81 protein-coding genes and 1 tRNA gene (1 of these 82 cut by a window edge) are annotated in these 89193 nt (G+C 64.5%); 45 read left to right on the forward strand and 37 right to left on the reverse strand.

All coding sequences use genetic code 11. The annotated features are described in order from the left end of the window. On the forward strand, positions 1-383 hold the final stretch of the coding sequence (locus tag IFS44_RS10355) for a glycosyl hydrolase 2 galactose-binding domain-containing protein (protein WP_192098385.1). Its footprint begins 3094 nt before the window's first position; 383 of the gene's 3477 nt are visible here — the last part of the coding sequence; its start codon lies off the left edge, out of view; the stop codon is at positions 381-383. 1 nt (position 384) lies between these two features. On the opposite strand, the gene IFS44_RS10360 is transcribed toward IFS44_RS10355, so the two are convergent. The 3 genes from IFS44_RS10360 to IFS44_RS10370 are packed head-to-tail and all read right to left on the reverse strand — an operon-like array spanning position 385 to position 3573. After that, complete coding sequence (locus IFS44_RS10360) at positions 385-1722, reverse strand: GntT/GntP/DsdX family permease (RefSeq protein WP_192098386.1); 1338 nt, start codon at positions 1720-1722, stop codon at positions 385-387. Beyond that, the gene (locus tag IFS44_RS10365; protein WP_192070096.1) at positions 1723-2115 is read right to left on the reverse strand and encodes a RidA family protein; all 393 of its coding nucleotides are present in this window, start codon (positions 2113-2115) and stop codon (positions 1723-1725) included. Between the two features lie 12 nt (positions 2116-2127). After that, positions 2128-3573: an N-acyl-D-amino-acid deacylase family protein gene (locus IFS44_RS10370; RefSeq protein WP_197977819.1), complete on the reverse strand. Its 1446-nt coding sequence runs from the start codon at positions 3571-3573 to the stop codon at positions 2128-2130. 121 nt (positions 3574-3694) lie between these two features. On the opposite strand from IFS44_RS10370, the gene IFS44_RS10375 reads away from it, so the two are divergent. Further along, positions 3695-4933, forward strand: coding sequence for an alanine racemase (locus IFS44_RS10375; protein ID WP_197977820.1), 1239 nt, complete (start codon positions 3695-3697; stop codon positions 4931-4933). A 21-nt stretch (positions 4934-4954) separates the two neighbouring features. Here IFS44_RS10375 and IFS44_RS10380 read toward each other — a convergent pair whose 3' ends face one another. Together IFS44_RS10380 and IFS44_RS10385 are read right to left on the reverse strand one after the other, a co-directional pair. Next, the gene (locus IFS44_RS10380) at positions 4955-7267 is read right to left on the reverse strand and encodes a GH92 family glycosyl hydrolase (protein ID WP_192098388.1); all 2313 of its coding nucleotides are present in this window, start codon (positions 7265-7267) and stop codon (positions 4955-4957) included. Positions 7268-7302: 35 nt separating this feature from the next. After that, positions 7303-8793: a glycoside hydrolase family 125 protein gene (locus tag IFS44_RS10385; protein WP_192098389.1), complete on the reverse strand. Its 1491-nt coding sequence runs from the start codon at positions 8791-8793 to the stop codon at positions 7303-7305. A gap of 395 nt (positions 8794-9188) precedes the next feature. On the opposite strand from IFS44_RS10385, the gene IFS44_RS10390 reads away from it, so the two are divergent. Further along, a complete protein-coding gene (locus IFS44_RS10390; RefSeq protein WP_192098390.1) occupies positions 9189-10397 on the forward strand; it encodes an ROK family transcriptional regulator in 1209 nt (402 codons plus the stop codon). Between the two features lie 62 nt (positions 10398-10459). On the opposite strand, the gene IFS44_RS10395 is transcribed toward IFS44_RS10390, so the two are convergent. After that, the gene (locus IFS44_RS10395) at positions 10460-11452 is read right to left on the reverse strand and encodes a cellulase family glycosylhydrolase (protein ID WP_192098391.1); all 993 of its coding nucleotides are present in this window, start codon (positions 11450-11452) and stop codon (positions 10460-10462) included. A gap of 762 nt (positions 11453-12214) precedes the next feature. Between IFS44_RS10395 and IFS44_RS10400 the strand changes: the two genes are divergently transcribed. The 3 genes from IFS44_RS10400 (at position 12215) to IFS44_RS10410 (ending at position 15523) form a co-directional block, all read left to right on the forward strand. Then, positions 12215-13465: a hypothetical protein gene (locus IFS44_RS10400; RefSeq protein WP_192098392.1), complete on the forward strand. Its 1251-nt coding sequence runs from the start codon at positions 12215-12217 to the stop codon at positions 13463-13465. Between the two features lie 485 nt (positions 13466-13950). Beyond that, a complete protein-coding gene (locus IFS44_RS10405; protein ID WP_206757830.1) occupies positions 13951-14724 on the forward strand; it encodes a hypothetical protein in 774 nt (257 codons plus the stop codon). A gap of 106 nt (positions 14725-14830) precedes the next feature. Continuing rightward, positions 14831-15523 carry a hypothetical protein gene (locus tag IFS44_RS10410; RefSeq protein ID WP_192098394.1) on the forward strand — a complete coding sequence of 231 codons (693 nt, stop codon included), beginning with the start codon at positions 14831-14833 and terminating at the stop codon, positions 15521-15523. Between the two features lie 254 nt (positions 15524-15777). Here the strand turns inward: IFS44_RS10410 and IFS44_RS10415 are convergent, their stop codons facing one another. Together IFS44_RS10415 and IFS44_RS10420 are read right to left on the reverse strand one after the other, a co-directional pair. Next, the gene (locus IFS44_RS10415) at positions 15778-16212 is read right to left on the reverse strand and encodes a DUF7684 family protein (protein WP_031393313.1); all 435 of its coding nucleotides are present in this window, start codon (positions 16210-16212) and stop codon (positions 15778-15780) included. 172 nt (positions 16213-16384) lie between these two features. Further along, positions 16385-16894, reverse strand: a complete 510-nt coding sequence (locus IFS44_RS10420; protein WP_206757831.1) for a DUF6265 family protein — start codon at positions 16892-16894, stop codon at positions 16385-16387. 374 nt (positions 16895-17268) lie between these two features. On the opposite strand from IFS44_RS10420, the gene IFS44_RS10425 reads away from it, so the two are divergent. The 8 genes from IFS44_RS10425 to IFS44_RS10460 all read left to right on the forward strand — a co-directional run bounded on the left by IFS44_RS10425 (position 17269) and on the right by IFS44_RS10460 (position 24258). Beyond that, on the forward strand, positions 17269-17445 hold the full coding sequence (locus tag IFS44_RS10425; protein ID WP_156363390.1) for a hypothetical protein: 177 nt from the start codon (positions 17269-17271) through the stop codon (positions 17443-17445). Between the two features lie 954 nt (positions 17446-18399). Then, positions 18400-19719: a tyrosine-type recombinase/integrase gene (locus IFS44_RS10430; protein ID WP_192098396.1), complete on the forward strand. Its 1320-nt coding sequence runs from the start codon at positions 18400-18402 to the stop codon at positions 19717-19719. After that, a complete protein-coding gene (locus tag IFS44_RS10435; RefSeq protein ID WP_192098397.1) occupies positions 19716-19985 on the forward strand; it encodes a hypothetical protein in 270 nt (89 codons plus the stop codon). Before IFS44_RS10430 ends, IFS44_RS10435 begins: the two co-directional genes overlap by 4 nt. Positions 19986-20029: 44 nt before the next feature. Further along, entirely contained in the window at positions 20030-20215 is a 186-nt protein-coding gene (locus IFS44_RS10440; RefSeq protein ID WP_192098398.1) for a helix-turn-helix transcriptional regulator, read from the forward strand. A gap of 143 nt (positions 20216-20358) precedes the next feature. Continuing rightward, complete coding sequence (locus IFS44_RS10445) at positions 20359-22266, forward strand: phage NrS-1 polymerase family protein (protein ID WP_192098399.1); 1908 nt, start codon at positions 20359-20361, stop codon at positions 22264-22266. Between the two features lie 119 nt (positions 22267-22385). Continuing rightward, entirely contained in the window at positions 22386-23123 is a 738-nt protein-coding gene (locus IFS44_RS10450) for a hypothetical protein (RefSeq protein ID WP_206757832.1), read from the forward strand. Between the two features lie 59 nt (positions 23124-23182). Then, positions 23183-23578, forward strand: coding sequence for a hypothetical protein (locus tag IFS44_RS10455; protein WP_192098401.1), 396 nt, complete (start codon positions 23183-23185; stop codon positions 23576-23578). A 536-nt stretch (positions 23579-24114) separates the two neighbouring features. Next, the gene (locus tag IFS44_RS10460; protein ID WP_192098402.1) at positions 24115-24258 is read left to right on the forward strand and encodes a hypothetical protein; all 144 of its coding nucleotides are present in this window, start codon (positions 24115-24117) and stop codon (positions 24256-24258) included. 251 nt (positions 24259-24509) lie between these two features. On the opposite strand, the gene IFS44_RS10465 is transcribed toward IFS44_RS10460, so the two are convergent. The 8 genes from IFS44_RS10465 to IFS44_RS10500 all read right to left on the reverse strand — a co-directional run bounded on the left by IFS44_RS10465 (position 24510) and on the right by IFS44_RS10500 (position 32506). Then, positions 24510-25682, reverse strand: coding sequence for a hypothetical protein (locus IFS44_RS10465; protein WP_192098403.1), 1173 nt, complete (start codon positions 25680-25682; stop codon positions 24510-24512). Then, positions 25672-26046 carry a hypothetical protein gene (locus tag IFS44_RS10470; RefSeq protein WP_192098404.1) on the reverse strand — a complete coding sequence of 125 codons (375 nt, stop codon included), beginning with the start codon at positions 26044-26046 and terminating at the stop codon, positions 25672-25674. The genes IFS44_RS10465 and IFS44_RS10470 overlap by 11 nt, the downstream gene beginning before the upstream one ends. 474 nt (positions 26047-26520) lie before the next feature. Further along, a tRNA-Lys gene (locus IFS44_RS10475) sits at positions 26521-26596 on the reverse strand. Between the two features lie 117 nt (positions 26597-26713). Continuing rightward, on the reverse strand, positions 26714-27823 hold the full coding sequence (gene rodA / locus IFS44_RS10480) for a rod shape-determining protein RodA (protein WP_192098405.1): 1110 nt from the start codon (positions 27821-27823) through the stop codon (positions 26714-26716). Continuing rightward, complete coding sequence (gene mrdA / locus IFS44_RS10485) at positions 27820-29892, reverse strand: penicillin-binding protein 2 (protein WP_192098406.1); 2073 nt, start codon at positions 29890-29892, stop codon at positions 27820-27822. The genes rodA and mrdA overlap by 4 nt, the downstream gene beginning before the upstream one ends. Positions 29893-29905: 13 nt before the next feature. Continuing rightward, entirely contained in the window at positions 29906-30427 is a 522-nt protein-coding gene (gene mreD / locus IFS44_RS10490; RefSeq protein ID WP_031440173.1) for a rod shape-determining protein MreD, read from the reverse strand. A 46-nt stretch (positions 30428-30473) separates the two neighbouring features. After that, positions 30474-31361, reverse strand: coding sequence for a rod shape-determining protein MreC (gene mreC / locus IFS44_RS10495; RefSeq protein WP_159512646.1), 888 nt, complete (start codon positions 31359-31361; stop codon positions 30474-30476). A gap of 101 nt (positions 31362-31462) precedes the next feature. Next, complete coding sequence (locus IFS44_RS10500) at positions 31463-32506, reverse strand: rod shape-determining protein (RefSeq protein WP_031439534.1); 1044 nt, start codon at positions 32504-32506, stop codon at positions 31463-31465. A 149-nt stretch (positions 32507-32655) separates the two neighbouring features. Here IFS44_RS10500 and mutL point away from each other — a divergent pair, with 149 nt between their 5' ends. After that, positions 32656-34470 carry a DNA mismatch repair endonuclease MutL gene (gene mutL, locus IFS44_RS10505; protein WP_192098407.1) on the forward strand — a complete coding sequence of 605 codons (1815 nt, stop codon included), beginning with the start codon at positions 32656-32658 and terminating at the stop codon, positions 34468-34470. A gap of 536 nt (positions 34471-35006) precedes the next feature. Then, positions 35007-35318: a hypothetical protein gene (locus IFS44_RS10510; protein ID WP_192098408.1), complete on the forward strand. Its 312-nt coding sequence runs from the start codon at positions 35007-35009 to the stop codon at positions 35316-35318. A 133-nt stretch (positions 35319-35451) separates the two neighbouring features. Here IFS44_RS10510 and IFS44_RS10515 read toward each other — a convergent pair whose 3' ends face one another. From IFS44_RS10515 to IFS44_RS10555, 9 genes are all read right to left on the reverse strand, one after another. After that, positions 35452-35763 (reverse strand): hypothetical protein, encoded by a 312-nt coding sequence (locus IFS44_RS10515; RefSeq protein ID WP_031440198.1) that lies wholly within the window; start codon positions 35761-35763, stop codon positions 35452-35454. 205 nt (positions 35764-35968) lie between these two features. Further along, entirely contained in the window at positions 35969-39049 is a 3081-nt protein-coding gene (locus tag IFS44_RS10520; protein ID WP_192098409.1) for a TonB-dependent receptor domain-containing protein, read from the reverse strand. A gap of 268 nt (positions 39050-39317) precedes the next feature. Beyond that, entirely contained in the window at positions 39318-39680 is a 363-nt protein-coding gene (locus IFS44_RS10525) for a Rap1a/Tai family immunity protein (protein ID WP_031393653.1), read from the reverse strand. Further along, positions 39677-40489, reverse strand: a complete 813-nt coding sequence (locus tag IFS44_RS10530) for a hypothetical protein (RefSeq protein ID WP_192098410.1) — start codon at positions 40487-40489, stop codon at positions 39677-39679. The genes IFS44_RS10525 and IFS44_RS10530 overlap by 4 nt, the downstream gene beginning before the upstream one ends. Positions 40490-40564: 75 nt before the next feature. Next, positions 40565-40876, reverse strand: coding sequence for a hypothetical protein (locus tag IFS44_RS10535; RefSeq protein WP_031393980.1), 312 nt, complete (start codon positions 40874-40876; stop codon positions 40565-40567). A 379-nt stretch (positions 40877-41255) separates the two neighbouring features. Beyond that, a complete protein-coding gene (gene rplI, locus IFS44_RS10540; RefSeq protein WP_031440825.1) occupies positions 41256-41852 on the reverse strand; it encodes a 50S ribosomal protein L9 in 597 nt (198 codons plus the stop codon). A gap of 11 nt (positions 41853-41863) precedes the next feature. Continuing rightward, on the reverse strand, positions 41864-42088 hold the full coding sequence (gene rpsR, locus IFS44_RS10545; RefSeq protein WP_031393978.1) for a 30S ribosomal protein S18: 225 nt from the start codon (positions 42086-42088) through the stop codon (positions 41864-41866). Between the two features lie 2 nt (positions 42089-42090). After that, positions 42091-42525, reverse strand: coding sequence for a 30S ribosomal protein S6 (gene rpsF / locus IFS44_RS10550; protein ID WP_031393977.1), 435 nt, complete (start codon positions 42523-42525; stop codon positions 42091-42093). A 332-nt stretch (positions 42526-42857) separates the two neighbouring features. Then, a complete protein-coding gene (locus tag IFS44_RS10555) occupies positions 42858-43214 on the reverse strand; it encodes an RcnB family protein (RefSeq protein ID WP_192098411.1) in 357 nt (118 codons plus the stop codon). Between the two features lie 194 nt (positions 43215-43408). Between IFS44_RS10555 and fabD the strand changes: the two genes are divergently transcribed. The 6 genes from fabD (at position 43409) to mltG (ending at position 48421) form a co-directional block, all read left to right on the forward strand. Next, positions 43409-44368 (forward strand): ACP S-malonyltransferase, encoded by a 960-nt coding sequence (gene fabD / locus IFS44_RS10560; RefSeq protein ID WP_192098412.1) that lies wholly within the window; start codon positions 43409-43411, stop codon positions 44366-44368. Positions 44369-44401: 33 nt separating this feature from the next. Next, on the forward strand, positions 44402-44821 hold the full coding sequence (locus IFS44_RS10565) for a GxxExxY protein (RefSeq protein ID WP_192098413.1): 420 nt from the start codon (positions 44402-44404) through the stop codon (positions 44819-44821). 13 nt (positions 44822-44834) lie between these two features. After that, complete coding sequence (gene fabG, locus IFS44_RS10570) at positions 44835-45572, forward strand: 3-oxoacyl-[acyl-carrier-protein] reductase (protein WP_031440821.1); 738 nt, start codon at positions 44835-44837, stop codon at positions 45570-45572. 161 nt (positions 45573-45733) lie between these two features. Continuing rightward, positions 45734-45970 carry an acyl carrier protein gene (locus IFS44_RS10575; protein ID WP_031393971.1) on the forward strand — a complete coding sequence of 79 codons (237 nt, stop codon included), beginning with the start codon at positions 45734-45736 and terminating at the stop codon, positions 45968-45970. Positions 45971-46091: 121 nt separating this feature from the next. Further along, complete coding sequence (gene fabF, locus IFS44_RS10580) at positions 46092-47354, forward strand: beta-ketoacyl-ACP synthase II (protein WP_031440820.1); 1263 nt, start codon at positions 46092-46094, stop codon at positions 47352-47354. Between the two features lie 98 nt (positions 47355-47452). Further along, complete coding sequence (gene mltG / locus IFS44_RS10585; protein ID WP_031440819.1) at positions 47453-48421, forward strand: endolytic transglycosylase MltG; 969 nt, start codon at positions 47453-47455, stop codon at positions 48419-48421. Between the two features lie 44 nt (positions 48422-48465). Here mltG and eda read toward each other — a convergent pair whose 3' ends face one another. The 8 genes from eda to IFS44_RS10625 all read right to left on the reverse strand — a co-directional run bounded on the left by eda (position 48466) and on the right by IFS44_RS10625 (position 56000). Beyond that, positions 48466-49074, reverse strand: coding sequence for a bifunctional 4-hydroxy-2-oxoglutarate aldolase/2-dehydro-3-deoxy-phosphogluconate aldolase (eda, locus tag IFS44_RS10590; RefSeq protein ID WP_031440818.1), 609 nt, complete (start codon positions 49072-49074; stop codon positions 48466-48468). Further along, positions 49071-50039 (reverse strand): glucokinase, encoded by a 969-nt coding sequence (gene glk, locus IFS44_RS10595; RefSeq protein WP_031396123.1) that lies wholly within the window; start codon positions 50037-50039, stop codon positions 49071-49073. The genes eda and glk overlap by 4 nt, the downstream gene beginning before the upstream one ends. 88 nt (positions 50040-50127) lie before the next feature. Further along, the gene (gene edd / locus IFS44_RS10600) at positions 50128-51942 is read right to left on the reverse strand and encodes a phosphogluconate dehydratase (protein WP_192098414.1); all 1815 of its coding nucleotides are present in this window, start codon (positions 51940-51942) and stop codon (positions 50128-50130) included. Position 51943: 1 nt separating this feature from the next. Continuing rightward, the gene (gene pgl / locus IFS44_RS10605; protein WP_031396120.1) at positions 51944-52648 is read right to left on the reverse strand and encodes a 6-phosphogluconolactonase; all 705 of its coding nucleotides are present in this window, start codon (positions 52646-52648) and stop codon (positions 51944-51946) included. Positions 52649-52899: 251 nt separating this feature from the next. After that, positions 52900-54363: a glucose-6-phosphate dehydrogenase gene (gene zwf / locus IFS44_RS10610; RefSeq protein WP_192098415.1), complete on the reverse strand. Its 1464-nt coding sequence runs from the start codon at positions 54361-54363 to the stop codon at positions 52900-52902. Positions 54364-54386: 23 nt separating this feature from the next. Continuing rightward, entirely contained in the window at positions 54387-55316 is a 930-nt protein-coding gene (gene argC, locus IFS44_RS10615; RefSeq protein ID WP_192098416.1) for an N-acetyl-gamma-glutamyl-phosphate reductase, read from the reverse strand. Beyond that, a complete protein-coding gene (locus IFS44_RS10620) occupies positions 55313-55744 on the reverse strand; it encodes a hypothetical protein (protein ID WP_244650148.1) in 432 nt (143 codons plus the stop codon). Before IFS44_RS10620 ends, argC begins: the two co-directional genes overlap by 4 nt. After that, complete coding sequence (locus tag IFS44_RS10625) at positions 55683-56000, reverse strand: MarR family transcriptional regulator (protein WP_031395049.1); 318 nt, start codon at positions 55998-56000, stop codon at positions 55683-55685. The genes IFS44_RS10620 and IFS44_RS10625 overlap by 62 nt, the downstream gene beginning before the upstream one ends. A 235-nt stretch (positions 56001-56235) precedes the next feature. Between IFS44_RS10625 and secG the strand changes: the two genes are divergently transcribed. Both secG and IFS44_RS10635 read left to right on the forward strand, forming a co-directional pair. Continuing rightward, positions 56236-56628, forward strand: a complete 393-nt coding sequence (gene secG / locus IFS44_RS10630) for a preprotein translocase subunit SecG (RefSeq protein ID WP_031395050.1) — start codon at positions 56236-56238, stop codon at positions 56626-56628. A gap of 84 nt (positions 56629-56712) precedes the next feature. Next, positions 56713-58347: a CTP synthase gene (locus IFS44_RS10635; RefSeq protein ID WP_031395051.1), complete on the forward strand. Its 1635-nt coding sequence runs from the start codon at positions 56713-56715 to the stop codon at positions 58345-58347. Between the two features lie 193 nt (positions 58348-58540). On the opposite strand, the gene IFS44_RS10640 is transcribed toward IFS44_RS10635, so the two are convergent. Next, a complete protein-coding gene (locus IFS44_RS10640) occupies positions 58541-59005 on the reverse strand; it encodes an Hsp20 family protein (protein ID WP_056405621.1) in 465 nt (154 codons plus the stop codon). 242 nt (positions 59006-59247) lie between these two features. Between IFS44_RS10640 and IFS44_RS10645 the strand changes: the two genes are divergently transcribed. From IFS44_RS10645 to IFS44_RS10675, 7 genes are all read left to right on the forward strand, one after another. Beyond that, entirely contained in the window at positions 59248-61722 is a 2475-nt protein-coding gene (locus IFS44_RS10645; protein WP_192098417.1) for a TonB-dependent receptor, read from the forward strand. A 478-nt stretch (positions 61723-62200) separates the two neighbouring features. After that, positions 62201-63451 (forward strand): lipoprotein-releasing ABC transporter permease subunit, encoded by a 1251-nt coding sequence (locus tag IFS44_RS10650; RefSeq protein ID WP_031396032.1) that lies wholly within the window; start codon positions 62201-62203, stop codon positions 63449-63451. After that, the gene (locus IFS44_RS10655) at positions 63444-64157 is read left to right on the forward strand and encodes an ABC transporter ATP-binding protein (protein WP_042467156.1); all 714 of its coding nucleotides are present in this window, start codon (positions 63444-63446) and stop codon (positions 64155-64157) included. The genes IFS44_RS10650 and IFS44_RS10655 overlap by 8 nt, the downstream gene beginning before the upstream one ends. Next, entirely contained in the window at positions 64154-64750 is a 597-nt protein-coding gene (locus tag IFS44_RS10660) for a GNAT family N-acetyltransferase (RefSeq protein WP_192098418.1), read from the forward strand. The genes IFS44_RS10655 and IFS44_RS10660 overlap by 4 nt, the downstream gene beginning before the upstream one ends. Beyond that, a complete protein-coding gene (locus tag IFS44_RS10665; protein WP_183935409.1) occupies positions 64747-65223 on the forward strand; it encodes a glutathione peroxidase in 477 nt (158 codons plus the stop codon). The genes IFS44_RS10660 and IFS44_RS10665 overlap by 4 nt, the downstream gene beginning before the upstream one ends. Before the next feature lie 680 nt (positions 65224-65903). Then, on the forward strand, positions 65904-69392 hold the full coding sequence (gene dnaE / locus IFS44_RS10670) for a DNA polymerase III subunit alpha (RefSeq protein WP_192098419.1): 3489 nt from the start codon (positions 65904-65906) through the stop codon (positions 69390-69392). 18 nt (positions 69393-69410) lie between these two features. After that, on the forward strand, positions 69411-71003 hold the full coding sequence (locus tag IFS44_RS10675; RefSeq protein ID WP_192098420.1) for a long-chain fatty acid--CoA ligase: 1593 nt from the start codon (positions 69411-69413) through the stop codon (positions 71001-71003). Positions 71004-71009: 6 nt separating this feature from the next. Here IFS44_RS10675 and IFS44_RS10680 read toward each other — a convergent pair whose 3' ends face one another. Then, positions 71010-72788, reverse strand: a complete 1779-nt coding sequence (locus IFS44_RS10680; RefSeq protein WP_037528646.1) for a cation:proton antiporter domain-containing protein — start codon at positions 72786-72788, stop codon at positions 71010-71012. 564 nt (positions 72789-73352) lie between these two features. After that, a complete protein-coding gene (locus tag IFS44_RS10685; RefSeq protein WP_031394019.1) occupies positions 73353-74573 on the reverse strand; it encodes an NADP-dependent isocitrate dehydrogenase in 1221 nt (406 codons plus the stop codon). Between the two features lie 196 nt (positions 74574-74769). Between IFS44_RS10685 and IFS44_RS10690 the strand changes: the two genes are divergently transcribed. Beyond that, a complete protein-coding gene (locus IFS44_RS10690) occupies positions 74770-75498 on the forward strand; it encodes a phosphatidylserine decarboxylase (RefSeq protein WP_031440639.1) in 729 nt (242 codons plus the stop codon). A 143-nt stretch (positions 75499-75641) separates the two neighbouring features. After that, positions 75642-76430 (forward strand): CDP-diacylglycerol--serine O-phosphatidyltransferase, encoded by a 789-nt coding sequence (gene pssA / locus IFS44_RS10695; RefSeq protein ID WP_051916385.1) that lies wholly within the window; start codon positions 75642-75644, stop codon positions 76428-76430. Positions 76431-76567: 137 nt separating this feature from the next. On the opposite strand, the gene IFS44_RS10700 is transcribed toward pssA, so the two are convergent. After that, a complete protein-coding gene (locus IFS44_RS10700) occupies positions 76568-76810 on the reverse strand; it encodes a hypothetical protein (RefSeq protein WP_235188269.1) in 243 nt (80 codons plus the stop codon). A gap of 325 nt (positions 76811-77135) precedes the next feature. Here IFS44_RS10700 and rpsB point away from each other — a divergent pair, with 325 nt between their 5' ends. From rpsB to rpmE, 12 genes are all read left to right on the forward strand, one after another. Further along, positions 77136-77987 (forward strand): 30S ribosomal protein S2, encoded by an 852-nt coding sequence (gene rpsB, locus IFS44_RS10705; protein WP_031394210.1) that lies wholly within the window; start codon positions 77136-77138, stop codon positions 77985-77987. A 90-nt stretch (positions 77988-78077) separates the two neighbouring features. Further along, positions 78078-79010, forward strand: a complete 933-nt coding sequence (tsf, locus tag IFS44_RS10710; protein WP_031439366.1) for a translation elongation factor Ts — start codon at positions 78078-78080, stop codon at positions 79008-79010. 409 nt (positions 79011-79419) lie between these two features. Next, entirely contained in the window at positions 79420-80148 is a 729-nt protein-coding gene (gene pyrH, locus IFS44_RS10715; protein ID WP_031394212.1) for a UMP kinase, read from the forward strand. A gap of 1 nt (position 80149) precedes the next feature. Beyond that, on the forward strand, positions 80150-80707 hold the full coding sequence (gene frr / locus IFS44_RS10720; RefSeq protein ID WP_031394213.1) for a ribosome recycling factor: 558 nt from the start codon (positions 80150-80152) through the stop codon (positions 80705-80707). Continuing rightward, a complete protein-coding gene (locus IFS44_RS10725; protein WP_042466469.1) occupies positions 80704-81471 on the forward strand; it encodes an isoprenyl transferase in 768 nt (255 codons plus the stop codon). Before frr ends, IFS44_RS10725 begins: the two co-directional genes overlap by 4 nt. Before the next feature lie 65 nt (positions 81472-81536). Further along, the gene (locus IFS44_RS10730) at positions 81537-82292 is read left to right on the forward strand and encodes a phosphatidate cytidylyltransferase (protein WP_031394215.1); all 756 of its coding nucleotides are present in this window, start codon (positions 81537-81539) and stop codon (positions 82290-82292) included. Then, entirely contained in the window at positions 82289-83446 is a 1158-nt protein-coding gene (locus IFS44_RS10735) for a 1-deoxy-D-xylulose-5-phosphate reductoisomerase (protein WP_192098421.1), read from the forward strand. The genes IFS44_RS10730 and IFS44_RS10735 overlap by 4 nt, the downstream gene beginning before the upstream one ends. Next, a complete protein-coding gene (gene rseP / locus IFS44_RS10740; protein ID WP_037533274.1) occupies positions 83443-84576 on the forward strand; it encodes an RIP metalloprotease RseP in 1134 nt (377 codons plus the stop codon). Before IFS44_RS10735 ends, rseP begins: the two co-directional genes overlap by 4 nt. A 118-nt stretch (positions 84577-84694) precedes the next feature. Further along, on the forward strand, positions 84695-87415 hold the full coding sequence (gene bamA, locus IFS44_RS10745) for an outer membrane protein assembly factor BamA (RefSeq protein WP_192098448.1): 2721 nt from the start codon (positions 84695-84697) through the stop codon (positions 87413-87415). Continuing rightward, positions 87415-88080 (forward strand): OmpH family outer membrane protein, encoded by a 666-nt coding sequence (locus tag IFS44_RS10750; protein WP_192098422.1) that lies wholly within the window; start codon positions 87415-87417, stop codon positions 88078-88080. The genes bamA and IFS44_RS10750 overlap by 1 nt, the downstream gene beginning before the upstream one ends. Positions 88081-88106: 26 nt before the next feature. After that, positions 88107-88595: a 3-hydroxyacyl-ACP dehydratase FabZ gene (gene fabZ, locus IFS44_RS10755; protein ID WP_342366403.1), complete on the forward strand. Its 489-nt coding sequence runs from the start codon at positions 88107-88109 to the stop codon at positions 88593-88595. Positions 88596-88697: 102 nt separating this feature from the next. Continuing rightward, a complete protein-coding gene (gene rpmE / locus IFS44_RS10760) occupies positions 88698-88928 on the forward strand; it encodes a 50S ribosomal protein L31 (RefSeq protein ID WP_031393312.1) in 231 nt (76 codons plus the stop codon). Positions 88929-89193: the final 265 nt, after the last annotated feature.

The following is an 89193-nucleotide window of genomic DNA, read 5'->3' on the forward strand; positions in this document are numbered from 1 at the left end:
TCGACGCGTCCGCCGCCGACGGGAGCCGCGTGTCGGAGAATTTCTACTGGCAAGCGGCGAACCCCGCGGATCTGCGTGCGCTGTCCGCGATGCCGCAGGCCACGCTTCGGGCTGATGTTGCGGCAGGGTCGGCGGCGGCGGGCGAGCGATCGCTCCGCGTCACGCTGTCCAATCCGGGCACGACTCCCGCGTTGCAGACCAAGCTGACGCTGTTCGATGGCAAGGGCGTGCAGATCCTCCCGGCCTATTTCAGCGACAACTATGTCTCGCTGCTGCCCGGAGAGACGCGTGACGTCACCGTCGCCTATCCGGGCGACCGCGGCGTCGCCACGGTGCGGCTGCGCGGGTGGAACAGCCCCGCGACGACGATCGGGGGCAAATAGGCTAGACGACCAGCGACAGCAGCAGCGTCAGCCCCAGACCGACCACCGAGATCAGCGTCTCGCACACGGTCCAGCTGCGGATCGTGTCGGCGACGCTCAGCCCGAAATACTCCTTCACGAGCCAGAAGCCGCCATCGTTGACGTGGCTGAGAATCACCGATCCCGCACCGGTCGCGAGCACCAGCAGTTCGGGCCGGATACCGGGATTGGCCGCGGCCAGCGGCGCGATGATCCCCGCGGCGGTCGCCATCGACACCGTCGCCGACCCGGTCGCCACGCGCATCAGCGCCGCGATCAGCCAGGCGAGCAGGACGATCGGCATATGGACGCGGGTCGCCGCGGCGACGATCGCGTCGGATACGCCGCTGTCGATCAGGACGCGGCCGAATCCTGCGCCCACGCCGACCACCAGCGTGATCATCGCGGTTGGCGCGAGGCAGTCGTTGGTGAACTTCTGGATCGTCCCGAGGTTCATCCCGCGCGCGAGCCCCAGCGTCCAGTAGCTGACGAGCACCGCGGCGAGCAGCGCGACGACCGGCGTGCCGACGAAGCGGAGGATGCCGTCGAGCCGCGATCCGGGCAGCGCGATCATCGTCGCGAGGCTGCCGGCGAGCATCAGCACGACGGGCAGCAGCAATGTCGCAAGCGTGATGCCGAAGCCGGGCAGGCTCCGCGTGTCGTCGGCCTCGACGACCGCTGCTGGGGCGATCGGCTGCGGTGCGAGATGCCGAATCACCAGCCGGCCATAAAGCGGTCCGGCGATCGCGGCGGTCGGGATGCCGACGATCAGCGCGAACAGCACGGTGAGCCCGACATCCGCATTATACGCCTGCGTCGCCAGCAACGCTGCCGGATGCGGCGGGACCATCGCATGCACCACCGACAGCCCCGCCGCCATCGGCAGCCCCATCCGCATCGGATGCTGCCCAAGCCGCCGCGCCAGCGTGAAGACGATCGGCACCAGCAGCACGAAGCCGACCTCGAAGAACACCGGCAGGCCGACGATCAGCGCGACCGTCATCATCGCCCAGTCGGCGCGTGCAGGGCCGAAAAAGCCGATCACGCTGTCGGCGATCCGCTCCGCGCCGCGGCTTTCGACCATCATCTTGCCGAGGATCGTGCCAAGCCCGACGACCAGCGCGATATGCCCGAGCGCGCCACCGACGCCCGCCTCGAAGCTCTTGACGATCGATCCGAGCGGGATGCCGACGACCAGCGCGAGCGCGAGCGACACCAGCGTCAGCGCGATGAACGGGCTCAGCCGCACCCGCACGATCAGCACGATGAGCGCGACGACCGCGATCGCCGCCTCGGTCAGCAGCATGCCGCCCGGCTGCATTTACGGTTTCTTCCAGGCGACGCAGTCGACCTCGACCTTGCAGTCGACGACCATCTGCGACACGACGCAGGCCCGTGCGGGGGGATGCGCGCCGAAATATTCCTGAAACACGCGGTTGAACGACATGAAGTCGCGCGCGTCGTCCAGCCATACGCCGCAGCGTACGACATGCTCGGGGCCATATCCGGCTTCCTCGAGGATCTTCAGCACGTTGCGGATCGCCTGATGCGTCTGCGGGATGATGCCGCCGTCGATCACCTCGCCATCAACCATCGGCACCTGGCCCGATACGAACAGCCAGCCATCCGCGCCGACCGCGCGCGCGAACGGCAGATGCTGGCCACCGGTGCCGCTGCCGCCTTCGACGCCATAACGCTTGAGTCCGTCCGTCATCTGATCATTCCTTCACTGGGTAATGGGGTTTGCGCGGCGCAGCAGCCGGCCCGCGCGGGCGCCGGTCGGTCGGCCGAGCGCGAGCGTCGCGACGCCGTTGACCCAGACACCGACCACGCCATCGGCTGCGGTCGTCGGCTCGTCATAGGTCGCACGGTCGGCGATCCGCGCGGGGTCGAACAGGACGAGATCCGCGGCGAGCCCTTCGCGGACATAGCCACGATCGCGCAGGCCGAAGCGATCGGCGGGAAGCCCGGTCATCTTGCGGATCGCGGTCGCCAGCGGGAACAGGCCGCGGTCGCGCGCATAATGGCCGAGCACGCGCGGGAAACTGCCCCATAGCCGCGGATGCGGCCGCGGATCGCAGGGCAGGCCGTCCGACCCGACCATCGTCAGCGGATGCGCGAGGATCCGGTCGACATCGCTGTCGGTCATGCAGTGATAGACCGCACCCGCCGGTTGCAGCCGCGTTGCGGCGGCGCGCAGGTCGACGTCCCATCCGGCCGCGATGTCCGCGAGCATCCGCCCCGCCTGGGCGGGCTCGGCGTCCGACCAGGTGATCCGGATCGGCGTCTCCGGCACGACCTGCTTCAGATCGAGCGTCGAGGAGCTTGCCGTATAGGGGTAGCAGTCGCACCCGACCGGCTGATGCGCATCGGCGTCCTCGAGCATCGCGAGGATTTCGCCGCTGCGACCATATTGCGGTGCGCCCGCGCATTTGAGATGCGACACGATCACGCGTGCGGCGGCGTGCCGGCCGATCGCGAACGCCTCGTCCAGCGCGGGGACGATCGCCGCCGCCTCGCTGCGCAGATGCGTGCAATAGAGCGCGCCGGTACCGCGCAACGCCTCGGCGATCGCCATCACCTCCGCGGTCGAGGCGGCGTTGGCATTGGCATAGGCGAGCCCGGTCGACAGCCCGAACGCGCCCGCCGCCAGCCCGTCCTCCAGCTCGCGGCGCATTGCCGTGCGTTCGCCGTCGGTCGCATCGCGGTCGAACCCGTCCATGTGTCGCGCGCGCAGCGCGGTATGGCCGATCAGCGCGACGACATTGGTGGCAGGGACCGCGGCGTCGACCGCCTGCGCATAGGCCGCGAAATCGGAATAGCGAAATTCGTCCGCGCCACCGAGCAGCACCAGCGGGTCGGGCAGGGGGGCATGCGCGCTGAGATCAGTGCCTGCGCTGATCCCGCAATTGCCGACCACCACCGTCGTCACGCCCTGCGTCACCTTCGCGGTCATCGCGGGCGCCGCGATCACGACCAGATCGTCATGCGTATGCGCGTCGATGAACCCGGGTGCGAGCGCCAGGCCCCGCCCGTCGATCGCGCCTGGCGGCGGCGACGCGGCGGCTGCCGCGACCCGCGCGATGATCCCGTCGCCTATCTCGACGTCGGCGCGGAAGGCCGCGCCGCCGCTGCCGTCATACACGTCGACACCGGCAATGACTGTCGCCATCATTTCACCTCCCAGAGGTTCCAGAGGTCAGTGCCACGCGTCTGTCGTGGCCGGGCTGGATCGACACTGTCACCGCGGGTCGAAATAATGTAAACAATTTTCTTTATCTGGGAGGTCTGCCGTGAGCGACGTCGGTGTGAAGCTGCACAAGGGTATCGGTCGGGATGCGGCCGCGCGCTGGAACCTGCTCGCGGGGGACGTCATGTTTCCGGCGGCGGTGCTCGATGCACGGCGGATGCAGCATAATCTCGACTGGATGCGCGCGTTCATCGATGCCTATGGCGTGTCGCTCGCACCGCATGGCAAGACGACGATGGCGCCCGCGCTCTTCAAGCGCCAGATCGATGCCGGCGCGTGGGGCATCACGGTCGCCACCAGCCAGCAGGCGCAGGTCGCGGCGGCGCATGGCATCGACACCATCCTGATCGCGAACCAGATCGTCGGCGACGCCAATATCGCCGCGATCGTCGATCTGCTCGCCGATCCTGCGCTGCGGCTGATCTGCATCGTCGACTCTGCCGCCGGAGTGGCGCTGCTCGGGGAGGCGTGCCGCGCCGCCGACGTGTCGCTCGACCTGCTCGTCGAACTCGCCCCCGAACCCGACCAGTCGGGCTTCCGCACCGGCGTCCGCGATGCCGCCGCGCTTGCCGGGGTGCTCGACGCGGTCGCGCACTGGCCGGGGCATCTCCATCTCGCCGGGGTCGAATTCTACGAAGGGGTGCTGAGCGACGAGGCGGAGGTCCGGCGGTTCATCCGTCGTGCGGTGACGATCACGCGCGATCTGCTCGCGACGGGGCGGATCGCGCGGACGCCCGCGATCCTGTCGGGGGCGGGCTCGGCCTGGTACGACGTGGTCGCAGAGGAAACCGCCGCGCTGGCAAAGGCCGGCGATGTCCAGGTCGTGCTGCGCCCCGGCTGTTACATCAGCCATGACGACGGCCTGTACCGCATCGCGCAGGAACAGATCCTGAAACGCAATCCGGTCGCGCCGAGCTTTGGCGACGCGCTGCTGCCTGCGCTCCGCATATGGGCGGTGGTGCAGTCGATCCCCGATCCGGCGCGCGCGGTCATCGCGATGGGCAAGCGCGACGTCGCCTTCGATGCCGGGCTTCCCCGGCCTGCGACGCTGTTCCGCAAGGCGCGCGACCGCCGCCCGGTCGACGCTCCCGCGCACTGGGCGGTGACCGGGCTGATGGACCAGCACGCCTATCTGGCGATCACCCCCGGTGATGACATCGCGGTCGGCGACGTCATCGCCTTCGACATTTCGCACCCCTGCCTCACCTTCGACAAATGGCGGCGGGTGCTGGTGGTCGATGAGAATTTCACCTGCGTCGAGGTGGTCGAGACCTTCTTCTGATCCCGACCTCGACAGCGGGCGTCAGCGCGGCGCCGAGGGCGGACGGTCCTCGGCGCGCGTGCCGAAGCGCGACGGCTTCGCGCCCATCGTGAATTCGAGCTCGCCGCCCTGGATCAGGTCGGCATGCGCGATCCAGTTGCGGGTCCAGGGCTTGCCGTTCCAGCGCACCGACTGGACATAGGGCCGGTCGGGCGCATTGCCGATCGCGCGCACCCGGAGCGTCTTGCCCGCGCCGACGCGCATCTCGCCGCTGTCGAACAGCGGCGACCCGAAGACATAGATCCCCGTCGTCGGATCGACCGGATAGAAGCCGAGCGACGACAGGATGAACCACGCGCTCATCTGGCCGCAATCGTCGTTGCCGATCACGCCGTCGGGATCGTCCTTGTACATCTCGGTACACAGCCGGCGGACCATCGCCTGGGTTTTCCACGGCGTCCCGACATAGGCATAGAGATACGCCACATGATGCCCGGGCTCGTTGCCGTGCGCATATTGCCCGACCAGCCCGGCAATGTCGGGTGGCGCGTTGGCGGGCAGGGTCGAGGGCGCGTTGAAGAAGGAATCGATCTTCGCGTCATACGCCGCATCGCCGCCGAAATGCGCGATCAGCCCGTAAATGTCGTGCTGGTTCAGGAAGGTCGCCTGCCAGCCATTCGCCTCGGTATAGTCCCGCCACCGCGGCTGCGGCATGTGGCCGAGCTGGATCGGATCATAGGCCGCCCACCAGCTTCCGTCGGCGAAGCGCGGCCGGGCAAAGCCGATCTTCGGGTCGATCACGTTGCGCCAGTTGCCGCTGCGCTTGCGGAGCAGCGCCGCATCGTCGGTCTTGCCGATCGCGTCGGCGAGCAACGCCATCGCATGATCGTCATACGCATATTCCTGCGTCCGGCTGACCGACTCCTTGATCTTGTCCGCGGGGATATAGCCGAGCCGCATGTAATGATCGCGGCCGAGCGTCGCGAGGCTGTCCTTGTACTGCGGGTCGAAGGCACGCCGGCGGATATTGGGCCAGGCCGCCGCATAATCGGCCTTGATCCCCTTGGCATGCGCCTCGGCGAGCACCGCGACCGAATGCCAGCCGTTCATGCACCCGGTCTCGAACCCCTGCAACGGCCAGGTCGGCGGGCCATAGGGGCTCTGCTGCGTCTGGCGGATGAGATCGTGGACGAAGCGCTCCGCCATGTCGGGACGGACCAGCGTCATCAACGGATGCAGCGCGCGATACGTGTCCCACAGCGAATAGGCGCTGTACGCGCGTTCGGTCGCGGGAAGGGTGTGGACCTGCTGGTCGAGCCCGACATAGCGACCGTCGCGGTCGCTGAACAAGGTCGGGCCCATCAGCGTGTGGTAGAGCGCGCTCGCCATGATCGTCCGCTGCGCCGGCGTCCCGCCCGCAACCCGGACCATGTCGAGTTCCTTCGCCCAGATCCGCCGCGCGGCGGCGCAGGTCGCGTCGAACGTCCAGCCCGGCGCCTCGGCCAGCGCGCCGCGCGCCCCTGCGACGTCGACCGCGGAGATGCCGGTCTTGACCAGGATCGGTGCCGCGCCCGCATCGTCGAAGAACAGCGCGACCTTCAGCCGATGCCCGGTCACGCCGCGCCCGCCGCCTGCGACCGGCGTGTCGCCGTCGCCATAGAATTGCACGCGGTCGGGCTTGCGCGACAGCTGCATCGCGAAATGGATGCGGCGCCCCTCCGCCCAGCGGAAGACCTGGCGGCTGCCCGTCAGCAGTCCGTCCTCGCCGATCGCCAGCGACGCGTCCTCGATCCGGATCGCCTCCTCCGCGGTCTCCTGCTTGCAGTGCGTCAGGTCGATCAGGATATGCCCCGGACCCTTGGCAAAGGTGTAGCGGTGCAGCCCGGTCCGCTCGGTCGCGGTCAGCTCCGCGAGCACACCCGACTCGAGCTTGACGCGGTAATAGCCCGGCTCGGCATGTTCGTCGGTATAGCGCTGGCGATAGCCGTCGGACGGCGTCTCGCGCGGCCCCGCGACGAGCTTCAGCGGCCTGCGCGTCGGCACCAGCAGCACGTCGAGCATATCGCCGATCCCGGTCCCCGACAAATGGGTGTGCGAGAAGCCCATGATCGAACGGTCGGACTGGTGATAGCCCGAACAGGCATCCCAGCCATGGTTGTTGGTATCCGGCGAAAGCTGGACCATCCCGAACGGCAGGGTCGCGCCGGGGAAGGTATGGCCATGCCCGCCCGTGCCGATGAACAGGTCGGGCTTGGTCACCCCCGGCGACTGCGCGCGTGCGGCAAGGGGAAGGGCCGTGCCGAACGCGGCAAGGGTCGAGCCGGCAAGCAGCTCGCGACGGGTGGCGCGGATCACGCGGTGGTCTCCTAAAGGTCGGGCGGTCGGGGGAATCAGAAGGTCTCGCGCAGCAGGGCGGGGCGGCGCCGCTCGAGATCGAGGATCAGGTCGCCGAACAGCCCGTTCGCCCAGGCGAACCAGGGCCGCGAAAAGCGTTTGGGGTCATCCTTGTCGAACGATTCGTGGATGAAGCCGGTGCCCGCGTCGGTGGTCTTGAGCCAGCGCAGGCATTGCCGGATTTCCGCATCGTCGTCGCTGGTCATCGCGCGGACGATGATCGACATCGGCCAGATCATGCCCAGCCCCTTGTGCGGGCCGCCGATCCCGTCCGCCGCGCTGCCGGTGAAGAAATACGGGTTGCGCGCGCTCCAGGCGGCCGCCCGGGTCCGACGGTACAGCGGATCGGTGCGCGACGCGGCGCCGAGCAGCGGCAGCGCCGACAGGCTCGGCACGTTCGCATCGTCCATGAAGATCGCATTGCCGAACCCGTCCACCTCGAACGCCCAGACGTCTCCGCCCGTGCCCGTGCCGCCCGTGCCCGTGCCGCCCGCGCGATCTGCCATCCGGCCATGCGTGCGCAGCGCCGCGTCAACCTCGTCGGCGAGCGCGATGCACTCCGCCGCCGCGGCGCTGTCGTGCCGCGCCTCGACATGAACCTTGGCGAGCATGCGCAGCGCCGACACCGCGAACAGATTCGACGGGATCAGGAAGGGCAGCGTGCAGGCATCGTCCGACGGGCGGAACATCGAATGGATCAGCCCCACCTTGCGTGTCGGCGCACCGACGCCTTTCAGCATCAGCGTTTCGGTCGCGTGGCGATTGACGCGCTCGAACCGGTACGGGCCGTCATCGGTCTTGCGCTGCTGCTCGCGCATCGTCGCCACCGCCCGCGCCATCGCCTTGGCCCAGAGCGCGTCGAACGGCGCGGTATCGCGCGTCTCGCTCCAGTAGCCATAGGCGAGCCGCATCGGATAGCAGAGCGAATCGAGCTCCCATTTGCGTTCGGCAACGCCCGCGCGCATCTCGGTCAGGTCGTCGATCGCGCCCAGGTTCGACTTGGCCTGCGGATCCGCCATGAAGGCATTGGCGTAGGAATCGATCAGGATGCACCGCGCCTGGCGCTGGATGACGCCGTGGAACAGGCGGCGCAGCGCCGGGTCGCGGCGGCAGAGATGGACATAGGTCTGCATCTGCGCCGAGCTGTCGCGCAGCCACATCGCCTCGATATCGCCGGTGATGACGAACCCGTCCGGCTTGCCGTCGACGATCCCCAACCGGACCGTCGTGTCGAGCGTGTTGGGATAACAGGTCTCGAACAGATGGCGCAGCGCAGGATCCGCGATCCTCGCCTTCACCCGCACGATCTCCTGCTCGACCGCCGGGCTGACGAAGCGACGCTGATCGCGCGGCGGCCGGGCGCCGCCAGCAACGGGCGCCGCCGCCGCGACCCCGAACGCGGGCGTCGCCGCTGCCGTGCACAGCGCCGCAGCGCCGGCCTTCAGCATGTCGCGGCGAAGTAGTGCAGCAGATGACACCCCGATCATGCGGCCGACATCTCCGCACACGCAAGTCCGGGATGAACATTGCTCCGTACACGCTCCACCAATCGCCTGGTTTCCTTGCAGGCGATGCCTCGTGATGCTGCCAATGCGCCTCTCCAATACACGTCCGTGGCCGGCGTCCTCGTCGGGATTGCCGGAAAGATACTGTCGAACCATTGAACGGAGGCGCGACCTGATGTGCTGGGGTCGAGGCTAGGGGTCGACGTACCGGGGCGCAAGCAGATTAAGAAATTTAATTTTCTTTCGTGCGGTGGGTTTTCCATGCGGCTCCAGCGGGGTGGTGCGTGATAGGGCCCGAGCGGATCGATGATCCCGGCCGGGCCCATCGACTTTTCTTTCGCCGGACGTGTAAGAATACGTCGGAGGGGCATATCACGATGGACAAACCGATACGGGAAGCGCGCGGTGCGCGCCTCGCAGTGTCGTTGTCGGGCACGAACCTGGCGCGTGCGAGCGACTATAATCAGCGCGTGGTTCTGCAGGCCATCCGGCTCAGCCCGGAGACCAGCCGTGTCGAGCTGAGCCGGACGACCGGGCTGACCGCGCCGACGATCGCCAACATCACGCGCCGGCTGATCGACGCGGGTCTGGTGAAGGAGGTCGGCCGCCTTCAGGGCCCGCGCGGGCAACCGGCGATCCAGCTGACGATCGAGCCGCTGGGCTGCGTCGCGATCGGCCTCAACATCGATCGCGATCACCTGACGCTGGTCGCGCTCGATCTCGCGGGTCAGGTGCGCAGCCGGATCGCGCAGGATATCGCCTTTGCGATGCCCGAGGACGTCGTCGCGTTCGTCGCGCACAACCTCGAATCGCTGCTCGCGGAGGCCGGGGTCGGACGCGACCGCGTGATCGGCGTCGGCGTCGCGGTGCCCAATGATCTGGGCGTCATCACGCTGCCCGGGCGGCCGTCAGACTATGATCGCTGGGCGGGCCTCTCGATCCCCGCGCTGCTCGCCCCGGTCATGCCCTGGCCGACCGTGATCGAGAACGATGCGGCGGCGGCGGCGATCGGCGAGGCGCAGGCGGGGGCGGGGTCACCGCTGGCGAGCTTCTTCTATATCCTGATCAATTCCGGGCTCGGTGGCGGGTTGATGATCGACCGCCATTTCGTCGAGGGCGCGAACAAGCGCAGCGCCGAACTGGGTTTGCTGCCCGACGCGACCAACCCGGCGCCGGGCGCGGTCGTGCAGGACATCGTCTCGATCTCGGCGCTGCTGCAGATGCTGAAGGACGCCGGCCTCGATGTCGAAAGCCAGAAGGACATCCGGCCCGCCGATCCGCAGACCGACCGCGTGCTCGAACGCTGGGTCGATCTCGCCGCAAAGGCGCTGATCGCACCGCTGATCAACATCACCTGCCTGATCGATCCCGACGCCATCGTCATCGGCGGCCGGCTCGACACCGCGCTGCTCGACCGTCTGATCGCCCGCCTCGCCGGCGAGTTGGCGGTCACCGTACAGCCCCCGATGACCACGATCATCCGCGGCGCGCTCGCCGCCGACGCACCGGTCATCGGCGCCGCGCTGCTACCCTTCCTCGACAAGCTGCTCCCCTCCGACGCCATCCTGATGCAGGTCGGCCGGTAGGGGCGTGAAGAGCCGGAATACGGCCCTTCACGCAGCGTCTGCGGGGAAGGTGCCCCCGCGGCTTACTGGCCCGCGATCAGCTTCGTGTAGGCGGCCACCGGCACCGATTCTCGCGTGCCCTTGGTCGGTTCGATCTTGAAGAAATAGGATTCCGTCCACGCGCGACCGCCGCCCCAGGCCATCGCATCGAGCCAGACGTCACTGTCGGTCTTGATCGACTTGACGACGTTCGCCGCGATCGCGGTGCAGGATGCGGGCAGCCCCTTGGAGCTTCCCAGTGCATATTCGCCCAGGATCGCCCGATACCCCCGCTTCCGCGCAGCGGCAGCGAAGATCTTCAGTCCGCCGTCGCCCGCCGGTTCGCTGACGCACTCCGCATTGGTACCGCTGGAGCCGGTGTCGAAATAGCGATGCGGCGACAGGATGATGCGGTTCAGCGGATCGATGAGGCCGCCCGAGCGATCGATCGCGCACGCGGCGCTCTCGCAGTCCCTGCTGGCCGGTTCGTTCTTGTCGAACCGGAATGACGCAGACCATTGCGGCCATTCGACGAGGATGCGGTGCTTGAATCCCGCCTTGCGAATGCCCGCGACGATCTGGTTGGTATCGCGAACCCATTGCATCCAGTCGTTCGTCACCACGGGATCGGTGAAGAAGCGCGGCTCGTTCATCAGGTCGATCATGACCATTTCGGAATTGTCGAGCTTGCGCAGGATCGGCAGCCAGAATGCGATCTGCTCCGCCGGTGTCGGCCATTTATAGTCATGGCGGTCGAGGATCACGGGCACGTTGCGCGCGCTGGCCGCCTTGACGACGTCGACCACCCGCTGGAGGACGACGGGGTCATTCATCTGGCTGCCGTTGAACGGCAGGCGGATGCTGCGGAACCCGGCCTTGTCGACGTACCAGGCGACGTCGGCCACGGTCGGGCACAGGGCGCCGTTCGCGACGAACGAACATCCCGCGAGATTGACGCCGAACCGCGGCGCGGCCTCGGCGGCCGTGGCGAAGGACAGCAGGGCCGTGGCAGCGGCGATGACGCGAGGAAGAATCATCTTACTTCACCTACGAGGTTTGGATGGAATGCCGTGCTCTCGATGTGAAGCACAGTGCGATCCTTCAAATAGCCAATTTGTGTTAAATTTTTCTTCCGCAACAAGGCGTTGCCGCGGAATTTAAGGTCAGAGATGCTCATACGGGGGGGGCGATGACTCAGGCTTTAAAGTTAACCATGCCGACAGTGTTCTCGCGTGGCAGGACCCGCGCGGAATACCTCGATGATGAGCGACTGTGACCCAAGCGGAAAGCCGTGGCCTTTGTTGTGGCACCTGTTGCGATGAAGGCGCGCGTGATGTCCAGGTTGGTTAAAATTCATGAGATAATCTGCAGCCACCTTGAGTGGCTGCGCATCGCGGCAGCTCGATACGATCAAAGAGGTGCGGCCCATGGCGATGCCAGCGTTTTATCAGCCAACACGCGATCGCCAGGCCGGAGGCTTTTCGCCTCATTCACCATCTTGGTCAGGAGAGGGTATTCTGGCGACCATCGGGTCGCGTCGTTGATCTGCAGACGGGGAGGGCATAGGGGGTGGGGACAGCGCTTTGCGTGTTTTAGGCTCAGCTGGAGACCGGTATGCTATTCCGAGAAATGGTCAGAAAGGTGTTCCTATGGCCCGGAAAACTCTCTGATAAGAATGCTGCGGACGATCGCGCGCCGATCGGATCGGAAACCTGTAACCGTGGACAGGAAAAGTCGAAGGGTAAAAGGCTTTCCGTCGAGTGCGACCCATGGTGAGGGTAGGGAGCGTCCAATCAAACGTGTCGGTTGGCAGCACGGTTGCAGCCGAATCTATGCCGCTTAGCGTCAAGGGCAATTATGTCGCCGTGGCGCTGATTCTGGTAGCTGTCTTATACAATGCGGTTTTGGCAACATTGGTCGCGCGAGGTGTGCCGTTAGGCTACTCCAGTGTAGCAGCGGTTGAGGTTTTGATAACGTTCAGTTGTTTGGCACTTTCGCTTTCGACTGGTGTTTCTAGTCGTGACGTTATGCCACTCGCCCTGCTTTGGTTTATTGTCGCGCTTGCTTTAATTGCATCGATATCTTTTAATAAGATATACATTGGTAGTATTCGAAACTTCGCGCTGATAGCTGTCTTTGGCATGCTGGGTCAGAGAATGGATATGAATTTCATTCGAAAGGCCTTTTTTATTGCATCTGCAATGACCCTTGTTGTTTTGATATGGGAAATTGCATCCGTGGAAAGCTATGCATCGTTTTTCTCGCCAGCGCTCTATTACGAGCTGACGCGGGGGACCGCGAGAAGCGAATTTGACGAATCCGGCCTTAGTGTAGGGACTATCGTTTTCGAGGGGCGTTTCAGTCTGGGGATTTTCTCTGGACGCCGCACCTCGTCAATATTTCTTGAGCAGGTTTCAATCAACTCATACGCTATCGTTTGCATGACATTTTTGAATGGTTTGTGGGGCCGCCTGACGTTTGCGGAAAAGGCTTTGCAGATTGCGACTATTATTCTCATTATTACCAGTAATAATGCGAGAATGGGCGCGTTGATGTGCCTGGTTATGCCAATCGGATATTTTGTATTTCCGTGGCTTAATCGTAATTTTATATTTGCAATACCGTTCGTAATTGTAGGTACAATATTCGCATTATCCTCTTACCTTCAGAACGCTGTTGGAGACGATATAACTGGCCGGCTAGGTGTCACGTATCGCCTTCTCGACAACGTTAAGTTGACAGACCTGTTTGCAGGAAATCCGCTCGTAGTAGAGAAAACGTTTGATAGTGGTTATGCTTTTATCATGGCCTCAATCGGCTTGTTTGGCGGTTTTGCCTACCTTCTGTTTTTGGTGTATTATCCAAGGCATGAAACCGACGAGCAGCGAAGGGCTTCGTGGAGTCTCGCGATTTATATCCTTGCCTGGCTAACCGTGGGCGGAACCGCGACATTCTCGATAAAAACTGCAGCACTGTTATGGTCGTTCATTGGTTGTCTGAGTAAGCCGTCAGCGACGGTTGCGATCAAGCCGGCGGCGGCAATGTCTTAGTTGGTTCGGGCGGGTGCTGCCTACCAACGGGAAATGGCGATGATACCGAAAATTGTGCACCAAACAGCTCAGTCAAAGGATTTGACTTGGGAAGCAAGAATGGTGACCCGCCGTATCGCAAAAATCTTGCCAGGGTGATCAGTGTGGCTCTGGGATGATCATAACAATCTGTGCCCGATCCAGCAGCACCTTCCTCAGCACGCAGTGCAATATGATGCAATCGTCCGTGGTGTAATCAAGGCGGATATTACTGGAATATGCAACATGCATCCCTTCGGTATGTTCTGCGCGCATGCCGAATACAAATTGACAAGACCTTTTGACGATAAGCTTACGGCATAGGATTGTATCTTCGGTGTTAAAGCGGGCGACATATCTATCAGTCACGGTACCTATGGTTTAGATACGAATTCCGAACCTGGGAATGCATGCTTTGACGCGTCGCGAGGTCATCCATCTTCTAGAGCGTTGCGGCGACGCGCGGCATGGAGGTGAGCGAGTTCAACGAGACCGGCCTGTTCAACAACGCGGCGGGGTTCGAATCGCGCTTTTCCTTTGGCGTCTTTTCGGGCGCGCGGACCTCGTCGGTGTTCCTCGAACAGGTCTCGAACGCGAACTTCGCCGGCATCCTCTGCGTCTTCCTCGTCGCCACATGGGGGCGGCTGAGCGTCGCCATCCGGACGACGATGGTGGCGACGATCCTGCTGATCCTGCTCTCGAACAACACGCGGACCTCGTCGGCGCTGGCGGTCGTGACAATGATGGGATATTTCATATTTCCCCATCTGTCGCGGTGGTTCACCCTCCTGATCGCACCGGTCCTGGTCCTGCTGGCGTTTCTCGTCGTCGGTGACAATGTTGAGCATACCGATGATCTGATCGGCCGGCTGGGCATCACCACCGAGGCGCTGCGCAAGCTCGACATTCCGACCATATTCGGTGCGAATGCGATGAAGGCGCGGCATCTGATGGACACCGGCTTCGGCTATGTCACCGCCTCCAGCTCGATCTTCGGACTGATCGCGATCTGGCTGTTCTTCTCGCTTGGCCAGCGCGCGACGGACACCGCCTCGAAGCGCTGCGCCTGGGCGACCGCGGTCTATCTCTTCGCCAACATGATGATTGGCGGCACCGCGATCTTCTCGATGAAGGTCGCCGCCCCCTTGTGGATGCTGGTCGGGTATATGGCGGCCACCGCGCCCAAGCCCCAGACGTCGCGACCGAATGGCTCCGCGCCTCGAGGAACGGTCGCGGCCTGAAGCACGGCCCGGCGTGCCGGCTATCCGGGGAGTATTGGCGTCGGTGTGCTATGTCGGGACCGATTGGCTGCATAAAACCTAATTCAATCTGATACGTAGCTTTTCCATGGCAAGCAGCGAATCTCCCTCAACGGCAACCCGGTCTGCGGAAACACTCCCCGACGATCCTCCCCTGCAACCGCCGGCCATCGAGCCGGCCGATCGGGAATATCTGGTCGCCGCGAGCACGATTCCGGGTTCGCACTATGGCGCAAGGATCGGGAGCAACGCGGCGCTCTGGGCGCTCGCCAACCAGCGTCAGGACATCGACAAACGCTTGTCGGTCCTCACGGCCCGTAACCAACGAAGCATCCGTACGGCACGATATTCGGCGATCGCCGCGGTCGTTCTGGGGATCATGAGCACGGTTGGCGCAGCCTATTACACCCGCCAGGCAGCTTCCCGCCCCGCTCTGGTCAAGGCTCCCGTCGCCCAAACCCCAAAAGCCGCCATCGCACCGCCTGTCACGCCGCAGCCGGCCGCTATCTCGACCGCTGTTCTGGCTGAAGGTGGCAACACTCCGGTGGCGCAAAAGGCCAATGCCGCGCCGAGCCAGGCTCGACCGTCAATGCCCAAAAAGGCACGGAGGCTTTCACCCGCGAAACGTAAAGTGCGGCCTGCGCGCGCGCGGTCGTCAAGGTGGATTGCACAGCCTCTGCACGGTGCCGCTCTTCGACGGGCGTTGATTGCCGATCGCAAGCGGACCCGGGAACTCAATCAGGCCCAGCTGAGAAAATTGACACGCCGACGTCGCGACTGATCGCGCGCTGTCGCCCTCCGTGGCGGCAGAGCCCCCCTCCGCCGCGGCCGATCACAGCCCACAGCAACTCGTGATCGGCAAGCAGCCTATGCCGCGACGGAGCTCACCGATGCACCGGCAGGCCGTAATATGGTCAGCCGAATCCAGAGATGGATCATGCCTGCCTGCTTGTCCGCTTACGCCCACTTGCGGCTGTTCACCGCGCCGTTGACGCGGCCCGGAAGCGGACGTCCGGTTAGGGCGCGATCTGCGGGTTAGCTTCCATCCGCGAGCCCTTGGCTTTCGTTGTAACATTGCAACGTGGCGACGCGCTGCTCTTCTGGCGCAACGTGCACAATCACCGTTTCGTGAAGGACAACGTCAGGGTGTGATGCGCTATGACCTGCAAACCAAAGAGCCTCTGCAAGCGGTTCTTTGTCATGCCACGTGGTCATCACGAACTTGTCGTCCGGTATGTCGCCGAAGTTGAAGCCCTCCAACACGGTCCAGTCCACGGTATCGTGCCACGCCTCGCAATCTGTGCCCCACGCGATGAAGTAAAGGCATCCGCTCTGCACAAGCCACGAGGCGATGTCGTTTCGCCAGCTCTGACTTGTGTCCAGCTTTGCGATCATCACTGCTCGGTAAGGTCGAGCCACCATCGCAGGCGGCGCTTCGTCCGGACGTAGATGAACATAGTTGATTTGCATGGAGACAGCCTAGCGGCGGCCTAGCCGAGTGCAAGTAAACGGCAGCTTCGCCACGTTTCTGCCCGAAAGCGGTCGGTCCGTAATCCACCAACTCCGGCCATTCCGCCTCCGACCCCAATGCAGACATCGGTCAAATTCACATCGCGGACACCTCACCACCAATCCCGCTAACCTATCGAACAACCAAGCGCGTCTGGACCAGTCTGAAGGGAACCTCGTTCGTCGTGCCCTTTTCGGTGATCCTTACCCACATAGTGAGCGCGCTCGGGCTCGTGCGTTCGATCGTCATGCCGTCGAAAAACCATCGATCCTTCTCTACCGCCACCAGCGGGAAGATTACGGGTTTGCCCGTCCCATCTTCCCAGCCGGTCATGTCCGGGCTGAAGTGACGAACCCGATAGGCCAGCGATCCCCGGAGCGGGACGTAGTCCACGAGTTCGGTAAACGATACGCCGCCCTTGCCGTCGGCCATCGCGAAATGGCCCGTGATCCGGCCTCCCAGCGGCGCGGAGTAGGTTTCCGTCACGTCGGAGCCCATTCCCGTGCCGACCCAGCTGCCAGCCAGCCAGGCCAGTTGATCGATTGACGCGGGTGGTGACGTGCCGGTCCCCAGTGAGCGCGTGTGCTGCGCTGTCGCGGGAACGGCCATCGCAAGACTAATGGCGGCCAAGGTCCGTATCACGGCACGTCTCCCTGTGATCAGGCGCAGCCTAGCGCCTCGGCCGACGGAATCCACCGTGTCTTTCGTGCCTGGACCGTGGCCGCGTCGACCAGCACGATCGCGCGAAAATTTGTCCCCGGCTCTATCTCGGCGCGCTTGGCCTGCCCGAACAGGGGGCCGTTGCGACCTTTCGGCCTTGCCCGGCTCGTCACGTCCTCGGCCCTGGGTATCACGGCACCAAGGGCACTATGGTACTTTGGTTGCTCGCAAAATTTACCGGAATTTTGGGTCGGAACCAATGCGCCGCTCAATTCTTGGACTCTCACGAACTCAGTTACGTCGCAATTAACGCGATTGTGAAAAGAGTTAAACAATAGGGTTAATAGGAGTTCACGATGCGCGATAAGGCCTCGACACCACATGGTGCTGGATCAGCAAACCAGGATCGTGGTTACTGCCAGCGGATGCCGAGCAGTGTGAAGGCGGGCAACCGAGATCTCGGCATGTTCAATCGCAGCAGCGTGAAAGGCGAGAAATACCAGGGCCATGGTACGACGCCGGCGTATATTTAAGTCAAAGTCGAGCTCGGCTGTCACTGGCGACAGACGTCAGGGGCATATCTGAGAGGTCGGAAAGGTCAGCGATGGTGAGCCGTACAAGCGGTTCGGTCATCGCGGTTGCCGAACATGCACGCATGCTTGCGACCACCCGCAAGGCGTGCCCGATGAGAGATGCGCAAGAGCCTATCGCTGCACATCATTTGTGCCGTCATGGTCGGGACATCACCAAAGTCGATCCGTGCCGAGGTGCTGTGGCCTTCGACCAGCCTCGTTATTCGTACAAACGGCGCCACGATCCACGGCGTTAACCATTTCTTAACCACAAAGCCTCACCCGGCAGATGAGGCCTCGCCTCCCCGCAAGGGTTCCCTGCTCGTCACGATGCCGCCCCAGCTGGGACGGGCAGGGACTGTTGATCAATGAGCGCGTCTCGGCGACCGCTGCCGGCCCGTCCGGGACGTATTCGGCTACAAGGATGTCACAGGTACCGGGTGCCGCGCGATCGCACGGGCAGGGGCCCAGCTAGGCGAGCAGATCGCCCTGATACAGTCGAAGACGGGCAACCCGGCCGTACGGCCGATCTCCGGTCACGCACTGCTCAACGTCATGCGACCTGCAGCGAGCCAATCGCGAACAAGGCGCGAAAGATCGCAGTCGCACGGCAGGCGCATATCATTCAGTTGGGAGAGAAACTGTCGGAAGACGGATCAGACCATGTCGAACAAACATGACTCCGCCGCAGTGGAAAACATTTGTTTTCTGCGGTGGAGAATGGTGGACGCACTTGGGCTCGAACCAAGGACCCGCTGATTAAGAGTTAGCGAAAATACCCAGCTTTTCCGCGCCGTGCGAGTCCATAACATGAGGAAGTCCGGGCGTTTCGTTATCGGACGTTATCACCTTTTGTTGCGAATTTGATTGCTGTGGCTTACTATCTGATTGCTAGGATCAATCAGGGACGCCGCCATGCCGAATGCCAAAATCACCAAGCGCGAAGTGGACGCGGCAAAGGCTGGCGATAAGGATTGGTTCCTGTGGGATGCTGGCGAGAAGGACACGGTTAAGGGCTTCGGCCTGAAGGTCACGCCAGCGGGCGGTAAAATCTACATATTCCAATATCGCATTGCCCGTCCGGGGCTCGCTGATCGAACGCCAGCTAAGCGCCGGACAATTGGCAAACATGGGGAGATCACGCCCGATCAAGCCCGCACGATGGCTAAGGCTTTAGCCAAGCTCGTGCATGAAGGCATTGACCCGCGCGAACAGGAGCTTGAAGCAGACGCGGCCAACGTCGAGGCTAAGCGCTTAGCTATCGAGAAAGCCCGCGTTGAAGGCGAACTTGCCTTTGAGATAGTCGCGGCTCTTTGGCTGGATCATTACGAAAACACCAAGGATCGCCGCCCGTCGAGCGTCCGGCTGGCTAAGCTCGTGGTGGACAACCACCTGAGCCCTAAGCTGAAAGGCAAGCCGATGCCGCATATTGGCCGTGCCGACCTTCAGCGCGTCCTAGACGCCATTCCGACACGGCAGCGGGGAATGCGGCGTGCGGTTTACGCCTATGCATCCGTGCTGTTCGGCTGGGCATCTAAGCGGGGAGATATTCCAGGCAATCCGTTGGTGGATATGCTGAAGCCCGAACCGCCAAAAGCGCGAGACCGTGTGCTTAGCGATGACGAGGTAAGGCACCTATGGCGCGCGAGCCAAACCCTAGAAGCCCCGTTCGGTCCCTTCTTTCGGCTGTTGATCGCTACCGGCCAACGCCGCGCCGAAGTTGCCGGTATTAGCTGGGCAGAACTCGAACAATCTACGGCAACTTGGACGATCCCGGCTGATCGCGCAAAGAACGGACAAGCCCACATTGTGCCGCTGTCTGCCAAAGCTGTAGCTGAGCTAGACGGGCTGGGCGGGGCGGAATGGCCTACTGTGGGCTTCGTACTCACTACCACCGGCAAGACCCCAATCAGCGGCTTTACCAAAGCCAAGGCGGGTCTGGAAAAGGCGATTGCCGAAGCTCGCAACGGCGAAGCGCTACCTCAATGGCGTATCCATGACATTCGCCGCACTGTTGCAACCGGCTTTCAGCGGCTGGGCATCCGGTTTGAGGTAACTGAGGCTATTCTAAACCATGTAAGCGGCGCGAAGGCTGGCGTTGCTGGCATTTATCAGCGCCATGATTGGAAAGAGGAAAAGCGGGATGCGCTAAAATCGTGGTCGCGGCATATCGAGCAACTACTAGAACCGGCTAACCGCACTAACGTTGTGAAGCTGCAAAGCGCAGCGGCATGAGCTACGAGATTGATCTAGTTCCATTGCCGGAAGCCGATGGGGCGGCAGATCGCGGCCCTAGGCTTAACCCGCTTGATAAAGAAGCTTTGGCTGGCATTAAGTCTGGCTTGTACACTGACGCAAAGGACGCAGCTAAAGACCTAGCTCCTAGGTATAAGCCAAACCTTTGGCCGGATTTCTCGAAAGAACAGCGTAGAGATACTATCAAAGCTAAGCAGAAGAAATACGATGCTATGCTGGCGAGACTATACCCCTCCCAAGCCTGACAACGCCATATTACTTGCGGTGCCACCAGATAACGGAGGCACCAATGCAAATACTTACGACACGCGAGGCCGCTTCATTCTTGCGCCTCGGCAAACCCACTCTTGAGCGCTTTCGCCTTACAGGGGCGGGGCCTGTCTACGTCAAATTAGGCGGTGCGGTGCGCTATCGCAGTACTGACCTAGATGCATGGCTGGAAAGCCGCCTGACCCGCTCCACGAGCGACGCATAGGTAAAAGAAAGGGCCGGAAGCCAAAGCCTCCGACCCATTAGCTATGATCCGCCACGACCCCTCGCGACCCACCCACATTACTTCACGAACCGGACAAGTCAACCGGAGTGATGTAGCGGGCTGCTTCAAAGAAGAAGTAAACTATGTCCGGTTACTATAATAATGCGCCGCTCGAAATGCGTCAAAAAAAGCAATGGTGTCTATGGAGGCTTGAGCATAAACTAGATAGCAATGGCAATGTTGATTTGTCCAAGAAGCCGACCAAATGCCCGTACAAACCTTGGCAGGGCGGCGAGAAGGCTAGCACTACAAATCCTGAGCATTGGGGAACCTTCGAGCAAGCGACGGGTGCACCGCTTAACCTAACCGGACCATGTAACCCTAATGATCCTGCTAACAACTTCAGCGGAATTGGGTTCGTATTCGTTGCGGGTGGCGGTTTAGCCGGCCTTGATCTAGATGATGTTGGCGACGACACTGAAGCCTTGGCGGTACAAAGGCGTATTCACGAGGGCTTTCCCAGCTACACGGAGCGTAGCCCAAGCGGACGCGGCCATCATATCATTGTCAAAGGTGAAGTGCCTCACGGAAGGCGGCGCGGCGGTGTAGAAGTCTACTCAGCCGAACGGTTCTTTACCTTTACTGGCGATGTAACAAATAATGTGGGCGTCACTGATTGCCAACCTAATCTTGACTTACTGTTCAATCAGCTAGGCGGTAACAAAGCAGGGTTTGACGCTAGCCCTTTCTTTAAGGACGCTACAGAGTCGGACGCGAGCATTTTGGCTAGCGCATTTGCTGCAGATAATGGAGAAACTGTTAAGCAGCTTTACAATAAGGGCGAGTGGAAGACCAAGTATCCCAGCCAATCTGAAGCGGACCTTGCACTAATTAACATTCTTGGGTTCTACACTCAGAACGCCGATCAAATTAAAACCTTGTTTCATGCAAGCGCTCTTGGCCAGCGCGACAAGGCAAAGCGTGCGAGCTACCTAAACCCGATGGTCGCAAAGGCGATGGATCGCCAGCTTGCTCCTGTAACTCATAACTTCACCGTCAAAGGCCAATCGCTCGTTGCCGGTGCGACAATCCCACAGTCAGGGGCTGGATCGCCTTGGATCACCGCTGGCGCGCTTCAGACAAAGCACTTCCCGGCTGCGACCTGGGTAATCCCCGGCCTCTTGCCGCAGGGCGCGATCATCTTTGGCGGAAGGCCGAAGCTCGGCAAATCGTGGCTGGCCCTCGATAACGCCGTTGCCGTCGCTGAGGGGGGTTTCACCCTCGGCAAGCAGTGCGTGGCGGGTGACGTGCTGTATGCGGCCCTAGAGGACACTCAGCGCCGCTTGAAGTCGCGAATGAGCATCATCAGGGCCGGGGCGGCGTGGCCTAGCGCACTGTCCTTCATTTGCGAGCTTCCCCGCGCCGATGAAGGCGGGGTTGAAATCGTTCGATCATGGATCGTGCAAGCTGCCAACCCGCGCTTGGTTATCATTGATACGCTCGCAAAGGTTCGACCCGGCAAAGGCCGGGACGAAGGTAGTTACGATGCCGACTACAAAGCAGTTACGATCTGGAAGGCGCTAGCGGACGAATTTAATATAGCAATCGTCTTAGTTCATCATGTGCGCAAGATGGTAGCTGACGACCCGCTTGAAATGATCAGCGGAACAAACGGTCTAACGGGTGCCGCAGACGCTATCATAATACTAAATCGAACAAGCCAAGGTTGTACGTTGGCCGGGCGTGGGCGCGACCTTGAAGAATTTGAGTCAGCAGTAAAGTTTAATCCCGATGTTTGCCGTTGGGAGGAGTTAGGCAACGCCGCCGATGTTCAGCGTTCAAGCGCACGATGCGGGATACTCGCGCTATTAAAGTCAAGCGAAAAGCCAATGTCGCCCACAGATATAGCTCTTGCCGTACAAGCTGATAATAACTCGGTCCGGCAATTGATTTTCAAAATGGTCGAAACTGGCGAAGTTGAGAAGGTGGCGCGTGGTGCCTATGTGTACCCCGGTAACAACAACAACAAAATAACGAGTGGCCTCCTATGAGTATGTTACTTGTTATTCGTTGTTACTGGGGGTTGATAGGGGTGCAGAAGCCTCCGTAGAAAATCGGGCATTCTAATCGCTAAACTGCAATTTCTACAATGTGGGCAACTCAAGAATTAATGATCATGGCATTTACAACAAGTCCGACTGCAAACTTCGCAACTAGTCCGGTGGCACTCGCTCCGATCGAGCTTCCCGGTAAGGTTAACTACCATATGGCTATGAACCCGGAACTATCATCTGGCATAAAGGCGGCTAAGGACTTTCTGTCCGGCACTCTGGAAAAGGCTAACGGCTTCAACGAGCGGCGCGGCATGGTTGATGAGCGCATAACTCGCGGCATGAACGAACATCAGATTGTTTTGCTAGCTGACAAAATTGGTGAAGAGACAACTATTGGCTATGAGAAAGCCAAGAGCGCTCTTGCGACCTCAACGGCAAACGTTGAGGCGCGGCTAGAGTTGAAGGTTGCGCTAACTCCGACCGCTAACGCTGCTGAAATCCGTTCGGTAATGCGCGCCATGAAGCCCGCTGAGCGGTCTGCCGCGCTAGCTGCCGCGTTCGAGGCGGGTGATAAAGAGATTTTGGGCGCAGTCGTTAGCTCCCCGGCCTTCATTCACGGTTGCGATCCTGAGCAGGTGACAACCTTGCGCGAAGTCTACAACCGGAAGGTCGCCTACGTAGAACATTCGGAGCTTGATGAGCATCGGAATGCTACCCGGTATCTTGAGGATAGTTTCCCGGCGTTGGGTAGCTGGAAAGCTCGCCTTTATCGCGGCACAAAGAACCATGCTGCAAAGTTCGCTGAGAACAAGACTATTATGGCTAGCTATGGTATTGATATTAGCGACGACTAGGTAGGCTATTGCCGCCGGCTCCAATGCGAGCTGGCGGCGCTTTTAGGATGGGATGATCCATGACTACCACGAAGATATATGACGGCAATATCAAGAAGCTTGCTGAAGCTATGAAAAAGGTCCTCGAATGTGAGGATCTGATTAACTGTCTACCCGAAGGTTATGGGTTTGAGCGTTATCGTGACGCGCATCGCAATATTCGCGATGCCGCATTGGTTGAAGTGAATGACTTAGTTAGATATCTTGAACTAAATGTTGACGTGAGTGCCCTTTGGACAATCGCGAAGGCTGCCGTTGCCGTTGATTACTCGTTTAGATTGAACATTGCGATCAACTCGAAAGTGGAACTACGCAGGATAGACGATATGATAGATGAGAGAGCCACAAACGAGATGTTTGACGCTGAGGGGATTTTATGTAACTTTGAACGGAGTAGCACGGCAAGCTGGAAGTGAATTGAAATGGCAACGGGTTGGCCGGATTACCCCGCAGTAATAGCAGAGAATGGCGAAGGCGATATTCGCTTAATCCCCGTTTCCTGCGACATTCCGGCTACCCTCCCCCCTGCTACTGTGGGCAAGCGTCTTAGAATTGAGACTGGCGCTAGTGCGCGTAGGCAGATGGTGAAAATATTTAGGGAAATGCGGGACGGCGCCTTGGAAATAAACAAGGGTAGCAAGTTAATCTACGCACTTACTGAAATTAGCCGCGCTCTGGAACGTGAAGCCGTAGACCGTCTTAGCGCGCGCCTTGATACCGTTGAACGCCGGAAGTGAAGCATTCGACCTTAGCAAACCGCATAGCGCGGCTTGAGGTTCGCGCCCGGAAACGCCAGCTACCGCGCCTGTGCTTCATGATCCACGCGGATGACGCGCCAAGCGAGCCTGAGGGCTTGCGGATGCCCGATGACTCCATGGTGTCACGGAACCCCGGAGAAGCGCTCAGCGAGGCTACAGCGCGAGCATGGCGGGGCTTGGGCAGCGGACAGGCGATGTTCGCCGTCTATGCGCGTAAGTACAAGCCCACATCAGTTGCGCCACCGGCCTTCGTTGCCGTTGTCCCTGTGAAGGGCGATGCCAACGCCCTAGCAGGTATTGGCATCGTCGGGCCGGGCTGGAAAACCTTTTTCGATTGATCGCAATTCGGTTCAGAAGTGACTGGGTATTATTTCAAAACGGTGTTGCGACCGGCGAACGTAAGTGAAAATCATATGGCAAGTGGTGACAACACCCCGCCTAGGACTAAGGTCGTAGCCGGCATTGATGCGTCAAAGCGCAGTATTCTCAGGCTTTCGATTAAATACTGAGCAAAAGATTTGTGCAGGGCAGGACTGAGGTAGGACGCCCGTTCTCTCGACGCTCAGTTAAATCTGTGACAAGGCGTAAGTCAGCCAAGCAGTGGCTCGGCATCGGCTGTGAGAATTAAGTAATCTCGGCGGACTCGTTCGAAGAGCTTGCCCTTTAGCTTAACTCGCTGCCCAATCTTCATTAAACTGCGATCATTCATATCTTTATATCGCTCGGACAATGGATTGACAGTGGTAAGCCTGCCGCCTGCGTCTTTGACAATAAAGGTTTTGGCTTCGTCATTAACCTCGGAAATCACACCCGTGACATCTCTAATTGGAGCTTCAATACTACGCCTCGCTGCAACTATGTTGTCACCGGCGTGTTTATCGATTGAAACTAACTTAATGCCAGTATTGGTTTTAAGTCCTACCTGCAATCGAGTCAGGTCGTTCTTTGTTGTGGGAACAAGTCCGACGATCGTGTCCAATAACTCAAAATGTCGATCTGCCTCAGTTCGAGTCAATCGCCCACGCCTTGCCAGCTGATTCGCTAAATCAAGTTCTTCCACAAAGCGAGTTCCGAGATCCTCGCTTTCAGAAATCAAACTTTCCGGCGTAAACCCGGCCGTCTCTTTAGAAAGGCGCAGACCCTCCTCATCGAACTGCGGTTCTTTAATCGCAATCAGCAAGCTGTCGAACCGTAATGGTATGACTTCCGGATCAAAAAACCTCGTTTTGCTTCCGTAGGACAAACGGCTAGGCATCATTACAGACCGAACGACCTCCGATACTGCCTCAACCCTATTCCTCAGAACACTCAGTGGCATCGAAACAGCGGACATCACGCTTGACTCAAACTTAAACGATATGAAGGCTTCTGCCTGTTCAAGCGTATCAGGTACCTCACCAAAATACTCGTAAAGGGCAATGCCAACCCGCGGCAGTAGGCTGCCGTAATGTTCGTACGACTGCTCCTGATAGCGAAGAACGTTAAATTCAAAGTCAACTTCTGCAAGCCACGCTTCCCGATGGCTCATAGCACCTCTTATAGAGAGCTTTCCACCTCGCAGCGCTATTAATTCCTCATCACTGATCGGGGCAGCAAGATATAAATCAGACTCTTCCTGCTCATCGACTTTAAAAAAAATAAAAGTGGCGGGCCCTGCATATGACAGGTATATGGCCGGTCCTCCGAACTCATAGAGAACTTCGTGAGGCTCGGCGGGGCCGCCATACCAATTACTTAGAAAAGGGCGATTGTTAAGCCACATAAACGGTAGCTCTATCGACAGGTCCGAACGCCAACTGTGCGCGATCTTTAAGTTTCGTTGACTTCAGTGGCCAGTATGTAAAATGGCCATCTGAACGCGTGGGTTGAATTACACCCTCATCCGTCTCTACCTTGATCGTGTAAACGTAGGCGCCTTCAGCAAAGCGAAATACGCTACAAGCGTGACGTATCCTCTGCTCTGTTAGAAAAACTGACAAGCCAGAGGGATCGCAATCTTTTGGATTGCGCTTCAGCGCTGCCTTTGCCTGCGCGATTTTGCGCTTCACAGCCGAGCTTACGTGGGAGGTAAAGTCCTCAGCACTTGGCGGGCTATTTTCGCAGATGCGATACAGTATCACCGCCATCCCTTGGGCCTGCGAAGGTGGACAATGAGCGGGCACCCCCGTGTCATACTCGTTCTGCAAAACCAATGCACTCCCCATCAATCGTCAGGCTATGCGGCAGAATCTACGTTCTTGTCTATCCACAGCGCCTTTGGACGCTCATTCCTTCGATTGCCGCTTTGCTGGCTGAGAAAGAGCATCTACGGGCGTCCCAGCCCGGTCCTGCCCGAGCCACAGCGAACCCCCCGTAGGAGCTCGCTAAGCCACTTAAAAAGGTGTGCTGTCGGTGAGGATTGGACTTACGATCTTAGCCTTATCAAGGAAGCGGGTTTAACTTAGCACTCATTGTTGTTGTCGGCCGCGACGGATTTAACCGTCCGGCCTTGCGAGAGCAGGTGGGCAACGAAATTCAGCCGCCTGATTGCTATCTGATTGCTAGGCTGACCGAGGCGATGAAATCGCGGCTCATATTGACTGCTAAGTCTTTGAAAAGAATGGTGGACGCACTTGGGCTCGAACCAAGGACCCGCTGATTAAGAGTCAGCTGCTCTACCAACTGAGCTATGCGTCCATTCCGGGGCGGTTTTGAGTGGCGCCCTGGTGTGGCGCCCCGCTGCTGGAGGCGCGCTGTTAGCAGACTCATCGGGGGCCGCAACCCCCTTTCGTCCAAATTGCTGTCTTTTTCTGCTTACCAGCGTGTCGTCTTGCGATTTTCCCGGTCGATCGACATCAATATCCCCAGGCACAGCAGCACGGTCATCTGCGACGACCCGCCATAGCTGAACAGCGGCAGCGGGATGCCCACCACGGGGGCAAGGCCCATCACCATCATCAGGTTGATCGCGACATAGAAGAAGATCGTCGTGGCGAGCCCCGCAGCGGCCAGCTGCGCGAACCGCGACTGCGCGCGCTGGCCGACCTCGATCCCCCAGCGGATCACCAGCAGGAAGGCGAGGATCAGCAGGCAGCCGCCGACCAGCCCCCATTCCTCGGCCATCGTCGCGAAGACGAAGTCGGTATGCCCCTCGGGGAGATAGTCGAGATGGCTCTGCGTGCCGTTGAGGAACCCCTTGCCCCACAGCCCGCCCGATCCAATCGCGATCTTCGACTGGCTGATATGATAGCCGGTGCCCAGCGGATCGCTTTCGGGATCGAGGAAGATTAGGATCCGGTTGCGCTGATAATCGTGCAGCGCGAAGTTGATCGCGAGCGGGATCGCGACCGACGCGGCCACCGCACCGCCGACGAACAGCCTGAGCGGGATGCCCGCCAGGAACATCACCGTCGCGCCACCCGCGCAGATCATCAGCGCGGTGCCCAGATCGGGCTGTTTCATCACGATCGCCGCGGGGATGCCGATCAGCACTGCGGCGGGCCAGACGGCCGCGAACCGCCGCGTCTCGTTGGGCGGCAGCATGTCGTAGAAGCGCGCACAGGCAAGCACGATCGCCGGCTTCATCAATTCGGACGGCTGGAGCCGGATGAAGCCGAGGTCGAGCCAGCGCTGGCTGCCGCCACGCACCGCGCCGAGCAGCTCGACGAGCACCAGCGCAAGGACGAGCGCACCATAGGTCGGCCACGCCGCCGCCTTCCAGACGCGCTCGGGGATGCGCGAGAGCACGACCGAGCCTGCCAGGAGGATGAAGAAGCGGATGCCCTGCGGTAGCGTCCAGGGGCGCAGCGAGCCGCCCGCCGCCGAATAGAGCACGACCAGCCCGAAGGTCCCGATCGCCGTGACCAGCAGCAAGGTCCGCCAGGGCAGGGTGGCAAGCTGTTCGGGGATGATCCGCGATGTCATTGGCCGCGCTCCGTGGTTCCGTCTTCCGCGACCCCGCCGCCGCCGCCCGCAAGATCCGCCTGGGTCCGGTTGGCGACGTCGGTAGCGTTCTCGACCGCCGGGGCGTCGCTCGGCACGGTCGCGTCGGTCTTGGTCGCGATCGCGGCGGGCGGGGCGCTCTGCGCCGCGCGATAGGTTGCCGCGGTCGCCGCCATCCGCGTCTTGATGTCGCCGCCCCAGGTCGGTTCGACCTCGGCAAGTGACTTCAGCGCGCGCTCGCGGTCGAGCATATAGGTCATGATGTCGCGCCCGATCATCGGCGTGTCGAGGTTGCGCACCGTATGCCCGTTATGCTCGAGCACCACGGCGAGCGCGTAGCGCGGGTTGTCCGCGGGCGCGAAGCCGATGAACAGCGCATGGTCGCGCAGCTTGAACGGCAGCTGGCCGTTCTTGAGCACGCCCGAGCGCCGCTCCGCCATGGTGATGCGGCGGACCTGCGCGGTGCCGGTCTTGCCCGCGATCGCGACGCCCGGGATCAGCAGCTTGGCCGCGCCGCCGGTGCCGCCCTGGTTGATCACCCCGAACATCGCCTCGCGCACCCGCGCCAGATTTTCCGAATCGATCGCCAGCGCGGGCGCGTCGCGGTGGACCTGGCTGGCGAGAATGCTCGGCTGCAGGTCGCGGCCCGACGCGATCCGCGCCGCCATCACCGCCAGCTGCAAGGGGTTGGCGAGCACATAGCCCTGGCCGATCGACGCGTTGAGCGAATCCGCGACCGTCCAGGGTCGCTTGTACTTGTGAAGCTTCCAGTCGGGGTCGGGCATCGTCCCGAACCGCTGCGTCGAAAAGGGCAGGTCGAACTTCTGCCCCATGCCCAGCGTCCGCGCGATCGGCGCGATCGCGGCATAGCCGACGCGCCGCGCCATCTCGTAGAAATAGATGTCGCAGCTCTGCATGATCGCGTTCTTGAGGTCTAGCGGCCCGTGCCCGCCGCGCTTGTGGCAATGGAACACGCTCGTCCCCAGCCGCATCGCGCCCGAACAATTGACCCTCGCGTCGGCCGGGACGCCGGCATGGAGCAGCGCAAGCCCGTTCATCGGCTTGACCGTCGAGCCCGGCGGATACAGCCCCTGCGTCACCTTGTTCATCAGCGGCACGTGATCGTCGTCGCTCAGCATCTGCCATTCGAGATGGCTGATCCCGTCCGAAAAGCTGTTGGGGTCATAGGCGGGCATCGACACCATCGCGAGCATCTCGCCGGTGCGACAGTCGATGACGACGACCGACCCCGAATTGGTGCCCAGCCGGCGCGCGGCATATTCCTGCAGCCCCGCGTCGATCGTCAGCCGCGCGGTCTTGCCCGGCACGTCGGGCTTGGTCGCGAGTTCGGCGACCAGCTTGCCGCGCGCGGTGACCTCGACCCGCTTCGCGCCCGCCTCGCCGCGCAGCGCGGGTTCGAGCATCTTCTCGAGCCCGTCCTTGCCGAGCTTGAAGCCGGGGGTGACGAGCAGCGGGTCGCGCGTCTTCTTGTATTGTTCGGCATTGGGCACGCCGACATAGCCGGTCAGGTGCGCGACCGCGGCGCCCGCGGGATAGTTGCGCGCAAAGCCGCGCGTCGGCGCGACGCCGGGCAGTTCGGGCAGCCGCACGCTGACCGCGGCGAACCGCTCCCAGTCGAGATTCTCCGCGACCTGGACGGGCTGGAACCCGGCGGCATGGTCGAGGTCGATCGCGATCCGCTCGATCTCCTCGGGCGGCAGCTGGAGGATGCGGCCGAGCAGTGGCAGCACGCGCTCCTTGTCGCGCAACCGGTCGGGGATGATGTCGACGCGGAAATCGGTGCGGTTGTTCGCGATCGGCACGCCGTGGCGGTCGACGATCCAGCCGCGCCGCGGCGGCAACAGCGTCATGTTCACGCGGTTGCTCTCGGACAGCATCGTGTAGCGTTCGTTCTGCGCGATCGACAGCCATGCCATCCGCCCGGCCAGCATCAGCCCGACGCCACCCTGCACCGCGCCCAGCATCCAGGCACGACGCGAGAAACTATAGGCTTGCGACATCTCGGTCACGACACGCGGCGGCCGTCTCATTCGGAAACCCGCCTCATTCCTGGACCCTGCGTCGTTCGATCGTCGCGACGATCCGTGCCGCCAGCGGGAAGAGCATCATGGTGATCACGATCTGCGCCAATAGCACGGTGTCGACATGCGTGCCGACCCGTACGCCCAGAAATCGCCCGCCGATCACGCAGCACGCGATCCCGCCGCTCGCGATCAGCCAGTCCTGCCAGAAATCGCGGTACACCAGCCGCTGCTCGATCATGTCGATCGCCACGAACGCCAGCGACCAGAGCAGCACCGCGCTGCCCAGCGGCTGTCCGCTGAGCAGGTCGTCGAACAGCCCGAGCGGTGCCGCCGCCCAGGGGCGCAGCGCGTAACGCGCGAGCAGCCGCCACGCGAGCAGCATGACGAACCCGAACGGCGGCAGGATCGGGATCGTCGCGATCAGCGGCACGATCGTCATCAGCGATCCCGCCATGACGGTCAGCCACGGGATCGCCCGCGCCCGGCCGCCTGCGACCTTCGGTTCGAACGGCTTGTAGTCGACGCTGTTGCGGGTTGTCACGGCTGGTCGATCATCTGGGGGAAGACGGGATAGGGTGGTTTGGCAGTCACTTGGCGCTATTGTCGGACGGCGCAAGGGCGCGCGGCGGCGGCACCGGCATGAAGCCGGGCTCGACCACCGCGAAATCGAAGGTGTCGGGATTGGCGAAGGTCCGTGCCATCACCGAATCCGCCCCCGCGGTCATCACCCGCGCGACCGGGATGCCGGGCGAATACAGCCCGCCGACGCCCGACGTGACGAACAGGTCGCCCGCATTGAACTTGACGTTGGTCGCGTTGACCGACCGGACGTCGAGCATGCCGTCGCCGCGCCCGACTGCGATCGCGGGCAGGCCGTCGCGTGTCCGGCGGATCGGCACGATGCTGTCGCCATCGGTCAGCAGCATCACGCGCGCCGCATTGGGCCCCGTCTCGACGACGCGCCCGACCAGCCCGTCGGGGCCGCGCACCGCCATGCCCGGCCGCACCCCGCTCCAGCGGCCCGCATTGAGCAGCGCGAAGCGGCGCCCGCTCGACGCGCTCGAACTGACCAGCCGCGCGGTGACGACCGGTTCGGCGATCCGGTCGCGGACCTTCAGCAGCGATCGCAGCCGGCGATTGTCATAGGCGATCGTCCGCGCACGCATCAGCAGCGCCCGCGTCTGGTCACGCTCGCGGCGCAGCGCGACATTTTCCTGGCGGACGAAGAAATAGGTCCCGATCGCCTCGGGCACCGCGGCGACCCCGCCCACGACCCAGGCGAGACCCGACGAGACCGGCGCGGTGAGGCCCGCCACGCCCATCCGCGCGCCGGCAAAGGCGGGCGGATTGAAGGTCGAGACGACGAGCAACGCTGCGCCCACCACCGCACCGGCGATGGCGAGCACATAGCCTACGAACACCCCATATTGACGCCGTCGGGAAAACCCCGTCCGGCGGTCGCGGGCTGGCGCCATGCGCCTGTCCCCTCGTTCTCGGGCATCGCCGGGTCCGGGGCCCTATCCCCGCGACTCGGTCGATGCGATTTCCACTGACCCGTTTCCCACCTACACGCTTCTCAGCCGCTCATCAGCACGCCGCGGAACAGCGGGTCCTCGAGCGCGCGACCGGTGCCCAGCGCGACGCAGGTCAGCGGGTCCTCGGCGACCGTCACCGGCAGGCCGGTCTCGTCGCGCAGCACCTCGTCCAGCCCCTGCAGCAGCGCGCCGCCGCCGGTCAGGACGATGCCCTGGTCGACGATGTCCGCGGCCAGCTCGGGCGCGGTGTTCTCCAGTGCGACGCGAACGCCCTCGACGATCGTCGCGACGGGCTCGCTCAGCGCCTCGGCGATCTGGCCCTGGTTGATCTGGATTTCCTTGGGCACGCCGTTGACCAGGTCGCGGCCCTTGATGTGGATGATCGTGCCGATGCCGTCGACCGGCGGCTTGGCGATGCCGACCTCCTGCTTGATCCGCTCGGCGGTCGCTTCGCCGATCAGCAGATTGTGGTTGCGGCGGACATAGCTGACGATCGCCTCGTCCATCTTGTCGCCGCCGACGCGGACCGACGTCGTATAGGCCAGACCGCGCAGGCTCAGCACCGCGACCTCGGTCGTGCCGCCGCCGATGTCGACGACCATGCTGCCGATCGGCTCGGTGACGGGCATGTCAGCGCCGATCGCGGCGGCCATCGGCTCCTCGATCAGCCACACCGTGCTGGCACCCGCGTTCGACGCGGCGTCGCGGATCGCGCGACGCTCGACCTTGGTCGACCCCGACGGCACGCAGATCACGATTTCGGGCCAGCGGGCGAAGCGGCGGGGGCCGTGCACCTTCTGGATGAAATATTTGATCATCTGCTCGGCGACGTCGATGTCCGCGATCACGCCGTCGCGCAGCGGGCGGATCGCCTCGATATTGCCTGGGGTCTTGCCCATCATCAGCTTCGCGTCGTCACCGACCGCCTTGACGCGCTTGATGCCGTTGATCGTCTCGACCGCGACCACCGACGGCTCGTTCAGGACGATGCCGCGGCCACGGACATAGACAACCGTGTTCGCGGTGCCGAGGTCGATCGCCATGTCGTGCGACATGAACTTGAAGAAACGCGAGTAGAAGGCCATTCAATCAGGGTCCCGTAATCCTGGCCGCCGGACGGGCGGCATTTCGCACATCATCTCGCGGGCCCCGCCGGTGTTTTCGAGCACCGGGTGCCTAATAAGCGGGCGTTTGCGGGTCGCGGGATGCCGTCGCTTGGTCTAGACGCAAACCCATGTCAATACGGCGTCTCCCCGAGCATCTCGTCAATCGTATCGCCGCCGGTGAAGTGGTGGAAAGACCCGCCAGCGCGTTGAAGGAGTTAGTCGAGAACGCCATCGACGCGGGCGCCGGACGCATCGCGATTCTCCTCGTCGAAGGCGGCACATCGCGCATCGAAGTCGCCGACGACGGATGCGGCATGACGCCCGCCGACATGATGCTCGCGCTCGAACGGCACGCGACCTCGAAGATGCCCGACGAGATCATCGAATCGGTCGTGACGCTCGGCTTTCGCGGCGAGGCGCTGCCCTCGATCGCCAGCGTCGCGCGGCTGACGATCGAGAGCCGGGTGAGGGGGGCAGAGGGCTGGTCGCGGATCGTCGACAATGGCCGCGTCGAGCGCGAGGGCCCCGCCGCGCTGCCCCCCGGCACGCGCGTCGTGGTCGAGGATCTGTTCGCGCGCGTCCCCGCCCGCCGCAAGTTCCTCCGCTCGCCGCGCGCCGAATATGCCGCCTGTCTCGATGTCGTCCGCCGGCTCGCGATGGCGCGTCCCGATATCGGCTTCACGATCGAGCATGACGGCCGCCGCACGCTGGCGGCGACGCAGGTCGAGGACCGGCCGAGCCGCGTCGCGACGCTCACCGATCGCGCGCTCGCCGACAATGCGGTCACGATCGACCTCGAACGGCCGGTCGACTCGGGCATGCTCGTACTCGGCGGGGTCGCGAGCCTGCCGACCTACAATCGCGGCATCGCCGATCACCAGTATCTGTTCGTCAACGGCCGGCCGGTGAAGGACCGGCTGCTGATGGGCGCGATCCGCGGCGCCTATGCCGAGATGCTCCCGCGAGACCGGCATGCGGTCGTGGCGCTGTTCCTCGACGTCCCCACCGATCAGGTCGACGTCAACGTCCACCCCGCTAAGACCGAGGTCCGCTTCCGCGACCCCGCGATGGTAAGAGGCCTGATCGTCTCGGGCCTCCGCCGCGCGCTCGACGCCGCCGGCCACCGCAGCCAGCGCGCCAGCGACGCCGCGCTCGCCATGTGGCAGCCAGAAACCTCCTCTCCCCCCGGGGGAGAGGAAGGGGCCCGCCCGCAAAGCGGGTGGGAAGGTGAGGGCACGCCCCAAAGACTACCCCTGGAATCCCGCAGCTACACCAGCGTCAACGACGCCCGCCCCACCTTCTTCGCCGCCCCCCCGCAGGCAAGAGCCGAACCCGCCTGGACACCCCCGCCGCAGACCAGCGCCTTCCCGATGGGCGTCGCGCGCGGCCAGGTCGCCAAGACCTATATCGTCGCCGAGGCGGAGGACGGTCTCGTCCTCGTCGACCAGCATGCCGCGCATGAACGCCTCGTCCTCGAACGGATGCGCGCGGCGCTCGCCGGCGGCACGGTTGCGAGCCAGGCGCTGCTGATTCCCGAGGTCGTCGAGCTCGACGAACCCGCCTGCGACCGGCTCGAGGCGCGCGCCGCCGAGCTGTCCGAGTTCGGGCTCGACCTCGAACGCTTCGGCGCGCGCGCGATGCTGGTCCGCGCGACCCCCGCCTTGCTCGGCCAGAGCGATCCCAAAGGGCTCGTCACCGACCTCGCCGACGAACTCGCCGCGTTCGACGAGGCGCTGTCGCTGAAGGAACGGCTCGACGCGGTCGCCGGCACGATGGCCTGCCACGGCTCGGTCCGCGCCGGCCGCATCCTCTCGGTCCCCGAGATGAACACACTCCTCCGCGAAATGGAGATCACCCCCCATTCGGGCCAGTGCAACCACGGCCGCCCCACCTGGGTAAAACTCGCGCACGGCGACATCGAGAAACTGTTCGGCCGCAAGTAAACCGTGCGGCGTGGGGGTGGGCGCCGTCTCCCGCAGCCCCCCACACTCCCGTTCGTGATTATCGTAAATACAAGACATTGACCAACGATGGTGTTCGACAGGCACTGCTCACGGTACCCCCCCCCCCCCCCCCAGCAGAACCGCCTGCCGAACGCATCGGCATGTAATAAAGCAGGCTGCTCAGGACTATTATTAAGTTTGATCCGAGGATCGACAATTAACTATTGATACTACGATTTATGGAAAATACGCCTTTCAGGTGTACTTCAAGGCTTATGCGGACATGGATAAAGCGCATAATGCATAACATAGGTTATGCTTTATGGTCGACTTCTTTGTGCTTCTGCATATTCTGATTCGACGAGATACTTCAACACTTTCGTGGCAGGAGTGCTATCTACTGCGAGCGTCGTCCATGGCCATTGCCAACGTTGTTCGCAACAGGTTAACTTGGCAGGTGGATTAAGCTGACACTTAAACCTTCGCACAATTGCAGACATTCGAAGCTTAGCGGGGTTGGAAGCAAAGGAGCGTTCATGCCGACGGCAAAACATCCGGCAATTACCGTGACGCGTATGCTTCCGCTCGCGGCATCGCTGCTGTCTGGCACTCTATTGGGTCGAGCGGCAATGCTCGCGTTAGTTTCGCCGATGGCGATGGACGGTGGACAGTCTGTCGGCGCGTGGGCGCTGGTATTGTTCTTGCTCGCTCAGCCCATCATGCTCGTCGCTGCTATGACGGCGGGCTTTCTCTGCTATCGCCGATTGACAAAATGGCGCTTCGTCACCGCGCTCGCACTGCCGGCTTTGCACCTTCTCGGCATGAGGATTATCATGCTCGCTTTATAGGCTGAAAGTCGAGTTTCCACCAAGTTGAGCCGTTGACACCGGCTGCCCGGTGCCCGGCGATAACGCCCTCACATCCGCGTCACAAAAAAAAGCCCCCACCGTCAGGTGAGGGCTTGTGACGTCAGGCGAAGTCTTACTTTTCGCCATTGTCCTTGACGCCCACGGTGGGCACGTCGACCGTTTCGGTTTCGGTCTTGACCTTGGGGACCTCGACTTCGGTCTTCTTCGTGCCGACGACGACCGCCTTCGAGTCGAGATCGACATTCGGCATGTCGCCGCCCTTGACGGAGACCTCCGGAAGCGAACCTTCCTTCACGTTGGCGCTCCAGAACCCGGTCGCAAAGAGGACACCGACGATGGCCGCAATGACGACAAGGACGATGACGATCGTCTTGCCTGCGCCGCTCTTTTGACGAATTGGCTCGCCGCCCCGATAATCTGACATTTAACTCTCCCTGTACTTACAACAGGTTCGAACACTCTCGACGCAGTCTTGTTCCGTTTGCGTCATGACGTCGAAATCGCCGGCGCCCGGCACGCGGAACTTATCGCGTTTTAAGCGCAACGCGACGGACGGACGTCGCCGGCTCCCGCACCAAAAAAAGGGGGCCCGTCGCGAACGACGAGCCCCCCGATACGCCCCGGTTCGATCAGAACCGCACGGTCGCCCCGACGGCGAGGTTGCGGCCCAGCGCGTCGTAGCGCGCGGGGATCGTATTGCTGCGTGCCAGGCTGATGTCATAGGAATTCGCCAGGATCGGCGGCGTCTTGTCGAGCAGGTTGTTCGCGATCAGCCGGAGCGAGAAGTCGCGCGACACGGCGAAGGTCAGCGCCAGGTCGAAATAATTCACCGGCGCGATCCTGTAGAAGGTCGTCCGCGCGCGGTCGGGCGTGCCGCCGATCGCCGGATCGCCCGAATTGTCCGCACTCGTCAGCGACCCGACATAGCGCCAGTTGAACGAGGTGCTGAAGATGCCGTCGCTCGTCGTATAGGTCGTCCGCAGCCCGTGCGACCATTTCGGCAGCAGCTGCCCACAGCCATTGCCATAATAGCCCGCACAATTGCGCTTGGGCTGGAGCGGCGAATCCTGCCCGCCGGCAAAGGTGGTCAGCGACCCGTTGAAGTTCCAGTCGATCTTGCCGGCCCCGCCGAGACCCAGCGTATACTGGCTCTGGAAGTCCCAGCCGCGCGCGATCGAGAAATAATAATTGGTCGTGCCCGCGCGGATGAAGCCGCTGGTCGGGTTGTTCGCGGCGGCGGCGTAGAGGATGCCTGTGCCGGGCTGGCGGACGATCCCCGAGCAGAAGAACGGGTCGCCGTTCGAGCGCTGGCAGCCATCGGTGTAATAGCTGTCGTCGTTATAGCCGAGCGAGTTGTTGATCTTGATCCGGTAGCGATCGACCGAGAAGACCAGCCCGCGCAGGAAGCTCGGCTTCACGACCAGGCCATAGGTCTGGGTATAGGCGGTTTCCGGATCCGCGGTGAACCCGCCCGATCGCACCGTGCACTGGTCGTTGGGGCACAGCAGGGTCGCGCTGCCATAGAGTGCGTCGGACAGCCCGGTCGCCGCGCACACCTCGCGCGAGGCGATCGGCGTGGTCGTGGTGATCGTCCGGCCGGGATTGGCCGGGTCCGCGATCTGGCGCGGCACGGGGGCGCAGAAGTCGTTCTGCGATCCGCCCTGCCGGCTATAGTTGATCGCGGTCGCCTGGCGGATCTCGAACACCGTCGGTGCGCGCTGCGCCTTGTTGAATGATGCGCGGAACGTCAGGTCGCTGACCGGGGCATAGGTGCCCTCCAGCTTCCACGTGTTGAAGGTCTTGGGATTGCTGCTGTATTTCGACACACGATAGCCGCCCGTGACCTGCAGCAGATGCGCGAAGCGGCGCTCCTCGATCAGCGGCGCCTGGACCTCGATGTTCGATTCCCACACGTCCTGGCTCAGGTTGAAATCCTCGCCGCCATTCTGCTCGCGGTAGATCGCATCCGCGGACGAGGCATAGCTGTCCTTGCGATATTCACCGCCCAGCGCGATCGCGACGCCCTGGTTCGCAAAGGGCGAGGTAATTCCGTATTTGCCGAGGTCGCCGGTCACCGACGACACGATGTCCCACAATTTGGCGACGCCGGTCGAGGTGCCACTGCGCGCGGTGAACAGGTAATCGGCGAGCGGTCCGCCGAGCGTCCCTGCGCTGAACGCGTTGAACGGGACACAGGCCGGGTCGACCCCCGACACGGTCGCCGCGCAGGTCGGCGTGCCGTTGACGCTGACGACGTTGAGCGAGCGGTTCACCCGGTCGAAATCGGCGTAATTGCCGAAGGTGATGTCCTGCTGGTTGCGCGAGAACACCCCGCCCAGATCATAGGTCCACGCCTCGCCGACGGTGCCGCGGATTCCCGCGGTCGCGCGGATCCCCTTGTTCAGATAGACGTCGGGCGAGAAGGGCAGGTCGTTGAAGCGATAGCGCACGTCGAGCGGCGCGAGCGCCGACGTCCCCGCCTGCGCACCGCAGATCGTGCTGGCCTGCGACGTCGACAGGAACGGATTGTTGCAGTTCACCTGGTACGGCGTGTCGCCATAGTTGGTGTAGCTGTAGACGCGCGTCGGATAGGGGTTCACCGACCTGTCGCGGAACCAGATCCCCGACCCATAGAGCTCGAGCTCGGGCGCGATCTTCGCGCTGACGAAGCCGCCCGCCGTATAGCGTTCGAATTCGCGCTGATAGGAATAGCCGTCATAGGGGTTGGCCGCGTTGCCCGCCCCTGCGCCGTAGGGCACGAAGCTGCGCGTGCCGGCGGGATCGTTGACATAGCCGACGCCGCTGTTCGCCCCGCTGCGCGGCGAGATATAGCCGCTCGGCGAATAGGTCGACAGCGAGCAGGACAGCGGGCCGTCCTTGCCGGTCTGGACCAGCTGGCATGCCGAGCTCGACCGTGCGTCATAGGGGACGTCATTGGCCTGGCGGTAATTGACGAAGCCCGACACGCGCAGCGCGCCGTCGAACAGCTTGGTGCCCGCGGTCAGCGTGACGTCGGACCGGCCGCCGTCATTGGTCAGCCCGCGCGGCGCCTCGAACGCGTTCGCGCGCGCCAGCGGCGACACGATCGTGTCCTTGTTCTCGTGATTGTAGAAGCTGTAATTGCCGTCGAGCTGGATCCCCTCGAAATCCTTCTTCAGGATGAAGTTCACCACGCCCGCGACCGCGTCCGATCCATAGACCGACGACGCGCCGCCGGTCAGCACGTCGACGCGTTCGAGCAGCGAGGGCGGAATGATGCCGACGTCCTGGCCGTTCTGCGTGCCCAGCCGCTTGCCGTCGACCAGCACCAGCGTCCGCTCGAAGCCCAAGCTGCGCAGCTTGATCCGCTGGCGGCCGTCCGAATCCTGATAGGTCTGCTGGCTGTCGGGCGACACCTGCGGCAGGCGGTTGAGCACGTCCTCGACGGTGATCGCCGCCTGCGCGCGGATGTCCTGCGCGGTGACCGAGGTGATCGGCGCGGCCGATGTCATGTTGGGCCGCTGGATCCGCGATCCGGTGACGACGATCATGTCGTCGGACACGGTCTTGGCCGTATCGCCCGCGGCGAACGCGGTCTGCGCATCGGCCTCGACCTTGGCCTGGGCCGGCGTCGCCGGGCTGTCTGTCGCGGTCTGCGCCACAGCGGGGATCGCCGTCAGCAACAGCGATCCGGCAAGTGCAATATAGGACGTGGTATGTCTGAAGTTCATGAAGGCCCCCTTGTCCGGCTGCGCGTTCGCGCTTGGTCCGGTTCCGGGGACATGAATTCTCCATTCTGACTTATATGACAATACCCAAATATGACCTCTTCATACGAATGTTGCGAGCATGTTCAGAATAGGCACTATTTCGGTTATCGAGAGCCATCGCCGTTCACCGTGGCGCCTCACATTGGCAGGCCGCCCGCCGACGAATCGTCGCGGGTGGCCGTTCGGCGGACTGTGAGAGGGCCGTACCGCTACCGGTACGGTGGACAGGCTAGCGTTTGGCGTTCCGCTTGCACGCAAAGGACCGGCGCAGCGCGTCGCGGACCACGAAGATCGGTGCGGCCTTCGCCTTCTTCCCCTTGGTGCGCAGATATTTGCGCGTCGTCGCCACCGCGTCGATCGTCGAGCCCTTGGTCGCCGAGGGGCAGATCTCGCGCGCCATCGACAGCGTGTCGAACGCGCCGAGGATATAGCCCGTGCAGAAGCTCGGCGCCGGGTCGGCATCCTTGCCGCGGCACTGCGCGATCAGCTCCTCGGTGGTCAGCGCGCTCACCACCACGGGGCGGTCGGCGCGAGCGGGGGTGCGGGCAGGAGTGGGAGCTGCGGCCACCGCAGCGAGCCAGAACAGGATCATGTCGGTTCGCTTTCCGCACCAGGGGTTGCCGCGACCGGCGTCGGCTTCAGATAGGGTAGCAGCCGCGCCCGCGGAAACACGTCGTCGAGCGTCCGGCTCTCGGGCAGGATATACACCACGCCGCCCTTGCGGCGGAACAGCGGGCTCAGCTGGCCGGTATAGAATTTGCTGCCGACATTGATGCAGCCAAAGCTGATCCGGTTGTCCTCCGGGCTCGGCGACACCAGTCGCTCGACCCGGCGTTCCTTCTTGTGCGTCGTGATCACCGCATGGATCGCGACCGAATTGGCATAGTCGACCCACAGCACCGACTGGCGTCCGAACGCGCGGCCGAACTTCGTGACGAACCGGCCCGCGGGCGTGGTCCGCTCGGCGGGCCCGATCTCGGCCAGATCCTTTGCGCCGACGCCCGGCGACGAATCGTCCCCGATCCCGACGCCGAGCAGCACCGGCGTCTGCCCGAGATACGCGCCCTTCGCATCGAACAGCAGCAGCGACGCCGCCTGCTTGTCGATCACCGCATAGGGCAGCCCTGCATTGTCCTTCGCCGCCGCGACCCAGGCCACGATATGGTCCGCGGCCGGCGACAGCAGCGGCAGCGCGAGCGGCACGACCGGGGCAGCCACCGCCGCCCCGCGCCGCGGCTTCGCGCGCGTCTTGCCGGCGGCCTTGCCAGCGGCCTTGCCACCAGTCTTCGCGGCGACCTTGGCGCCGGCAGCGGCCGCCAGCGGCACCGGCGCGGCGACGAGCGCCAGCGCCAGGCCGGCAAGCGCCGCCGCCCGGTACCGTCCCGGTAACGGCCCTCTCACGCGCAAGATCCTCTCACGATGGCGATCCTGCGCGGCGAAAGCCGTCCCGGGTATTGGCATGGAGCAGGGTCAGGCTCAGCCGCGCGGCTTGCGCTGGCGCTGCTGCATCTGCTGCTGCATCTTCTGCTCCATGCCGTCGACGCGACCGTTGATCTGGTCGATCCGCTGGCCGTTCTGCTGCGCCTGGCCGGCTGCGGCCTGGGCCTGGGTCAGTGCCTCGCCCGACGTGCCCTCGACGGTCCGCAGGCGGCCGTCCATGCCGTCGATGCGCGTGTTGACGGTCGCGATCTGCTCGCGGACAAAGCCCTTGGTGGCGCAACCGCCCAGCCCGATCGACCCGATCAGCAGGAGGGCAACCGTCGGATATTTCTGGAGACTCGTACGCATTTTCTTAACCTTTCCAAAAACTGGAACCTGCACTCAGCGATCACAATCGCGCGCTGACAATCGATTTTGGCCAGAATGTGCGTCTTCTGCGGTGGAGCAGGGGGGCCGGCAAACGCCGACGCTGGGCGACGACGCGCGGTTCATCTGCCCGCAACCTTTCGCCGGCCTTAGGCATTATCGCCGCGTCCCTTTTCATAGAGTTCGCCGGCCATGAAACAGATCCTCCCCGTCATCTTCGCGCTCGTCCCCCTCGCCGCGATGGTCGGCGCCTGCGTCACCTGCCCCTGAGCCGCTGGCGTTCCTGCCGCGGACATGAAAAAGGCCCGCCCGGATCGCTCCGGACGGGCCTTTTTCGATTTGGCCAGGAAAGGCGAGGGGGTTAGCCCTGTGCCTCTTCCTCCTGGTCGCGCGGGGCTTCGGCGGTCGCGCCGGGCTCTGCGTTCGGATCGTAATCCTCGACGAAGCCAGCCTCGTCACGCTCGAACATCGACGACATGACGTCGACGCCCTGAGCCTGCATCTCGGCTTCTTCCGGCGACCGGGCGACGTTGACCTTGACGGACACCGACACCTCGGGGTGGAGTGCAACCTTGACGGTGTACACGCCGATTGCCTTGATCGGCTTGTCGAGCACGATCGCCGACTTGCCGACCTTGTGACCATCGGCCACCAGCGCATCGACCAGATCGCGAACCGCGACCGAGCCGTAGAGCTGACCGGTGTTCGACGCCTGACGGATCAGGGTCACACTCGCGTCGGTGAAGGTCTTCGCTTCGGTCTCGGCATCGGCACGGCGCGATGCGTTGTCCGACTCGATCCGCGCACGGTTCGCTTCGAAAACCTTGCGGTTGGCTTCGTTCGAACGAAGCGCCTTCTTGTTCGGGAGAAGGAAGTTACGGGCATAGCCGTCCTTGACCTTCACCACGTCGCCGATGGCGCCGAGCTTTTCGACGCGCTCAAGCAGAATGACGTCCATGGGGGCGCTCCTTACTTAACGATGTAGGGCAGCAGGCCCAGATGACGCGCACGCTTGATGGCCTGGGCCAGTTCGCGCTGCTTCTTTGCGGCCACCGAAGTGATACGCGACGGGACGATCTTGCCACGCTCGGACACGAAGCCCTGCAGCAACCGGACGTCCTTATAGTCAATCCGGGGAGCGTCTTTGGCAGAGAACGGGCAGCTCTTGCGGCGGCGGAAGAATGGACGTGCCATGATTATTCAGCTCCCTCTTCGCGGTCACGACGGGGACCACGGTCCGGACGATCGCCGCGGTCAGGACGGCCTTCACGGCCACCTTCGCGGTCGCCACGACGCTCACGGTCGCGGTCCGATTTGCGCATCATCACGGTCGGGCCCTCTTCGAGCGTGTCGACCTTGACCGTCATGTAACGGATGATGTCTTCGTTGATCTGCGTCTGGCGCTCCAGCTCTGCGATCACGTTGCCCGGGGCATCGATCTCGAGCATCACATAGTGCGCCTTGCGGTTCTTGGCGATCTTGTACGCCAGCGAACGCAAGCCCCAGTTCTCGGTCTTTACGACCCGACCTTCGTTGTCGTTCACGATCTTGGTGGCGATTTCCGCCAGAGCGTCCACCTGCGCCTGTGCCAGATCCTGGCGCGCAAGGAACACGTGCTCGTAAAGAGCCATGTCTTGTCCTTCGTCTTGGCCGATCGCTGATACACGCCCCATGCGTGCACCCCTCCGGCTGTCGTCTAGAATGCAAACCGGGGCAAGAGACGCGAATCCCTCACCCCGGTTGCGACGGCCCTTACCCGATTATCGGGGAAAGGCAAGGTGTCCGTCCGTCTTCCCAACCCCTTCCGTCATCCGCTCCCTCCTCCGTCATCCTGACGAAAGTCAGGATCCAGAGTAACGGAGCGCCGCCCTGTCTGACCCTGGATCCTGACTTTCGTCAGGATGACGGGGTATATCGAGGACGGCGCTCATCTCAGGATGAAGATGTAATGGAGGCCCGGACCTTACCGGAATGCGCCACCACGCACCTGGACCACATTGCCGCGGCCGTTGACCAGCAGCGCGTCACGACCCGAACGGACCCACTGGCTGCCACGCGGCGGGGCGGCGAGGCGATAGTTGCGGTAGGTCGTGATCACCCGGTAGTTCTGCGCATAGCGGCGGTCGAACCGCTGGCCGGTGCGGAAATTGCGATACTGGTTCGGGCGGACGGTGGTCCGCTTGGTGACGACGGTGCGGCCATTGTTGTTCTGGCGCACGGTGGTCACTTCGCGACGCGCTTGCGCCTCGGCCGGAGCAGCGGCCAGCAGCGGGCTGGCGACGAGGGTGGCGGCAAGCGCGCTGAGGATGAACGTCTTCATGATACTCTCCCGTTGAAACACGGCGCCGATGCTGCGGCGTCCTCCATAATCTGGGGGCCGCTTGTCGCAGGCGCTTGTCGCAGGGGTCGCGAATTGGTCGCATTTTGTCGCAAACCCCACGGGTCCGTTCAGGTTCGCGCGGTTGCAACTCGGGCCACACCTTTCTAGTCCGCCCGCTTCAAAGAGGAGAGGTCATGCGCGCGTTCATCTTCCCCGGGCAGGGGAGCCAGTCTGTCGGCATGGGCAAGGCGCTCGCCGACGCCAGCGCCACCGCGCGCGAGGTCTTCGCCGAAGTCGACGAGGCGCTCGGCCAGAATCTGTTCCGACTGATGAGCGAGGGGCCGGCCGACGACCTCCTCCTCACCGAGAATGCGCAGCCCGCGATCATGGCGAACGCGATCGCCACGCTGCGCGTCGCCGAGAAGGAGGGCGGCCTGCGCCTCGCCGACAAGGCCGACTATGTCGCCGGGCACAGCCTCGGCGAATATACCGCTTTGTGCGCCGCGGGTGCGCTCGACCTGTCGACCACCGCGCGGCTGCTGAAGCTGCGCGGCCGGGCGATGCAGGCGGCGGTGCCGGTGGGCGAGGGCGCGATGGCCGCGTTGCTCGGCACCGACCTCGAAAAGGCGCAGCTGATCGCGGGTGCCGCGGTCGATTCGATCCTCGCCGAGGGCGGGGCCGAGCTGGTCTGCACCGTCGCCAACGACAATGACCCGTCGCAGGTCGTGATCTCGGGCCACCGCCTCGCGATCGAGAAGGCGATCGCGCTCGCCAAGGATCTCGGCGCCAAGCGCGCGGTCCTGCTCCCCGTCTCCGCGCCGTTCCACTGCCCGCTGATGCAGCCCGCCGCCGAGGCGATGGAAGCCGCGCTCCTCGACGCCGACCTCCGCGCGCCGCTGGTGCCGGTCTTCGCCAATGTCGACGCGGTCGCCGTCGCCAACCCCGGCGCGATCCGCCACCTGCTCGTCCAGCAGGTCACCGGCATGGTCCGCTGGCGCGAATCGGTCCTGGCAATGCACGCAGGCGGCGTAGGCCACTTCGTCGAATTCGGCGGCAAGGTCCTCGCCCCCATGGTAAAACGCACCGCCCCCGACGCCGAAACCACTAGCGTCATCACGATGGACGACATCGAGGCGTTGATTAAGCTACTGTAGATTTCGCGCAGAGGCGCAGAGGACGCAGAGCCCATGAAAGATATCGATGTGGTCAGCGGCGATGTCCTGGATGTCGCTCTGCGACTGCATCGTGATCTTGGACCGGGCCTGCTCAAAAGCGTCTATGAAGCGGTGCTTGCCGGTCGGCTGGCGGCGATGGGCTATCCTGTGGTCCGCCAGCGGCCAATCGACATCGCGTTCGAAGGCTTGCGCTTCGAGGCCGCATTTCGGATCGATCTTCTTGTCGACGACCGCCTTGTCGTCGAGATCAAATCGGTCGAGCGCCTTCTCCCCGTGCACGCAAAGCAACTGCTGACCTATCTCAGATTGACCAGACAGCCCGTCGGGCTGCTCATCAACTTCGGCGGCGCTACCCTGAAAGAGGGCGTCCGCCGCCTCGTTAACAACCACCGCCCCTCTGCGTCCTCCGCGTCTCTGCGCGAACCAATCTAGAATCGGAGTTAGAATGTTCGACCTCACAGGCATGACCGCCCTCGTCACCGGCGCATCGGGCGGGATCGGGTCCGAGATCGCCCGGGCCCTCGCCGCACAGGGCGCGCGCCTCGCCATATCCGGCTCCAACGCCGCCAAGCTCGACGCCTTCCTCGCCACCCTCGGCGGCGATCACGTCGCGCTGCCCTGCGACCTGTCCGACCCCGCCGCGGTCGACGCGCTCGTCCCCCAGGCGGTCGAAAAGCTCGGCAAGATCGACATCCTCGTCAACAATGCCGGCGTCACCCGTGACAATCTCGCGATGCGGATGAAGGACGACGAGTGGGACAGCGTCATCCGCGTCAATCTCGAGGCCGCGTTCCGCCTGATGCGCGCCGCCGCCAAGCCGATGATGAAGGCGCGCTTCGGCCGGATGATCTCGGTCACCTCGATCGTCGGCGTCACCGGCAATCCCGGCCAGGCGAACTATGCCGCGTCGAAGGCGGGGCTGATCGGCATGTCGAAATCAATGGCGCAGGAGCTCGCCAGCCGCGGCATCACCGTCAACTGCGTCGCGCCCGGCTTCATCACCTCGCCGATGACCGACGCGCTCCCCGACGCGCAGAAGACCGCGCTGACGACCAAGATTCCGGCCGGCCGGCTGGGCGAGGGTGCGGACATCGGCGCCGCGATCGTCTATCTCGCCAGCCGCGAGGCGGGCTATGTCACCGGGCAGACGCTGCACGTGAATGGCGGGATGGCGATGATCTGACGTCACGGATCCGCGGCATGAGCCGGGCTAACACCCGGTTTTCGCCCGCAATCGCGCAAAGCGACCCGGCAAGGCGATGAACTGACCCTTGCCACGAAACGGACCCCGTTCTACGGGCGTTCAGGAACTGGTAAAAACCCCCAAAGATAGAGGGAACGAACATGAGCGAGACCGCAGACCGCGTGAAGAAGATCGTCGTCGAGCATCTCGGCGTCGAAGCCGACAAGGTGACCGAAGATGCGAGCTTCATCGACGATCTGGGTGCCGACAGCCTCGACATCGTCGAGCTGGTCATGGCGTTCGAAGAAGAATTCGGCGTCGAGATCCCTGACGACGCGGCCGAGAAGATCGCGACCGTCAAGGACGCGATCACCTATATCGACGAGCACAAGGCCTGATCAGGGCTTGAGGTCCGATCCGTCGGGCTTGCCCTGGTGGCTATGATCTGAGCGGCTCCCCGTCCTTGGGCTAAGAGGGCGGGGAGCCGTTTCGTTTTGGAAGCATGTGGAGTTTGAGGTCATGCGGCGTGTCGTCGTAACCGGGCTAGGCCTGGTCACCCCCCTGGGGGCCGATGTTGAAACGGCTTGGGCGAACATTCTCGCCGGCAAGTCGGGGGCGGGCCCGATCACCCGGTTCGATGCGTCGGACCAGGTCTGTCGCATCGCCTGCGAGGTGAAGCCCGCAGACCATGAATATGGCTTCGATCCCGCCAAGCGCGTCGACCACAAGGTCCAGCGCCAGGTCGATCCCTTCATCATCTATGGCATCGACGCCGCGGGCCAGGCACTCGAAGACGCCGGCCTGACCGAGATGACGGTCGAGGAAAGCTGGCGCGCGGGCGTGTCGATCGGCTCGGGCATCGGCGGCCTGCCGGGCATCGAGAGCGAATCGATCGTCCTCCACACCAAGGGGCCGCGCCGCGTCTCGCCGCACTTCGTCCATGGCCGTCTGATCAACCTGATCTCGGGTCAGGTCTCGATCAAATATGGTCTGCGCGGACCCAACCACGCGGTCGTCACCGCCTGCTCGACCGGCGCGCATGCGATCGGCGACGCCGCGCGGATGATCGCGATGGACGATGCCGACGTGATGCTCGCGGGCGGCGCGGAGGGCACCGTCTGCCCGCTCGGCATCGCCGGCTTCGCCCAGGCGCGCGCACTGTCGACCAACTTCAACGATTCGCCCGAAAAGGCCTCGCGTCCCTATGACAAGGACCGCGACGGCTTCGTGATGGGCGAGGGCGCGGGCGTGCTCGTGCTCGAGGAATATGAACACGCCAAGGCGCGTGGCGCGAAGATCTATGCCGAGGTGATCGGCTATGGCCTGTCGGGCGACGCCTATCACGTCACCGCTCCGCATCCCGAAGGCGACGGCGCGTTCCGTTCGATGCAGATGGCGATCAAGAAGTCGGGCCTCAAGCTCGAGGACATCGACTACATCAACGCGCACGGCACCTCGACGCCGATGGGCGACGAGCTCGAACTCGGCGCGGTCCGCCGGCTGTTCGGCGATGCGATCTCGGGCCTGTCGATGTCGTCGACCAAGTCGGCGATCGGGCATCTGCTCGGCGGCGCCGGCGCGGTCGAGAGCATCTTCTGCATCCTCGCACTGCGCGACCAGATCGTGCCGCCGACGCTCAACCTCGACAATCCGAGCGACAGCTGCATCGGCGTGGACCTCGTGCCGCACGTCGCCAAGAAGCGCGAAGTCCGCGCGGTGCTGAACAACTCGTTCGGCTTCGGCGGCACCAACGCCTCGCTGGTGATGACGCTGGTCAAGTAACCGCTGCGCCCCGGCGAAGGCCGGGGTCCAGTTGGGTGAATGGTGCTTTTATCGGAGGGCCTGCCCAACTGGGCCCCGGCCTTCGCCGGGGAACTTTAATGCGCAAGGTCGGCTGTTTCGGAGTGATCCTCGCCCTCGTGGCGATCGTCGCGCTGTTCCTCGTCGTCCAGGGCTGGGGCGGCGCCGGTCCGGCCGCGCGCACGCTCACCGTCCAGGTGCCGCAGGGGTCCAGCCTCGCCGCCGCTGCGACGGAGCTCGAAAAGGCCGGCGCGATCCGCTCCGCCAGCCGCTTCCGCCTCTACGCGCGCATCTTCGGCTCGGGCGATCCGATCAAGGCGGGCGAATATCGCATCCCCGCACAGGCCAGCCCGTCCGACATCCTCAAGCTGATGCAGGGCGGCAAGGTCGTCCAGCGGCTCGTCGCGGTCCCCGAGGGCTATCCCTCGGTCCTCGTCCACGACGCGCTGATGAAGGCCGACGGCCTGACCGGCACCGTGCCCGTCCCCGCCGAAGGCTCGATCCTGCCCGACAGCTATGCGTTCGAACGCGGCGACACGCGCGCCACGGTCGTCGCGCAGATGCAGTCGGCGATGACCGCGTACCTCGCCAAGGCCTGGGCGGCGCGCAAGCCGGGCATCGCGGTGGCGACCCCCGAACAGGCGATCATCCTCGCCTCGATCGTCGAGAAGGAAACCGGCAAGCCGTCCGAGCGTCGCATGGTCGCCGCGGTCTATGGCAACCGCCTGCGCGTAGGCATGCCGCTCCAGGCGGATCCGACGGTGATCTATCCTATCACCAAGGGGCGCCCGCTCGGCCGCCGCATCCTGCGTTCCGAACTGCAGGCGAAGAACGGCTATAACACCTATGCCAGCCCCGGCCTGCCGCTCGGCCCGATCGCCAATCCCGGCCGCGCCTCGATCGACGCGGTGCTCGACCCGGCGCAGACCCAGGCGCTGTATTTCGTCGCGGACGGCACCGGCGGCCATGTCTTCGCCGACACGCTCGACCAGCACAACGCCAACGTCCGCAAATGGTACGCGATCCGCAAGGCCCGCGGCGAGATGTAGCGCGATCGTCACCCCGGCTTCAGCCGGGGTGACGATCTGCACGCTTACCCCCGCAACGCGTTGGCCGCGCGTGCCTTCATCTCGATCTCGGCCATCGTGCCGCCGGTCACCCAGCTCCCGCCGACGCACAGCACCGGCTTGAACGCCAGCCACTCGGGCGCGCTGGCCTCGGTGATCCCGCCGGTCGGGCAGAACCGCGCCTGATAGAACGGCGCCGCCAGCGCCTTCAGCGCCTTCAGCCCACCGCTCGCCTCCGCCGGGAAGAACTTGAAATGCGTGAGGCCGAGGTCGAGCCCGGTCATGATGTCCGCGGCATTGGCGATACCCGGCAGGAACGGCACGCCGCTCTCGATGATCGGCGTCGCGAGCCGCTCGGTCAGGCCGGGCGAGACGATGAACTCGGCGCCCGCGTCCATCACCTCGGCGAACTGGCGCGTGTTGACGACGGTTCCCGCACCGACGATCGCGCCCTCGACCTTCTTCATCTCGGCGATCGCCTCGAGCGCGGCGCCGGTGCGCAGCGTCACCTCGAGCACGCGCAGGCCGCCCGCGACCAGTGCCTCGGCGAGCGGGCGGGCGAGCGCCGCGTCCTCGATCACCAGCACCGGGATGACGGCGCTGGTCTGCATGATGTCTGCGATGGTTGCGGTCATTGCGTGTGTTCCTGTGCGAAGGCAGCCGCGGCGCCGAACAGGCCGGGCTGGGGATGGGTGATCAGCTTGACGGGCATTGCCGCCATCATCGTCTGGAACCGGCCCTTGGCGACGAAGCGCTGGTCGAAGCCCGAGCGGACCAGACGGTCCTTGATCCGGAAGCCGAGCCCGCCCGCGATCACGACCGCCTTGGCGCCCTGCGCGAGCGCGAGATCGCCCGCCACTGCGCCAAGCGCGAGGCAGAAGCGGTCGAGCGCTGCGAGCGCGATCGAATCGGTGCCGTCGATCGCCTCGGTCCAGATCGTCCGGTCGTCGCGGCTGGGCACCGACCGCCCCTCCATCTCGGCCAGCGTCTCGTAGATCGCGACGATCCCCGGCCCGGCAACGACGCGCTCGGCGGAGACCCGCGTGAAGGTCTTGCGCAGCCGCTTGAGCAGCGCATCCTCGATCCCGTCGAGCGGGGCGAAGTCCATGTGACCGCCCTCGGTCTCGAGCACCTGGTACCGGTCGCGGTGCCGCAGCAGCTGCGCGACGCCCAAGCCGGTGCCCGGCCCGCAGATCGTCGTGATCCCCTCGGACGGCAGCGGCGTGTCGGGGCCGCACAGATGGATGAAGTCGCTGTCGGGGACCTGCGCGACGGCATGGCCGACCGCGCCGAAATCATTGACGACGACCCACTGGTCCGCGTTCAGCCGCTCGGTGATCAGCGACTTGCGGATGATCCACGGATTGTTGGTCAGCCGGATCACGTCGTTGGCGACCGGCGACGCGACCGCGATGCCCAGCGCGCGGGGCAGGGGCCGTCCCAGCCCCGCCTCGAACGCCTGATAGGCGGTCTGCAGCGACGCGTGGTCCGCGGTCTTCATCGTCACCGGCTCGCCCAGCTTGACGACGCGGCCATTCTCGACCTCGGCAATCGCAAAGCGCGCATGCGTCCCGCCGATATCTGCCGCTACGATTTCCATTGGTCTCTCCCGATCCTTGATCTCTTATCGTCGTTCGTCCTGAGCGACGTCGAAGGACATCGCCCGGAACGAACGGTAGGCGCGGGCTCTAGAGCCCCGCGCCCGCCAGCATCGCCGACGCGCCCTTCTCGGCCTCGTCGGCCAGCCCGCGGAACATGCCGAACAGCTCGCGGCCCATGCCGCTGACCGCGGGCGGCAGCGTCACCATCTCGCGCGTCGCCCATACGTCCGCATCGACCAGCGCCTCGAGCGTGCCGTTCACGGCATCGACGCGGATCATGTCGCCGTCGCGGATCAGCCCGATCGCGCCGTCGAGCAGTGCTTCCGGCGAGCAATGGATCGCGCACGGCACCTTGCCGCTCGCGCCCGACATGCGGCCATCGGTGACCAGCGCCACCTTGAACCCGCGATTCTGCAGCACGCCCAGCGGCGGGGTCAGCTTGTGCAGCTCGGGCATCCCGTTCGCGCGCGGCCCCTGGAAGCGGACGACGACGACGACGTCCTTTTCCAGCTCGCCGCGCTTGAACGCCTCGATCACGTCGAGCTGGTCGTCGAACACCATCGCGGGTGCCTCGACGATCCAGCGCTCGCGCTCGACCGCGGACACCTTGATGCACGCGCGGCCGATATTGCCCGCGAGGATCCGCATGCCGCCATCCGCCGAGAACGGCGCAGTCGCGGGGCGCAGGATCGTCTCGTCACCGCTGTCGGGCGTGTAGCGCCACTCGAGCGCGCCGTCCGCGACGACCGCGGTCTTCGCATAGGCCGACAGGTCCTGCCCGCCGATCGTCATGATGTCGCCGTGGAGCAGCCCTTCGCCCAGCAGTTCGCGGATCACATAGGGCATGCCGCCCGCCGCCTCGAACGCGTTCACGTCCGCCGAGCCATTGGGATAGACACGCGCGATCAGCGGCACCGCGGCCGACAGGCGATCGAAATCCTCCCAGTCGATCACGATCCCCGCCGCGCGCGCGATCGCGGGGACGTGGAGCAGATGGTTGGTCGACCCGCCCGTCGCGAGCAGGCCGACCGCCGCATTGACGATCGCGCGCTCGTCGACGCAGCGGCCGAGCGGCCGGTAATCGTCGCCGCGCGCGCCGATCTTGGCGAGCCGGTGGACCGCCGCACGCGTCAGTTCCTGGCGCAGCTTCGTGCCCGGATTGACGAACGCCGCGCCCGGCATGTGGAGGCCCATGACCTCCATCATCATCTGGTTGGTATTGGCGGTGCCGTAGAAGGTGCAGGTGCCCTTCGAATGATAGGCGCCGATCTCCGCCTCGAGCAGTTCCTCGCGGCCGACCAGCCCTTCGGCGAACTTCTCGCGCACCGCGGCCTTGGCCTTGTTGGGCAATCCGGTCGGCATCGGCCCGCCCGGGATCAGCACCATCGGCAGATGCCCGAAGCGCAGCGCGCCCATCAGCAGCCCCGGCACGATCTTGTCGCAGATGCCGAGCAGCGCCGCGCCCTCGAACGTGCCGTGGCTCAGCGCGATCGCCGTGCTCAGCGCGATCGTGTCGCGGCTGAACAGCGACAGCTCCATCCCCGGATAGCCCTGCGTCACGCCGTCGCACATCGCCGGCACGCCGCCCGCGACCTGCGCGGTGGCACCGGCCTCGCGCGCCCAGACCTTCATCAGTTCGGGATAGCGGTAATAGACCGCATGCGCCGACAGCATGTCGTTATACGCCGTCACGATGCCGATGTTCATGCCGGCATCGGCCTTCATCGCATCGCGGTCCTCCTCGGTCCCCGCATAGGCATGCGCGAGGTTCGCACAGCCCAGCGACGGCCGGCGCACCTGCGCCTCGCCCTCGCGGTCGATCAGCGCGAGATAGGCGGCGCGGCTGTCGCGCGACCGTTCGATGATCCGGTCGGTGACCGCGGAGACGACGGCGTTCAGCATCTCAGGCGGCCCAGTGGATGTCGACGGGCAGCTCGACCTCGGCCAGCACGCGCCCGATCGGATACTTGGACGACGGACCCTGCTCGATCGCCTGTTCGAGCAGGGTCTTCTTCTCCTCGCCGGTGATCATGATCATCAGCGCCTTGGACGACGCGATCGCCGCCGCGGACAGCGTCACGCGCGCAACCGGTGCCTCGGGCGGCAGCGGCTCGGGCATCACGCCCACCGCGCGGCGTTCCTTGGGACCGCTCAGCGCCTCGTCGAAATCGGGGCCGGGGAAGATCGACGCGGTATGGCCGTCGGTACCCATGCCGAGCAGGCAGAAGTCCAGCGGCCAGTGCAGGTCCTGCATCAGCGCATCCGCCGAGCGGCCAGCGGCCTTATAGTCGGAGATCGCATCGGGGACGATCGGCTTCACCCGCGCACCCTTGGGCAGGAAGATCTTGGCGAGCGCGGTGACGTTCGACATCGGATCGCCCAGCTTCACGATCCGCTCGTCGCCGGGGATGATCGTGACCTTCTTCCAGTCGAGCTTGGCCTGGGCGAGCTTCTCATACGCCGCCATCGGCGTCTTGCCGCCCGCCAGCGCGATCACCGCCGAGCCGCGCGCGTCGAGCGCGCTCTCGATGACGAACTGGATGTCGCCGGCAACCGCGGCTGCGAGCTCCTCGGTGTCCTCGTAATCCCACCATTCGATCTCGGTCATATGCTCAAACTCACTTAGAAATTAGTGTTCGTGCCCAACAGTTCAGGTCGTGTCCGCCAGTCCCGTTCGCACCTAGCAGTCCCGTTCCTACTCAGCGGCCCGTTCGTACCAACCAGTCCCGTTCGTACCGAGTAGGGATCGAGCGAAGCCGAGAGCCCGTATCGAGGTACAATGCCACAACCGGGCCGATCCCTCGATACGCCATCTCGACAAGCTCGACGGCTACTCGGGACGAACGGAGGAAAACATGCTCAGTCGTCCTGCCAGGTCACGCCGTCGCGCTCGGTCAGCGCGATCGCGGCGGACGGGCCCCAGCTGCCCGACGGATAGCTTTTGGGCTTCATTCCGTTCGCTTTCCAGCCCTCGCGGATCGCATCGATCCAGGTCCACTGCGCCTCGACCTCGTCACGCCGCACGAACAGCGTCTGGTCGCCCTCGATCAGGTCGAGCAGCAGCCGCTCATAGGCGATCCGCCGGCGCGTACCCGCAAACTCGGCGTCGAGGCTGAGGTTCAGCGGCACCTCGCGCAACCGCACCCCCTCGCGGTCGAGCCCCGGTTCCTTCGCCATCACCAGCAGCTGGACATGCTCTTCGGGCTGCAGGCGGATGATCAGCATGTTGGGCTGGAGCAGCCCGCCGCGCCCTGCGAACATCGAATGCGGCACCGCCTTGAACTGGATCGCGATCTCGCTGCCGCGCGCCGCCATCCGCTTGCCGGTGCGCAGGTAGAAGGGCACGCCCTGCCAGCGCCAGTTGTCGACATGCGCCTTGATCGCGACGAACGTCTCGGTGGTCGAGGTTTGGCCGAGCTCCTTCGAATAGCTCTTCACGAACTTCCCGTTGACCGCGCCCTCGGCATATTGCCCGGTCACGGTGACGTGCGGCGCCTCCTCGGGCTTGATCAGCCGGAGCGATCGGAACACCTTCGACTTCTCGTCGCGCACGTCGGTGCCCTCGAACCGCGCCGGCGGCTCCATCGCGATCAGTGCGAGCAGTTGCAGGATATGGTTCTGGACCATGTCGCGCAGCGCGCCCGCGCTCTCGTAATAGCCCGCGCGCTCCTCCAGCCCGACCGTCTCGGAGATCGTGATCTGGACGTTGTCGATGCCTTGCGCGTTCCACACCGGCTCGAAGAACGAGTTGCCGAAACGCAGCGCGAGGATGTTCTGGACGGTTTCCTTGCCCAGATAATGATCGATCCGGTAGGTCCGGTTCTCGGGAAACGCCTTGGCGACCGCGTCGTTGATCTCGCGGCTCGTCGGCAGGTCATAGCCGAGCGGCTTTTCCAGCCCGACGCGGACCGTCTCGCCCGCCAGCCCGACCTTATGCAGCCCCTCGATCGCCGATTCGAACAGCGACGGCGCGGTCGACAGATAGATGGCGAGCCCGCCCGAAATGTCGCCGATCTTGTCCGCCAGCGGCTGGAAGCTCGCCGGATCGGACAGGTCGGTCGGCTGGTAATGCACGCGCTCGAGGAACGCGTCGATCGTCCCCGCATCCTTGCGATCGTCCTTCAGATACTCGTCGAGCGCGGCTCTCGCAAAGGTGCGATACGCCGCGTCGTCGTGATCGTGACGCGCCGCGCCGGTGATCGTCAGCCCCTCGGGCAACAGCCCGTCGGCGTGCAGGCCATAGAGCGAGGGCAACAGCATCCGCTGCGCGAGATCGCCGGTGGCGCCGAACAGGAGCAGCTTGGCTACGGGATTACGGTGCATGAGAGCTCCTGGGTCAGTCGGTCTTACGAAACCAGACCGGCGACCGGGTCGACCCCGGCCATGATGTTGAGATTCTGGACCGCGGCGCCGCCGGCGCCCTTGCCCAGATTGTCGAGTGTCGCGACCAGCCGCGCGTGACCGGTCGCATCGTTGCCGCAGACGCGCAACGTCAACCGGTCGGTTCCGGCATTTTCCTCGATCGCGATCGCCGCCGCATCGCCCGCGGCCACGGTCACGAGCGCCGCGCCGTCATAGGCCTGTCGCAGCACGTCCTCGACCGCCGCCAGCGTCGGCCGGCCGGGCAGGGCATGAAGGTGCAACGGAACCTCGACGACCATCCCGCGATAGGTGTTGGCGACCGCGGGCGCGAAGATCGGCGCATGCGTCAGCGCGGCATGCTGCGTCATCTCGGCGATATGCTTGTGCGCAAGGCCCAGCGCATAGGCGCGGAACGCGGTCGGGGTGGCGCCGGCCGCCTCGAACTCTGCGATCATCGCCTTGCCGCCGCCCGAATAGCCCGACGTCGCGTTGACGCTCAGCGGATGGCCCGCCGGCAGCAGCCCGGCCGCGACCAGCGGCGCGACGAGCGCGAGGAACCCGGTCGGATAGCAGCCGGGGTTCGACACCCGCGTCGCCGCGGCGATCCGCGCGGCCTGGCCCGGCAGCTCGGCGAACCCATAGGTCCAGCCCGGCGCGACGCGGTGTGCGCTCGACGCGTCGATCACCCGCGTGCGGTCATTGTCGATCAGCGCGACCGCTTCGCGCGCGGCATCGTCAGGCAGGCAGAGGATGACGAAATCGGCATCGTTGAGCGCCGCGCGCCGCGCCGCGGGATCCTTGCGGTTCGCCTCGTCGAGCAAGGCGATCTGGATGTCGGACCGCCCGGCGAGCCGGTCGCGGATCTCGAGCCCGGTGGTGCCTGCCGCACCGTCGATGAACACCGTCGCGGTCATGCCGCCACCGCCTTGCCGTCCGGCAGGTCGAGCGCGTCGATCTCGACATAGCCGACAAGGCCGTGCGGCTGCGCGACGCCCCAGGCGGACGATCCCGCAATCTCGAGCACTTCGATCGTGTCGCCGACCGCCAGCGCGGTGACCGGCTCGCTCGCCGTGTCGCGGCCCGCGCGCAGCGTCGCGGTGCGCGCGACCAGCCGGACCATCGGCACCGCATAATGCGGCGCGAAGACATGCTCGGCGAGGCGGATGTCGGCAATGTCGCGGCGGACCGCATGCGTGCGCAGGTCGAGATCGACCGAACGCCCGGTCAGCGCGAAACTCTGGCGACGCGAGTCGGCAGAATCACGCGGCTGAATGACGCCGTCAGGCTGTCGCGGCGCGGGGCGCGGCGTCGTTATCGCCGATGAACTGCCCGAATTCTTCAAGAAAATCTGCCCCTTCACTCGTCCGCGCGACGAAGATGTTGCGCTTGTCGCTATCGTCGCGTTGCCGGCGCAGATAGCCGAGGGCACCCAATCTGTTCAAGGCGCGCGTGACGACGGGCTTTGATACGTTCAGTGCACGCGCCAGACCGCGCACCGTATGCGGGCCGGGTTTGAGATAGACGAGCAGCAAAAGCGCCATCTGGCGATTGGTCAGATCCGGTTCACCCGAACGGACATAATCGACCAGAGCCGTCATCCACGTCGATAGAGTATTGACTGCCATTGATGCCACAGCGTTGATCCGCCATCTGAATTTCAGGGTCTACGTCCCGTTAAGGAACGTCATTACGCTGTCACAACGCCCGCCCGCACGGCTTGTTTCCGTGTGTTTTGGTGTAGCGTGCGATATCCGGAGCCCGGGATGCGGTTGATCGTTGCCGCCGGCTCGCCTATGTGCGCGGCTTCGTAAAAGTTCCGGGGTTTTCCGCGCAATGTTCGCCTTCCTGCTTGTCATCCACGCGATCATCGCGGCCGCCCTCGTCACCGTGATCCTCATGCAGCGGTCGGAAGGCGGCGGTCTGGGCATGGGCGGCAGTCCCTCGGGGCTGATGTCGGCCCGCGGCGCCGCCGATTTCCTGACGCGCGCAACGGGCGTGCTCGGGACGATGTTCGTGCTGTTCTCGATCCTGCTCGCGATCCTCGCGGCGAATCACCGCAGCACCGACATCGACACGTCGCTCGCCCGCACGCCGGCGGCCGCCGCCACCGCGGTCCCAACCGCGGAGCCCAAGGGCGATGCGGCACCGTTCGCCGGTGGTGCAGAGAATGCCGGCGCCGCCGCACCGGCGCCCGCCGACAATGGCGCGGTCCCGCTCGCCCGCTAAACACTCCATTCGCCGACAAAAGCGCCCTGCGTGATCCGCGGGCGCTTGTCGTTCGTCCCCAACACACGCTACGAGACTCTTCCCATGGCTCGGTACATTTTCATCACCGGGGGCGTGGTATCGTCGCTCGGTAAAGGTCTCATGGCGGCATCGCTTGCCGCCCTCCTCCAGGCACGCGGCTACAGCGTCAGGATCCGGAAGTTCGATCCGTATCTGAACGTCGATCCCGGCACGATGTCGCCCTATCAGCACGGCGAGGTCTATGTGACCGACGACGGGGCCGAGACCGATCTCGACCTCGGTCACTATGAACGCTTCACCGGCGTGCCCTCGCGCCAGTCGGACAACGTCACCTCCGGCCGCATCTATCAGCAGATCATCGCGCGCGAACGCCGCGGCGACTATCTCGGCGCGACGGTGCAGGTCATCCCGCACGTCACCGACGCGATCAAGGCGTTCGCGCGGGCCGAGACCGACGATGTCGACTTCGTGCTCTGCGAGATCGGCGGCACCGTCGGCGACATCGAATCGCTCCCCTTCATCGAGGCGATTCGCCAGCTGAAGAACGAGGAAGGGCGCGGCAAGGCGATCAGCATCCACGTGACTTTGGTCCCCTACATCGCCGCCGCGGGCGAGCTGAAGACCAAGCCGACCCAGCATTCGGTCCGCGAACTCGCAGCACTCGGCGTCCAGCCCGACGTGCTCGTCTGCCGCTGCGAACACCCGCTGCCGCCGTCGGAGCGCGCGAAGATCGCGCTGTTCTGCAACGTCCCCGCCAGCGCGGTCATCCCCGCGCTCGACGCGAAGAGCATCTATGCGGTGCCGCTCCAGTATCACGGCGAGGGCCTCGATATCGAGGTGCTGCGCGCGTTCGGGATCGAACCCGCCGCCGCGCCCGACCTGTCGCGCTGGACCGAGATCATGGACCGGCTGACCAATCCGCAGGGCGAGGTCACGATCGGCGTGGTCGGCAAATATGTCGGGCTGCAGGACGCGTACAAGTCGCTCAACGAGGCGCTGGTCCACGGCGGCATCGCCAACCGCGTCAAGGTCAACGTCCGCTGGATCGACGCCGAGCTGTTCGAGAATGCCGAAAGCGACATCGCCGGCCAGCTCGAGCCCTGCGACGCGATCCTCGTCCCCGGTGCGTTCGGCGAACGCGGCGCAGAGGGCAAGATCGCCTCGGTCAAGTTCGCACGCGAACGCAAGATCCCCTATTTCGGGATCTGCTTCGGGATGCAGATGGCCTGCGTCGAGGGCGCGCGCGGTCTCGGCGGCGTCCCCGATGCCTCGTCGACCGAATTCGGCCCGACCGACAAGCCGGTGGTCGGCATGATCACCGAATGGATGGGCCGCGAGGGTCTCGAGACGCGCGCGGCCGAGGGCGATCTCGGCGGCACGATGCGGCTCGGCGCCTATGACGCCAAGCTCGACGGCAACAGCGTCGTCGCGGCGATCTATGGCGGCACCGACATCTCGGAACGCCATCGTCACCGCTACGAGGTGAATACGGGCTACAAGGACGTGCTCGAACAGGGCGGTCTGGTCTTCTCGGGCATGTCGCCCGACGGCACGCTGCCCGAGATCGTCGAGCGTCCCGACCATCCCTGGTTCGTCGGCGTCCAGTTCCACCCCGAACTCAAAAGCAAACCCTTCGACCCGCACCCCCTGTTCGCCAGCTTCATCGAAGCCGCGGTCAAACAGAGCCGCCTCGTCTGACCAAACCGGGCGCCCCCAGGGGCGCACGCCAAAGCGAAGTATCGATCACGCAAAGGCGCAAAGGCGCAAAGGGACCCAAAATCTTAGCGCCTCCGCGCCTCCGCGCGAACAAATTCTTCTAAATCCGAACCCCAGACACAAAAAAAGCGCCCGGACCCAAAGGATCCGGACGCCCCACAGCGCTGACCAAAAATCAGGCAGCCTGATCGACAGCAACCGTATCGACCGCAGCCAGCGGCGCGCCGGTCTTGATCGCGATGCTCTTCGGCTTCATCGCCTCGGGCACCTCGCGGACCAGGTCGATCACCAGCAGCCCGTCGTTCAGCCGCGCATCCTCCACCAGCACGAAGTCAGCCAGTTCGAAGCGCCGCTCGAACGAGCGGTTGGCGATGCCGACATGGAGCAGCTGGCCCTCGGGCGCGCGCTCCTCCTTCTTGCCCGCGACCAGCAGCAGGTTCTGCTGCGCGGTGATCGCGATCTCGTCGCGCGAGAAGCCGGCGATCGCCAGCGTGATGCGGTAACGGTCCTGCGCGATCCGCTCGAGGTTGAACGGCGGGTAATTGTCGGACGTCGCGCCGCGCGCGTTCGTCTCGATCATGTCGAACAGCCGGTCGAACCCGACGGTCGAACGGCGATAGGGGGTAAGGTCGAGTCGCATGGTCAAATCCTCGTCTTGAGCAATCCAACATCAGCCCTGGCCCGCCTGTGCGCGGCCCGGGCACACGGCCCATCAGGCGCCGTGCGGCAGTGATCTGGTAAGCCCGCCAGACGCTTCAAGATCGCCCCGCCAAGATTTTTTCCGCGCCCCCGATAGCGCAGCTTTGCCCCCGCAAAGCCGTTCCAGATTGAACTCCCACCAAATCAATGGATTTTTAGCGCCAAGGTTCAAGGGAGACGATCATGGCCCATATTTTCGCGATGCTGGTCGCCGCACAGGCGGCCGCATCACCGCTGCCGGCACCCGCCGATCAGGCCGCACCCGCGCCGCAGGACACACAGCGCGACACCGGCCGACTCGGCGCGGCACAGCAGGGCGGGGGAGACATCGTCGTCACCGCGCGCCGCCGTGCCGAGACGATCCAGAGCGTGCCGATCGCGATGTCGGTGATCGGCGGCCACGCGATCGCCGACACCGGCGCGTACAACGTCAACCGCATCACGCAGCTTCAGCCGACGCTGCAATTCTACTCGACCAACCCGCGCAACTCCGCCGCCAACATCCGCGGGCTCGGCGCGCCGTTCGGCCTCACCAATGACGGCATCGAACAGGGTGTCGGCATCTATGTCGACCAGGTCTATTACAGCCGCATCGCGTCGGCGACGTTCGACTTCACCGACACCGAACGGATCGAGATCCTGCGCGGGCCGCAGGGTACGCTCTACGGCAAGAACACCACCGCGGGCGCGATCAACATCTACACGCGCAAGCCCAGCTTCACCCCCGAGGCGCGGATCGAGCTCACCACCGGCAATCTCCGCTTCGTCCAGGCCAAGGCGTCGGTGTCGGGCCCGCTCGTCGACGACCGGCTCGCGATCCGGCTGTCCTCGTCGATCACCCGGCGCGACGGCACGATCCGCAATCTCCGCACCGGCAAGGACGTCAACGCGCAGGACAATCAGAGCCTGCGCGGCCAGCTCTTCTGGCACGCGACCGGCAATCTCGATCTCACGCTGTCTGGCGACTATAATCACCAGAACCCCGATTGTTGCGCGCAGATCTTCGCACGCGTCGGCACCACGCAGCGGCCCGTGTCGCGGCAATATGACGCGCTCGCCGCCGCGCTCAACTACACCCCGCCGTCGCGCGACGCGTTCGACCGCGTGACCGATCTCGACACCCCGCTGCGCGCACGCCAGGAACTCGGCGGCGCCGCATTGCTCGCAGAATGGGATCTCGGACCCGTATCGCTGACCTCGGTCTCGGCATGGCGCATCTGGGACTGGAAGCCGTCGAACGACCGCGACTTCATCGGTCTGCCGATCACCTCGGTCTCGGCCAACCCGTCGCAGCAGGAACAGGTCAGCCAGGAGGTCCGCCTCTCGTCGAACGGCCGCAACACGGTCGATTACGTCGCCGGGCTGTTCTACTTCCACCAGACGATCGACACGCAGGGGCTCCAGGTCCAGGGCGCCGCCGCGAGCCGCTATCTGCTCAACCCGACCAGCGCGAACGCGTCCAACCCCGCGGTGCTCGACGGCCTGACCGCGACCAACACGATCGGCTTCAAGAACACGTCGGCGGCCGGGTTCGGCAAGGTGACTTGGCACATCGCCGACACCCTCTCCTTCGCCCCCGGCCTGCGCGTCAATTACGACAGGAAGACCGGCTCCTATGTCTCGGTCGTGACGACAGGGACGGGGGCGGGGGCAGGGGCGGTACTCAACTGCTCGACGCCCGCGCAGGCAGCCAGCTCGGTCACCCGCGACCGGTGCAGCACGCTAGCGCCCCAGGTCTACACCCCCGCCTTCGACGACTGGAACGTGTCGGGCGACGCGACGCTCGCCTATGACGTCGCCCAGGACATCCACGCCTATGCGACCTATGCGCGCAGCTACAAGTCGGGCGGCATCAACCTGTCGGGGCTCCCGCTCGACGGCGCGAACAACCCGATCCTTGCCTCCGCGACGGTCAAGCCCGAGACGGTCAACCATTACGAACTCGGCCTCAAGACCCAGTTCCTCGACCGCCGCGTGACGCTCAACCTCGCGGGCTTCTGGACCGAGATCAACGATTACCAGGCGACCGTCACCAACGGCCAGCTTGGGGTTCTGCGCGGCTATCTGGCGAATGCGGGCAAGGTGCGGACGCGCGGGTTCGAATTCGACTCGGCGTTCCGCCCGACGTCGCGCTTCAACCTCTACGTCAACGGCGCCTATACCGACGCGAAATATGTCCGCTTCGTCGATGCGCCATGCCCGCCCGAGCTGTCGGGCGGCACCACCGCCACCGCGGGCCAGAGCCCAAGCCCGGCAGGAACCCCGGGCGGGATCAGCCCCGCAAACTGCGACATTTCGGGCCAGCGCCTGCCGGGCATCTCGAAATGGGCCTTTTCCTACGGCGCGGAATACGACCTGCCCGCGCGGATCGGCGGTCTCGATGGCCAGGTCTATCTCGGCTATGACGGCAGCTACCGCTCGACCTTCTCGTCCAACCCGTCCGCCTCGGCCTATACCGACATCAAGGGCTATGCGCTCGGCAATGTCCGGCTGGGGTTCCGCGGCGAGGACCGGCTGAACGTCTTCGGCTGGGTCCGCAACGTCTTCGCCAAGGATTATTACGAATTGCTCGCGCTGCAATCGGGCAGCACGGGGCTGGTCGTCGGCCAGCCGGGCGATCCGCGGACTTACGGCGTCACGATCTCGCGCTCGTTCTGATACGGTTCACAAACGCTGCTCTACTCTATCTGCTATAAAGAGAGATCCGGGCGAAGGGTGAGAATTGGAAGCTCCCACTCTTCGTCCGGTGCCTGTTGCACTTCGGGGGTTCCGGGAACGGCGAATAGTGTATTCGTTGTAAGGAAAATGCCCCGGACAAGCAAACGCCCGGACCGTTTCCGATCCGGGCGCCTGCGTGACGATCGCTCGTCAGCCCCCATTTTGTCGCTTCCGCTCTGCACCTTCGGTGCGGCGTCAAAGCATTCCCCGAACCACGGCCGTTGCCTGTGTCTCAGCGAGGTTTTTGCTAAGTAATTGCGTGGTGTTTGTCACCCTGTTTGCGGGGCGCGCCACACGATTGGCAGGGGGCTGTGTCGAATCCGCAACAGACCAATCCAGACGCGGCCATGGTTGCCTCGCGCGGGGCCGCGTCCTAGAGCCGATGGACATCTCTTCTAACGATCGAACCCCCGCACCCATGATCCTGTCACGCTATGAACGGATGATCGCCCGGCGCTATTTGCTGCCGGGCAAGGGCGAGGCGTTCATCTTCCTCGTCGCCTCGATCAGCCTGGTCGCCGTCATGCTCGGCGTCGCCGCGCTCGTCATTGTGATGAGCGTGATGAACGGCTTCCGCGCCGAGCTGTTCGACAAGATCGTCGGGCTCAACGGCCATGCGGTGGTCCAGCCGCTCGGCGGCCGGATGCCCGACTGGCGCGAGATCGTCGCACAGGCGCGCGCCACCCCCGGCGTTACCAGCGCGGTACCGCTGATCGAACAGCCGCTCGCCGCCACCTATAACGGCCGCGCGGAGGCGGTGCTCGTCCGCGGCATGCGCGTCGACGACATCCGCCGCAACTCGACGATCCAGGACAAGGTGCTGATGGGATCGCTCCAGTCGATCACGCAAGGGTCCGGCCGGATCGCGATCGGCTCGCGGCTCGCCGAGTCGCTCGGCGCGCAGGTCGGCTCGGACATCTCGCTGTTCAGCCCGCAGGGCCAGACCACGCCGTTCGGCACCGTCCCCCGCATCGTCAGCTACAAGGTCGGCGCGATCTTCGAGATCGGCGTCTATGACTATGACAAGGCGTATATCATCATGCCGATCGAGGATGCGCAGACGCTCCTCCTGATGGGCGACGCCGCGGGCATGGTCGAGCTGAAGACCGTCGATGCGGACAAGGTCGGCGAGATCCTGCGGCCGCTCGCCGAGAAGATCGGCGGCCGCGCAGTCATCCAGGACTGGCGGACGATGAACGCCCAGCTGTTCGAGGCCTTGGCGGTCGAGCGTGTCGCGATGTTCACCGTGCTGTCGATCATCATCCTCGTCGCGGTGTTCAACATCCTGTCCTCGCTGATCATGCTGGTCCGCGCCAAGACGCGCGACATCGCGATCCTGCGGACGATGGGCGCGACGCGCGGCGGGCTGATGCGGATCTTCATCGTCGTCGGCACGACGATCGGCGCGCTCGGCACGCTTGCCGGGCTCGGGCTCGGCTTCGTCTTCCTGTTCTACCGGCAGGGCGTGGTGAACTTCGTCCAGCTTGTGACGGGGCAGAATCTCTGGGATCCCTCGATCCGCTATCTGACCGAACTCCCGTCGAAGACCGATCCGGTCGAGATTATCGTGATCGCGCTGATGGCGCTGATCTTCAGCTTCCTCGCGACGCTCTATCCGGCCTGGAAGGCGGCGAGTACCGACCCTGTGCAGGTGCTGCGTTATGAATAATGGCCTTCCGATCGAGCGGCGCAGCGCGCAGGCGTACGACTATGTCCTGCAGACCAGCGGTCTGACCAAAAGCTTCACGCAGGGCGGCGCGACGATCGACGTGCTGCGCGGCATCGACCTCGGAATCGCACCGGGCGAGATCGTCGCGCTGCTCGGCCCCTCGGGCTCGGGCAAGTCGACCCTGCTCCAGGCGGTCGGACTGCTGGAAGGTGGCTTCCAGGGATCGATCAAGATCGCCGGCACCGAGGCGTCGAAGCTCAACGCGCACGAGCGCACGGTGGTGCGCCGCGACAGCCTCGGCTTCGTCTATCAGTTCCACCACCTCCTCCCCGATTTCAACGCGACCGAGAATGTCGTCCTGCCACAGCTCGTCCACGGCGCGACGCGCGCGCAGGCGGATGCGCGTGCGGCCGAACTCCTGACCCAGCTCGGGCTCGGCCACCGCCTCACGCACCGCCCCAGCCAGCTCTCGGGCGGCGAGCAGCAGCGTGTCGCGGTCGCGCGCGCGCTCGCCAACAAGCCCGCGCTCGTGCTGGCGGACGAGCCGACCGGCAATCTCGACGAGCATACCGCCGACATCGTCTTTGCCGAATTCGTCCGGCTGGTCCGCGAACAGGGCACAGCGGCGCTGGTCGCGACCCACAACGAACGCCTCGCCGCGCGGATGGACCGCGTGTTCCGGCTGCACGAGGGCCGGCTGGCTTGAGCTGGGACGCGACACCGACGCTCGTCGGGCGTCACGTCACGCTCCGCCCGCTGGTCGCGGCGGACAAGGCCGCGCTGGTCGCCGCTGCTTCCGCAGACGACCTGTGGGACCTGTTCTACGCCAATGTCGCGCTGATGAAGGCGCCCGATCGCTGGCTCGCGGCGGCGTTCGAGCAGCAGGACTTTGGCCGCGCGCGGGTCTTTGCGGTGGTCGTCGACGGCATCGTCCGCGGCAGCACCCGCTTCATGCGGATGAGCGCGGCCAACAAGCGGCTCGAGATCGGCGGCACCTTCTACGCCACCGCGGTCCAGCGCACCGGCGTCAATACCGAGGCCAAGCGGATGCTGCTGACCCACGCGTTCGAGACGCTCGGCTGCGAATGCGTCCAGATCCGCACCGACAGCCTTAACAAACGCTCACAGGCCGCGATCGAGCGGCTCGGCGCGAAACGCGACGGCGTACTGCGCGGGCATCAGGTGATGGAGGACGGCCGCTTGCGCGACACCATCGTCTACAGCATTTTGGCGCACGAATGGCCCGGCGTCCGTCAGAACCTGACCTATCTGCTCGCCCGACACGAGGACCGCGCATGACCATCACCGACTTCACCGTGAAGGCCGCCAACGGCACCCCCGCGTCGCTCGCGGCCTATGCCGGCAAGGTGCTGCTGATCGTCAACACCGCCTCCAAATGCGGCTTCACCCCGCAATATGAGGGGCTCGAGGCGCTCCACCGCGACTATGCCGATCGCGGCTTCGAGGTGCTCGCCTTCCCCTGCAACCAGTTCGGCGCGCAGGAACCCGGCGACGCGGCGGAGATCGCGAACTTCTGCACGCTCACCTACGACGTGACCTTCCCCGTTTTCGCCAAGGTCGACGTCAACGGCGGCGAGGCGGACCCGCTGTTCGACCGCCTCAAATCCGACGCCCCCGGCGTGCTCGGCTCGAAGGCGATCAAATGGAACTTCACCAAGTTCCTGATCGACCGCGCGGGGAAAGTGGTCGACCGCTACGCCCCAACCACCAAACCCGCCGACATCCGCACCGACATCGAAAAACTGCTCTAACCCGCCCTTACCACCACCCCGGCGAAGGCCGGGGCCCAGTTGGAAAGGCCACAGTAACGAAGCGCAGACCTCGGTCAGCAACGTCCCCCAACTGGGCCCCGGCCTCCGCCGGGGTGGTGCTTGTGGGCAGCACCCGCACCACAAGACTGTTCCCCCCGCAAAGGCAGGGACCCCGCCCGGACTCCCACCTCCTTTCCTACCACCCCGGCGAAGGCCGGGGCCCAGTTGGAAAGGCCACAGTAACGAAGCGCAGACCTCAGTCAGCAACGTCCCCCAACTGGGCCCCGGCCTCCGCCGGGGTGGTAGTTTTGGGCAGCACCCGCACCAAAAGACTGATCCCCCGCAAAGGCAGGGACCCAGCCCGGACTCCCGCCCCCTTCCGGACCACCCCGGCGAAGGCCGGGGCCCAGTTGGAAAGGCCACAGTAACGCAGCGCAGACCTCAGTCAGCAACGTCCCCCAACTGGGCCCCGGCCTCCGCCGGGGTGGTAGTTTTGGGCAGCACCCGCACCAAAAGACTGTTCCCCCGCGAAGGCGGGGGCCCAGACTGGCCTCCCGCCTTCGCGGGAGAACAGCCTCGAACCAAAAACCCACACACACAGACTCAACTCATCGCGTCCCACCCCGCACCCCACGCCATCGCGTCTGGTCGAATCACGCCGCAACGCCTACCTCTCACCCATGCATTCCGGTTACGTCCCGCTCCGCGTCTTTTCCTGCTACACCATGCTCGACGGCGCGATCGATCCCAAGGCGATCGCCAAGCAGGCGCGCGCGCTCGGCTTCCCCGCCGCCGCGCTGACCGACCGCAACGGGCTCTACGCCGCGATGGCCTATTCGGACGCCGCCAAGAAGGATGGCGTCCAGCCGGTCATCGGCGTGATGCTCGGCCTCAGCCGCCCCGACATGCCCGACGGCATCGCCACCCCGTTCGACTGGATCGCGCTCTATGCGCAGAACGCGAAGGGCTATGACAATCTCTGCGCGCTCGTCTCGATGGCGCATCTCGACCGCCCGATCGAGATGCCCGCGCATGTCGATTTCGCCGCGCTCGAACGCCATGCCGACGGGCTGATCGCGCTGACCGCGGGCGGCGAGGGCGGTCTCGCCCGGCTGTTCGCGGAGGGCCAGCCCGACCGCGCCCGCGCCTATCTCGATCGCCTCCAGCACCTGTTCGGCGACCGCCTCTACATCGAGCTCTCACGCCGCGGCGACGCGACCGAGATCGCCGCCGAGGACGCGCTGATCGACATCGCCTACGACCGCAACCTGCCGCTGGTCGCGACCAACCCGTGCTGCTTCACCGAGAGCGCGTTCGGCGACGCGCACGACGCCATGCTCTGCATCGCGCATTCGACCTATGTCGAGACCGAGGACCGCATCCGCAGTTGCCCCGAAGCGTGGATGAAGCCCGCGCTGGTGATGCACGAGATGTTCGCCGACCTGCCCGAGGCGATCGCCAACACGCTCGTCGTAGCCCAGCGCTGCGCGGTCATGGCGCCCTATCGCAAGCCGATCCTCCCCAGCCTCGCCGGCGATATCGAGGGCGAGGCCAAGCTGCTCCGCGACGATGCCGAGGCCGGGCTCGAAAAGCGTCTCGCGCGCATCACCGAGCTGCACGGAGAGGCCGAGGACGGCTGGCGCGACGTCTATCGTGCGCGCCTCGCCTTCGAGGTCGACGTCATCGTCCAGATGGGCTTTCCCGGCTATTTCCTGATCGTCGCCGACTTCATCAAATGGGCGAAGGACCACGACATTCCGGTTGGTCCCGGCCGTGGCTCGGGCGCAGGCTCGGTCGTCGCCTGGGCGCTGACGATCACCGATCTCGATCCGATCAAGCTGGGACTCCTGTTCGAGCGCTTCCTGAACCCGGAACGCGTGTCGATGCCCGATTTCGACATCGACTTCTGCGAAACCCGCCGCGGCGAGGTGATCCGCTACGTCCAGGAGAAATACGGCCGCGATCAGGTCGCGCAGATCATCACCTTCGGAAAGCTGAAGGCGCGCGCGGTGCTGAAGGACACCGGCCGCGTGCTCCAGATGAGCTATGGCCAGATCGACCGGCTGGCAAAGCTCGTCCCCAACCACCCGACCGATCCCTGGACGCTCGAGCGCGCGCTGAACGGCGTCGGCGAGCTCGCCAAGGAATATGCCAACGACAATGGCGTGCGAAAGCTGCTCGATCTGGCGATGAAGCTGGAGGGCCTGCCGCGCCACTCGTCGACGCACGCCGCCGGCGTGGTGATCGGCGACCGCCCGCTCGCACAGCTCGTCCCCCTCTACCGCGATCCGCGCTCGGACATGCCCGTCACGCAGTTCGACATGAAATATGTCGAGGGTGCGGGCCTCGTGAAGTTCGACTTTCTCGGCCTCAAGACGCTCTCGGTGCTCCAGAAGGGCGTGCAATTGCTCGCCAAGCGCGGGATAAAGGTCGATCTCGACGCGCTCGAATGGGACGATGCCGGCGTCTACGCGCTGCTCCAGAAGGGCGACACGGTCGGCGTGTTCCAGCTCGAATCGGAGGGCATGCGCCGCACGCTGTCCGCGGTCCGCCCGTCGAACTTCGGCGACATCATCGCGCTCGTCTCGCTCTACCGACCGGGCCCGATGGACAATATCCCGTCGTTCGGCAGGCGTAAGAACGGCACCGAGACGATCGAATATCCGCACCCCGCGCTCGAATCGATCCTGTCGGAGACCTACGGGATCTTCGTCTACCAGGAACAGGTCATGCAGGCCGCGCAGATCCTCGCGGGCTTCTCGCTCGGCGGCGCCGATCTGCTGCGCCGCGCGATGGGCAAGAAGATCAAGGCCGAGATGGACGCGCAGCGCGCGATCTTCGTCGAAGGCTGCGCCAAGGTGAACAATATCCCCAAGGCCAAGGCCAACGAGCTGTTCGACTTGATCGACAAGTTTGCGGGCTACGGCTTCAACAAGAGCCACGCCGCCGCCTATGCGCTGCTCGCCTACCAGACCGCGTGGCTGAAGGCGCATCACCCGCACGAATTCTTCGCCGCCTCGATGTGCTACGATCTGCACCAGACCGATAAGCTCGCGATCTTCACCGACGACATGCGCCGCCTAGGCATCGCCACGCTGCCGCCCTGCATCAACGCCAGCCAGGCCGAGTTCGACGTCGAGGTGAAGGACGGCGAACCCGCGGTCCGCTACGCGCTCGGCGCGCTCAAGTCGGTCGGCGAAGGCGCGATGGAGAAGCTCATCGTCGAGCGCGTCCAGAACGGCCCGTTTGCCGGGCTCGACGATCTCGCCAAGCGCGTCGACCCGCGCCTGCTCAACAAGCGCCAGCTCGAGACGCTCGCCGCCGCGGGCGCGTTCGACGCCTTCGAGCCCAACCGCGCCGGGATCCACGCCACTGCCGAGACGATCCTCGCGATCGCCGCCCGCACCCACGCCGCCAAGACCAGCGGGCAGGGCGGTCTGTTCGGCGATGCGGAACCCGCGGGCGACGCGATCAAGCTGCCGCCCTCGGTCCGCTGGACGCTCAGCCAGCGGATGGATCAGGAGAAGGAGGCGTTCGGCTTCTACTTCTCCGCGCACCCGGTCGACCGCCACCGCCACATCGCCAACAGCCACGGCGCGCGCGCCTATACCGCCTTGTCGGAGCTCAACATTCCCGACGACGGCAGCCGCGCCGGCGCGACGATGGCGGTGCTGGTCGAGGATGCGCGCTACCGCACCTCCGCGCGCGGCAAGCGCTTCATGATGGCGCAATGCTCGGACGCCAGCGGCCAGTTCATGGCGACGTGCTTCGACGATCAGGTCTCGAAGGATCTGGAGGACGCCGCCAAGGCCGGCGGCTGCGGCCTCATCACCGTCGAGCTCGACCGCAAGCCCGGCGAGGACACGCCGCGCGTCAGCATCAAGCGGATCCAGCCGTTCGAGGGGCTCGCCAACATCGCGCGCTTCCAGGTCGTCGTGACGATCTCGGACATGGCCGCCTTCGCCGGGCTCGCGTCTTTGCTCGCCGATCACCGTGGCGCGCGCGGCGAGGTGCGGGTCCGCGCGATGCTCCCCGACGGCGAGGTCAGCATCCTGCTCGGCCGCGATTTCCTGCTCGACGGCGAGCTTGCAGAGCACATCGAGTCGTTGCACGGTGTGACAAAGGTGGAGCTCAAGACCTCGGAAACGCGGCTGGCTCTCGTCGGATAACAGCTTGGGAGAGCGACGATGCTGGGTGGAATGCAGGACTTCGAGCTTCGCGTCCCCCGGCTGATCGACCATGCCGCGCGCGAACATGGCCGCCGCGAGATCGTCAGCTACTGGGCCGACGGCCGCGAGACCCGCACCGACTGGTCCGGCATCGCACGTGACGCGAAGAAACTCGCGCAAGCACTTGAGAAGCTTGGTGTCCGTCCGGGTGACCGCGTCGCGACGCTTGCGATGAACCACGCACACCACCTGATCGCCTGGTACGGCACGATCGGGATGGGCGGGGTGATCCACACGATCAACCCGCGGCTGTTCGACGAACAGCTCGTCTATATCGCCAACCACGCCGAAGACCGCGTGATGCTCTACGACAAGGCCTTCCAGCCGATCGTCGACCGGCTGCGCGGCCAATGGTCGAGCGTGCGCCACTATGTCTGTTTCGACGATCTCGGCCCCGACGGCTTTCGCGCGCTGCTCGACGAGCAGGATGGCGACTATGCCTGGGTCGAGGGGCCGGAGCGCGATCCGTGCATGCTCTGCTATACCAGCGGCACCACCGGCAATCCGAAGGGGGTGCTCTACACGCACCGATCGACGCTGATCCACGCGATGGCGGAGGTCGCGCCCTGGGTGTTCGATCTGTCCCCCAGCGCGGTCGTGCTGCCGGTCGTGCCGATGTTCCACGCCGCCGCCTGGGGGCTGCCCTTCGCCTGCGCGCTGTCGGGGGCGAAGGTGGTCTATTCGGCGATCAACGATCCGGGCGTGCTGTGCCGGCTGATGAACCAGGAGCATGTGACGCATTCGGCGGGCGTGCCGACCGTCTGGCTCGCGCTGTTCGGACATATCGACGCGACTGGCGAGGCGCCCGAGCATCTGAAGCTGGTGACGATCGGCGGCGCCGCGGCACCGCGCGCGATGATCGACCGGATCATGACCATGGGCGCGTCCGTCAAGCATCTCTGGGGCATGACCGAGACCTCGCCGATCGGCACCGCGGGCTTCGCGCCGCCGCACTGGGACATGATGACGCATGACGAAAAGCTCGATCTCGTCACCAAACAGGGCAGCGTCCCCTTCGGCATCGAACTGCGCATCGTCGACGATCAGGGGCAGGTGCTGCCGCGCGACGGCTCGATCGCCGGCTCGCTCCAGGTCCGCGGGCCCTGGGTGGTGCAGCGCTATTTCGGCGCGGACAGCGACGCGGTCGATGCGGAGGGCTGGTTCGACACCGGCGACGTCGCGATGCTCCACACCGACGGCACGATGCAGATCACCGACCGGTCGAAGGACGTCATCAAGTCGGGCGGCGAATGGATCAGCTCGGTCGATCTCGAAAATGCCGCGATCGGCTGCCCCGGCGTCGCGGAGGCCGCGGCGATCGGCATCCACCATCCCAAATGGGATGAGAGGCCATTGCTGATCGTCGTCCGCAAACCCGGCAGCACCGTCACCGACACCGCGATCCGCGATCACCTGGCCCGGCACGTCGCCAAATGGTGGCTCCCCGACGCGATCGTCTTCGTCGACGAACTGCCCCACACCGCAACGGGCAAACTCCTGAAAACCGCACTGCGCGAACGGTTCAGGGCCTTCACCCTCACCGACGCCTGACGCCCCTTAAACCTTCCGCGGCGTCCGCTTGGCCTTGCGGACCCGCGGCTCGACCAGCATGTCCGCCGCCGCCTTGATCTCCTGCCGCAGTTCGTCGCGCTTCTCGTGGATCGACGCGATCACCGGCCCCATCGCGACGCCCAGGTCGACCAGCACCGCCTCCGCCAGCTGCAGCGAGCTTTCCAGCGTCTCCGGCACCGCGTCGGTCACCCCGGCGCGGTACAGCTCGGCGGCATGCGCGGTATCGCGCGCGCGCGCGACGATCGGCAAATTGGGCGCCAGCAGCCGCACCCGCCGCGCCAGCCGCACCGTCAGCACCGGGTCGTCCATCGTCAGGATCAGCGCCTTGGCGGTATCCAGCTTCAGCCGGTCGACCAGCTCGAGCCGCGCGACGTCGCCGAACAGCACCGGATGCCCCTGCGCCCGCGCGGCCTCGACCGAATCGATATCCGCCTCGACCGCGACATAGCGCTGGCCGTGCACCGCGAGCATGTCCGCGACCATCCGCCCGACCCGGCCGAAGCCGATCACCACCGTCCCCGGACCCTCCTCGTCGATCTCGACGTCGCCCGCATCCGCGGTCGACCGGCTTTCCAGCTGACGCGACACGGTGCGCCCGAGCTTGGCGAGCAGCGGCGTGATCGTCAGTCCGATCGCGGTCACCGTCTGCCAGAAGCTCGCGGTCGATGGCAAAATCAGCTGCGCCTGCGCCGCGGTCGCCAGCACAATCAGCGTCGTCTCGGACGGGCTCCCCATCAGCAGCCCGGTCTCCGCCGCCACCCCGCGCCGCGAATTGGCGACGCGCAGGAACAGGAACGTCACGACCGCCTTGGTCGCCACCACCCCCGTCACCGCGAGCAGAAGCGACGGCCAGTTCTGCGCGATCAGCCGCAGGTCGAGGCTCATCCCCACCGTGATCAGGAACACGCCCAGCGCCAGCCCCTTGAACGGCGCGGTGATCACCTCGACCTCGCTGTGATATTCGGTTTCCGCGATCAGCAGCCCGGCGAGCAGCGCGCCGACGATCGGCGACAGCCCCGCCGCGGTCGTCGCCACGCTCGCCACGATCACCACCAGCAGCGACGCCGCCAGGAACAGTTCGGGGCTCTTGGTCCGCGCCGCCTGCCCGAACAGCCGCGGCAGGATCAGCCGCCCGCCGACATACATCGCAACGACCGTGGCCGCGCCGCGCAGCGCCACGCCTGCCAGATTGCTCCACCCGTCCGCGGTCGCGGTCGGGGCGAGGGCGCCCAGCACGAAGATCAGCGGCACCAGTGCCAGATCCTCGAACAGCAGCATCGCAAACGCCCCGCGCCCGACCGCGCCGGTCGTCCCGACCAGCGGCAGCACCAGCGCGGTCGACGACAGCGCCAGCGCAAAGCCCAGCCCGATCGCGCCCGCCCAGCCTTGGCCGATGAAATGCAGCGCGACCGCGATGATCATCGCCGACCCGATCAGCTCGGCCGCCCCGGTCCCGAACACCAGCCGCTTCATCGACCAGAGCCGTCGGAACGACAGCTCGAGCCCGATCGAGAACAGCAGCAGGATGATCCCGAACTCGGCGAACGGCTCGATCGCCTCGGGGTTGGAGATCGTCAGGTAATAAAGCCACGGCACCGCCCCGGTAAGCGAACCCAGCCCCGCCGGCCCGACCAGCAGCCCGACCAGGATGAACCCGATCACCGGACTGACCCTGAACCGCGCAAACGCCGGAATCACCAGCCCCGCCGCCCCGAGAATGACGAGTGTGTCGCTGAAACCCTGATTGTCGAGCCGTAATGCCATCCCCCGACCTTAGGCGACGCCTCCCCGATTCGTCAGGGAATAATATCGCCCCACCGCCCGCGCGGTTCGCGTTCCTGAGAGCGGCGGGCGTGGGGGGGGGGCGAGCCGGGCTGGGTTAGGTCGAGGCGGGCCCAGCCGAGCAATGCCGGGTATGGAACACCGACACCACCTCCACTCGTCATCCTGACGAAAGTCAGGACCCAGAGCCAAGCAGCGCACCGCCCGTAACCCTGGATCCTGACTTTCGTCAGGATGACGGCGGGGCGGGGTGCAGGGGCAGGGCCGCGGAGCGGGAAGCGATTGACCAGCGCGGACCAAAGCTGTGCAAAGCCCGGCAGCGCCCGTCAGCAGCTACCCACGCCCTACCCCCAATCGTCATCCTGACGAAAGTCAGGATCCAGAGCCAAGCAGCGCACGGTCCGTAACCCTGGGTCCTGACTTTCGTCAGGATGACGGAGCCGCGCGCGCGGTGGCAGGGGGGGACTGGCGCAGACCGAAGCAGCGAAAAGCCGAGACCCCGCACCCAAAAAAAAGGCCCCTCCCGTTTCCGGGAGGGGCCGTCCGTCAGGCCCAGTTGGCCATTTCGGCTTCGAGGTTCGAGCGGACCTGCTCGAAGAACTGCTCGGTCGTCATCCAGGGCTGGTCCGGCCCGATCAGGATCGCGAGATCCTTGGTCATGTGGCCGTTCTCGACCGTCTGGACGCAGACGCGCTCGAGCGTCTCGGCGAACTTCGTCACGTCGGGCGTGTCGTCAAACTTGCCGCGATACTTGAGGCCACCGGTCCAGGCGAAGATCGACGCGATCGGGTTGGTCGAGGTCGCCTTGCCCTGCTCGTGCATGCGGAAGTGACGCGTGACCGTGCCGTGCGCGGCCTCGGCCTCGACGGTCTTGCCGTCCGGGGTCAGCAGGATCGAGGTCATGAGGCCCAGCGAGCCGAAGCCCTGCGCGACCTGGTCCGACTGGACGTCGCCGTCATAGTTCTTGCACGCCCACACGAACTCGCCGTTCCACTTCAGCGCCGATGCGACCATGTCGTCGATCAGGCGATGCTCGTAGACGATGCCCGCTTCCTTGAACTTGTCCTTGAATTCGCTCTCGAAAACCTCTGCGAAGAGGTCCTTGAAGCGGCCGTCATAGGCCTTCAGGATCGTGTTCTTGGTCGACAGGTACACCGGCCATTTCAGGTTCAGGCCGTAATGCATCGACGCACGCGCGAAGTCGCGGATCGAGTCGTCGAGATTGTACATCGCCATTGCGACGCCCGCCGACGGGAACTGGAACACTTCGCGGTCGATCGTCGCGCCGTCATCGCCTTCGAACACCAGGCGCAGCTTGCCGGGGCCGGGGACGAGGAAATCGGTCGCGCGATACTGATCGCCGAACGCATGGCGGCCGACGACGATCGGGTGGGTCCAGCCCGGGATCAGGCGGGGGACGTTCTTGATCACGATCGGCTCGCGGAAGATCGTCCCGCCCAGGATGTTGCGGATCGTGCCGTTGGGCGACTTCCACATCTTCTTCAGGCCGAATTCGGTCACGCGCTGCTCGTCGGGCGTGATCGTCGCGCACTTGACCGCGACGCCGTGCTTCTGCGTGGCGAGCGCGCTGTCGATCGTCACCTGGTCGTCGGTCGCGTCGCGATGCTCGACGCCGAGATCGTAATAATCGAGCTGGATGTCGAGATACGGCTTGATCAGGCGCTCGCGGATCCATTCCCAGATGATCCGGGTCATCTCGTCGCCGTCGATCTCCACGATCGGATTCTTAACCTTGATCTTCGCCATATATCGTCCTTCGGGGGAGGGGGTTGGGGGAGCGTCTAGGGGAGCCGGCCCCGCCGATCAACCGTCGGGCGCGCGCCGATCGACGACCAAATGTCGCCCGAGGCAACCTCGAGCAACCTCGCGCAACCCCCGGTCCTGTCGCGAAAAGGCTGTTCATCGTTGTATCGCGCGTCCGGCACGGATAGACCCGCACGCTATGGCATCGCTCGACAAGCCGCCCGTCACGACCTCCACGGTCAAATGGCGATTTCCCGCAGTCCATCCGGAAGGCTATAAATACGTCGCCATCGCGACCGGCATCACATTGCTGCTGACGATGCTCAGCCATGTGCTGTTCTGGCCGATGGTCGGCGTCGTGATCTGGGTCGCGACCTTCTTCCGCGACCCCGTCCGCACCACGCCGCAGGGCGAGGGGCTGATCGTCGCCCCCGCCGACGGGCTGATCACGATGATCCAGCGCGTCCCTATCCCGCGCGAACTCGCCGGCGAGAATGGTCTGGGCGACGCGCCGCTGGTGCGCGTGTCGATCTTCATGTCGGTGTTCGACGTGCACATCAACCGCACGCCGATCGCGGGCACGATCCGCCAGGTCGTCTATATCTCGGGCAAGTTCCTCAACGCCGATCTCGACAAGGCGTCCGAGGAAAACGAGCGCCAGCATTTCGTCGTCGAGGATCGCAACGGCATGCGGATCGGCTTCACCCAGATCGCCGGGCTCGTCGCGCGCCGCATCCTGGGCTTCGTCAAGGCGGGCGACATGGTCGCGGTCGGCCAGCGGATCGGGCTCATCCGATTCGGCAGCCGCGTCGATGTCTATCTCCCCGATCATGTCGTCCCCCAGGTCTGTCTCGGCCAGCGCAGCATCGCTGGCGAGACCGTGCTCGGCCGTGTCGGCGGCGTGCCCGTTGGCGGCATTGCCCAGTGATCGATGGTCCTTCGATCGATGGTCCTTCGAATGATCGACCAGAGCATGATGGTCGTTTGAATGAGGGTTCGGTGAACGATCGGGACGGGACGTCTTACGGATCCGCCAGCCGCGCCGACGAGTCGCAGGCGGCGGGCCGCGCGATACGGGCGCGCCGGCCGCGCCGCGGCCTGCCGCTCCGCGCGGTGGCACCCAACGCGGTCACCGCGCTCGCCCTGTGCTCGGGGCTCAGCGGCGTCCGGTTCGCGATCGGCGGCCAATGGGAAAGCGCGGTCGCGATGATCATGGTCGCGGGCGTGCTCGACGGGCTCGACGGCCGGATCGCGCGCATGCTCCACGGCGAGAGCCGGTTCGGTGCGGAACTCGATTCGCTCTCCGATGCGATCTCCTTCGGGGTCGCCCCTGCACTGATCGTCTATCTCTGGTCGCTCGCCGCGCTGCCGCGGATGGGGTGGATCTGCGCGCTGATCTTCGCCGTGTTCTGCGCGCTCCGCCTCGCGCGCTTCAACGCCAAGATCGATGAGAGCCATCAGCCGCACAAATCCGCGGGCTTCCTGACCGGTGTTCCCGCGCCCGCCGGCGCAGGGCTCGCGCTCATGCCGATGTTCTTCTGGTTCTGGACCGACGAACCGCGCTTTGCCTCGCCCTATATCGTCGCACCCTGGATCGCGTTCGTCGCGCTGCTGATGGTGTCGAGCATCGCGACCTGGTCGTGGAGTTCGCTCAAGCTGCGTCGCAACGTCCGGTTCGAGGCGATCGCGCTCGTCGTCCTGCTCGGTGCCGCGCTCGTCAGCGCCCCGTGGCACACGCTCAGCCTCATCTGCCTTCTCTATATCGTGTCGATGCCGTTCAGCATCGCCAGCTATGCCAAGGTCCGCCGCCAGCGCGCCGGCGTTCGTAGCGGCGAAACGTCCGCCAAGCCGGGTCTTTGATCCGGCCGATCGAGCCCCAGGACTGCTGACCCGGGGCGGGCGATCCCCCGGCGGACCCCGTGTAATCCACAAGCCGGCCACGCCAGCGGATCAGTAAGGCGCCTGTTGATCAGGCACCCAGGTCAAACCACCAAACTTTAGGCGGCGGCATTCCAACGCTGCGACGGCTGCGGCATGCCGGTCGAAGACCAGCGGCGGACCGCGATCCGGCGCTCGGCGCGCGCGAGCGTCTGCAGCGGGGCGAAGGCCGGCTCGACATTGCCCGATGCCAGACTGACGATGCGCGACCATTGCGGTGCGATCGACGTCAGGATCACCGCGGTCGCGACTGCGAACGACCCCGAGAACACCATGAAGCTCACTATCATCATCCCGCTCATCTTCCCGCTCGCCTTCCCTGCAAATGCGAACATTGTGTTAAGGTTCGCAACACCCGGTCGAAAACATCGTTCCGTTCGTCGCATTTGGATCACCGCCGTTCCGGGGTGATTCTGCGCCGAGTCGAACCTCTGTTCTGTTCTGGCCCCGTTATGTTCTTATTGCGTTCTTTTGTCAAGTCGGCGGTAAGCCGTTGCATTTGGCGCGATCCCCGGCTAAGGGCCGCGCCTCTAACCCCGCATGGGAGGCATCATAGCCCGGTGCGTTTCGGTCATTCGGCCGGCACGTCATCCGCTTCCCAGAGGCACAACCGGAAGGACATATCCTATGGCGGCACCAGTCGTCTCGATGCAGCAGCTCATTGAAACGGGCGCACATTTTGGTCACCAGACGCATCGCTGGAACCCCAAGATGAAGCCTTACATCTTCGGTGACCGCAACGGCGTCCACATCCTCGACCTCTCGCAGACCGTGCCGCTCTTCGCGCGCGCGCTCGAATTCGTCTCGTCGGCCGTCGCCGGTGGTGGCAAGGTCCTGTTCGTCGGCACCAAGCGCCAGGCGCAGGAGCCCGTCGCCGACGCCGCACGTCGCGCAGGCCAGCACTTCGTCAACCATCGCTGGCTGGGCGGCATGCTCACCAACTGGAAGACCATTTCGGGTTCGATCAAGCGTCTGAAGACGCTCGAGGAAATGCTGTCGGGTGACACCGTCGGCCTGACCAAGAAGGAAGTGCTCCAGCTCACCCGCGAGAAGGACAAGCTCGAGCTTTCGCTCGGCGGCATCCGCGACATGGGCGGCATTCCCGACGTGATGTTCGTGATCGACGCGAACAAGGAAGAGCTGGCGATCAAGGAAGCCAACACGCTGGGTATTCCCGTCGTCGCGATCCTCGATTCGAACGTCTCGCCGGACGGCATCGCCTTCCCGGTGCCCGCGAACGACGACGCCGCCCGCGCCATCCGCCTCTACTGCGAAGCCATTGCAATCGCAGCGACTCGTGGTGGCCAGGAGCAGCAGCGCCGGACCGGTGCCGACATCGGCGCGATGGTCGAGCCGCCGAAGGAAGAGGCGATCGCCGAGCCGACCGTCGAGCCGACCGCCGACACGACGCAGGTCGCGGCGAATGCCGAGACCGCCGCAGAGTTCGCGGCCGAGGGTGAGCGCCAGATCGACGCATAAGCGTCGTCGCCGAACCGTCATGCGGGCGGGGTAGGGCATCTGGCCTTACCTCGCCCGCAACTACATTCAGACTAAAGAGGATTTACGGACATGGCTGATATCACGGCAGCAATGGTCAAGGATCTGCGCGAAAAGAGCGGCGCGGGCATGATGGACTGCAAGAAGGCGCTCAGCGAGAACGCCGGCGACATGGAGCAGGCGATGGACTGGCTGCGGACCAAGGGTCTCGCCGCCGCCGCCAAGAAGTCCAGCCGCACCGCGGCCGAGGGTCTGGTCGGCGTCGCCGTTTCGGGCACCAAGGGTGCTGCGGTCGAGGTCAACTCGGAAACCGACTTCGTCGCAAAGAACGATCAGTTCCAGTCGTTTGTCCGTGACGTGACGCAGATCGCGCTCGCCACCGGTGGCGACATCGACTCGCTCAAGACGCAGGCGATGCCATCGGGCAAGACCGTCGAGGAAGTCCTGACGAACAACGTCGCGACGATCGGCGAGAACCAGTCGCTGCGCCGTTCGCGCACGCTCGAAGTCAGCAAGGGTGCGGTCGTTCCGTACATCCACAACGCGGCATCGCCGGGCCTCGGCAAGATCGGCGTGCTCGTCGCGCTCGAGTCGGAGGCGTCGGACGAAGTGCTCCAGACGCTCGGCAAGCAGCTCGCGATGCACATCGCCGCCGCTTTCCCGAAGGCGCTGAACGAAGCCGATCTCGACGAAGCCGAGATCGAGCGTGAGCGCGCGATCGCGACCGAGAAGGCCGCCGAATCGGGCAAGCCTGCTGATATCATTGCCAAGATGGTCGAAGGCGGCATCGCCAAGTACCGCAAGGAGCATGCTCTGGTCAGCCAGCTGTTCGTGATGGACGGCAAGACCAAGATCTCCGACGTCGTCGCCAAGGCCGGCAAGGACGCGGGCGCCGAGATCAAGCTGGTGGACTATGTCCGCTTCCAGCTCGGTGAAGGCATCGAGAAGGAACAGTCCGACTTCGCCGCCGAAGTCGCTGCCGCCTCGGGCGTTCCGCAGGCGTAACAACGCCCTCCCTCTCCCGTCCGGGGAGAGGGAAGGGGCCCACGGCCACTCGGCCGTCGGAAGGGTGAGGGTAGTGGCGAGGTCTCGAACCTCGCGCCCCTCATCCGTCCCCGCTGGTCCACCGTCTCCCAAAGGGGAGAAGGATCACGGAGTAGCCGCGTACTACTCCGTCATCCCCGCGCAGGCGGGGATCCAGACCCTTCGCGGTCGGTGTTCGCTCGCGACGCCACCCCCTTCCGGGCCTCCATCTCCGCGAAAATGACGGCATTTCCCCTCGCGCGCCCTCCTGCGGTCGACGATTTTCCGTCTCCTGACCGCTCAGAGTCCACACAGGCACGTCGCAGCGCTTCACATCCCCGGCCTCGCCGCCTAAGGTCCGCGCCGCCCCGCCAATCACAATTCGAGATTTATGACGCCTCCGCGCTTCAAACGCATTTTGCTCAAACTGTCGGGCGAAGTCCTGATGGGACCCGCCGGTCTTTCGATCGATCCCACCGTCACCGCACGTGTCGCCGGCGAGATCGCCGACGTCCGCGCCAAGGGCTATGAGATCTGCATCGTCGTCGGGGGTGGCAACATCTTCCGTGGCCTCGCCGCCGCCGCCAAGGGCTTCGAGCGCGCGACCGCCGATTATATGGGCATGCTCGCGACCGTGATGAACGCGCTCGCTGTGCAGAACGCGCTCGAGCAGATCGGCATCGACACGCGCGTCCAGTCGGCGATCCCGATGGCGAGCGTCTGCGAACCTTTCATCCGGCGTCGCGCCGAACGGCACCTTGAAAAGGGCCGCGTCGTGATCTTCGCCGCCGGTGTCGGCAGCCCCTATTTCACCACCGATTCGGGCGCCGCGCTGCGTGCTGCCGAGATGAAGTGCGACGCGCTGTTCAAGGGCACGTCGGTCGACGGCGTCTACAGCGCCGATCCGAAAAAGGACCCGGACGCAACGCGCTACGAGACGATCTCGTACAGCACGGTGCTGTCCGAGGACCTCAAGGTCATGGACGCGAGCGCGATCGCTTTGTGCCGTGACAATGATATCCCGATCGTCGTCTTCAACATCCGCGAACCCGGCAATCTTGCCGCGGTCCTTGCGGGTGATGGCGTGTCGACGATCGTCCAGAACGAGCAGGAGAGTTAAGATGGCAGCGTATGACAAGAGCGACCTGGAACGCCGCATGGCGGGTGCCGTCGAAGCGCTGAAGCATGATCTGGCCGGGCTTCGCACCGGCCGCGCGTCGACCGCGCTGCTCGATCCGGTGATGGTCACGGTCTACGGCTCGTCGATGCCGCTCAACCAGGTCGCGACCGTGTCGGCGCCTGAGCCGCGGATGCTGTCGGTGCAGGTCTGGGACAAGTCGAATGTCGGCCCGACCGACAAGGCGATCCGCTCAGCTGGGCTGGGTCTCAACCCGATCGTCGACGGTCAGACGCTGCGTCTGCCGATTCCCGATCTGACCGAGGAGCGTCGCAAGGAGCTCGCCAAGCTCGCCGGCCAATATGCTGAAAAGGCCCGCATTGCAGTCCGTAACGTCCGCCGCGACGGGATGGATTCGCTGAAGGTTGACGAGAAGAAGGGCGTGTTCGGCGAGGACGAGCGCAAGCGTCACGAAGTCGAGGTGCAGAAACTCACCGACAGCACGATCGCCGATCTCGACGCGACCGCGGGCGCCAAGGAAAAGGAAATCCTGGGCAAGTGAGGCCGCTTGGCGCTGCTTCGGCCGGAGCCTCCCAGGCTGCGTCGCTCGTCGCCGTTCCTGGGGGCGGCGCGGTGCCGCGTCATGTCGCGATCATCATGGACGGGAATGGGCGGTGGGCGAAGAAGCGCTTCCTCCCCCGCTTTGCCGGCCACAAGGCGGGCGTCGATGCGGTGCGAAACGTCACCCGCGCGGCGCGCGCGATGGGGATCGAGGCGCTGACGCTCTATGCGTTCTCATCCGAAAACTGGCGCCGTCCTGCAGAGGAAGTCAGCGATCTCATGGGGTTGCTGCGGCATTTCATCCGCAGCGATCTCGACGAGCTGACGCGCGAGAATGTCCGTTTGCGCGTCATCGGCGACTATCATGCCTTTTCGCCCGATCTGGTCGCGATGGTCGATGATGCGATCGCGCGGACCGCGGCCAATACCGGTCCGCTGCTCGCGATCGCACTCAACTATGGCGCCCATGCCGAACTCGTGCTCGCCGCCCGCCGCCTGGCGGAACGCGCGCGCGACGGGGTGCTCGATCCGGCGAGCATCGACGCGGCGATGGTCGAGGGCGAACTCGACACGCGCGATCTTCCCCCGCTCGACCTGATGATCCGCACCTCGGGCGAACAACGCCTGTCGAATTTCCTGTTGTGGCAGGCGGCTTATGCCGAGCTGCTGTTCGTCGACACGCTCTGGCCCGATTTCGACGGCGATGCGCTCGCCGAGGCCGTTGCGGCCTTTGGCGTGCGGCAACGCCGCTACGGTGGGCTGTGACGCTTACCGATCCCGAACGGGCCCCCGATCAGGCGCTTCGCACACCATCCAACCTCAAGCTCCGGATGATCGCCAGTGTCGGCATGATCGTCGTCGCGAGCATCGCCCTGACGCTGGGCGGCATCGCCTTCTGGCTGCTGGGCGTGGTGGCCGCGCTGTTCATGATGGCCGAATGGGCGATGCTGCAGGGGGCCGACGCGAAAACCAGGCGTATGACGCAGTTCGCGTTGTCCGTGCCGCTCGCGCTGATGGCGCCGGCCTCGCTGATCCTCGTCGTGCACGATTTCTTCACGCTGGGCCTGCTTGCCGGGGCGGCGTTCTTCGTCGTTATCACCACGCGTAAGCCTCCGCTGGCGCTCGGAATCATCTATTGCGGGCTGCCCGTGCTCGCGCTGATGATCATCCGGCGTCAGGAGGACGGCGTGCTCCTGACCCTCTGGGCGCTGTCGCTGGTATGGGCGTGCGATATCGGCGCGTTCTTCACCGGACGCTCATTGGGCGGACCCAAGCTTGCACCCGTGATCAGCCCGAACAAGACCTGGTCGGGCCTGATTGGCGGCGTGGTGCTCGCGGGCATCGTCGCGGCGATCCTTCACGTCGAATATGCGCTGCCGTTCCACCTTGCGCTCGCCACGCCGTTTCTCGCGGCGCTGGCGCAGATGGGGGACCTGTACGAAAGCTGGTTGAAGCGCGTCGCAGGCGTCAAGGACAGCGGCAATACGCTGCCCGGGCATGGTGGCGTGATGGACCGTCTCGATGGGCTCGTCCCGGTCGCCCCCGTCGCGGCGTTACTCATCATGTTGCCGAGCTTATACTCATGAAAAGCGTCACGATTCTCGGTGCGACCGGGTCGGTCGGTACGTCGACGCTCGATCTCGTCGAACGCGAGCCCGATCGTTTTCGCGTCGTCGCGCTGACCGCGAATTGTGACGTCGCGCGGCTCGCCGCGGCCGCGATCCGGACCCGCGCCGAATTCGCGGTGGTTGCCGACGAGCAGTGCCTGCCAGAGTTGCAGGCGGCACTGGCGGGAACGGGTGTCCGCGCCGGCGGCGGTGCGGACGCGATCGCCGAGGCCGCCGCATCGGGCGCCGACTGGACGATGGGCGCGATCGTCGGCTGTACAGGCCTCAAGCCCGTCCTGTCGGCAATCGAGCAGGGCGGCACGGTCGTCATCGCGAACAAGGAACCGCTGGTCTCCGCGGGCGACGTCATCTTGCGCGCAGCTGCGCGGTCCGGGGCGACCCTGCTCCCGGCGGATTCCGAGCATAACGCGATTTTCCAATGCTTTGATGCAGCGCGGCCCGAAGGCGTGCGGCGGATCATCCTGACGTGCAGCGGCGGGCCCTTTCGCGACTGGACGACCGATAAGATGCGCGGCGTGACGCTCGAACAGGCTGTCAAGCATCCCAACTGGTCGATGGGCGCGAAGATATCGGTCGATTCGGCGACGATGATGAACAAGGGGCTCGAACTGATCGAGGCCGCCCGGCTGTTCCCGATCGCTCCCGACCGGATCGAGATCGTCATCCATGCGCAGTCGGTGATTCACAGCCTGGTCGACTATGTCGATGGCTCGGTTCTGGCACAGCTCGGCCCGCCCGACATGCGCACGCCGATCGCACATACCCTGGCCTGGCCCGACCGGATGGCGACGCCGATGGCGCCGCTCGATCTCGTGGGCATCGGCCGACTCGATTTCGCGGCGCCCGATCCGGTGCGGTTTCCCGCATTGCGGCTGGCACGCGAAGCACTGGACGCGGGCGGGGCGCGCCCGGCGATCCTCAACGCGGCGAACGAGGTGGCGGTCGAAGCCTTTCTCAACCGCCGGATCCGCTTCCTCGAAATTGCCGCAATCGTGGAGGATACGCTGATACGCTACGATCCGGCCGCACCGGATAGCGTCGATGCCGTTCTGGCCATCGACGCCGACGCGCGGCGCCTTGCGAACGAGCGTGTGAAGGATTGCGTGGTTTGATCGAAACGCCCGGTATCCTGTTGACGATCCTGTCCTTTATGCTCGTCATCGGACCGCTCGTGTTCGTTCACGAGATGGGCCATTATCTTGCTGGACGGATATTCGGGATCAAGGCCGACGCCTTTGCGATCGGGTTCGGACGCGAGATCGCGGGCTTTACCGATCGTCGCGGCACACGCTGGAAATTCGGCTGGCTGCCGCTTGGCGGTTATGTGAAATTCGCCGGGGACATGACCCCGGCAAGCCAGCCTTCCGCCGAATGGCTCGCCTTGCCTGCCGACGAACGTCAGCGGACATTCCAGTCGAAACCGGTTTGGCAGCGCGCGATTGTCGTTGCCGCAGGTCCGGTGGTCAATTTCGTCGTCGCAATCGTCATCCTCGCCGGATTCGCGCTCGCTTATGGCGACGTCCGGATGCCGCCGGTGATCGGGGCGACCGTTCCGGGCAGTGCGGCGGCACTCGCCGGTCTGCAACAGGGCGACCGGGTCACTGCGCTGGGCGGGCGTTCGGTCGAAACCTTCGACGACATGGCACGCTATGCCCGCATCCGTGCGGGAGAACGCACCCGCATTGATGTACTGCGTGATGGACGACTGGTATCGCGCGATGTCGTGATCGGTACCGAGCTACAGCGCGACCGGTTCGGGAATGAATATCGGATCGGCCGGCTCGGGATCGCCGGTGGCAAACCCATCGTCGTTCGCGTCGGTTTGCTCGAAGCACCGGCCGTCGCGGTGAAGCGGACGGGCGAGATCGTCTCGATGATGGTCGAGACGCTGGGCCAGGTGATTTCGGGCCGTCGCTCCGTCAAGGAGCTTGGCGGACCGCTCAGTATCGCCAAGGTCTCGGGCGAGCAGATGTCGCTCGGCCTCGATGCCTATGTCTTTCTGATTGCGTTGGTGTCCATCAATCTGGGGTTCATCAACCTGCTGCCAGTGCCGATGCTTGATGGCGGACATTTGCTATTTTATGCGATAGAGGCAGTCCGGCGAAAGCCCGTCGGTCCCGACGTTCAGGAATGGGCGTATCGCGGCGGGCTTGCGGCGATCCTCGCACTGATGCTTCTCGTGACCTTCAACGATCTCGGCAATTTCGGGTTGTGGAAGAATCTGGCCGGCTTGATCGGCTGACGCGGTTAGGGCAGGGCGGGCGCGCCCTTGCGTATGCAAGTTTCTTGGGGTGGGTTTGGTGACAGCAATCAACGGTTACACTTTGGCGCGTAACGGCGCCCTGCTCCTGGCAGGTACGATGCTGTCCGGCGCGCCGGTCTGGGCACAGGTGGCGCCTACGGGCGCCGCGCCTGCGGCTCAGGCAAGATCCGGTCCGCCGCGTGCACAGGCGGCTGCCCCTGCATCTGCTCCTACAACGCCCGTAGCGGCGCCTGTATCCCAGACTCTGATCAAGACTTTGCGTGTAGAAGGCTCGCAGCGCATCGAGCCCGAGACCGTGTTGAGCTACACCAAACTCCGCGTCGGCATCCCGTACACGGCGGAAACGCTCGACCAGGCGCTCAAGGACCTGCAGGCGAGCGACCTGTTCGCGGATTACTCGATCGCCGGGGTCGAGGACGGCAATATCGTCCTGCGCATTCGTGAGAATCCGATCATCAACCGCGTGATCCTCGAGGGCAACAAGGCGCTCAAGGCGGACAAGATCACCAAGGAGATCAAGCTCGCGCCGCGGCAGATCTTCACGCGCACCGCGGTCCGCCAGGACATCGCACGGATCATCGAGCTCTATCGCCGGCAGGGCCGCTTCGCCGCGGTCGTGGATCCGAAGATGGTCAACCTCGACCAGAACCGCGTCGATGTCGTGTTCGAGATCAGCGAAGGGCCGAAGTCCAAGGTCCGCCAGATAAACATCCTCGGCAACGAAGTGTTCTCGGACGACAAGATCCGCGGCCAGATGGCGACCAAGCAGGCACGGCTTTTCCGCCTCCTGTCCTCGGCGACCAGCTATGACCAGGATCGTCTGAGCTACGACCAGCAGAAGCTGCGCCAGTTCTACCTGACTGAGGGCTATGCCGATTTCCGCGTAACGTCCGCGGTCGCCGAGCTGACGCCGGACAAGAAGGACTTCATCATCACCTACGTGGTGGAGGAGGGCAAGCGCTACAAATTCGGTGACGTCACCGTCGACAGCCAGATCCGCGACTTCGACAACAAGAAGCTCGCCTCGACGCTGCCGCTCAAGAAGGGCGAGTGGTATAACGCGAAGCTCGTCGAGGATTCGGTCGACAATTTGAGCCAGACCGCGGGCCTCTTCGGCTATGCGTTCACCGAGGTGAACCCGGAGTTCCAGAAGGACGTCGATACCCTGACCATGGGTATCAACTTCAACATCGCCGAAGCCAAGCGCACCTATGTCGAGCGGGTCGAGATCAACGGCAATTCGCAGACGCAGGACAAGGTCGTGCGTCGCGAGATCCGTCTTGCCGAGGGCGACGCGTTCAACAGCTTCCAGGTGAAGCGCTCGCAGGATCGCATCAACTCGCTCGGCTATTTCCAGGACAAGATGGAAATCAAGCAGACGCCAGGCTCCGCGCCTGACCGCGTCATCCTTGAAACCAATCTGGAAGAGCGCTCGACGGGCGAATTGCAGCTGTCGGCGGGCTATTCGAGCCTCGAGCGGTTCATCATCCAGGCGAACATCACGCAGCGCAATTTTCGCGGCAAGGGCCAGGAACTGCGCGCCGGCGTGAACTATTCGAGCTATTCCAAGTCGATCGAGCTTGGCTTCACCGAGCCCTATCTGTTCGACAAGAACATCGCGCTCGGCGGCGACATATTCCGGCGTGATTACAATTCGTTCAACTATGTCGGCAACGATCGCCAGACGACCTATTCACAGGTCTCGACGGGTTTCCAGATCCGTGCCGGTGTGCCGCTGACCGAGTTCTGGTCGCTGTCGGGCCGCTACGGCCTGTCCTATGACGAGGTCGGCCTCGATCAGGCCTCCTATTTCACCAACGGCGTCTGCGACCCGCTCAAGGCCGGGCGCTACCTCTGTGAAGCACTCGGCAATCGCTGGACGTCGTCGATCGGCTATTCGCTGATCTACGATACGCTGAACAGCCGTTTGCGCCCGACCGCCGGGCAGCGCTTCTCGTTCAGCCAGGACTTTGCCGGTCTGGGCGGCGACGTGAAGTATATCCGTACGCGCGCCGAAGGATCGAAGTTCTGGAACCTCGGCAGCGGCTTTATCGGCTCGATCATCGCCGAGGGCGGCTATATCCACTCGCTTGAGAAGAGCCGTGGCGAAGGCGTCGATCGCGTCCGTATCACCGACCGCTTCTATCTCGGCGAGCCGCAATTCCGTGGTTTCGACATTCGCGGCGTCGGTCCGCGGGTCCTGCGCCAGCAATATGTCACTGCGGCCGATGGTACGCAGACCGTGGTGACCGATCGCAATCAGATCGTCGACGACGCGCTCGGCGGCCGGGCTTATTATCTGGCTCGTGCCGAAATCGAGATTCCGCTGGGCTCTGGCGCGCGCGAACTGGGGCTTCGCCCGACCATCTACGCGCAGATCGGCAGCCTGTTCGGCATCACCAAGCCATTGCCAACCGCGGTTTTCCCAACGTCGGTCGACGCGGCCGGCAATGTCACCGTGTTGCCGATCAACACGCCGCTGTTCGACAGCGCAGGCCGCCAGCTCTATTTCAACACCTACACGCCGACCGGTGCCACCGAAACGGCGCAGCGGGCGACGACGTGTCAGGCGGGCTATTCCGATACGCTCGGCGGGGCCTGCTCGGGCGCCGAAGCCAATGTCATCGCGACCAGCGCGATCGCGCCGTTCAAGGAGACGTTCCTTGGCAACTCGCCGCGGCCCCGTCTGTCGGTGGGTATCGGCGTGAACTGGAATTCGCCGTTCGGCCCGCTGCGTATCGATCTCGCCAAGGCCATCCTGACGCAGCCGGGTGATGACCCCAAGCTTATTACTTTCAACGTAGGGACACAGTTCTGATGACGACGTTCAAGACGCTTCTTCTCGCCGCAGCCGTGCTCGCACCGGCGGCGATCGTCGCACCGGCGCAGGCCCAGGTTTCTGGTATCGCGGTCGCCGACCCGCAGGGCGCGATCGCAGGCTCCAAGGCCTGGACCACCGCGCGTGGCCAGATCGAGACGACCTACAAGGCACAGCTCGACCAGGCCGAGACCCGCCGCCAGGCGATCGCCCGCGAACTCCAGCCGCTCGTGACCGCGTTCCAGACCGCACAGCGCGCGCCGACCCCGAATGCGGCGTCGCTCCAGAGCCAGGCGCAGGCGATCCAGGCACGCGAGACCGCGGCAAACCAGGAACTGGCTCGTCTGACCCAGCCGGCACAGCGCGCCCAGCAATATGTCATCGAACAAATCCAGGCGAAGCTCGGCGATGCGGTCAGCAATGCTGTCCGCGCCAAGAACGTGACCCTGCTGCTTCGTCCGGATGCCGCATTGTTCGCACAGCCGGCTGCCGATATCACGGCGTCGATCACGGCCGAGCTCGACCGTCTCGTCCCGACCGTTGGCATCACGCCGCCCGCCGGCTGGCAGCCGAACCAGCAGGGCCAGCAGGGTGGGGCAGCCGCCCCTGCCGCAGCGGCACCCGCCCGCGCGACGCCTGCGCGCACGACGCTGCAGGGCCGCTGAGAATATCGTCGGTGAGCACGGATAACGTGAACGTCGACGTGGCTGACGCCGCGCCCGGTCGATCGAGCGGACCGCTCGATATCGGCCGGGTGATGGCGGCATTGCCGCACCGCTATCCGATGTTGCTGGTTGATCGTGTCGTGGATCTCGTCCCCGACACATCAATCAGCGCCATCAAGGCGGTGTCGATGAATGAGCAGTTCTTTCAGGGGCATTTTCCCGGCCGGCCAATTATGCCCGGCGTGCTGATCGTCGAGGCGATGGCGCAAGCCGCCGGCATATTGGCGGTCGAATCGCTCGGTCTCGCGGGTTCGGGAAAACTTGTCTATTTCATGGCGATCGACGGCGCGAAGTTTCGCAAGCCGGTTGAGCCTGGTGTTTTGCTTCAGCTTGACGTGACGTTCGTGCAGAAGCGCGCAAGTGTCTGTAAATTCGCAGGGCGCGCCCTGGTTGACGGTCAGCTGGTGGCGGAAGCAAATTTTACCGCGATGATCGCCGATCCGCCTAAAGCGTAATTGCCGAAATGGGGGGCTAGCTTGCATCACGGCGTCGCTGTGTGTACGGGCCCGCCGTGCTTTAGGCTGGTCGGAACCAGCCGTTTATACCGGAGACATACGATGAAGGCCGATACGCATCCCGACTATCACATGATCACGATCCAGATGACCGATGGTACCAAGTACCAGACCCGGTCGACCTGGGGTAAGGAAGGCGATGTGATGACGCTCGAAATCGATCCGCTCGCGCACCCGGCGTGGACCGGCGGTCGTGGCACCATGCTCGACACTGGTGGCCAGGTCGCCCGCTTCAACAAGCGCTTCGGTGGCGGTCTCACGCTCCGCAAGTAATTCCTGTCCGGCCGATGTCGGATGGGCAGAAGTTAAAGCCGGCGTACGCAATTAGCGTGCGCCGGCTTTTTTGTTTTTCGTTTGGCGTCCGAATAAGGCGAAGCGGTCTCTACCTCGGTACCGGGCCGAGGAGTTGCACAACCCGGCCCATCAGGAGGGGCAGAAACCAGGGATAGGGCGGTCTAGGAGCCTTGTAGCCGCCAGCCTGCAAAAATTGCCATAAAAGTGAAATTTGCGTTTGACGGGGTTGGGGATGGGCCCTAGA

Origin of the sequence: Sphingomonas sp. CFBP 13706 (assembly GCF_014842355.1) — a bacterium.
GTDB lineage: Bacteria > Pseudomonadota > Alphaproteobacteria > Sphingomonadales > Sphingomonadaceae > Sphingomonas > Sphingomonas aerolata.

Bases quoted from the DNA above. Each gene is read 5' to 3' on its own strand.
- eda (WP_031440818.1), bottom strand. From the start codon at position 49,074: ATGACCGCAACCATCGCAGACATCATGCAGACCAGCGCCGTCATCCCG.
- IFS44_RS10405 (WP_206757830.1), top strand. From the start codon at position 13,951: ATGGAGGTGAGCGAGTTCAACGAGACCGGCCTGTTCAACAACGCGGCG.
- mrdA (WP_192098406.1), bottom strand. From the start codon at position 29,892: ATGAGACGGCCGCCGCGTGTCGTGACCGAGATGTCGCAAGCCTATAGT.
- pyrH (WP_031394212.1), top strand. From the start codon at position 79,420: ATGACGCCTCCGCGCTTCAAACGCATTTTGCTCAAACTGTCGGGCGAA.
- IFS44_RS10425 (WP_156363390.1), top strand. From the start codon at position 17,269: ATGCGCGATAAGGCCTCGACACCACATGGTGCTGGATCAGCAAACCAG.
- IFS44_RS10385 (WP_192098389.1), bottom strand. From the start codon at position 8,793: ATGATCGGGGTGTCATCTGCTGCACTACTTCGCCGCGACATGCTGAAG.
- IFS44_RS10750 (WP_192098422.1), top strand. From the start codon at position 87,415: ATGACGACGTTCAAGACGCTTCTTCTCGCCGCAGCCGTGCTCGCACCG.
- IFS44_RS10360 (WP_192098386.1), bottom strand. From the start codon at position 1,722: ATGCAGCCGGGCGGCATGCTGCTGACCGAGGCGGCGATCGCGGTCGTC.
- IFS44_RS10645 (WP_192098417.1), top strand. From the start codon at position 59,248: ATGGCCCATATTTTCGCGATGCTGGTCGCCGCACAGGCGGCCGCATCA.
- rodA (WP_192098405.1), bottom strand. From the start codon at position 27,823: ATGACATCGCGGATCATCCCCGAACAGCTTGCCACCCTGCCCTGGCGG.
- pgl (WP_031396120.1), bottom strand. From the start codon at position 52,648: ATGACCGAGATCGAATGGTGGGATTACGAGGACACCGAGGAGCTCGCA.
- IFS44_RS10450 (WP_206757832.1), top strand. From the start codon at position 22,386: ATGATCATGGCATTTACAACAAGTCCGACTGCAAACTTCGCAACTAGT.
- IFS44_RS10525 (WP_031393653.1), bottom strand. From the start codon at position 39,680: ATGATCCTGTTCTGGCTCGCTGCGGTGGCCGCAGCTCCCACTCCTGCC.
- IFS44_RS10625 (WP_031395049.1), bottom strand. From the start codon at position 56,000: ATGACGGCTCTGGTCGATTATGTCCGTTCGGGTGAACCGGATCTGACC.
- rpmE (WP_031393312.1), top strand. From the start codon at position 88,698: ATGAAGGCCGATACGCATCCCGACTATCACATGATCACGATCCAGATG.
- frr (WP_031394213.1), top strand. From the start codon at position 80,150: ATGGCAGCGTATGACAAGAGCGACCTGGAACGCCGCATGGCGGGTGCC.
- mutL (WP_192098407.1), top strand. From the start codon at position 32,656: ATGTCAATACGGCGTCTCCCCGAGCATCTCGTCAATCGTATCGCCGCC.
- mltG (WP_031440819.1), top strand. From the start codon at position 47,453: ATGCGCAAGGTCGGCTGTTTCGGAGTGATCCTCGCCCTCGTGGCGATC.
- IFS44_RS10365 (WP_192070096.1), bottom strand. From the start codon at position 2,115: ATGACGGACGGACTCAAGCGTTATGGCGTCGAAGGCGGCAGCGGCACC.
- IFS44_RS10395 (WP_192098391.1), bottom strand. From the start codon at position 11,452: ATGATTCTTCCTCGCGTCATCGCCGCTGCCACGGCCCTGCTGTCCTTC.
- IFS44_RS10655 (WP_042467156.1), top strand. From the start codon at position 63,444: ATGAATAATGGCCTTCCGATCGAGCGGCGCAGCGCGCAGGCGTACGAC.
- IFS44_RS10700 (WP_235188269.1), bottom strand. From the start codon at position 76,810: ATGAGCGGGATGATGATAGTGAGCTTCATGGTGTTCTCGGGGTCGTTC.
- IFS44_RS10460 (WP_192098402.1), top strand. From the start codon at position 24,115: ATGTTCGCCGTCTATGCGCGTAAGTACAAGCCCACATCAGTTGCGCCA.
- fabF (WP_031440820.1), top strand. From the start codon at position 46,092: ATGCGGCGTGTCGTCGTAACCGGGCTAGGCCTGGTCACCCCCCTGGGG.
- IFS44_RS10565 (WP_192098413.1), top strand. From the start codon at position 44,402: ATGAAAGATATCGATGTGGTCAGCGGCGATGTCCTGGATGTCGCTCTG.
- IFS44_RS10690 (WP_031440639.1), top strand. From the start codon at position 74,770: ATGGCATCGCTCGACAAGCCGCCCGTCACGACCTCCACGGTCAAATGG.
- IFS44_RS10410 (WP_192098394.1), top strand. From the start codon at position 14,831: ATGGCAAGCAGCGAATCTCCCTCAACGGCAACCCGGTCTGCGGAAACA.
- IFS44_RS10640 (WP_056405621.1), bottom strand. From the start codon at position 59,005: ATGCGACTCGACCTTACCCCCTATCGCCGTTCGACCGTCGGGTTCGAC.
- IFS44_RS10445 (WP_192098399.1), top strand. From the start codon at position 20,359: ATGTCCGGTTACTATAATAATGCGCCGCTCGAAATGCGTCAAAAAAAG.
- IFS44_RS10675 (WP_192098420.1), top strand. From the start codon at position 69,411: ATGCTGGGTGGAATGCAGGACTTCGAGCTTCGCGTCCCCCGGCTGATC.
- IFS44_RS10510 (WP_192098408.1), top strand. From the start codon at position 35,007: ATGCCGACGGCAAAACATCCGGCAATTACCGTGACGCGTATGCTTCCG.
- IFS44_RS10390 (WP_192098390.1), top strand. From the start codon at position 9,189: ATGGACAAACCGATACGGGAAGCGCGCGGTGCGCGCCTCGCAGTGTCG.
- IFS44_RS10575 (WP_031393971.1), top strand. From the start codon at position 45,734: ATGAGCGAGACCGCAGACCGCGTGAAGAAGATCGTCGTCGAGCATCTC.
- secG (WP_031395050.1), top strand. From the start codon at position 56,236: ATGTTCGCCTTCCTGCTTGTCATCCACGCGATCATCGCGGCCGCCCTC.
- IFS44_RS10730 (WP_031394215.1), top strand. From the start codon at position 81,537: ATGATCGCCAGTGTCGGCATGATCGTCGTCGCGAGCATCGCCCTGACG.
- IFS44_RS10650 (WP_031396032.1), top strand. From the start codon at position 62,201: ATGATCCTGTCACGCTATGAACGGATGATCGCCCGGCGCTATTTGCTG.
- IFS44_RS10455 (WP_192098401.1), top strand. From the start codon at position 23,183: ATGACTACCACGAAGATATATGACGGCAATATCAAGAAGCTTGCTGAA.
- bamA (WP_192098448.1), top strand. From the start codon at position 84,695: ATGCTGTCCGGCGCGCCGGTCTGGGCACAGGTGGCGCCTACGGGCGCC.
- IFS44_RS10665 (WP_183935409.1), top strand. From the start codon at position 64,747: ATGACCATCACCGACTTCACCGTGAAGGCCGCCAACGGCACCCCCGCG.
- IFS44_RS10520 (WP_192098409.1), bottom strand. From the start codon at position 39,049: ATGAACTTCAGACATACCACGTCCTATATTGCACTTGCCGGATCGCTG.
- IFS44_RS10680 (WP_037528646.1), bottom strand. From the start codon at position 72,788: ATGGCATTACGGCTCGACAATCAGGGTTTCAGCGACACACTCGTCATT.
- mreC (WP_159512646.1), bottom strand. From the start codon at position 31,361: ATGGCGCCAGCCCGCGACCGCCGGACGGGGTTTTCCCGACGGCGTCAA.
- IFS44_RS10465 (WP_192098403.1), bottom strand. From the start codon at position 25,682: ATGTGGCTTAACAATCGCCCTTTTCTAAGTAATTGGTATGGCGGCCCC.
- argC (WP_192098416.1), bottom strand. From the start codon at position 55,316: ATGACCGCGACGGTGTTCATCGACGGTGCGGCAGGCACCACCGGGCTC.
- IFS44_RS10500 (WP_031439534.1), bottom strand. From the start codon at position 32,506: ATGGCCTTCTACTCGCGTTTCTTCAAGTTCATGTCGCACGACATGGCG.
- IFS44_RS10440 (WP_192098398.1), top strand. From the start codon at position 20,030: ATGCAAATACTTACGACACGCGAGGCCGCTTCATTCTTGCGCCTCGGC.
- IFS44_RS10555 (WP_192098411.1), bottom strand. From the start codon at position 43,214: ATGAAGACGTTCATCCTCAGCGCGCTTGCCGCCACCCTCGTCGCCAGC.
- glk (WP_031396123.1), bottom strand. From the start codon at position 50,039: ATGGAAATCGTAGCGGCAGATATCGGCGGGACGCATGCGCGCTTTGCG.
- fabG (WP_031440821.1), top strand. From the start codon at position 44,835: ATGTTCGACCTCACAGGCATGACCGCCCTCGTCACCGGCGCATCGGGC.
- IFS44_RS10430 (WP_192098396.1), top strand. From the start codon at position 18,400: ATGCCGAATGCCAAAATCACCAAGCGCGAAGTGGACGCGGCAAAGGCT.
- IFS44_RS10635 (WP_031395051.1), top strand. From the start codon at position 56,713: ATGGCTCGGTACATTTTCATCACCGGGGGCGTGGTATCGTCGCTCGGT.
- rpsF (WP_031393977.1), bottom strand. From the start codon at position 42,525: ATGGCTCTTTACGAGCACGTGTTCCTTGCGCGCCAGGATCTGGCACAG.
- IFS44_RS10685 (WP_031394019.1), bottom strand. From the start codon at position 74,573: ATGGCGAAGATCAAGGTTAAGAATCCGATCGTGGAGATCGACGGCGAC.
- IFS44_RS10370 (WP_197977819.1), bottom strand. From the start codon at position 3,573: ATGGCGACAGTCATTGCCGGTGTCGACGTGTATGACGGCAGCGGCGGC.
- edd (WP_192098414.1), bottom strand. From the start codon at position 51,942: ATGCTGAACGCCGTCGTCTCCGCGGTCACCGACCGGATCATCGAACGG.
- IFS44_RS10515 (WP_031440198.1), bottom strand. From the start codon at position 35,763: ATGTCAGATTATCGGGGCGGCGAGCCAATTCGTCAAAAGAGCGGCGCA.
- fabD (WP_192098412.1), top strand. From the start codon at position 43,409: ATGCGCGCGTTCATCTTCCCCGGGCAGGGGAGCCAGTCTGTCGGCATG.
- dnaE (WP_192098419.1), top strand. From the start codon at position 65,904: ATGCATTCCGGTTACGTCCCGCTCCGCGTCTTTTCCTGCTACACCATG.
- tsf (WP_031439366.1), top strand. From the start codon at position 78,078: ATGGCTGATATCACGGCAGCAATGGTCAAGGATCTGCGCGAAAAGAGC.
- IFS44_RS10470 (WP_192098404.1), bottom strand. From the start codon at position 26,046: ATGGCGGTGATACTGTATCGCATCTGCGAAAATAGCCCGCCAAGTGCT.
- IFS44_RS10435 (WP_192098397.1), top strand. From the start codon at position 19,716: ATGAGCTACGAGATTGATCTAGTTCCATTGCCGGAAGCCGATGGGGCG.
- rpsR (WP_031393978.1), bottom strand. From the start codon at position 42,088: ATGGCACGTCCATTCTTCCGCCGCCGCAAGAGCTGCCCGTTCTCTGCC.
- IFS44_RS10735 (WP_192098421.1), top strand. From the start codon at position 82,289: ATGAAAAGCGTCACGATTCTCGGTGCGACCGGGTCGGTCGGTACGTCG.
- IFS44_RS10535 (WP_031393980.1), bottom strand. From the start codon at position 40,876: ATGCGTACGAGTCTCCAGAAATATCCGACGGTTGCCCTCCTGCTGATC.
- IFS44_RS10415 (WP_031393313.1), bottom strand. From the start codon at position 16,212: ATGCAAATCAACTATGTTCATCTACGTCCGGACGAAGCGCCGCCTGCG.
- rpsB (WP_031394210.1), top strand. From the start codon at position 77,136: ATGGCGGCACCAGTCGTCTCGATGCAGCAGCTCATTGAAACGGGCGCA.
- zwf (WP_192098415.1), bottom strand. From the start codon at position 54,363: ATGCACCGTAATCCCGTAGCCAAGCTGCTCCTGTTCGGCGCCACCGGC.
- rplI (WP_031440825.1), bottom strand. From the start codon at position 41,852: ATGGACGTCATTCTGCTTGAGCGCGTCGAAAAGCTCGGCGCCATCGGC.